Source organism: Ruegeria sp. CI8, assembly GCF_056536865.1.
The window spans coordinates 225,620-336,131 of the sequence record NZ_JBQFQL010000001.1; the positions used below are offsets into that span (position 1 = coordinate 225,620).

Sequence of the window (110,512 nt, forward strand, 5' to 3'; positions counted from 1 at the left end):
ACAAACCCGCGCCGGGCTATCGCCCTGACGGCAACTGCCGCGCCTGTATGGTCGAGGTCGAGGGCGAGCGCACGCTGGTCGCCTCGTGCATCCGTCCGGCGGCCGAGGGGATGGTGGTGAAAACCGACACCGACCGCGCCGAGAAATCCCGCGCGTTGGTGATGGAACTGCTGGTGGCCGACCAGCCGGAACAGCCGCACGATGTATCCAGCCATTTCTGGGACATGGCCAAGCTGAACGATGTCAGCGACAGCCGCTTTCCGGCGAAAGAGCCCGAGAAGATCCCGCTGCTGGATGACAGCCATGTGGCGATGCGGGTCAATCTGGATGCCTGCATCAATTGCAACCTCTGCGTCCGCGCCTGCCGCGACGTGCAGGTCAATGACGTGATCGGCATGGCCGGTCGCGGGCATACCGCGCAGGTGGTGTTCGACCAGAACGACCCGATGGGCGACTCGACCTGCGTCGCCTGTGGTGAATGCGTTCAGGCCTGCCCGACCGGCGCCCTGATGCCCGCCACCGTGCAGGACGACCAGCAGCGCGGCGACAGCAAGGATTACGACAGCGAGACCGAAAGCGTCTGCCCCTTCTGCGGGGTGGGCTGCAAGGTCAGCCTCAAGGTCAAGGACGGCAAGGTCAAATATGTCGAGGGCATCAACGGCCCCGCCAACGAAGGCCGCCTGTGCGTCAAGGGCCGGTTCGGGTTCGACTATATCCACCACCCGCACCGCCTGACCAAGCCGCTGATCCGGCGCGAGGATGCACCGCCAAAGGGCCTGAACGTCGATCCCGCCGACTGGAGCACCCATTTCCGCGAGGCGACCTGGGACGAGGCGCTGGATCTGGCCGCCAAGGGGCTGATGGAGTTGCGGGATGAAGATCCGCGCAGCGTGGCGGGCTTTGGCTCGGCCAAATGCACCAACGAAGAGGCCTATCTGTTCCAGAAGTTCATCCGGCAGGGCTTTGGCCACAACAACGTGGACCACTGCACGCGGCTGTGCCACGCCTCGTCGGTGGCGGCGCTGATCGAGAACGTGGGCTCGGGCGCGGTGACCGCGACCTTCAACGAGATCGAGAACGCCGATGTGGCCATCATCATCGGCGCCAACCCGATCGAGAACCACCCCGTCGCAGCCACCTATTTCAAGCAGTTCGCTAAGCGCGGCGGCAAGCTGATCGTGATGGACCCGCGCGGCGTGGGCATGCGCAAATTCGCGACCGAGATGCTGCAGTTCCGGCCCGGTGCCGATGTCTCGATGCTGAACGCGATCATGAACGTGATCGTCGAGGAAGAGCTGTATGACAGCCAGTACATCCACCGCTGGACCGAGAACTGGGAGGCCGAGAAGGAGCACCTGCGCCAGTTCACCCCCGAGAAGATGGCACCGATCTGCGGGATCGAACCCGATCAGCTGCGCCGCGTGGCCCGGATTTTCGCCAATGCGAATGCGGGCCTAATCTTCTGGGGCATGGGCGTCAGCCAGCATATCCACGGCACCGATAATTCGCGCTGTCTGATCTCGCTGGCGCTGATGACGGGCAATGTGGGCAAGCCCGGCGCGGGTCTGCACCCGCTGCGGGGGCAGAACAACGTGCAGGGGGCCTCGGACGCAGGCCTGATCCCGATGTTCCTGCCCGACTACCAGTCGGTCACCGACGACGCCGTGCGCGCCAAGTTCAGTCAGGTCTGGAACTCGGGCGACTTCTCGAACGAGAAGGGCCTGACCGTGACCGAGATCATCGACCACGCCTATGCGGGCAAGATCAAAGGCATGTACATCCTGGGCGAAAACCCGGCCATGTCCGACCCCGACGTGCACCACGCCCGCGAGGCGCTGGCCAAGCTGGATCTGATGATCGTGCAGGACATCTTTTTGACCGAGACGGCGAACTATGCCGACATCATCCTGCCCGCCTCGGCGCTGTATGAAAAGAACGGCACGGTATCGAACACGAACCGTCAGGTGCAGCGCGTGCGCCCCGCGGTACCGCCGCCGGGCCAGGCGCGCGAGGACTGGGCGATCACCGTCGATCTGGCAAAGCGCATCGGGCTGAACTGGGATTACACGGATGTTTCGCAGGTGTTCAACGAGATGAAGCTGACCATGGCTTCGCTGGACAACATCACATGGGAGCGGCTCGAGACCGAGAGCATCACCTATCCGTCGCTGTCCGAGACCGATCCGGGCCAGTCGATCGTGTTCGGAGACGGCTTCCCGCGCCCGGCTGGCCGTGCGAAATTCACCCCTGCCAGCATCATTCCTCCGGATGAGGCCCCGGACGAGGAATTCCCGATGATTGCCACCACAGGACGGCAGCTGGAACACTGGCACACCGGGTCCATGACCCGTCGTGCCAAGGTTCTGGACGCGGTCGAGCCCGAGGCGAACTGTTCGATGAATCCGCGTACGCTCAAGCTGATGGGGATCGAACCCGGCGAGATGGTGCGTCTGACCACCCGGCGCGGCTCGATCGAGATCATGGTGCGCGCCGACCGGGCGATCGCCGAGGACATGGTGTTCATCCCCTTCGCCTATGTCGAAGCGGCGGCGAACATCCTGACCAACTCGGCCATCGACCCCTATGGCAAGATCCCCGAGTTCAAGTTCTCGGCTATCCGTGTCGAAAAGATCGAGGACGCCATTGCGGCCGAGTAACGACTGCCACCACTCACCAAAACCCTGAAAGGGCGGGCCAGCGTGCCCGCCTTTTTCTTGGCTTGACAGATGCTTGCAGCCAGCCAACCCTTGGGCCGCGTAATCCCGGAGGAGTTCATGGCCCGCCGTTTCGTCGATCTGTCCGTTCCGCTGGAAACCGGCATCGTGTCGGACCCGCCGATCATGCTGCCGCAGATCGAATACATGAGCCACGATCAGACGGCCGAGCAGGTGATGGCATTTTTCCCCGGCCTGAAGAAAGAGGACCTGCCCGGCGGCGAGGGCTGGGCCATCGAACGGCTGCAGATCGCCACCCATAATGGCACGCATCTGGACGCGCCGTACCATCACCACTCGACCATGAACCGGGGCGAGAGGGCGATCACCATCGACGAGGTGCCGCTGGAGTGGTGCATGAACCCGGGCGTGAAACTGGATTTCCGGCATTTCGAGGATGGCTACGTCGTCACCGCCGCCGATGTCGCGGCCGAGCTGAAGCGGATCGGGCATGACCTGCAACCGCTGGATATCGTCGTGGTCAACACCTCGGCCGGCACCTGTTATGGCCAGCCGGATTACCTGATGAAAGGCTGCGGAATGGGGCGCGAGGCCACGCTGTACCTGACCGAGCGCGGCGTGCGGGTGACCGGCACCGACGCCTGGAGTTGGGACGCGCCCTTTCCGCTGACCGCGCAGGAATACGCGGAAACCCATGACCCCTCGATCATCTGGGAGGGGCATCGCGCGTCGTTGGAGATCGGCTATTGCCACATGGAGAAGCTGACCAATCTGGAAGGCCTGCCGCCCACGGGGTTCGAGATCTCGTGCTTTCCGTTCAAGATCAAGGGCGCCTCGGCCGGGTTCATCCGCGCGGTGGCGATCTTCGAGGAGGACGACGGCGAATGACCCCGCAATCCAAACCCTTGGGCGGCCATGACGGACCGTACCCCGCGCCGGTCGAGATCACCGGTTTCACGGTCCGGCCCGACTGGATCGATTACAACGGCCACATGAACGTAGGATACTACGGCGTGGTGTTCGATTTGGCCTTCGAACGGCTGTTGGTCGATCACCTGGGCCTGGGCGAACCACAGGTCGCGGCGCTGGGGCAGGGGCCGTACATCCTGCAGTCGCATCTGCATTTCCTGCGCGAGGTTCGCGAGGGCGAGGCGCTGGTTTTTCGGTTTCGGATGCTGGATGCCGATCACAAGCGTGGTCACTATTTTGCGCAGATGGTGTCGGCCGAGGATGGCGTGGTCTGTGCAACCCAAGAGGCCCTGTTCATGAATGTCAGCCATACAACAGGCCGGTCGGAACCCTATCCGGACTGGGCCGCTGTGCGGCTGGCGCGAATGGTGTCCGACCATGCCACATTGCCCCCCGAGCCGCAGATCGGCAGACAAATCGGCATTCGACGCAAATAGCCCGGGGATGGCCTTAGTTGCCAGAATTCCAGGAGCGGGCTACGCTGACCACCCGGTTCGGGCTTGGTCACGGGAGGGCAACCAAATGTGGATCTTGAGGAAATGCGCACAGGCGCCAGCCTGTATATTGGCGGCATCGCTGATCGTCTTGCCTGCGTCAGCCGCTTTGGCGGACAAGAAAAAGGAAGAAGATGCGCTGAAGGGCGCCCTGATTGGCGCCGGCGTCGGAGCGTTGATCGGAGATGGCAAAGGCGCGGCCGCAGGTGCGGTTGTCGGTGCAATCATTGGGGCAAACCGCAAGTGACGGGGGCGTCCATGATTGACCGCCTTCAGAAAGGAGCCCTGATGCGACTGCTTGATTTCAAACCTGTTCTGGCTGGCTTGATCCTTCTCCCGTCCATCGGCACGGCGGACGAGGCCGCCGACCAGATGGCGCAAGACGCACTTCCGCTGATGTACCATACCTGCGCTTCGGTCATCGAAGAGGCTGATGGAAATGATGAATACGTTTTCGACGTCGTCAGAAAGATGACCGCTCTTTCACTCTACAACCGTCAGGTTGATATCGAAGAGTTTGCATCCTCGGACGAAGAAAAAGCCAATCTGCGTGAGGCTTTTCTTTCAGCGCTGACCGAAGGTTGCGCAGGCGATGAGGATGCCCTGTTGGGTGGTGTCGTCGACGATGCCGTTAGATCAACGCTTGGGCTGTAGGGGCTGGGCTCAATAGTGCGGTGGGCGCTCGTCGCCCAGAATGACTCCGCCGGATCCTTCCTGCGCACGTTCGGCTTCGCGCTGCATCAACATCGCCACTCGGCGGGTCAGGCGGTCGATCTCGTCCTGCTGCTTGGCGACGACCATGCTCAGGTCATCCACGGTGCGGGTCAGATGGGCAATTTTTTCTTCCAGATGCTGCATCGCTGGGGCTCCTGTGATCTGGTGCGGTCATACCGCTGCGGCGCGCGCAATGCCAGCGCTGGCTTGCCCCGACCCAGACCATGGGATAGACCGCGCGCGCAAGTGATGAAATCCCAAGGACGCCCCACATGGCCAAGCCCAAGAAACAGCCCCGCCCCAAGGCCGTCACGCCGAAAGGGTTCCGCGACTATTTCGGCCAGGAAGTCACGCAGCGCACCGAGATGCTGCGGACGATTGCGGACGTCTATCATCGCTATGGGTTTGATGCGCTGGAAAGCAGCGCCGTGGAAACGGTCGAGGCGCTGGGCAAGTTCCTGCCCGACGTCGATCGCCCGAACGAAGGCGTGTTCGCCTGGCAGGAGTTTGACGAGGGCGGCAACGGCGACTGGATGGCGTTGCGCTATGATCTGACAGCACCTTTGGCCCGGGTCTATGCCCAGCACCGCAACGACCTGCCCACGCCCTATCGCCGCTATGCGATGGGGCCGGTCTGGCGCAACGAAAAGCCGGGGCCGGGACGGTATCGCCAGTTCTATCAGTGCGATGCGGATACGGTGGGCACGGCCAGCATGGCCGCCGACGCCGAGATCTGCGCCATGCTGTCGGATACGCTGGAGACCGTGGGCATCCCGCTCGGCGACTATCTGGTGCGGGTCAACAACCGCAAGGTCCTGAACGGTGTGCTCGAGGCCATGGGTCTGGGCGCGGACGCGGCGGCGCGCGATGACGTACTGCGCACCATCGACAAGTTCGACAAGGTGGGCGAGCAGGGCGTGCGCGAATTGCTGACCAAGGGCCGGCTGGATGCCTCGGGCGCGTTCATCGATGGTGTGGGCCTGTCCGACGATCAGGCCGAGCCGGTGATCGCCTTCCTGACGTCCAAGGCTGATGACACGGCCGGAACGCTGGCCAACCTGCGCGCGGCCGTGGGCGACAGCAAGATCGGCGCCGAAGGCATCTCCGAGCTGGAACAGATAGGCGAGCTGCTGGCCGCGGGTGGCTATGGTGCCGATCGCATCCAGATCGACCCCTCGGTCGTGCGAGGGCTGGGATACTACACCGGTCCGGTCTACGAGGCCGAGCTGACCTTCGAGATCTTCGACGAAAAGGGCCGCAAGCGGCAGTTTGGGTCGGTCTCGGGCGGCGGGCGCTATGATGATCTGGTGAAGCGTTTCACCGGACAGGAAGTGCCCGCGACGGGCATCTCGATCGGGATCGACCGGCTGCTGGCCGCGCTGCGCGAAAAAGGGCGGGTCAAGTCACATGACACCGGGCCGGTCGTCGTGACCGTGATGGACCGGGACCGCATGGCCGACTATCAGGCGATGGTGGCCGAGCTGCGCAATGCCGGCATCCGCGCCGAGGTCTACCTGGGCAACCCCAAGAATTTCGGCAATCAGCTGAAATACGCGGACAAGCGCAACTCGCCCGTCGCGGTGATCGAGGGCGGGGACGAGAAGGACCGCGGCGTGGTTCAGATCAAGGACCTGATCCTGGGCGCCAAGATCGCCGAAAGCGCCACGCTTGAGGAATGGAAGGAACGCCCCAGCCAGTTTGAGGTACCGCGCGGCGGTCTGGTCGCCAAGGTGCGCGAGATTCTGGACAGTCAGGACTGAGCCATGCCCAACCGATCCCAGATCCAGGCTCGGGCCGCGATGATGCGCGTGCGTTTCGAGGCCGCCGGGGCGCAGGTCGTCGACACGCCGCTGCTGCAATCGGCCGAGACGCTACTGGACCTTTATGGCGAGGATATCCGCGCGCGCGCCTATGTCACCTCGGACGCGCTGCGCGGCGAACAGATGCTGCGCCCGGATTTCACTCTGCCGGTGGTGCAGATGCACATGCGCGACGGGGCCGAACCGGCGCGCTATACCTATTCGGGCGAGGTGTTCCGCCGTCAGGAACATGATCCCGACCGCGCCAATGAATACATCCAGGTGGGCTACGAGGTCTTTGACCGCGACGATCCGGCAGGGGCCGATGCCGAGGTATTCTCACTGTTTGCCCTGCAATTGCGGGGCCTGCCGCTGCGCGCGGCGACCGGCGACATCGGCATTCTGACCGCGGCCGTACAAGGCCTGCGCACATCCGACCAACGCAAGGCCGCGCTGATGCGCCACCTATGGCGTCCGCGCCGGTTCCGGGCTCTGCTGGACCGGTTCGCGGGCCGCAAGCCCGAGCCGGACCACCGCGCCGCGTTGCTCGCGGCGGCCGACCCGATGGCCTGCGACGCGCCGATGATCGGCAAGCGCCGGCCGGCTGAGATCACCGCCCGCATCGACGCCCTGCGCGCCGACCGCGACACACCGCCGATTTCCGATACGGAGATGGCCGGGCTGGATTCGTTGCTGGGCGTGCGCGAGACCATGCCCTATGCGCTGGAGCATCTGCGCGACATCGCCGTCGATCTGCCCCAGATCACCCCCGCGCTGGACCGGCTCGAGGCGCGTATCGCCGCCCTGCAGGCGCGTGGCGTTGATGTCAGCAAGCTGGATTTCGAGGCCTCGTATGGGCGCACCTCGATGGAATATTACGACGGGTTCGTTTTCGGTTTCTACGCCGAGCGCCGCCCCGACCTGCCGCCCATCGCCACCGGCGGGCGCTATGACGCGCTGACGCGGCGGCTGGGCAACGGGGCCGAGATCCCGGCGGTGGGTGGCGTGCTGCGCCCCGACCTGATGCTGGAAATCGAGGAGGCGGGCCAATGACCCTGAAGCTGGGCGTGCCGTCCAAGGGGCGGCTGATGGAGAAAACCTTTGCCTGGTTCGCCCGCCACGGGATCGAGCTGTCGCGGGCCGGGTCTGACCGGGAATACGCAGGCAAGGTAGACGGGATCGAGGATGTCTCGCTGATCCTGCTGTCGGCCGGAGAGATCCCGCGCGAGCTGGCTGCCGGCCGTATTCACCTGGGCGTGACCGGCACCGATCTGGTGCACGAGAAACTGCCGCGCTGGGAACAGCAGGTCGAAGAAATCGCACCGCTGGGTTTTGGCCAGGCCGATCTGGTGATCGCGGTTCCGGCCTGCTGGGTCGATGTCGAGACGCTGGATGACCTAGACGCCGCCGCCGCCGCCTTTCGGGCCACGCATGGGCACCGCCTGCGGATCGCCACCAAGTACCACCGTCTGGTGCGCGAGTTCCTGACCGATTCCGGGGTTGCCGATTATACGCTGGTCGACAGCCAGGGGGCGACCGAGGGCACGGTGATGAACGAAACCGCAGAGGCGATTGCCGACATCACCTCGACCGGTGAGACCCTGCGCGCCAACCACCTCAAGATCCTGTCAGATGGGCTGATCCTGCAATCGCAGGCCACTTTGTGGCGCAGCCGGGTCGCGGAGTACGGCGCCGCGGAAAAGGCCGCCCTGGCAGAAGTGATGCGCCGCCTAGGCTGAGATCAGAGCACGCCGATTTCAGCCAAAGCGCGGTTCAGATCCTCGGGCAGGGCGTCGTCCTGCGCACGGCTTTCGGGCAGGTCTGCGGGACTGTCTTCGGGTTTCAGATAGCGCCAGCCCTGAAACGGCCGTTTCTGCGCGCCCTGGGTGCGGTGGACCTGCGGGTCCAGCACGATGGCGCAGCGGCGGATGCCATCCTCACCCGTCACCTCGTCCAGCCGCAAAATGCGCTGGCGGCACTGGATGACACCCTTGATGACCCAGAAGATCGACCCGCCGTTCAGAATCTCGGCCTCGCGCTTGGGCCACATGCGGGTGATGTGGCGGGGCAGGCCGTCCGCGAACCGCCGGCGATAGCTGTCCTGCCAGGCGATCAGGCTGTCAACGCTCTCGGACCCGACCGAGAGTTTCACGAGGTTGATGTACTTATCCACAGCTTTCCCACAGAGTCGTCCCACGGACCATCTTTATATTGTAGCTTACCGTTGCGCGCTATCAAGCTGTTGTGGTTCGGCGCGGGTTTGGGCTAATCTGGATGCCTCTTTCAAGACAGGGAATCACCAATGAGCCGCTTTGCCGCCCCCATCGCCGAGCAGATCTGGGACATGAAATACCGCTTCAAACAGGCGGATGGCACGCCGATCGACAAGTCGGTCGAGGATTCGTGGCGGCGGATTGCGCGCGATCTGGCACGGGTGGAAAAGGACCCCGCGCATTGGGAGCAGAAGTTCTACGAAGCGCTTGAGGATTTCAAATACCTGCCCGCCGGGCGGATCACGGCCGGAGCAGGCACCGCGCGGCAAGTGACCCTGTTCAACTGTTTCGTCATGGGCACGATCCCCGACAGCATGGGCGGCATCTTCGACATGCTGAAAGAGGCCGCGCTGACCATGCAGCAGGGCGGGGGGATCGGCTATGATTTCTCGACCATCCGGCCGCGCGGCGCGGATGTGCATGGGGTGGCCGCCGATGCCTCGGGGCCGCTGTCGTTCATGGATGTGTGGGACGCGATGTGCCGCACCATCATGTCGGCCGGCTCGCGCCGGGGCGCGATGATGGCGACCATGCGCTGCGACCACCCGGATATCGAACAGTTCATCACCGCGAAATCCGACCCGGCCCGGCTGCGCATGTTCAACATGTCGGTGCTGGTGACCGATGCCTTCATGGAGGCGGTCAAAGCCGATGCTTCGTGGGATCTGGTCTTTGACGGTAAGGTCTATCACACGGTGCAGGCCCGCGATCTGTGGAACAAGATCATGCAGGCCACCTATGACTATGCCGAGCCGGGCGTGATCTTCATCGACCGGATCAACCAGGCCAACAACCTGAGCTATTGCGAGACCATCGCCGCCACCAACCCGTGCGGAGAGCAGCCACTGCCGCCTTATGGCGCCTGTCTGTTGGGTTCGATCAACCTGGCGCGGCTGGTGTCAGCACCGTTCGAAGACGCGGCTCGTCTGGACGAGGCGGCATTGCAGGAGCTTGTCGCCACGGCCGTTCGCATGATGGACAACGTGGTGGATGCCTCGAAATTCCCGCTGCCGCAGCAGGCCGCCGAGGCGCAGGCCAAGCGTCGTATCGGTCTGGGCGTGACCGGGCTTGCGGATGCGCTGTTGATGCTGGGTCTGCGCTATGGCTCGGACGAGGCGGCGCGTCAGACCGAGCGCTGGTTGCACGCGATCGCCCGCGCCGCGTATCTGGCGTCGGTGGACTTGGCCAAGGAAAAAGGGGCCTTTCCCCTGTTCGATGCCGAGAAATACCTGGCCAGCGGCACCATGCAGCAGATGGATGACGATGTCCGCGAGGCAATCCGCGAGCATGGGATCCGCAATGCTCTGCTGACCTCGATCGCACCCACCGGGACGATCTCGCTGTATGCGGGTAACGTGTCGTCGGGGATCGAGCCGGTCTTTGCCTATGCCTACACCCGCAAGGTGCTGCAGAAAGACGGATCGCGCACCGAGGAAGAGGTGGTGGACTATGCCGTTCAGATGTGGCGCGACAAGTTCGGCGACGTCGAACTGCCCGACTTTTTCGTGAACGCTCAGACCCTGACCCCGGCCGAGCATGTCAAGATGCAGGCGGCCGCCCAGAAATGGATCGACAGTTCGATCTCGAAGACGATCAACTGCCCCGAGGACATCTCGTTCGATGCCTTCAAGGACGTGTACATGCAGGCCTGGGATCAGAGCTGCAAGGGCTGCACCACCTATCGCCCGAACGACGTGACCGGCTCGGTTCTGACCGTCTCGGAAAGCGACGACAAGGTGCCGGGCGAAAGCGCCGATGCCCCGCACGAGGTGGACGGCGGCGACGTGATCTATATGTCCGAACCGCTGGACCGGCCGCAATCGCTTGAGGGTTCGACCTACAAGCTGAAATGGCCCGACAGCGAACACGCGATCTATTTGACGATCAACGACATCGTCATCGGTGGCCGGCGGCGTCCGTTCGAGGTGTTCATCAACTCGAAGAACATGGAGCATTACGCTTGGACGCTGGCGTTGACGCGGATGATCTCGGCCGTGTTCCGGCGCGGGGGCGACGTGTCTTTCGTGGTCGAGGAACTGAAGGCCGTGTTCGACCCGCGCGGCGGGGCCTGGGTGCAGGGCAAGTACATCCCCTCGATCCTGGCGGCCATCGGCGGCGTGATCGAGCAGCACATGATCGCGATCGGGTTCCTTGAGGGGGAAGGGATGGGGCTGAAGTCCGACCCGCAGGCACAGGTGGTCAACATGGATGCCCCACGCGGCAAGGCCTGCCCGTCCTGCGGCCAGTATGACATGGTGATGATCGAGGGCTGCATGACCTGCCGCAGCTGCGGACACTCGAAATGCGGTTGACGAGTGCCACATAACTGTCGTTAAAGTTGTATTGTGTTTTGCCGGAGTCTCAATTTGATTTGACTCTCCGGCAACATTCTCGTGAAAGCTGCAATTCCGTCTCTTTTCGGCCGGATTCATCATTGATACACCGCTAGTGTACGGGGTGATGAGTTTGAAAGGTCGGGCGGGCAGATGACAGCCGGGTATAACGGTCGCGTAGCAGTATTTTGGTCCCAGACGGAAATTGACGGGCTTGAAGCAGCGCCTGTGGCAGATTTGGCCATTGGAGCGTCTTGGTCGTGGCATGGGTGCATGACACGCTTGCCGGACTGTAACGCGGAATATTCCGTTCAGACTGGACATGATCAGGCGTTGATGGCGCTGGCCGGGCATGGCCCCGAAGCCGCAACGCTGAAGCCGATCGCCACGCTTGCAGTTATCTCATTGACGAATGGGGCGCAGACCTACAAGGCCGAGTTGACGTTGGTCGAGGGTCAGAAAGACGCGGTTTTTCTGTTCCAAAATGGCTGCCCCGCGCGGGGTCAGGACTTCTGGGTGTGCGCCGTCGAAGAATATGCCGACGCAAGCCAGTCGGATGCGGGCAATGTTGTTTCCTTCCCCACGCATCGCAGTTCAACGGAGCAAACGTTGGTTCTTGCGCCGCATATGGCTGCGACCGCCGCTGAATAGGCCGCCCATTCCTTGGGAACTATTTTTTCGTCCACGTATCGCAGCGTGTTGACTCTGGTCTGTTCGCAGATATAAGCGCGGCTTCATTGGTGTTGGTGGCCCCCGCAAGGGGATGCCTGTCATGGGGGAAACCTCAAGAGGACAACGCCCTTCATAGTGGCCTGTCAGGGCCTCGACCTTAAGAAGGAGATCAGCCGTGACCAAACGCACGTCTGCCAAGCACAAAATCGACCGCCGGATGGGCGAAAACATCTGGGGTCGCCCGAAATCCCCGGTCAACCGTCGTGAATACGGCCCCGGCCAGCATGGTCAGCGCCGCAAAGGCAAACTTTCGGACTTCGGTCTGCAGCTGCGCGCCAAGCAGAAGCTGAAAGGCTACTACGGCGACCTGACCGAGAAGCAGTTCCGCCGCATCTACGCCGAAGCCGTACGTGTGAACGGCGACACTGGTGAAAACCTGATCGGCCTGCTGGAGCGCCGTCTGGACGCTGTCGTCTACCGCGCCAAGTTCGTGCCGACCGTGTTCGCCGCACGTCAGTTCGTGAACCACGGCCATGTCAAAGTGAACGGCAAGCGGGTGAACATCCCCAGCTACCGCGTCAAGGAAGGCGACGTGATCGAGGTCCGCGACAAGTCCAAGCAACTGGCCGTCGTTCTGGAAGCCGTTGGCCTGGCCGAGCGTGATGTTCCGGATTACCTTGAAGTCGACCACTCGAAGATGACCGCGACCTTCGTGCGCACCCCGTCGCTGGGCGACGTGCCGTACCCGGTCATGATGGAACCGAACCTGGTCGTCGAATTCTACGCGAAGAACTGATCTTCGCGGGCAGTTTCAGAAAACGGGCCGTACCTGCGAAGGTGCGGCCCTTTTTCATGGCAAACACTCAGATCGGCAGAGGGCGGTCTTCGGCGATCGCCTCCATCGCGAAATACGAGGTCACGCTGTCCAGTTCGACCTTCTCGATCAGGCGCTGATAGACTTTGTCATAGGTCGCCATATCCTGCGTCACGACCCGTAGCTGATAGTCGTAGTCGCCGCCGATCCGGTGGAAATCCACGACTTCCGGAATGGTCAGGACATGGCTGCGAAAGGCCTGCAGCCATTCGGCCGAGTGGTGACGCGTGCGCAGCATAACGAATACGACCAGATTCAGCCCCAGTTTTTCGCGCGCGATCCGGGCCGTCGACCCTGTCAGGACGCCTGCGTCGTTCAGCGCCTTCAACCGCCGCCAGCAGGCGTTTTGCGAAAGGCCGACTCGCTCGGCCAGTTCGCGCTGGGAAAGGGTTGCGTCCTTTTGCAGTTCGCGCAGGAGGCGCTTGTCAATTTGATCTATCTTTTCATTCATTCCAGATCATATGACCCAAAAATTTAATAATTCAAGCAAAGATAGGTGAAGTTTACTCAGATCAAGTAGATCATATTGGAAATGCAATATGGAGCCAATGACATGACCCTGTCCCATTTTCGTGCAGAAATCCAAGCCGCCACTCACAATTCGACCCTGCGCGACGGGCTGATCGGAGAGAACGTTCTGATCCCGGGTCTGCATGGGGACGTGCCGCTTGTCTACGCGGACTACGTTGCCTCGGGCCGCGCCTTGCGGCAGGTCGAGGATTTTGTGGCCCAGCATGTGTTGCCTTTCTATGCGAACAGCCACACCGAGGCCTCCTATTGCGGCTCCTACATGACGCGACTGCGCCGCGAGGCGCGCGCGGAAATAGCCCGCATCGTTGGCGCGAGGGGAGATGACGCGGTGATCTTCACCGGGTCCGGCGCCACTGCGGGGCTCAACCGGCTGGTCAGTTTGATGGGAGTGCAAGAGGCTGACCGGCCGGTTGTCTTGATTGGCCCGTACGAGCACCATTCGAACATCCTGCCCTGGCGCGAGAGCAAGGCGCAGGTCATCGAGATCCCCGAAGGCCCCGAGGGCGGGCCGGACATGGCGGTGCTCGAACAGACGTTGATCGACCATGCGGACTCGGATCTGGTGATCGGGTCATTCTCGGCGGCGTCGAATGTCACGGGCGTGATCACCGACCCTGATCCGGTGACGCGGCTGCTGAAACGGCACGGGGCGCGCGCGGTCTGGGATTATGCCGGGGGCGGGCCCTACCTGCCGATGGATATGGGGCCGGACGATGCGCGCAAGGATGCCATCGTCGTGTCTCCGCACAAGTTTCCGGGCGGGCCGGGGGCTTCGGGCGTTCTGATCGTGAACCGGGGCGCCGTGCGCCGCACCTGTCCTAGTTGGCCGGGCGGGGGCACGGTCAGCTTCGTTTCGCCCTGGCGCCACGACTACAGCACCGATCTGGCCACCCGCGAAGAGGCCGGAACCCCGAACGTGATCGGAGATATCCGCGCGGCGCTGGCCTTTATCGTCAAGGATGCCGTGGGTACCGACGAGATCGCCCGGCGCGAGGCGCTGTACAACCGCATGGCGCTGGATGGGTGGCGTGACAACCCGAACCTGACCCTGCTGGGGGTGGACCATCCTCACCGCCTGCCGATCTTTTCCTTCCTGGTGCGCGACAACACCGGGCAGCCGGTACACCAACAGCTGTTCACACGGATGCTCAGCGACATCTACGGCATTCAGGCGCGCGGCGGGTGTGCCTGCGCGGGCCCCTATGCGCATCGGCTGCTGGGCATCGACAAGGCGGCCTCAGAGGCGCTGCACGCGGCGTTGTCGGCCGGAGAAGAGATGAAGAAACCGGGTTGGGTGCGGCTGAACTTCTCGTACATGATGACCGAGGACACGGTTCAGTTCATCATCGACAGCGTCAACGACCTGTCGCGCCGTACGCAGGAATACGCCCCTTTCTACGCCGCCGATCCGGCAACCGCCCGCTTCAAGGCGGCGTGACGGAATTGCCGCTTTTCCCAAGGCTTTGAGACCTGTATGAGGGGCGCAACCAACGGAGCCCCTCATGAACAAGATCATCCCGCAACCCGGCATCATGGACATCGCGCTGTATCAGGGCGGCCAGTCGCATGTCGAGGGCGTGGAAAACGTCATCAAGCTGAGTTCCAACGAAAACCCTTTTGGCCCCAGCCCCAAGGCGATCGAAGCCGTGCGCGACAGCGCCACGATGCTGCATCGCTATCCGGTGACCGATCACTACAACCTGCGCGCGGCGATCGGCGAGCGGCACGGGCTGGACCCCGACCGGATCATTTGTGGCGTGGGGAGTGACGAGGTGCTGCAATTCGTGGCCCAGGCCTATGCCGGGCCGGGCGACGAGGTGATCCATACCGAGCATGGATTCTCGATGTATCCGATCATCGCCCGCATGGCCGGCGCGACTCCGGTCGAGGTGCCCGAGCGCGAGCGCAAGATCGATGTCGATGCGATCCTGGCCGCGGTGACCGACCGCACCCGGATCGTGTTCGTGACCAACCCGGGCAATCCGACCTCGACCATGATCTCGGACGCCGAGCTGACGCGCCTGGCCGAGGGCCTGCCGAAGACCTGCCTGATGGTTCTGGACGGCGCCTATGCGGAATTCGCGCCGGGATTTGACGGCGGCGCCGGTCTGGTGGACCGGTTCGACAACGTGATCATGACCCGGACCTTCTCGAAGATTTACGGGCTGGGCGGGATGCGGGTCGGCTGGGGCTATGCGCATCGCGAAATCATCGACGTGCTGAACCGCGTGCGCCAGCCCTTCAATCTGTCGCTGACGGCCATCGCGGCGGCCGAGGCCGCCGTGGCCGATGTGGAATATGTCGAGTTCTGCCGGGCCGAAAACGCCCGCCTGCGCGAATGGCTGTCGGCCGAGCTGGCCAAGATCGGCGTTCCGTCCGATCCGTCCTGCACCAATTTCATCCTTGCGCGTTTCGCGGATCAGGCCGAGGCCGAGGCCTGCGACGCCTATCTGCAATCGAAAGGTTTGATCGTGCGCCGGGTTGCGGGCTACAAGCTGCCCAACGCGCTGCGGATCACCGTGGGCGACGAAAAGGCCTGTCGCCGCGTGGTTGCGGCCATCACCGCGTTCAAAGGGGGCGCCGCATGAGCCAGATCTATGACCGCGTGGCGCTGATCGGGTTGGGTCTGATCGCCTCGTCGATGTACTGGGCGGTCAAGCGTGCCGGGCTGGCGCGCGAAGTGACCGGCTATGCCCGGTCCGAGGCCACCCGCGACACCGCACGGCGCATCGGTCTGTGCGACCGGGTCTGCGACACCGCGCAAGAAGCGGTCGAGGGTGCCGATCTGGTCGTGCTCTGCGTGCCGGTGGGCGCAATGGGCGCCGTCGCCAAGGACATCGCGCCGGTGCTCAATCCCGGCGCAACCGTGTCGGATGTCGGTTCGGTCAAGCGGCACGTCATTGAGGAGGTCGGCCCGCATATTCCCGAAGGCGTGCATTTCGTGCCCGCCCACCCGCTGGCCGGAACCGAGCATTCCGGCCCCGAATCCGGTTTTGCCGAGCTGTTCGACAACCGCTGGTGCCTGCTGGTTCCGGTTGAAGGGTCTGATCCCGAGGCCATCGCCCGCTTGCGCGCCTTGTGGGAAGGGATGGGATCCAATGTCGACGAGATGGATGCCGATCACCATGATCTGGTTCTGGCCGTCACCAGCCACGCGCCGCACCTGATCGCCTATACGATGGTGGGCGTCGCCGACGACCTGCGGCGCGTCACCGACTCCGAGGTCATCAAGTACTCGGCTGCCGGTTTCCGCGATTTCACCCGGATCGCGGCCTCGGACCCGACCATGTGGCGCGACGTGTTTTTGACCAACAAGGATGCGACGCTGGAAATCCTCGGCCGTTTCACCGAAGAGCTGTTTGCCCTGCAGCGCGCGATCCGCACGGGCGACGGTCAGCACCTGTTCGACTATTTTACCCACACCCGCGCAATCCGGCGCGGCATCATCGACGCGGGTCAGGACACCGACGCTCCTGATTTCGGGCGCGTAAAGGCCAAGTCATGAAACTGATCAAAGGCAAAGCTCTGACGGTTATAGCGATGGTATGGGCCGGCGCAGCCACTGCATCGGCCCCCGACACATCACCGGTTCCGGTTGCGCGGCCATCCCCGGTGTCAGAGCTGGTGCAGGCCGCTTATGTCCCGGCAAGTCCGGCGACGCCGATCGCTGTACCAGCGAAGATGCGACCCGTGGTGCGGCCCGTATCCCCTCAGGTGCTGGCCGTGGCAGCGCGCCCGGCCGACCTTCCGCTGCTTGGACCGGATACCTCGCTCAAGCCCTATCTGCGGTCCGAGGCGTTGGAACAGCAAGTCCTGTTCAAAAAGCGAAAACTGCGTAAAGGATCGGTGTGCGGTGACATCGCCATTCAGGGCAAGGCCGTGGGCTCGGTTCCCGGCAAGATCAAAGCCTGCGGGATCAAGGACGCCGTCCAGATCACATCGGTGTCCGGCGTGGTTCTCAGCCGCCCATCGACGATGGATTGCGGCACGGCGATCGCATTGAACAAATGGGTCGACAAGACCGTCAAACCGACGTTCAAACGGCGCGGTCCAGTGATCGAATTGCAGGTAGCTGCGCATTACGCCTGCCGTACCCGGAACAACCGGAAAGGTGCCAGGATCTCGGAACATGGCAAGGGTCGGGCCATTGATATCTCGGGGTTCAAAATGGCCGATGGCGAGGTGGTGACGGTTCTGGACGGTTGGCGCAAGAACCCCTCGAAGAAACAGCTGACCAAAATCTGGCGCGGAGCGTGCGGGCCCTTCGGCACGGTGCTGGGCCCGAATTCAGACCGCTATCATCAGAACCATTTCCACCTTGATACCGCCCGTTACCGCAGCGGACCCTACTGCCGCTAACGCAGGATCAGACGCGGGGCCGGGCCCAACGGCAATGGTCCCAAAGCCACGAACCCGTCGCGGAAATTCAGCTGCAGGTCCAGCGCGTTGGGGTTGCCCCCCAGACCTGCCAGCAGGTTCAACGCCCGCGTGACCGGATCAACGGCCTGATCGGGCAGGGCACCTGCAGCATTGGCCATGGCGATCATATCACGCCAGTTCTCGGCTTTGACCGCAATCTCTCCAACCGGAATGCCCTGTTCATCAACCTCCAGTTCGCCAGTTGCAAACAGACGCAATTCGCCCCATTGCACCTCGGCCAGATGCAGGTCGATCAACCGAGGTTGAGGGCGACGTTCTTCCAGCGCGGAACGGTCCCAGGTTTTGTCGAAGGTGACATTCATGTCCAGTTCGAGTGTCTCGAAGGCTTGGGGCAGCGAAGCAGCCGTTCGCATCAGCGCGCGCAGGTCTTCACCGGGCGTGAAGGCATCCGAACTGACCCCGATCGCATAGCTCTCGGGCTGGGTGCCTTGTTCCATGACCAGGGCAAGTGACTGGCCGGCAGCCATGTCGGTTCCGTCTTCGGTCACCGACCAGTGGGCCGATGTCAGGGCCATCTTCTCCAGCTCCAGCGCGACGCCCGGACGCAGATTCAGTTCCGCCTGAAGGCTGTCGGCCAGGATGATTGCGGTCTGGTCGAAATAGGACAGCCGCTGCGGCGTATCCGCAAAGCGCAAGATCTGTCGTCCGGGCCAGATGGCGGGGCTTTCGAATTCGATCCAATCCGCGCTCCAGGCTGTGCCGTTCACCGGATCGGCCAGCGCTACACTGTTCAGGCGGGTCACGTGGTGCAGCGGAAATCCGGCGATTTCCACGTCGGAATAGTCGGCCTGCCATCCAAGATCCTGCTGATGCGCGAACCAACCGGTGATGGCGCTGCGCAGCCCATACCCGGCTATGGCCCAATACCCGCCCCAGAGGATGGCCAGAAATATGAACACTCGTACCAGTCGGCGCATCGCAAATGGCCCTTTTTCCTGCCTTGGAATTGATGTTTATAGGCCTAAACGGGCAAGGACCAGAACTATGACGATGTGGGTATTCGGATACGGGTCGCTGTTGTGGAATCCGGGCTTTCCGGTGGCCCGGTGCGAACAGGCTACACTTCACGGCTATGCGCGGTCATTCTGCATGCGGTCGATCCATCACCGCGGAACCGAGGAGAACCCCGGACTTGTCTTGGCTTTGGACGAACACCCGGATGCCCATTGCAAGGGCTTGGCGCTGGCGGTCGAACCAGGCCATGAGGACCGCACCCTCGAGGAACTGCGCGAGCGTGAACTGATCTCGTCCGCCTACGTGGAGAAGATGCTGGATGTGCATCTGGACAGCGGCCAGACGGTGACGGCAGTGACCTATGTGATCGATCCCGACCACGTGCAGTATTGCGGGGGTCTGCCGCTGGAGGAGCAGGCGCAAATCATCGCGCAGGCCGTGGGCGGCCGCGGCCCCAACCCCGAGTATCTTTACAATACCGCTGAACACCTGTCCGAGATCGGGTTGCACGACCCGGATCTTGAGTGGTTGGCGCAACGGGTGCGCAGCCTGACCGCATAAACCCTTGGCCTTGCCACCAGATTTTCGATAGATTCGCCTTAGAGCAGGCAAAACCGGGAAAGACGCGCATGGCGCATGTACAGCAGGGCGCGAGACCGCATTTCTCGCAACCGATCCGTCAAATCGTGATGATGCTGATCGCCATCGGGCTGTCGGGCCTGGGCGTGTTCATGGCTCTGCCCTACGTGCTGCCGGTTTTTTATGCCAACCCCTATCTGAACGGATTCATCCTGCTGGTCTTTGTCATCGGCGTCGTGGCCTGTTTCTATCAGGTGACCCAGTTGATCGGTTCGGTTCGCTGGATCGAAGCGTTCGTGGGCGGCGTCGTGCGCGAAGACGCTCGTACACCGCAGCTGTTGGCCCCTTTGGCGTCGCTGCTTCGCGCGCGCGGCGCGAAATCGCAGATCAGCTCGACATCGACCCGGTCGATCCTGGATTCTGTTGCGGAACGGGTCGAGGAAGAGCGGGAATTCACCCGCTACATCACCAACGTACTGATCTATCTGGGTCTTTTGGGCACATTCTTCGGCTTGGCAACAACGGTTCCTGCAATTGTCGACACCATTCGCAGCCTGAACCCGCAAGAGGGCGAAGAAGGCCTGGCCGTATTCAATCGTCTGATGAGTGGCCTCGAATCCCAGCTGCAAGGCATGGGCGTGGCGTTCGGGTCCTCCCTGTTGGGGCTTGCCGGATCGCTTATCGTGGGTTTGCTCGAATTGTTCGCCGGCCACGGGCAGAACCGCTTCTACCGTGAGCTTGAGGAATGGCTGTCGTCGATCACGCGCGTCGGATTTGCCGCCGGAGATGAAGGCGGTGCGGAACTTGCGGTGCTGACCCCGGTCCTTGATTCCATGTCCGAGCAGATGGACGCGCTGCAGGACCTGTTCGCGGCCCAGGAGGCGGATCGCGCCGAGGTGTCGGCCAAGCTGGGTGCATTGGTCGATGTCATCGCGGACATGAACCAACGGCAGGCGGAAAGCGAAGGGGTCACCGCCGCGCTTGAGCGGATCGCGTTGGGGCAGGACGCGCTGCTGGATCATATGCGTGAACATGGTGCGGGCGAGGGGATCGACGCCGAAAGCCGAATGCGGCTGCGGTCGATGGACGTGCAGCTTCTGCGCATTCTCGAAGAAATCTCGGCCGGTCGCCAGGACAGCATGAACGAACTGCGCAAGGATTTCGAGCTGCTGGTCAAGGCGCTGACGCTTCCGCGCGGGGCGGCGCGCCACACACCGGGCGGAGAATAACACATGGCCCTGTCTCGTCGAACCGGTCAGCGTTTCCAAGGCTCGGTTTGGCCCGGCTTCGTTGATGCAATCACGGGGCTGCTGATGGTCATGACCTTTGTGCTGACCATTTTCATGGTCGTGCAGTTCGTGCTGCGTGAAACCATCTCCGGACAGGAAGACGAGCTGACGGCCCTGTCGGACGAAGTGGCCGCCCTTGCGGATGCCTTGGGCCTGGAAGAGCGCGAGAACAGCCGCCTGCAGGCCCGGTTGGGGGCACTGAACACGACGCTGTCGCAGGCCGAAGAGGATCTGAGCCAGGCGCAGGCCTTGATCTCGTCACTCACCTCGGAGCGTGACCAGCGCGCGGCGGAGTTGGAAGAGGCGCAGACTCGTATCACAGGGTTCGAAGCGCAAGTTGCCGCGCTTTTGGCTGATCAGGCGCGCGCGCAGGGCGATATTGCCGAATTGGAATCCCAGCGCGAGCAACTGCTTTCCGAGCAGGAGGCATTGAACCTTGCCTTGGCACAAAGCCGTGCGGAGGTGGATGCCCAGGCCGAGGCCGCACGGCTGGCGGCTGCACGCCGCGAAGCGCTGGAGGCCTTGGTAGCCGACCTTGAGCAAGCGGACAGTGCGCGCGCGGCCCAGATCGCGGAATTGCAAAGCCAACTGACTGAAGAGGAAGCCGCCCGCGTCGCCGAGGCTGCTGCCGCTGAGGCACTGCGCAACAGATTGCAGAATGCGGATGCCGAATTGACGGCCATGACCCTGGCACTGGAAGAGCAGCGTAAACAGGCCGAGGAAACACTGACACTGTTGGCCGCCGCTCAGACGGCCAAAGCCGAGCTTGAGCGGCAATTCGGTGAGTTGAATGACGAAGAGCTCAAGGCTCAGCTTGAAGCAGCCCTTGCGGCGCGAACCGAAGCTGAGGCCGAGGCCGAAAGTCAGCGGACGCTGGCCGAGCAGCGTGACGCCTTGCTTGCCGTTGCCCGGGAAACGATCGCCACCGAAAAGGCTCTTTCCGCCAAGGCGCAACGCCAGACGGCCTTGTTGAACCAGCAGATCGCCGCATTGCGCGGCCAATTGGGGTCGTTGCAGGCGCTGCTGGATGACTACAAGGACAGGAATGCCGAGGCCGAGGTGCAAATTCAGACCCTTGGTCAGGACCTGAACGCGGCCCTTGCCCGGGCCGCTTCCGAAGAACGGCGCCGCCGCTTGTTGGAAGAGGCCGAACGCGTCCGCCTGGAGGCCGAGGCCGAGAAACTGGCCGGCCAGAATCAGGAACTTACGGCACAGGCCGAAGACCTGCAGCGGTACCGCTCCGAGTTCTTTGGTCGCCTGCGCGACGTACTGGGCAACCAGGAAGGCGTTCGGATCGAGGGCGACCGCTTCGTATTCTCGTCCGAGGTGCTGTTCCCACCCGGTTCGGCGGTTCTGTCCGAGGATGGCCGGCGCGAGGTCGCGAAAGTGGCGGGCATTCTGAGTGGGATTGCGGCGGACATTCCGCCCGAATTGAACTGGGTCATCCGGGTCGACGGTCACACGGACAATATCCCGCTGAACGGAACAGGACGGTATCGAGACAATTGGGAGCTCAGCCAAGGGCGGGCGCTGTCGGTCGTGCGCTACATGGTCGAACAGTTGGGCATTCCGCCGGAACGTCTGTCAGCAAACGGATTTGGAGAGTTTCAACCTGTCGATACGGCGGACACTCCGGAAGCGCGGGCAAAGAACCGTCGCATCGAATTGAAGCTGACCGAACGCTAAGCCAGTGTCAGCGCGGCCCGAAGCGGAAGCTGGGATCGGGTGTGCCCGCAAAACAGCGTGGAACAACCGGGTAGTCATCGGTCAGAAAATACGCGTAGGTGCCCGAAGGAAACTCGGTCGAAACGGTCATGGCGCCATTGCATTCATCGAGCGTTCCAAGTCCTGCCACGAACTCGTAGTCTTCGTTGAACGTTCCATCATGTCGTCCGTCAGGAGCGGCGCCGCCCGGGCGCTGTCCGGCCTTCAGCCGGTAGGAAGAGGTCATTTGCGTGACCTTGCCGCCTACCGAACCGGTTCGGGCGTAAATCGGAAACCCGTCCGCTGCATACCCGATCAACGGAGAGTGTTCTTTCGGTGACCAGCCCTGCATTTCGATAAGGCCGGTCGGAACCCCGTGGTAGTGATATTTTCCGTTTGGTTGGACATGTGCGAAATTGGCATCGAGCCCAAGGGCGATCGCACCACCCAAGGCATTGTAGGACCAGCCCGACCGGGGATCGCCGTGCCAGAATTCAGCGGCCAGTGGGTCAAAGACGACCCCAGTCAGAGTCACGCCAAAGTTCCACCCCATGCGCAGAGGCGTCGGGGTTGCAGTCGCCCTCGGAACGGCCGGCAGGTTCAACTTGACCGACTGCTCGGCGATTTGATGGGGGTTGCCGTTGTTCGGAAAGCGGCCGACCAGATGATTGGGGATGCCATTGCTGGTAATCGACAAGGCGCGGCCTTCTTCGGTGATCTCTGACCTGTTGACGCCTGGGTCGACGGTCGCCGGTTCCAGGTTCAACGGTTGGGCATGGGTTTCGTCATGAAAGCGAAACCGATGCTGGGCAGAGGCGATTACGCCGACGACCGAGGCCGCGAAGGCGATGCTCCATATGACGGCGATTTTTATGGACACTGCGCTGCTCCACTCCAAAGGCTTTGGTCTGAAACGTGGCGCGCAGCGGTTTCCGTCGCTGGGAACTGTCTTTTTGGCGAATACTGGCGGGAGAGGGGGCGGCCACTCACGAAATCGCCCGGCAGAACCGGCTGCCGGGCGACGAGATTTGTTTGATTGAACCGAGGTCTAGTCCGCGGTCAGCAGCGGCGGCTTGTCGCCCGAGATCCGCGGATTGTCGGGGCCGATAATCTCGAGATCCAGATCGCCTCTCTTGACCGAGACCCGCACAACACCGCCCTTGGCCAGCTTTCCGAACAGCAGTTCTTCGGCCAACGGTTTCTTGATGTGCTCCTGGATGACCCGGCCCAGAGGCCGTGCGCCCATCTTGTCGTCATAACCCTTGTCGGCCAGCCACTCGGCAGCTTTCGGGGTCAGGTCGATGGTAACGCCACGATCCAGCAACTGCGCCTCAAGCTGCAGGACGAACTTCTCGACCACCTGCAGGATGACCTCTTTCGGCAGCGGGGCGAACGAGATCACCGCGTCCAGACGGTTGCGGAATTCAGGGGTGAACATCCGTTCGATTGCGGCGGTATCTTCACCCTCACGCCGGTCGCGGGCAAAGCCGATAGCGGCCTTGGCCTGTTCCTGCGCGCCCGCGTTCGAGGTCATGATCAACACCACGTTGCGGAAGTTCACCGTCCGGCCGTTGTGATCGGTCAGCTCGCCGTGGTCCATCACCTGCAGCAGGATGTTGAACACATCCGGGTGCGCCTTCTCGATCTCGTCCAGCAGCAGCACGCAATGCGGGTGCTGGTCAACGCCGTCAGTCAGCAGTCCGCCCTGATCGAAGCCGACATAGCCCGGAGGCGCACCGATCAGACGGCTGACCGCGTGTTTCTCCATGTATTCCGACATGTCGAAGCGCAGCAGTTCCACGCCGAGTGTATCGGCCAGTTGCTTGGCGACCTCGGTTTTGCCCACACCGGTCGGGCCGGCGAACAGGTAGTTTCCGATCGGTTTTTCCGGCTCGCGCAGACCGGCCCGTGCCAGCTTGATTGCGCTGGACAGAGCCTCGATTGCCTGGTCCTGCCCGAACACCACCCGTTTCAACGAGTTCTCAAGGTCCTTCAGAACCTCGGCATCGTCCTTGGTGACATTCTTCGGCGGAATGCGCGCGATCTTGGCCACCACGGCCTCGATCTCCTTGACGCCGATGGTCTTGCGCCGCTTGCTTTCGGCCACAAGATGCTGGGCCGCACCGGCCTCGTCGATCACGTCGATCGCCTTATCAGGCAGTTTGCGGTCGTTGATGTAACGCGCAGACAGCTCGACCGCGGTCTTGATCGCGTCGGCGGTGTATTTGATGTCGTGATGCTCTTCGAAATAGGGCTTGAGACCGCGCAGGATCTTCACGCTGTCCTCGACCGAAGGCTCGTTCACGTCGATCTTCTGGAACCGACGCGACAGCGCGCGGTCCTTCTCGAAGTGCTGGCGGAACTCCTTGTAGGTGGTCGAACCCATGGTGCGCAGCTTGCCGCCCTGCAACGCAGGTTTCAGCAGGTTCGAGGCATCCATGGCGCCGCCCGAAGTTGCACCCGCACCGATCACGGTGTGAATCTCATCAATGAACAGCACGGCGTCTGGGTGATCCTCAAGCTCGGTCACCACGGCCTTGAGCCGCTCTTCGAAGTCGCCGCGATAGCGCGTGCCGGCCAGCAATGCGCCCATGTCCAGCGAATAGATGGTGGTGTTGGCCAGAACGTCTGGCGCGTCGCCTTGGACGATCTTATAGGCCAAGCCTTCGGCAATCGCCGTCTTGCCCACGCCCGGATCACCCACCAGCAGCGGGTTGTTCTTACGGCGGCGGCACAGAACCTGGATGCAGCGCTCGACCTCGTCGGCGCGACCGATCAGCGGATCGACGTCGCCGGCGCGGGATTTGGCGTTCAGGTCCACGCAATACTTGCCCAACGCGCTTTCCTTCTGGTCGGCGTCACCGGAGGCGTTCTGCGCTTCCTCTTCACCCTGATCGGCGCCGGTCACCGGACGATTTTCACCAAACGCCGGGTCTTTGGCGACGCCGTGGGCGATGAAATTCACCGCGTCATACCGCGTCATGTCCTGCTCTTGCAGGAAATATGCAGCGTTGCTTTCCCGTTCGGCAAAGATGGCCACCAGAACATTCGCCCCGGTCACCTCGGTCCGGCCCGAGCTTTGCACATGGATCGCAGCGCGCTGGATAACACGCTGGAACGCTGCTGTCGGTACGGCTTCGGACCCGTCGATGTCTGTCACCAGATTGGACAGATCCTCGTCGATGAACTCGACCAGAGAGCTGCGCAATTCGTCCAAATCCACGCTGCACGCTTTCATGACACGCACCGCATCGGGTTCTTCCAGCAGCGCCAGCAACAGATGCTCCAGCGTTGCGAATTCGTGACGCCGTTCGTTTGCAGCCGCCAGGGCCGCGTGAATGGCTTGTTCCAGTGTGCTCGAGAATGAAGGCACGCGGGTGCTCCTCTGTATTGGGCCGGAAGGGGTTCGAGTATTGGCCGGATCCCCATCCCAACCATGACCTCATACTATTAGAGTTTGGTTGATCATGGCGCGGCTTCAAGGGTTTTCTTTCACTTGACAGTCACATTTAACGTGACCGTGGCCGTGAAGAAGACCAATTAGGCATCAGAAGCGGTCTTTTCTACCCCGGATCTCGGCAAAAACGGCGACCGGGTCAGCCCCCACCATTCCAAGCTGTGCCTGAATCTTGGGATCAGTCGCGCGCAGGAACGGATTGGTCGCCTTTTCCACGCCCAGATTTGACGGCACGGTCGCGCGACCCTTTGCCCGTGCCTGATCGATCTCATGCACCCGTTGCTGCAGCGCTGTGTTGTCAGGATCAACGGTTACCGCAAATCGTGCGTTTGACTGGGTGTATTCGTGACCCGAGCAGACCGACGTCTCGTCGGGCAAAGCAGCGAGTTTCGAAAGCGAGGTCCACATTTGCGCTGCGTCTCCTTCGAACAAGCGGCCGCATCCCAGCGCCATCAGGCTGTCGGCCGTGAACACCACCGCGCTTTTGGGCATGTAATATGCCACATGTCCCACCGTATGCCCCGAGACATCCAGAACCTCGACGGGTTCGCCCCCAATCTCGAACCGGTCACCGTCAGCCACCTGTTTGTCGAGGGGAGGAAGTCGGTGAGCGTCGGCCGCCGCACCAATCACCTGTGCTGGGTGCTGCTCGAGGATGCCCGGCAAGCCGTCGACGTGATCCCAGTGGTGATGGGTCAGAAGGACATGGCTCAGGCGCCAGCCGCGTGCGGTCAATTCGGCCAGAATGGGTCCGGCCTCCGGAGCGTCGACCAGGGCTGTCTGTCCGCTTGCATGGTCATGTGCCAGAAAAGCATAGTTGTCGCTGAGACAGGGGATGGTGACGATCTCAAGAGGCATGGCCTTTTGCCCTTTCGTTGCTAGACTGCGCTCAGCTAAGCCGATCGATCGGGTATCTGCAATGCATCTTGATGTGCAGGATCTTAGGAACTTCTACTACCGCAGCACGCTGGGGCGTGCAGCGCAGGCTGCCATTCGTGGCCGGCTGATCGAACTGTGGCCCGAGGCCAAGGGCCAGACGGTGGCCGGATTCGGATTTGCGGTGCCTCTGTTGCGCCCTTATCTTGCGGACGCGCGGCGTGTCATCGGCCTGATGCCCGGACCGCAAGGGGTGATGCCTTGGCCCGCCGGTATGCAGAACGTATCGGTGCTGACCGAGGAAACCCGGTGGCCGATCGAAACCGGTCATGTGGACAAGCTGGTGGTCATGCACGGGCTCGAGACCTCGGAACGGCCTAGTCAACTTCTTGAAGAATGCTGGCGTGTTCTGGGGCCGGGCGGCCGGGCGGTGTTTGTCGTTCCCAATCGGGCCGGGCTTTGGTCCCGAACGGACCGCACGCCCTTTGGCTACGGACATCCGTATTCGGCAACCCAGTTGGAAAACCAGCTGCGCGCACATCATTTCGTGCCCGAGATGCACTGTTCCGCGCTTTACTTGCCGCCCTCGTTCCGGCGGTTCTGGCTGCGCTCGGGTGGGTTGATCGAAAAGACAGGGCAACGGATCCCGACCATCATGGCCGGTGGTGTTCTGATGGTCGAAGCCAGCAAGCTGGTGCGGCCGCCAAGCGGCAGCGTGACCAAGGATGCCGAAAAACGCCCCATCAAAGCGCTGGACGGATTGCTGAAGCCGGCGTGAACCGGCGCGCATCCACAAGCGCGGGATTCCCGGAAACATGAGGGAAAAAGGCCACAGGAATCGCTAAAACAGGCAACTTGGTAACATTTTTCACGCCGGCGAATGGGTTCAAACCGTCGCAGTTTCCGTAACCAATTGAAAAGAAAGATTTTGTGGATAAAGCTGAGCCCGGCATAACATATTGCTAGGTGGCTTAGGCTCTGCTACATCCCCGGTGATTTTGATCCCCGCCCTTTCAGGACGGGGTTTCCTCACGCCCCCGGTTCAGCTGCCACACGCGAAATCGGGGCCTAAAATATCGGAAGGGTGGACGTGTCCGAACCAGCTTCGATTTCCACGGGCATAGCCAAACGCTATGCAACGGCGATCTTCGAGATCGCAAAAGAGAACAAGGACCTTGCAGGTCTGGAAACCGGCATCAATGACCTTTCGGCTGCATTGAGTGAAAGCGCGGACCTGCGCGAGGTGATCTTTTCGCCGCTGATCTCCCGGGCCGACCAGCAGGCGGCCATCACCGCCGTGGCCGACAAGATGGGCCTGCACCCGATCATGCGCAACACGCTGGCTCTGATGGCGCAGAAGCGCCGTCTGTTCGTGCTGCCGCAGCTGATCAAGGTTCTGCGCGAAATGCTGGCTGACGAGCGCGGCGAAGTGACTGCCGAAGTTGCCTCGGCCAAGGCGCTGACCAAGACCCAGCTGGAAAAACTGTCCAAGACACTGTCCGAGCGCGTGGGCAAGGACGTGACCATCAATGCGACCGTCGATGAAAGCCTCATCGGTGGTCTTGTCGTCAAAGTGGGCTCGCAGATGATCGACAGTTCGATCCGCTCCAAGCTCAACTCCCTACAGAATGCAATGAAAGAGGTCGGATAAATGGGTATCCAAGCCGCAGAGATTTCTGCAATCCTGAAAGACCAGATCAAGAATTTTGGTCAAGAAGCAGAGGTGGCCGAAATCGGCCGCGTGCTGAGCGTCGGTGACGGTATTGCCCGTGTTTACGGCCTGGACAATGTGCAGGCGGGTGAGATGGTCGAGTTCCCCGGCGGCATCATGGGCATGGCGCTGAACCTCGAAGCCGACAACGTCGGTGTCGTGATCTTCGGCTCGGACCGTGACATCAAGGAAGGTGACACCGTCAAGCGCACCAACTCGATCGTGGACGTTCCGGTTGGTGACGAACTGCTGGGCCGCGTTGTTGACGGTCTGGGCAACCCGCTGGATGGCAAGGGCCCGATCAATGCCAAGCAGCGCGGCGTCGCAGACGTTAAGGCGCCGGGCATCATCCCGCGTAAGTCGGTGCACGAGCCGATGGCGACCGGCCTTAAGTCGGTTGACGCGATGATCCCGATCGGCCGTGGCCAGCGTGAGCTGATCATCGGCGACCGTCAGACCGGCAAGACCGCAGTGGCTCTGGACACCATCCTGAACCAGAAGGTCTACAACGAAGCCGCTGGCGACGATGAAACGAAGAAGCTGTACTGCGTCTACGTGGCCATCGGCCAGAAGCGTTCGACCGTTGCCCAGCTGGTGAAGAAACTGGAAGAATCCGGCGCCATCGAATACTCGATCGTCGTGGCCGCAACCGCGTCCGACCCGGCGCCGATGCAGTTCCTGGCACCTTATGCCGCAACCGCGATGGCCGAATACTTCCGCGACAACGGCCGCCACGCTCTGATCATCTATGATGACCTGTCCAAGCAGGCCGTCGCCTATCGTCAGATGTCGCTGCTGCTGCGCCGTCCGCCGGGCCGCGAAGCCTATCCGGGTGACGTTTTCTACCTGCACTCGCGCCTGCTGGAGCGTTCGGCCAAGCTGAACGAAGATTTCGGCGCCGGTTCGCTGACCGCCCTGCCGGTCATCGAAACCCAGGGCGGCGACGTGTCGGCCTTTATTCCGACCAACGTGATCTCGATCACCGACGGCCAGATCTTCCTGGAAACCGAGCTGTTCTACCAGGGTATCCGCCCCGCCGTGAACACCGGTCTGTCGGTTTCGCGTGTGGGTTCGTCGGCTCAGACCAACGCGATGAAGTCGGTCGCCGGTCCGGTGAAACTGGAACTGGCTCAGTACCGTGAAATGGCTGCATTCGCGCAGTTCGGTTCGGACCTCGACGCCGCAACCCAGCAGCTGCTGAACCGCGGTGCGCGTCTGACCGAGCTGATGAAGCAGCCGCAGTACTCGCCGCTGACCAACGCGGAAATCGTCTGTGTGATCTTCGCTGGCACCAACGGCTATCTCGACAAGATCGACGTTTCGGACGTTGGCCGCTACGAAGCGGGTCTGCTGGCGCATCTGCGCGGCAAGCATGCCGATCTGCTGCAGTGGATCACCGACGAAGATCCCAAGATCAAGGGCGAGGCTGCCGATAAGATCAAGGCTGCGCTGGACGAATACGCCGCAACCTTCGCTTAAGGAGACGCGGCGATGCCAAGTCTAAAGGACCTTAAAAACAGGATCGAGTCGGTCAAATCGACCCGCAAGATCACCAAGGCCATGCAGATGGTCGCGGCTGCAAAACTGCGCCGCGCCCAGGAATCTGCCGAAGCCTCGCGCCCCTATGCCGAGCGGTTCAATGCCGTGATGGCGGGGCTGGCAGCATCGGTCGGGGGCAGCGACAGCGCCCCCAAGCTGCTCCGTGGTACGGGCAGTGATGATGTCCATCTGCTGGTTGTGATGACAGCTGAACGCGGCCTGTGTGGCGGCTTCAACTCGAACATCGCCAAGCTGGCCCGCCAAAAGGCGGAAGAGCTGCGCCTCAAAGGCAAGACGGTCAAGGTTCTGACCGTCGGCAAGAAAGGCCGCGACGCGCTCAAGCGTGATCTGGGCGATCTGTTCGTCGGTCATGTCGACCTGAGCGAAGTAAAACGCATTGGTTACACCAACGCGCAGGACATCGCGAAGGACATCCTGTCCCGCTTTGACGGGGGTGAGTTCGATGTTGCCACGATCTTCTACTCGAAGTTCGTCAACGTTGTGACCCAGATTCCGACGGCACAGCAGGTCATCCCCGCCTCGTTCGAAGACGAAGCCACGGGTGACGACAGCGGTGCCATCTTCGACTACGAGCCCAGCGAAGAGGCCATCCTGGCCGACCTGCTGCCCAAGGGGGTCGCGACAGCGATCTTCTCGGCTCTGCTCGAAAACGGTGCGTCTGAACAGGGTGCGCGGATGTCCGCGATGGACAACGCGACACGCAATGCGGGCGAGATGATCGACAAGCTGACGATCCAGTTCAACCGCTCGCGTCAGGCCGTGATCACCAACGAGCTGATTGAAATTATTTCCGGCGCCGAAGCGCTGTAGAGACAAACCGGAGACGAAACATGGCGAATGCAAAAGGCAAAGTCACACAGATCATCGGGGCCGTCGTCGACGTGCACTTCGAAGATCAGCTGCCTGAAATTCTGAACGCGCTGGAAACTACCAACAATGGCAAGCGCCTGGTGTTGGAAGTTGCTCAGCACCTGGGTGAAAACACCGTCCGTACCATCGCGATGGACGCGACCGAAGGTCTGGTCCGCGGCGAAGCCGTGACTGACACCGGCGCACCGATCTCGGTTCCGGTTGGCAACGCCACCCTGGGCCGCATCCTGAACGTGGTCGGTGAACCGATCGACGAAAAAGGTCCGGTTGAAGCGTCTGAGGCCCGCGCGATCCACCAGCCCGCGCCGACCTTCGACGAACAATCGACCGAGTCGGAAGTTTTGGTCACCGGCATCAAGGTGGTTGACCTGCTGGCGCCCTACGCCAAAGGCGGCAAGATCGGCCTGTTCGGCGGTGCCGGCGTGGGCAAGACCGTTCTGATCATGGAACTGATCAACAACATCGCAAAAGTGCACTCGGGCTTCTCGGTGTTCGCAGGTGTCGGTGAACGGACCCGTGAAGGCAACGACCTGTACCACGAGATGATCGAATCGAACGTCATCAAGCCCGACAACCTGTCGGAAAGCCAGGTGGCCCTGGTCTACGGCCAGATGAACGAGCCTCCGGGGGCGCGTGCCCGTGTTGCTCTGACCGGCCTGACCCTGGCCGAGCAGTTCCGCGACCAGTCCGGTACCGACGTTCTGTTCTTCGTCGACAACATCTTCCGCTTCACGCAGGCGGGCTCCGAGGTGTCGGCTCTGCTGGGTCGTATTCCTTCGGCGGTGGGCTACCAGCCGACGCTGGCCACCGACATGGGCGCCCTGCAGGAACGCATCACTTCGACCAAGAAGGGCTCGATCACCTCGGTGCAGGCGATCTACGTGCCTGCGGACGACCTGACCGACCCCGCGCCGGCAACCTCGTTCGCCCACCTGGACGCAACCACCGTTCTGAACCGTGCGATTTCGGAAAAGGGTATCTACCCGGCCGTGGACCCGCTCGACTCGACCTCGCGTCTGCTTGACCCCGCCATCGTCGGCGAGCGTCACTACAAGGTTGCGACCGACGTTCAGCAGATCCTCCAGCGCTACAAGTCGCTGCAGGACATCATCGCCATCCTCGGCATGGACGAACTGTCGGAAGAGGACAAGCTGACCGTGGCCCGCGCCCGCAAGATCGAGCGCTTCCTGTCGCAGCCGTTCGACGTGGCCGAAGTCTTCACCGGTTCGCCGGGTGTGCAGGTTCCGCTGGAAGTCACCATCGACTCGTTCGAGCGTGTCGTGGCCGGCGAATTCGACCACCTGCCCGAAGCGGCCTTCCTGATGGTTGGTGGCATCGACGAAGTGATCGCCAAAGCCGAGAAGATGGCCGCAGCTGCTGCCTAAGGAGTATCCCCGATGGCAAACACGATGCAATTCGACCTCGTCAGCCCGGAGCGGAGCCTTGCTTCGCTTCAGGCCAGCGCGGTCCAGATTCCCGGTGCGGACGGGGACATGACGGCGATGCCCGATCATGCCCCCACCATTACCACGCTGCGTCCGGGCATCCTGAAGGTCGAAGCGCCCGAAGGGACCAGCGAATACCTGGTCACCGGCGGGTTTGCCCAGATCAACGGAGATGCCCTGTCGGTGCTGGCTGAAAAGGCCATCCCGGTTGACGAAGTGACCCGCACCCATCTGGACGAGCTGATTGCCGAGGCGCGCGCCTCACACGAGGCGGCTAAGGAAAACGGCGAACAGACCATTGTCGACGAGGCAGCCAAGCTGCTGGCCGACATGGAAGCGCTGGGAACCCACATGAGCCTGTAACGGCTGATGCACTGTCAGAATTGGAAACGGCCCTGCTGCTGCGGGGCCGTTTTTTTGTCGTGATTTCGCCGAAAGGTCAGGATAAGTTGCGGAAATTCATAGGAATTGATGCGCAATGAAGAAATTCTTGACCCACCCCATCGGAATTGACCGAGGTGAAGAGGTTCTGTTCTCGGAATTCGCAGATGGTGGAGACATGTGGACGGGCGAGGGGCCGCGGGAACGACGCCGGCCCGTCACCTTCAGCCAACCCTTCCGCACCCCGCCCGTCGTGCAGATTGGAGTATCCTTGTGGGATGTCGATACCTCATCGGCCTTACGCGCCGAGCTGCTGTCCGAGAATGTTACAACCACGGGCTTTGATGCGGTATTTCGGACGTGGTCGGACACCCGTATCGCCCGGATCCGTGTGGCGTGGACCGCGATCGGGGAAGTTGCCCACGAGGACGACTGGGACATCTCCTGACCCGCCGGTCCCAGCGGGCGCTCCGTAATGATTTAGGGTTCGATCATTGCCACGCGTTTCGCGTGCCGGCCGCCTTCGAATTCGGTGCTCAGAAAGGCATCGACAATATCCAGCGCCAATCCAGTGCCAACAACACGCGCACCGATCGACAGCATGTTGGCGTCATTGTGCTGGCGGATCATGCGGGCGGAGAACGTATCCGAACACACGCCGCAGCGGATGCCGGGAACCTTGTTTGCAGCCATCATGATACCTTGCCCCGTGCCGCACAGAACAATGCCCAATTGGCACTCGCCCGAGACGACGGCCTCGGCGGCGGCTTGGCCGTGCTTGGGGTAATCGGTGCTTTCGGGGCTGTCAGGGCCGAGATCCATAACGTCCCAGCCTTGTGCCGCTGCAAAAGCGGCAACTTCCTTGCGCAGGTCGATGGCAGCGTGATCGCTGGAAAGAACCAGACGTTTGTTGGCGGTCATGGGAATGGCCTTCCGGTTTCTTCAGTCTGTGTGGTACAGGGATTCGTAGATCGGGATCAGGGTCTTGTCTTCGAACAGCGACGACACTGATGTGCCCTGCCAGATGTTCAGAATGGCCTGTGTGAAGATCGGGGCCGTCGGCACCGTGCGGATATTCTTGGCCTTCTTGATGTCTTCGGTCGGCATGATCGTGTCGGTCAAAACAAGCGATTTCATCACCGAGTTCGAGACGCGTTCAACAGCCGGGCCGCTCATGACGCCATGGGTGATGTACGAGTGAACCTCGCGTGCGCCGTTGTCTATCAGCACCTGCGCCGCCTTGCACAGCGTACCGGCCGTGTCGCATATGTCGTCGACGATCAGGCAGATCTTGTCCTTCACGTCGCCGATCACGGTCATCTCGGCCACTTCCCCGGCTTTTTCACGCCGTTTGTCGACGATCGACAGAGGAGCGCTGATCCGCTTGGCCAGCTCGCGGGCACGAGCCACACCGCCGACGTCCGGCGAAACCACCATCAGATCGTCCATCTGGTCGCGGAACTGGTCCTTGACGTCCAGCGCAAAGATCGGAGAGGCATACAGGTTGTCGACCGGCATGTCGAAAAACCCTTGGATCTGTGCCGCATGCAGGTCCATCGTCAGGATGCGTTCGATCCCGGCACCGGTCAGCATGTTGGCCACAAGCTTGGCGCTGATCGGGGTGCGCGCCTTGGTGCGGCGATCCTGGCGGGCATATCCGAAATAGGGGATAACCGCGGTGATCCGCGCCGCCGACGATCGGCGCAGCGCATCGGCGATGATCAGTAGCTCCATCAGGTTGTCATTGGCCGGGTTCGAGGTGGGCTGGATGATGAACATGTCCTCGCCGCGGACGTTCTCGAAAACCTCGACAAAGATCTCGCCATCGTTGAACCGTTCGACACGCGCATCGACCAGACGCTGGTTGACGCCGCGGTGCAGGCTCATGCGGCGCGCGATGGTTTCGGCAAGCGGAAGGTTTGCGTTCCCAGCAATAAGCTTGGGTTCGTGATGTGTCGGCATCGGCTGAGGTCCCCGGGCAGCAGTGGCAATGTGACAGATTCGTGATGTTGACACCGCTTAGCATGGCCTTACGGTTCCGCAAAGATAACTGGGTGGAGAAAGTGCACATGGCCGACATTGACTACTTTTTTGCGACACTGTCGCCCTATTCCTACCTCGCCGGGCTGCGGCTGGAGGAGATCGCGGCCAAGCACGGCGCAACCATCGCCTACAAGCCGGTCGACATCATTGCGCTGTTCGGGCGCACCGGCGGCGTGCCCCCCAAAGACCGCCACCCGTCGCGCATCGAATACCGGGCGCAGGAACTGGTGCGTCAGGCCAAGAAGACGGGCCTGCCGTTCAACCTGCAACCTGCACATTGGCCGACCAACGCGGCGCCGTCCTCATACGCCATCATCGCGGCCATTCAGGATGGGTCGGGTGATGTGGGAAAACTCTGCCATTCTTTTCTGCGCGCCTGCTGGGCCGAGGACAAGGACATCGCGCAGGACGACGTGATCCGCGACTGTCTGGCCGGGGCGGGCTTTGATCCGGCGCTGGCCGACAGCGGACTGCTGGTCGGGGCCGAGACCTATGCGGCCAACCTCGAAGAGGCGGTGGACCGCGGCGTGTTCGGCGCGCCTTTCTATATCACGCAGGACGATCAGCGGTTCTGGGGGCAGGACCGGCTTGTGGATCTGGACGAGCATCTGGCCACGCTCAAAGCCTGACCGTGGCCAAGGCCGTGCTGCCGCCCGTCCACGTTCGCACTCTTGGGGCGGGTGCCCGAAAGGTGCTAGCGCTGCATTGCACGATCGCGCATTCCGGTGCGTGGTCCGGTCTGGCCGTTGCCTTGGGCGATCAGGCAACGCTGATCGCACCCGACATGCTGTCGCACGGACGCAGTCCGGATTGGGACGGGCAGGGGGATTTCTTCGACCTCACCACAGCTTTGTCGCGGGCGCAGTTGAGCGAACCGATGGACGTGATCGGGCACAGTTTCGGCGCGATGGTCGCCCTGCGGCTGGCCATCGAATACCCGGACCGTGTGCGCAGCGCCGTTCTGATCGAACCGGTGTTCTTCGCGGTCGCCCACCAGGACGCACCAGCGCTTGCGACGCGGCACGCGGCCGAATCCCAGCCATACAAGGCTGCCCTTGCCGAAGGCGACGCGCCCCGGGCCGCCCGCCTGTTCAACCGCATGTGGGGCACGACCGACCGCAGCCCGCGCTGGCCGGACCTGCCGGAGCGGACCCGAAATGCGATGATCCGGGGCGTCGGCGTGGTCGGCGCGGTCGAGGGGCCGCTGTTCCGCGACACCTCCGACCTGCTGGCCCCGACGGCCATGGCACGGGCCGAAATGCCGATCCTGCTGCTGCATGGATCGGCCTCGCACCCGATCATGGCCGTGGTCAATGCCGGGCTCTGCGCCCGCTTGCCCAATGCGCGGCAGAGCGTTGTCGAGGGGGCAGGGCACATGCTGCCCATCTCGCACCCAGGCGAGACGGCAGCGCAGATCGGCGCATTCTGGAGAGCTTAAAGCAGCGCGAGGAACCGGTCGATTTCTTCGGTCGGAGTCGACCAGTCGCAGACGAACCGGCAGGCCAGCATCTCGTCCTCGTCCGGGCCGTCCAGTGGGTCGCCCCACAGGTGATAGACGGCACCGGCCGTGTGCAGGCGCCTGTGCAGGCTGCGAGGAAAGCTGGCAAAGATGATGTTGGCTTGGGGTTCATGCAGGAACTGCGCACCCGCAGACCGCAGCCCATCGGCCAGACGCGCGCAATTGGCGTTGGCCTTACGGGCCGAGCGCAGCCACAGATCATCGCGCAGATAGGCCGCCATCTGGGCCGACAGATACCGGTGCTTGGAAAACAGATGCGCCCCGCGCTTGCGGCGCAACTCGAACTCCCAGGCCTTGCTTTCGTCGAAGAAGATCACCGCTTCGACCCCCATCAGCCCGTTCTTGGTGCCGCCAAAGCTTACCGCATCCACGCCCGCCTTCCACGTCATCTCGGCCGGGGAACAATTCAGCGCCACCAGCGCATTGGTGAACCGCGCGCCATCCATGTGGACGGGCAGGCCGAACTCCTTGGCGACCCCGCACAGGGCCCGCAGTTCGGTCAGCGAATAGACCGAGCCCCGCTCGGTCACCTGCGTGATCGACACCGGACCGCGTTGGGGCCCATGCACGCCGCGTGTCTCTTCGGCGGCGATGGTGCGGCGCAGTGCATCCGGCTGCATCTTGTCGCCGCCCGGAACCAGCGTCAGCTTGGCGCCGGTGTAGAATTCGGGCGCGTTGCACTCGTCCTCATGAATATGCGCGACGGGCGAGCAGAATACGGTCTCCCACGGCTGCGACAGGGTCGCCAGAGCCAGCGAGTTTGCCGCCGTTCCGGTCGCCACCAGATAGACCGCCGCCCCGGGTGCCTCGAAGATGCCCCGGATCCGGTCGCGAACTTCGTTCATCAGGTCATCGGCGCCATAGGCCATCTGATAGCCCTGATTGGCCTCGGCCAGCGCGGTTAGAACCTCGGGGTGGACGGGCCCGGAATTGTCAGAGGCGAAATGCATCAGGTTGGCTCCTCGATAATGTAGTCTTCCCACTCTTCCTCGGGCGTCTCGAATTCGGACACGGTAAGCCCTTGAACCGAAACGCCGGCGGCGTGGACGCTGTCGGGCGACCCTGACAGCAACGGGTGCCAATCGTACAGGGGCTTGCCCTCCCACAACAGGCGGTAGGCGCAGGTCTGAGGCAACCAGTAGGCGTGTTCGTGAATGTTGTCCGGGCGCATGACGATGCATTCCGGTACGAATTGGTGGCGGATGTCATACTGGGTGCAGCGGCAGGTCGCGTCATCCAGCAGCCGGCAGGCGACACGGGTCAGGGCAACTTCGCCACTGTCCTCGTCTTCAAGCTTGTTCAGGCAGCATTTGCCGCAGCCGTCGCACAGGGCTTCCCATTCGCGCGGGTTCATCTTCTGCAGGGGTTTGCGCTCCCAGAAACGCGGGGCCAGCCCGGCGCGGTCGATCGGATCCTTGCTCATGTCGCGGCCAGGATCTTGCGCGCGCGATCGCAGTCTTCGGTCATCTGGGCGATCAGAGCATCGAGGCCGTCAAAGGTCATCTCGGGGCGCAGGAATTCGACCAGACCTACCGAGAGGGTCGCCCCATAAAGATCGCCGGAGAAGTCGAACAGGAAGGTTTCGATATTCGGCACCTCGCCATGGAACATCGGCCGCACCCCGACCGAGGCCGCACCGTGATAGCTGCCGGCATGTGGGCCATCCAGCACGTCGACCAGAACCGCGTAGACGCCGAATTTTGGGGGGTGGATTCCTTCGATCGACATATTGGCCGTGGGAAAGCCCAATTCGCGGCCGCGCTGTTCGCCGCCGATAACCTCGCCTTCGATCCGGTGCCAGTGGCCCAGCATGGCCGCCGCGTCCCGCGGGCGGCCGTCGCTCAGGGCTTGCCGGATCGCGGTGGACGAGACCACGTGATCGGACTGCTGCATCAATGGGGCGATGGTGACACCGAACCCCATCTGCTGGCCGAACTGAACCATGTCCTGCGCCGTGCCGCTGCGGCCTTTGCCGAAACAGAAATCGGCCCCGATCACCACATGGGCCAGACCCAAGCCTCGGCAGATCACGTTGCGGGCGAATTCCTCGGGCGTCAGCCCGGCGAGCGCGGCGTTGAACGGCAGTTCGTAGAGTTTCTGTACGCCCAACTTCTCCAGCCGGTGCGCGCGCGCATTGCCCCGCATCAGACGAAAGGGCGGCGCGTCCGGGGCGAAATATTCGCGCGGGTGCGGCTCGAAGGTCAGAACGCCCAAGGGCGCATCGGGGCATGCCTTCCGGGCCAGATCTATCACCGACTGGTGGCCAATATGAACGCCGTCGAAATTCCCGATCGCGGCGCTGGCGCCGCGGTCTTCTGGGTCTACAAACTGGAAATCCCGGATGATCTGCATGGGGCTTGCCTAGCGGGACTGTCCGCCGGGTTCAAGCGGCAGTTCCAGACCAGCGCCCAGCAGGGCGTCAAAACCTGCCGTCAGTCGAATTTCCGTGATGGAGCCAAAACCATCGCCTCGCCAACCAAAACCTTCTTGCCGTCTACTGCGCAATGGCAATCCAGCTTGACCCGGCGCTTGGCGAAGTCGATGTCGATCACCTTGACTTCGGCATAGACCATGTCGCCGGGGCGGACCGGTGCAAGGAATTTGAGCGACTGGCCCATGTAGACGGTACCATGGCCCGGAAGCTGTTCACCGATCACGGCCGAGATCAGACCAGCTGTCAGCATCCCGTGGGCGATGCGCCCCTCGAAAATCGTATCGCGGGCATAGTCGTCATCCAGATGCACCGGGTTCCGGTCGGTCGAGACCTGGGCGAACATCTCGATGTCTTCGTCCGTCACCACTTTGCGCAGGTAGCGGGTCATGCCCATTTCGATGTCTTCGATACAGATCGTTCCGCGTGGAAGATTGTCCAACATGTTGCCCTCACTATGCATCGGCCCGGCAACAAAAAATCACCAAAGACCTAAGATTGGCAACTTTATTACTTCGCAACTGCAGAAAATCAAGCGTTTTCTGCCTAGCGCAGACGACCGATTGTGTAGGTTGGGTTGATGTTTTCCTTGGAAATATAATCGCTTAAAGCATTCGGATCCGGCTGGTGCGACGTTTTTGTTTCCGATGCGGCCAGACCGCCGCTGATGAACAAGGAATCAATTCCCTCTCCCATGCCGCCGGCTATGTCGGTATGCGGACCGTCGCCGATGGCCAGAATCTCGTCATCCGGCACGTCCGTTCCCAGCGCATGCAGGCGACGCCGGGCCAGATCATAAATGGGCGGGTGTGGTTTGCCGAAATACAGGCTCTCGCCGCCCATTTCGGAATAAAGCTTGGCCAGCGCACCGGCGCACCATTCCCGAACTTCGCCCCGATCGACGACGATATCGGGATTGGCGCACAGCAGCTTCAGGCCTTTCTGCTTGGCATACAGGAAGTCCGGCCGATTCACGGCCGGATCGGCCATCGGGTCGAACGGGCCACAGCAGACGATCCCCTCGGCCTGGTCTAGCGGCACGCGCTCGATGTGGATCGGGTGTTCCAGGATTTTCAGCGGCTCGAAGAACCCAGCGTCGCGCTCCCACTCACCCATGAAATAGACTTTTTCGCCCACGGCACCACGGAACATCGCGGACCGGGCCGAGTCACCACTGGTCGCGATGGTGTCGTAGCAGTCCGCGGGAACGTTGAACTGTTTCAACTGCTCGGCAACCCCGGCACGCGGCTTCGGAGAGTTCGTCACCAACACCACCTTGCCGCCCCGGTCGCGATAGGCCTTCAACGCGGCAACAGCTTCGGGGTAGGCGGTGATGCCGTTGTGGACGCAGCCCCACAGATCCACGAACAGCGCCTTGTAACGGTCGGAAATCTGGTCAAGCGCGGAGATGATCTGGGTCATGCGGGCCTCGGGCTGTTGAAACGGCGTTGCGCCACCTATGGCAAAGCTGGCCCCGCTTGACCAGAGGTAGCCGGGTGCTGGCCGTCATTCCTCGTCGCTCAACTTTTCGACATCCGGGGCCTGTTGCACGGTTTCGGTGCCAAGAATGACCTGCGCGCCGATGCGGGTCTGGTACCGGATGACGGCGAGATAGCCGGGGCCAAGTTCATCCTGCAGAACGTCCACCAGTGACGTTTCCCGTAGGCTCTCGGGCAACAGCCCGGCAACGGACGAGACCTTGAATTGCGCCTCGGGCGGCAGATCTACGATCACCCAGACCTCGGCCCGTTTGCGCTTGGCATTCACGTCGATGCGGATGATCTCGACCGATACCGGGTCCGCCCAGTCGCGGATCGCTTGCGCAACCTCGGCCTCGGTACGGGTTTCCAGGTAACGGTTGTAGGTCGATTTTCCCAACTGGACCACGACGAGGGCCAGGAACGCCATGGTTATGACCACACCGGCAGTAAAGTTGAGCTTGCGCCGGCCCTTGCCGAATGCAACCGACCTTGCGGCATAGACGATATAGACCGCGCAGGCCGACAGAACGATCGCGCCAAGGTTGGTCGCGAACAAAAGACCCGCCTCGTAGGCGTCGGCGGGTTCCCCGAAATACAGCAGGATCCCGGACGCGGATAATGGCGGAACCAGAGACACGCCGATGGCGGCGCCGGGCAGCAGGCTCAGTTCGGCCTTGTTGATCTGAACGTATGCGCCGGCCACGCCGGCCGCGAGCGCCACGATCAGATCTTCGGTCCCCGGGTCGGTGCGGGCCAAGACCTGATCGGGGATCAGGATGCCGCGCGGGACATCGGCAAGATAAACCAGGATCCAGGCCATCATAACGCACAGAACCGCCGCAATGCAGACCGTCAGGGTCAGAACGAAAGCGCGTTTCAGCCAGCCCATGACCATCGCGGCCGCAATGCCCAGAATGGGTGTCATCAGCGGCGCGACCAGCATCGCGGCAATGACCACGGCGCCAGAGTTGCGCAGCAGTCCCATGGTTGCGATCATCACCGAAAGGGTCAGCAGCATGGCAAAGCGCCGCCAATAGGCAAGCCTGTCGCCGCCTTCGAACAGCAGAATGCTGCGTGTCGTGCTGTATTTCCGTGTGACCACCGTGTCCAGATCCACCCTGTCCCTGCGTCTAGCCTAGCAACGATTTGCCATCCGGCAAACCTTTCGACGCGCAAATAAAAAAGGCGCCCGGTGAGGGCGCCTTTCGCTGAACTGTGAGCGGGATCAGACCTTGAGGTTCGGAATGATCTGCTTCTTGCGGCTCATGATGCCCGGCAGAACAACCGTGTCGCCGGACACCGAAGCGCCAAAGCTTTTCTCGGCAACCGATTTGACCAGGTCGTTCGGCACCAACAGGGTGGCCTCTTCGTTTAGGATGTCGACGACGAACAGCAGCACCTGGTCCACACTGTCTTCCTTGGCCACCTCGACCATCGACTGGGCCAAGCTATCCTTGCGGTCAAGCACCACGCCCGGCGCGGTGGTTTCCAGAACGGACACGCGGAACTTGGTACCGTCGACCTCGTATTCCTTGCTGTCCATGCGGATCAGTTCGGCGTCCGAGAAAGACGATACGTCCGATTTCGCGGCGAACATGTCGGCAGCATAGGCCGAAACATCCAGCCCCAGCTCGGCGGCCAGCTTCTCGGCTACTTCGCGGTCATGCGCGGTGGTCGTGGGCGAGCGGAACTCCAGCGTGTCCGACAGGATGCAGGTCAGGGCCGCGCCCTTGACAGCCTCGGGCATCTTGGCGGCGTCGTCGCCCATCAGGTCGATCATGATGGTCGCCGTGCAGGCCAGCGGGCGCACGGTGATGTCGATCGGGCCTTTGGTCTCCAGCCCGCCGACCAGCTTGTGGTGGTCGATGATGGCGCGGATGTCGGCGTTGTTGATATTGGCCGGCAATTCGGCCGGGTTGTTTGTGTCAACGATGACGACGGGCGCATCGGTCTCGACATCCTCGATGATGCGCGGCTTGGGCAGGTCCCAGCGCTGCAGCATGAAGGCAGCTTCGGTGTTGGGTTCGCCCAGCAGGACGGCCTCGGCCTTTTCGCCTTTGACTTCGTTCAGATACCAGGCCCACAGGATCGGCGATCCGGTCGAGTCGGTGTCGGGAGATTTGTGGCCAAATACTTGGGTGGTCATGTCTGTTTCCTGCACATAAGGAGTTTGCGCGCCTTATAGGGTGGTCCATTGGCGTTGTCACCCGGCAGAAACAAGGCTGCGACGGTTGGTCTGACAGAAGCGCTGACCGCTCAGAACTGTGCGCGGCTCAGTTGATATCCGGCGCGTTCCAGCTGTTGCAGAAGTCCATGGTCTCCACCCAGATGACCGGCACCAACCGCGATCACCGCCGCCTGGTTTTCGATGGTCAGGATCGTTTCCATCCAGTTATCGTTGCGTTGAACCAGAAGCTGGTCCTCGAATGCGGCCCATTCCTGTGCAAACACGTCAGGCGCCAGGCCCGAAGCCTCGCGCCCATATATCTTTGCGAATTGCAGGATTTCTGCGTGCTTCTCCTCGAAATATGCGCTGGCCATCGTCACCATGTGGTCATCGCCGGCGTCAAAGGCATCGACCATGCGCACCAAAGACTGCACCTGCTCTTCAAGCGTGTGGCTGTCGAAGATCGCAATCAGGTCGTCGATCTGTTCCAGAGAATATTGCGGTTTGCCCTCAGCTTCGGCCAGTTCGGTCAGGCGCGCATCCATTCCCCGGTCTGCATCTGGCACCTGGAGCATGCAGGGTGGCATACCCAGCATCATCGACAGGAACCAGGGGCGCAGTTTCGCGGCCATCCAACCGGGAATGCCGCGTGCCGAAAGCGCCTTGGAAATCACGGCCCAGTCCTCTTCGCTCATCAGATCGATCAGAGTTGGTCCCGAGTTGATCAGGACCGGGCTGAAATCCTTGGCCAGGTCTTGTTCGAAAGCGGACATGTCGGATTGGGTGATCTCGAAGTAAAACGCGTCGGCCTCGCTCAACATTGGCGCCAACCGCTCCACCACCGGGCCCATTCGCGGATCGTTGACGTGCAATGTGCCGATCAGATGCAAAACAGTGTTGTCTTTCTGTGCAATCCAGTGATTGCCTTCGGGATATGCCATCTGACTGGTCGCCGCGTTCAATTCGGCCCGGGCCTCAGGCGTCATGTCTTGCCGCAAATCGCGCCCGTCACAGGCGGCATTGGCCACCATTGGATGCAGAGCAGCAAGTAGGGCAAAAAGAAACACGCGCATCGAGACCATTCCGATTGTGGCTGAAAGAACTGAGGAACAGATAGCCACGCCCGCCGACCGCGCGCAAGCCGTGTATCCGTATGGCGTTTCTCTGAAAAAACCATAGCATGGCGTCATGAACCGCGAACAGGATCTTTATCCTCCGATCAAGGCGCTATTGCAGCGGCAAGGGTACACCGTGAAAGGAGAGGTCGGCGCCGCCGACATCGTGGCCGTCAAGCCCGGTTGTGATCCAGTGATCGTTGAATTGAAGCTGAGATTTTCGCTGGCCTTGTTCCATCAGGCCGTGACCCGGTTGAAGGTATCGGATCAGGTCTATGTGGCCGTCTGCAAGCCCACCGGCCGGTCGGCGCGCAGGGCGCTGCGGGACAACCTGTCCCTGTGTCGCCGGTTGGGGTTGGGTTTGATCACCGTTCGTGCGGATGGACGGGTCGAAGTCCATTGTGACCCCGGCCCCTATGCGCCGCGAAAGAACAAGGCCAAAGCTGCGCGATTGTTGCGCGAGTTCGAGCGGTTGGAAGGGGATCCGAACTCGGGTGGGGCAACCCGGCACGGAATCGTCACTGCCTATCGGCAGGATGCCCTGAAATGTGCCGCGCATCTGGCCGAACACGGGGCGACCAAGGGCGCTGAGGTCGCCAGTGCCACGGGCGTTGCGGCCGCGACGCGCCTCATGCGCGAAAACCATTATGGCTGGTTTGAAAAGGTGGCAAAGGGCGTCTATGAACTGTCGCCTTCCGGGTCCGAAGGTCTGAAGCACTGGGCTTACAGCTGGGAAGACCGGACCTGACCAGGCCGGCCTCAGGCTGCGCGCGAAAAAAATTCATCACCGATTGTTGACTCGCCGGAAATCACCCCCTAGCTATGCGTCGTTAGCACTCGACCAAGCTGAGTGCTAACGCCCCGCAAGACCGCGGGGGGAGGAAAACAACCTTTGAGCCCAAGGAGCTGCAAAGATGGCATTGAAACCGCTTCATGACCGCGTGCTGGTTCGCCGTACCGAAAGCGAAGAGAAAACCGCAGGCGGCCTGATCATTCCCGACAGCGCAAAAGAAAAGCCCAGCGAAGGCGAAGTCGTTGCAACCGGCGAAGGCGCGCGGAAAGACAGCGGCGAACTGATCGCGATGGCTGTGAAGCCCGGCGACAAGATCCTGTTCGGCAAATGGTCCGGCACCGAGGTCCACGTCGACGGCGAAGAGCTGCTGATGATGAAAGAAAGCGACATCATGGGGATCATCGAGTAACGCGCATGCGCTTGCTCTGATCTTCATTTCAAACACATTTCTCGAGGAGAAAAAGACATGTCTGCAAAGGACGTCAAGTTCGACACCGATGCCCGCAACCGCATGCTGAAGGGTGTGAACATCCTGGCGGATGCTGTGAAGGTGACGCTCGGCCCCAAAGGCCGCAACGTGGTTCTGGACAAATCCTTCGGCGCGCCGCGCATCACCAAAGACGGTGTTTCGGTCGCCAAGGAAATCGAACTGGAAGACAAGTTCGAGAACATGGGCGCGCAAATGGTGAAAGAAGTCGCCAGCCGCACCAATGACGAAGCCGGTGACGGCACCACCACCGCGACCGTTCTGGCTCAGGCCATCGTCAAGGAAGGCCTCAAGCAGGTTGCTGCCGGCCTGAACCCGATGGACCTGAAGCGCGGCATCGACATGGCAACCGCCAAAGTCGTCGAAGAAATCAAGAACGCTGCCCGCGAAGTCAAAGACAGCGACGAAGTCGCGCAGGTTGGTACCATCTCGGCTAACGGCGAAGCTGAAATCGGCCGCCAGATCGCAGACGCGATGCAGAAGGTTGGCAACGAAGGCGTCATCACCGTCGAAGAGAACAAAGGTCTGGAAACCGAGACCGACGTCGTCGAAGGTATGCAGTTCGACCGTGGCTACCTGTCGCCCTACTTCGTCACCAACGCTGACAAGATGGTCGCCGAGCTGGAAGACTGCATGATCCTGCTGCACGAGAAGAAACTCTCGTCGCTGCAGCCGATGGTTCCGCTGCTCGAGCAGGTGATCCAGTCGCAGAAGCCGCTGCTGATCATCGCCGAGGACGTTGAAGGCGAAGCGCTGGCAACTCTGGTTGTCAACAAGCTGCGCGGTGGTCTGAAGATCGCTGCCGTCAAGGCTCCGGGCTTCGGCGATCGCCGCAAGGCAATGCTGCAGGACATCGCAATCCTGACCGGCGGTCAGGTCATCAGCGAAGACCTGGGCATGAAGCTGGAAAACGTCACCATGGACATGCTTGGCACCGCCAAGAAAGTGTCGATCACCAAGGACGAAACCACCATCGTCGACGGTGCTGGCGAGAAGGTCGAGATCGAAGCACGCGTTGCCCAGATCCGTACCCAGATCGAAGAAACCACCAGCGACTACGACCGTGAGAAGCTGCAAGAGCGCGTTGCCAAACTGGCAGGCGGTGTTGCCGTTATCCGCGTCGGTGGCATGACCGAAGTTGAAGTGAAAGAGCGCAAGGACCGTGTGGACGACGCTCTGAACGCAACGCGCGCCGCCGTTCAGGAAGGTGTCGTCGTGGGTGGCGGTGTTGCCCTGGTTCAGGCCGGCAAGGCTCTGGCCGATCTGAAAGGTGTCAACGCCGATCAGGACGCCGGTATCAACATCGTTCGCAAGGCCATCGAAGCGCCGCTGCGTCAGATTGCTGAAAACGCAGGTGTCGACGGTGCCGTCGTTGCCGGCAAGGTGCGCGAGTCCTCGGATACCGCCTTCGGCTTCAACGCTCAGACCGAAGAATATGGCGACATGTTCAAGTTCGGCGTGATTGACCCGGCCAAAGTGGTGCGTACCGCTCTGGAAGACGCAGCCTCGGTTGCCGGTCTGCTGATCACCACCGAAGCCATGGTTGCCGACAAGCCCGCCAAAGAAGGTGCAGGCGCCGGTGCTGGCATGCCCGACATGGGCGGCATGGGCGGCATGATGTAAGACTGTCCGGGTTCGCGTCAGCGAATTCAGGCAACCCGCAAGGGAAAGTCTTACCGAAAATTTCAGCGGGGTCGCCTTCGGGCGGCCCCGTTTTGATTTTTTCAGTGATCCGCGGTGTTTCGGCCGGCGCTGCTTGCAATTCTGGGGATCGCCGCAGCCGGTCACGCGGAAGCGCAGGAAAGCGGGTGTCCATTGCGTGCGGACACGGTATTGGTGAGGCATGCAGCTGTTTCTTCTGACCGCCCTGACAATGTGTGCCTTTGCGGCCAATTCCATCCTGAACCGGTTGGCCGTGGAGAGCGGAGCCAGCGACCCGGCGAGTTTTGCCGTTGTTCGTGTGCTCTGTGGTGCGCTCGTTCTTTGCGCTTTGGTCGTGTCGCGGGGTGGCACCCTGCGGGTGTTCGACAGGCGCCGGGTGATCGGAGCAGGGTCCTTGTCGCTGTACATGGTCGGGTTTTCGGTGGCCTATCTGTCACTTGATGCGGGATTGGGCGCCTTGATCCTGTTTGCGGTGGTCCAGATCTCGATGTTTCTGGCCGGCACCCTGACGGGGGCGATCCCGACTTTTCGACAGGTGGCGGGGGCAGCAATTGCAATGGCCGGATTGGCCTGGGTTCTGTGGCCAGGCGCTGAGGCACGTGTTGACCCGACAGGGGCAGCCTTGATGGCCGCCGCAGGGGTCGGGTGGGCTGCGTATTCGATTGCTGGTCGGTCCGAGCCCGATGCGCTGGCGGGAACGGCCTCGAACTTTGTGGTGGCCCTGCCGGTGACCGCTGGCATTTTGATCGCCGGCGCTCCGGCGTGGAACTTGACCTGGGCGGGTTTGGGGCTGGCGGCCGTATCTGGCGGCGTAACCTCGGGGTTGGGGTACGCCCTGTGGTATCGCCTGCTGCCCCAGCTGGCGCCTGCGGTTGCAGCCGTAGTGCAGCTGAGCGTCCCGGTGATTGCGATCATTGCAGGTGTGGCGCTGCTCGGCGAGCAACTGAGCCTGCGGCTGATGGCAGGGGCAGGGTTGGTTGTGGGCGGTATTGCATTGGCAGTTATGCGCGTGAGGCGGCGCTAGGTCTTTCCTCTCTGAAGAATAGCGATTATCTGGCAGCCATGCGGATCCTGTTTTTCATATTGCTTTTCCTGATGCCGATCGCCGCGCAGGCAAAATGCGTTGTCCTGCTGCATGGGCTTGCCCGGACCGAAGCATCGTTTTCGGTCATGGAGCAGTTGTTCAAGGTGCACGGGTACACCGTTGTGCGGCCGGGTTATCGCTCGACGGATCTTCCGATTCCGGAACTGGCCGACCGGACCATACCCGAGGCGTTTGCGGCGTGCGGAGATGACACCGTCAACGTTGTCGCGCATTCGATGGGGGGTATCCTGTTGCGCTACTGGCTGCAGGATCACCATCCGCAGAATCTGGGCCGCGTCGTCATGCTTGGCCCGCCCAACCAAGGCAGCCAATTGGTCGATGAACTGGGCGATTGGGAAGTGTTCGGTCTGTTGAACGGCCCCGCCGGCCTGCAGCTGGGTACGGGTCCCGAAGGTATTCCGCGTCGCCTGCCACCGGTCGACTTCGAGCTGGGGGTGATTGCAGGCGAGAACTCCTTGAATCCGGTCTTTTCGTCGCTGGTTGATGGACCGGATGACGGCAAGGTCGCTGTCGAAGAAACCAAAGTCCAGGGCATGACCGACCACATCGTGCTGCCGGTGACGCATACGTTCATGATGAACAACCCGCAGGTCATGGCGCAGGCTTTGCACTTCATCGAGTTCGGTGAGTTCGATCCCAACATAACCTGGCTGGACGGTGTGATGGACATCATTGATGAGATCTGCATCGGAGAGGACTGCGCCGAACCCGCCTCGGAACCCACGCGATGACCGCATTGGAGCTGACCTTTTCCGGGGCGCAGGTTCTGCACCCTGATCGCGGACTTGTCGGTAACGATCTCTCAATCGCGGACGGCTTGATCCAGGAGGGCAGCGGTGCGCCGGTCGTTGATCTGAGCGGCTATCTGATCCTGCCGGGCATCATCGACCTGCACGGGGACGGGTTCGAGCGTCACATCGCCCCGCGCCGGGGGGCCATGAAGCAGATGGACGAGGGCATCCGCGCCGCCGAGGCCGAACTGGCAGCCAATGGCATCACCACCGCCGTGCTGGCGCAGTTCTACAGCTGGGAGGGCGGCGTACGCGGCCCAGAGTTCGCCGCCGACGTGTTCCGCGCGATCGCGGCGGTGAAGGGCAGCGTGGTCACCGACCTGATCCCGCAGTTGCGGTTCGAAACCCACCTGCTGGATGACTATGCCGACCTGCCGGGGCGCATCGCCGACTGGCAGGTGCCCTATGTCGTGTTCAATGATCACCTGCCCCATGACCGTCTGGCACAGGGGCGCACCCCGCCGCGTTTGACCGGGCAGGCGCTCAAGGCCGGTCGCAGCCCCGAGGCGCATCTGAAGATGCTGCAGGACATGCACGCCCGCACCTCCGAGGTGCCCGTTGCGCTTGATGTGCTGTGCGCGGCGCTTACCCGGCAAGGCGTGCGTCTGGGCAGCCATGACGACGCGACGGCAGAGGCCCGTTCCCAATGGCGCAAACGCGGCGTGCATATCGCCGAATTTCCCGAAACGCTCGAGTCGGCCGAGGCAGCCAAGGCTGCGGGCGATCACGTCATTCTGGGCTCGCCCAACGTGGTGCGGGGCGGATCGCACAAGGGCAATGTCAGTGCGCTGGATCTGATCGCCATGGGGCTGTGCGATGCGCTGGCGTCGGATTACCACTATCCCAGCCCGCGCAGGGCGGCTCTGATGTTGATGAAATCGGGGCTGATGGATCTGGCGGGCGCATGGGCGCTGGTGTCGTCGGGTCCCGCGCGGGTGCTTGGCCTTGAGGACCGGGGGTCGCTGCACCCCGGCAAACGCGCCGATCTGGTCATTCTGGACGCTGAAACGCAGCGCGTGGCGGCCACCATCGCCGGCGGCCGGGTCAGTTTCCTGTCGGGGGATGTCGCCGGGCGGTTCGTCGCCGCGGCACGCTAGCGTTTGATCCGGTTGAAATGGCCCATCTTGCGGCCCGGCTTGACCTCGGCCTTGCCGTACAGGTGCAGGGCCACGTCGCGCTGTTGCGCAAGCTCGGGCACGCGGTCCATGTCGTCGCCGATCAGGTTTTCCATCACCACATCCGCGTGACGCTGCCCGTCGCCCAGAGGCCAGCCGGCCACGGCGCGGATATGCTGCTCGAACTGATCGACCGCACAGCCGTTCTGAGTCCAGTGACCCGAGTTGTGAACGCGCGGCGCGATCTCGTTCACGATCAGGCCCTGCGGCGTCACGAACAGCTCGACCCCCATGACGCCGACATAGTCCAGCGCGTTCAGGATATTCGCGGCCAGCAGCACCGCGTCGGTCCGCAGGGCAGGGGACAGGCGCGCGGGCACCGTGGTCGTGTGCAGGATGCCGTCGCGATGCACGTTCTCGCCAGGGTCGAAGCAGGCCACCTGGCCGTCCAGCCCGCGGGCGGCGATGATGGACACCTCGTGGCTGAAATTGACGAAGCCTTCCAAGATGGCGGGTGCACCCCGCATGTCGGCCAGCGCGGCCTGTGCGTCCTCGGGCGACTTCAGTCGCGCCTGCCCTTTGCCGTCATAGCCGAAGCGGCGGGTCTTGAGGATGGCCGGCGTGCCGATAAGTTCGATGGCGGCCTGCAGGCTGTCCATGTCGGTTACATCGGCAAAGGGTGCGGTGTTCAGGCCCAGGCCTTGCAGGAATGTCTTTTCGGTCAGCCGGTCCTGACTGACCCGCAGCGCCTCGCGACCGGGGCGGATGGGGCGGTGCGATTCCAGAACGTCCAGCGCCTCGGTCGGGATGTTTTCGAACTCGTAGGTGATGACATCGACGGATTGCGCAAAAGCGGCCAGCGCCTCGGCATCCTCATAAGGTGCGGTGGTCACGCGATGCGCCACCTGGCCCGCCGGCGGGTTGGCGCCCGGCTCGAAGATATGGGTCACGAAGCCCAGCCGCGCCGCAGCCATCGACAGCATCCGCCCCAGCTGGCCGCCGCCCAGAATTCCGATCACCGCGCCGGGCTGCAAGGGGTTACTCATCGCGCGGCTCCTCGGGGATCGAGTCCGACAGCGCGGCGCGCCAGGCGTCCAGCCGACCGGCCAGGTCTGCGTCCTGCAGGGCCAGAATACCGGCAGCCATCAGGCCGGCATTGGCGCCGCCGGCCGAACCGATGGCCATGGTCGCAACCGGGAAACCCTTGGGCATCTGCACGATGGAATAGAGCGAGTCGACACCGGACAGCGCCCGCGTCTGCACCGGTACACCGATCACCGGTACCCGCGTCTTGGACGCCATCATCCCCGGCAGATGTGCGGCCCCGCCGGCGCCGGCGATGATCACCTGTAGCCCGCGCTGCACGGCGGTCTTGCCGTACTCCCACAGACGGTCCGGCGTGCGGTGGGCCGAGACGATCTTGGTCTCGTAGGCCACGCCCAGTTCGTCCAGTATCTCTGCAGCGCCCTTCATGGTGGGCCAGTCCGACTGGCTGCCCATGATGATTCCGACCTTGATATCGCTCATCCGCCCTGTTCCCCGCCTGCTTTAGGAAGCGCGCACTATAGTGAAATCCGCTTGCGTGGCAATGCGGTTGACCGCTCCGGATCAGGCGATGATGTCAGGGGTCAGGCGATCCTCGATCAGCCGGATGATATCCTTCAGGCGCAGCTTCTGTTTCTTCAGCCGCTTCACCGTCAGCTGATCGGCGGTGCCGGTCGCCTCGAGCGCCTTGATCGCCTCGTCCAGGTCGCGGTGTTGTTGGCGGAACACCTCCAGTTCGACGCGCAGAACCTCGTCGGTTTTCATCGAAATGTCGGTGGGCGCGTTCATGGGCGACTCATGTGTGGCTGGTGGTGCGTGTTACACAAGATAGTGCGTTCAAGTGAATCCGCCTAGACCTTGTGGAGACACACGTTTCATCCCATATTGTCTTTTGTGCAGCTGCCGTTACGGGGCCGCGCATCACGTCGCTTTGACAAAGAAGGACGAGAAAACGTGTCAAAACTTACTCTTGGCTCATACCCGCATCTTCTGGGGTTCGAGCAGCTGGAACGCCTTCTGGAACGGTCTGCAAAGGCCGGAAACGAGGGGTATCCGCCCTACAACATCGAACAGACGTCGGATCATTCCTACCGCATTACCTTGGCCGTAGCCGGGTTTGCCGAGGATGACCTGTCGATCACCATCGAAGATCGGCAACTGGTGATCCGGGGCCGTCAGCGCGACGACAGCGAGGGGCGCGTGTTCCTGCACCGCGGCATCGCGGCCCGTCAGTTCCAGCGCATGTTCGTGCTGGCCGACGGTGTCGAGGTCGGCGAGGCCATAATGGAAAATGGCCTTCTGCATATCGACCTGACCCGCGCCGTGCCCGAAACCGTTGTGCAGACGATCAACATAAGGAAGGGGTAAGCCATGAATACACCGTATGAAATCAACACCGAAGGCAATCGGATCGTCTATGTGAAGGCCGTGAACGTGGCCAACCTGCCGCACGAGGTGCGCACGCAGGTGGGTGATCTGGATCATCTTTATGCCGTTCACGATTCAGACGGGCAGCAACTGGCGCTTGTCGCCGATCGAAAGCTGGCCTTCGTACTGGCGCGGCAGCATGACCTGTCTCCGGTGGCTGTGCACTGACACGGCCACAGACCGATTCAGCGTGACAAGCGGCGCGTGAGGCGTCAAACATGCCACCCGCGGGTTTGCATTCCCGGCACTTTCTGACTGCAGGCACGAGAGGGCGCATGAGCTGGTTCGATTTCGATTGGGTGGATGCCTTCAGCGACACGGCATTCGGCGGAAATGGCTGTGCAGTCGTGCATGGTGGCGCGCATTTGCCGGAAACAGTCTGCACGGCGTTTGTCCGCGAGACGTCTTTGGTCGAATGCACGTTTACCGGCCCATCGGATGTGGCGGATATCCGAGTGCGGTATTTCCTGGCCAGCCGTGAAATTCCCTTTGCCGGACACCCGACCATTGCGACCGTGGCAGCCATGCGCTCCCGGGGAATGATATCTGGTGACGCACTGACACTGGAAACCGGAGCAGGGATCGTGTCGATCCAGCTGCAAGGCGACCAGATTGAGATGACCCAGATCGCGCCCGAATTTGGCACGCGGGTGCCAGAAGACCTTGTTGCCGCTGCGATCGGCCTACCTGCAAGTGCGATCATTTCGCCGCCGCAGATGGTTTCGACCGGGCTGCCGTTCTGCATTACAGTTCTGCGGGATCACGCAGCCTTGCGCGCGGCACAACTGAATGTGGATGCGCTGCAACGGGTGGCGGAAACTGCCGGATATGCCGGGTCCGACATGGCCGAACCCTTTCTGGTGACCCTGCAGGGGGCCACGGCTCAAGGGGATACGTTCTCGCGTCTGTTGCTGGCGCCGCCCAGCCCGCCCGAAGATCCGTTCACCGGCTCCGCCACCGGCGCAATGGCGGCTTACCTGTGGAAATACGGGCTGATGCCAAAAGACAGCTTTATCGCCGAACAGGGCCACGACATGGGCCGTCCCGGCCAGGCGACCGTAACGCGGGTCGGGCCAACGGATGCGATGACGGGCATCAAGGTTGCCGGGCGCGGGTTCGTCCTGATGCGCGGACAGACCGACCTGCCGGACAGCCTGCAATGACCGAACCTGCGATCGCGATTCTGCCCTATGGCCACCGTCTGGGGCCGAAACTGGCCTCGGTTCCGCTGGCAGATCTGAATTGGCCGCTGGGCTGCCCCGAGCGCCTGTCAGGAAAGACCGTTGGTGACCTCGCGCCCTCCGACCACCTGATCATGTATCCCAATTCCACTGTACACCTGCGCCTGCGACGCGGCACGCGGGCTCGGATATCGCTGATGATGGGCGAGCCATCGGCCATACATGGCAAGCACGATCGGATGCTGCGCTGGACCTGGCGGCGTTTTTTCCGGGTGTTCACCTTTCACGACGTATTGCTGAACAGCCTGCCCAACGCGGTTTTCCTGCCCTACGGCGTGACCCAAGTTCCCGAGTGGCAGGATCTGAGCGTCGTCAAGACGCGGTCATGTTCGCTGATCGCGTCGGCAAAGCGCGATCTGGAGGGGCACCAGCTGAGGCACAGGCTGATCGATTGGGCCCGCGACACAGGCGCTGACATCGACATCATGGGCCGCGGCTATCAGCCGTTCGAGAACAAGTCAGACGGGTTGGCACCTTATCGTTATTCGGTCGTCATCGAAAACGTGCGCGAGAGGAACTACTTCTCGGAGAAGCTGATCGACGCCGTTCTGTGTTCGACGGTCCCGATCTATTGGGGGTGCCCCAATATCGGCGACTTCCTCGATACCAAGGGAATGATCCTGTGCGAAACCGAGGCGGACATCCAGCAGGCCGTGCAAATGCTGTCGGGGGAAGACTATGAAAAACGCCTGCCGTTTCTGCGGGCGATACAACCGCAGGCCGCCATCTATGGAGAGTTCGAACTGAGGGCTGCCGAGGCCCTGCGGGATCAGCTTTCAGCAGGCTGACTGTGCCGCCCGCGCGCTTTGGCTGTGCCGGCGTGGGTCAGTGCCGCGAGACACGTTCCAGGTAATCGATCGCGTCCTGCAATTCCTCAAGAATGTCGTACCAGCCATCCACGTCATTCAGCCGGCGGAACTCGGCTTTGACCGAGTCGTGGTGCATCATGTCCTTGGCCTCTTTGAGGCTGTCGCGCGCCGAGTCTGGCTCCATGTTGCCGGCAGCGGTCTTGGCCGCATCGATGACCTCAAGGATCTGACGAAGACGGGTCGTGCCGGGCGTCGGCGGAACCGGTGGCACGACAAGCCCCAAAGGGTGATCCTGGGGCGGCGGCTGCAGTGTATCCAGCGCCTTTTGAATCTTGGCTTTGATCTTGTCGCATTCCTTCACCCAATCCGCGTAGGTGCAGATCGATTTCAGAAGGTCCAGCAGCCAGTCTATGGGGATAAATGGTGTCAGGCCCCCTGCCATAGCCGGTGCAGCCATCAACGCCGGAAGTTGCAACCGGGAAAACTGGGCGATCTTGTAGTCGGCAATTACCGCTGCGCGGTTGTCTCCCGCAAACATGGCTCCGCCGTCGTCGGTATTTTTCTGAGTTGCCATATGTTCACCCTCCCAAAGGATGCAGACAAATTATGTCTGCGCAAAATATGCGAAATAGTAGCATTTTTTGGATGAAACGTCGAACGACCGCCAATCTGCGCGGATGGAAGGGGGGTGTTCAAAACAGTGTTCCGGAAATGAAAGACCCCCGGAGATGTCTCCGGGGGTCAGTGTTGACAGCAACTGGCTGTGGTTCAGGATCCGGCAATCAATCCCATGCTTTCCAGCTTCAGCAGAACCTGGTGGGCGCAGTTGTCCACGTCCACATTCTCGGTCTCGACGCGCAGTTCCGGGTTTTCCGGCACATCGTAAGGGTCCGAAATACCAGTGAACTCTTTGATCTTGCCTTCACGCGCCAGCTTGTACAGGCCCTTGCGGTCGCGGCGCTCGCATTCCTCGATGCTGGTGGCCACGTGAACTTCGCAGAACGCGCCGAACTGCTCGATCTCCTCGCGCACGGCGCGGCGGGTGGTGGCGTAGGGCGCGATCGGGGCACAGATGGCGATGCCGCCGTTCTTGGTGATCTCGGAGGCCACATATCCGATGCGGCGGATGTTCAGGTCCCTGTGTTCCTTCGAGAAGCCCAGTTCCGAGCTGAGGTTCTTGCGGACAATGTCACCGTCCAGCAACGTGACGGGACGGCCGCCCATCTCCATCAGCTTGACCATCAGAGCGTTGGCGATGGTCGATTTGCCCGAGCCCGAGAATCCGGTGAAGAAGACGGTAAAGCCCTGCTGGCTGCGCGGCGGATAGCGGCGGCGCAGCTGCTCGACCACCTCGGGGAACGAGAACCACTCGGGGATCTCAAGCCCCTCGCGCAGACGGCGGCGCAGTTCGGTGCCCGAGATGTTCAGGATCGTGACGTTGTCGCGGTCCTCGATCTCGTCCGCGGGTTCGTACTGGGCGCGTTCCTGCACATAGACCATGTGTTTGAAATCGACCATCTCGATGCCGATCTCGTCCTGGAATTTGCGGAACAGGTCCTGGGCGTCATAGGGGCCGTAGAAATCCTCACCCTGGCTGTTCTTGCCGGGGCCGGCATGGTCGCGGCCGACGATGAAGTGGGTGCAGCCGTGGTTTTTGCGGATTAGGCCGTGCCAGACCGCTTCGCGCGGCCCAGCCATGCGCATCGCCAGGTTCAGCAGGCTCATCGTGGTGGTCGAAGCCGGGTACTTGTCCAGCACCGCCTCATAGCAGCGAACGCGGGTGAAGTGATCGACATCACCGGGCTTGGTCATGCCCACAACCGGGTGGATCAGCAGGTTGGCCTGCGCCTCGCGCGCGGCACGGAAGGTCAGTTCCTGGTGTGCGCGGTGCAGCGGGTTGCGGGTCTGGAAAGCCACGATGCGGCGCCAACCCACCTTGCGGAAATAAGCGCGCAACTCGTTCGGGGTGTCGCGGCGCGCCTTGAAATCATAATGCACCGGCGGCTGGATGCCGGTCACGGGGCCGCCCAGATAAACCTTGCCTGCCACGTTGTGCAGATAGTTCACGGCCGGGTGCGCATCATCATCGGCACTGAACACCTTCTCGGCCTCACGCGATTTGTCCGGGGTCCAGCGGTCGGTAACGGTCATGGTCGCCAGGATCACGCCTTCCTGGTCGCGCAGCGCAATGTCCTGACCCAGTTCGATCTGATCGGCGAAATCTTCGTTCACATCCAGTGTGATCGGCATCGGCCAAAGGCTTCCGTCGGCCAGGCGCATGTTTTCGACGACGCTGTCATAGTCTTCCTGACCCAGAAAGCCCTTGAGCGGGTTGAACCCGCCATTCATCAGCAATTCCAGATCACAGATCTGGCGCGGGGTCAGATCCCAGCTGGTCAGGTCGGCGGCTTCGACTTTCAGCTTTTGGGCGGATTCATAGGAAACATACAGTTCTGGGATCGGAGCCAGGTTACTCAACATCGTCATCGCAATACTCTTGAGGCAGTGTGGTCAATCAGTGATTCAGGTGTATTTCCGGGCCATGTGCCCCGGTCGTCAGTCGAAGTCCATATACATTCATGAAACAAAGGAGGATATGCGCGGTTTTTCCCCGGAATGGAAGGTTTTTCCGGGCCGGAACCGAAAAAGCGACGAAAATCCCACCGGATGGGGACAATATCGTCAACCGGCGGCGATCTGTTCTGGTGAGGTCAGAAGTTGGTCCAGATCCAGAGCGCGCTCGACCGGCAGGGCAGGGACGGGCTCGGTTACGCCCCGCAGCTGGAACAGACGCAGGTCAAGGCCATCGGTCTCAAACCCGGCCGCGCGCAGCACGGCTTCCGAGACCAACAGCTCGGCCCCGAGCGCCTTGGTTTCTCCTTCCAGCCGACTGGCGACGTTCACGGCGTCACCGATGATGGTCCGCGCGGCGTGGCCGGCAGCGCCGATTTCTCCCAACACAAGGTCGCCCAGGTGCAGGCCCATGCCGATGCGAATCTCGGGGCTGTTTTCCTGGGACAGCTGCTGGTTGAACTGCGCAAGCGCATGACTGATGTCGATCGCAGCTTTCAGGGCAGAACGGGCCGAGCTGGACGTGTCGGGTGTTTCGAACACGGCCAAAAGGCCATCGCCCATGTATTTGTCGACGACCCCGCCGTCTGCGGTAATGGCTGGAACAATGGCGTCAAAGAACCGGTTCAGCAGGAACACGATGTCATAGGGCAGTTGCCCCGTTGTGCGCGCGGTAAACCCGCGCATGTCCAGAAAAAGCACGGCCAGTTTTCGCTCTTGCCCCTGGCTGGCATGCGCCCGCTGGCGTCCACCATCCGGCCGGAAAACACGGAAAACCGTCAAGGGGCTAGAGGGGCGGACCTGGCAGGCAAGGCGCGTGCGCTGTGTGGCCCCCACGGCTTTCAGGCTGCGGGCTTCGACCTCGGTGGGCGGTGGCAGTGACTCGGCGCCATCCTCGACGATGACACGGCAGGTGGTGCAGCGCCCCCGGCCGCCGCACAGTGCAGTATGCGGAATACCGTTGGCTTGTGACATCTCAAGCAGCGTCATGCCTTTCTCTGAGGTCACTTCTGGCCCATCGACATATCTGACGCGCACCGAGTGTCGTCTGCGCCAAAGCTTGCCTCCGAAATGGAACGCAAGAGCTGCAGCAAGCGCGATCCAGAAGGCCATCAAGGCGTTGTCCTTGACGCTGAACAAAACCTGGAACTCTTCGGGGCCGGGCCAGTTGTAATGCTCGATATACTGTTCGCGTAGATCCGGATCCGCAAAATCCATCCAGATGCGCCGCCCTTCGGTCAGCAAACCGGCCAGGGCAAAGCTTGGGATGAAGACGGCAACTCCGATCAGATAGGGTACGGTTTGGCGCCACCACGAAGTCAGTCGCAGCCAGATATGCAGTCCGATGCACCCGTGTATCCAGACGATCAGCATCAGCAGACTTTGCATCCAGATGGCCGAATTTGGCCACATCAGAATGATGATGTAGCCCATCTCGTCATTCACATCGAAAACCTGATGCGCATAGCGTGTCTGGACGATGTGCGAGATCAGTTGCAGCGGAATGAGAAGGCCAAGAACGATCTGCAGGGCCGTATGAAAAGGCATTCGCAGGGTTCGGCGCTGGGCGATCGACACCAATGCCAGACCTGCATGTACGATCAGGGCAAGATACAGGACAGCGCTGCCAATCGAATGGCGCGTGACCGTTTTCCGAGAGTCCTGCATGTCATGCAGGTAGTCGGTGTGAAACAGCCCCAGCCCGATATTGATGAAGTGGAAGAAAGCAAAGGCAAACAGCACAAGACCACTGATGATCCTGAGACGGGTCGCCCAACTGCCCTGCCAAAGGGGGGTGTTCAAAAGATCACCTGAAATCTGCCGCGCTCGGGGCAAGTCTGCGTTGCCGCGCAGTGCGGGTCAAGGTGCCAGAGGAGGGCGGTACGCAGCGCCGAAGGCGCTGCGCGTCGCGGTCATTCCTGTTCGGCAAGGAACCGTTCGGCATCCAGCGCCGCCATGCAGCCCATTCCGGCCGAGGTCACCGCCTGCCGGTACACATGGTCGGTCAGGTCACCGGCCGCGAACACGCCGGGGATCGAGGTCTGCGTGGTGCCGGGTTTGGTTTTGACATAGCCGCCCATGTGGGTTTCCAGCACGTCCTTGACCAGTTCGTTGGCAGGTGCGTGGCCGATGGCGACGAACACGCCCTTGCAGGGGATCTCGGTGATTTCGCCCGTCTTGACGTTCTTCACCCGCACGCCTTCGACGCCCAGCGGGTTATCGGCGCCAATCACTTCCTCCAGCTGGTGGAACCACAGCGGCTCGATCTTTTCGTTCTTGAACAGGCGGTCTTGCAGTATCTTTTCGGCGCGCAGCTCGTCCCGGCGGTGGATCAGCGTGACCTTGCTGGCGAAATTGGTCAGGAACAGCGCTTCTTCCACGGCGGTGTTGCCGCCGCCGATCACCACGATCTCCTGCCCACGATAGAAGAAGCCGTCACAGGTGGCGCAGGCCGAAACACCGAAGCCCTTGAATTTCTCCTCCGACGGCAGCCCCAGCCATTTGGCGCGTGCGCCGGTCGCAAGGATCACCGCGTCGGCGGTATAAATCGTGCCGCTGTCGCCCTTGGCGGTGAAAGGACGTTTGGACAGGTCCAGGTCATTGATGATGTCACCGATCACCTCGCAGCCCATGGCCTTGGCGTGATCCTGCATGCGCACCATCAGGTCAGGGCCCTGAACCTCGGTGTCGCCGGGCCAGTTTTCGACCTCGGTGGTGGTGGTCAACTGGCCGCCCGGTTCGATGCCCTGCACCAGAATCGGGTTCAGCATCGCGCGGCTGGCATAGATGCCCGCGGTGTATCCGGCAGGCCCCGATCCGATGATAAGAACCTTTGTGTGTCGTGTCTCGGCCATGGAACCCCCACTCGATTATTGCCTGAGCGCCGTCGTGGGCGCCGGGCTTCGATATAGCGACAGCATCGATCGGCTTAAAGCCCCTTCGTCTCACGCGTCCGTCATGTGGTTCCAAGGTGCCGGCTTGCCTGATCGACAGACAAAGATTATTGCGCTGGTGCGAAAGAATATTGCGCATGGCACCTGCGCTGATATAAGAACCGAAAATTTCAGGAGCACCGCATGGTCACGACACGGCTGGACGAGATCGACCGAAAGATCCTTGCAGAACTGCAGGCAGACGGACGAATGACCAATGTCGAGCTCGCAAAACGTGTCGGAATCTCGGCCCCACCCTGCCTGCGGCGCGTGCGCACGTTGGAGGAGGCTGGTTTTATCCGAGGATACCACGCCGAGGTCAACGCCCGTGAACTGGGGTTCGAAGTTCAGGTCTTTGCGATGGTAGGCCTTGAAAGCCAGGCCGAGGCGGAGTTGCGGGCGTTCGAAGACCGCTGCCGAGACTGGCCGCTTGTCCGGGAATGCCACATGCTGAACGGCGAGGTCGACTTCATCCTGAAATGCGTCGCCCCCGACCTCAGCAGTTTTCAACAGTTCCTGACGGGTGAGTTGCTGACCACGCCGAACGTGGCCAGCGTCAAGACTTCGCTTGTCATCCGCGGTGCAAAAGACGAACCCGGCGTGCCGTTCGACGTATTGGAAGAACGGATGAACCGGACGGCGTAACGCCGGCGCGTCTGGTTTGCGATGCGCATGGCGGCAGCACCGCCACGATGGCCAGAGAAATGGCCCAACTCAATAAAATCTGCATGTTGCCCCCCAAAATGCAGTGGTGATGGTCAAAGCTGTCACGCCGTGATGGCGTCGATCTCGCCCTCCCCGGCGCGTGCCATTAGCAGCGGACCGAAATCGTGCAAGGAATGGATATGCGCGAACAGGTTCAGATAGATCGAGCGCAGCGAGTGGCTCATCATCCGGACCGCGTTCACGCCGGGATGATAGGTTTCGAACTGCAGCCCGTCGACATTGATGACCGCGTGGCGCTCCAGGCAGATATGGAACAGCTCGACCGGAGTGGGCGGCTGCGTTTCGATCACGGACATGCCGTCCTGAAATTCGGCAACGGGTGTCAACATCGGCTGGCCACCTCCGAGATGCCTTAGATGCGCCGGCGTCGCCAGCAAGCGGGCTGCGGGGCCGGCAATGACGCCGGACAATGGTTTTTGCATGCCGAACGTGTCTGCCATGATGCGGGTCAAAGGGCGTGTCCGCCCGCGCGAGTCTTCGCGGCCAGGTACCAAAGTGACCGAGCCTTTCCACAACACCTTTTCGGATGCGCCGGTCTGGGTCAGGACCGTGTCGCCCGGCATCAAGTCCTCGATGGCGACCGGGCCGTGTTCCGTCTCGACCAGAGACCCACGTGTAAAGGCGCAGAACGCGTCTTCGAAAACGGGCAGCGCCGGTGCGATGTGGCGTGTCTGCGAAACTTCCCCGTTTTTCAGCAGCGCACTCACCTCGTATCGACGCAGTTGCGCCTTCTGTTTGGTGCCTGGACGCGGTGCTTCGCGCAACAATGCCGAAGTGTCGACGGCATTCTGCGCGGCACGTGCCAGTGAATTTGGAATAGTCATATTATTCCGTTCCTTCCAATACGCCGAACAGGCGGGAAACATCCCCGTGGAGGCCCGCCTGACAGCTTGATTCTTTGTCTTGAAAAAAGTGCGCCACCTCCATGCGGGTACCGACATGGCCGCGCATGGCGAATGGATTTCGCATTCGTTTGGTCAACACAATGACCCCCCAGACAAACTCGTACACTGCGAACGTAATTGTCCGCACACAAACGCCCTGAAAAACGTCGGCTGCGAATACCAGCCTCGGTTCACGCACCGGCCCAGAGCAGCTTCCGGTGCGCGTCTTGCCCTGTTGAGGCCGGCAGCTGGCCCCAGAGGGATTTCGTATCAGCGTCGCGCGGCCAACCGGCGCACGACCCTTGCAGAGTGACTGGAAACCCGCTTCCAGGGCATTTCCGGTTGTTGGTCCCTGGTGGCCGCGACAACGGCGCGAAGAAAGCGAGATTTCAACTTCATATTCATGTCCTGCTCGAAGTTCGGGCCTAAGCCCTTTTCCCTTTGTAAAGCCAATGTGACGCGTCTTTGCGGCAGCGATGTGGCTGTTCCGGGATCAATTGAGGACAATGATGAAGTCTTGCGGCACCCCCTGAGTTCGGATGCCAGAAATCAGACGTTCGGAGAACGGATAACCATCTGAGCACTGGCAAAAATTAACAACGATTCTGATGACAGATAGACACAATAAATGTGGCGGAAAAGTGGCGCTTTCGCCTTAATTCGGTCGATCTTTACAATCGTATGGCGGAAATCAGGCGGCCGTAATCCGCCTCGCCGGCGTGGGTCGCGCGCCGGTAGGAATAGAACTTGTCGGGATCCGAATAGGTGCAATGCCGCGTCCATTCTGCCTGCCCGACGCCGGCCTGACGCAGCTTGTGAAGGCCAAAGGCCGGCAGGTCGAAATGCATCCGGTCGCCTTGCCCATTTGCAAAGAAACGCGCGTTGTCCTGGCTTTCCAAAAGGAAGTCTTCCAGAAACTCGGGGCCAACCTCGTATTCGCGCTGCGAGATCGTCGGGCCGATGACGGCGATGATGTTTTTGCGGTGCGCGCCCAGCGCCTCCATGGCGTCCAGCGTCGCCTCAAGGACGCCGTCCAGAGCACCGCGCCATCCCGCATGTGCCGCCCCGATCACTTTCGCTTGAGGATCCGCAAACAGCACCGGCTGGCAGTCGGCCGTCAGGATCGTCAGCGCGAGGCCCGGCGTTGCGGTAACGATTGCATCGGCCCTTGGCTTCTCGCCTGCAATCGGCTTGTCGACGGTGATCACGTGTGGGGAATGTACCTGATGCACGCCGACCAATGCATCCAGTTTGACGCCCATGGCCTCGGCCACTCTGCTTCGGTTCAGCGCGACCGCCTCGCTCAGGTCGGACGAGCCCGTGCCACAATTCAGCCCGCTGAAGATACCGGACGAGGCGCCGCCCTTGCGACTGAAGAACCCGTGTCGAATCGGTGACAGCAAATCCGAGGTCAGAATTTCCAGAGTCATGTCCCAAGTCCCGATGGTGGCATCGCAGTTTTCGGGTAGAGGCCCAGCACCTTGAACAGGTTTCCCATTTCCTCTGGGTGCGTCAACCGCCGATGTGCACGAACCAGCGTTGCCAGTTTTGATCCGGTCAACTCGCTGGCCAGAGACTGTGCGCGTTGGGTGATGCCCAGACGCTCAAGAAACACACCCTGAGGCGTCAGCCGCGTATGGGCGCAGCCCGTCGCGCCCGCCGCCGATGCCAGCGTTTCGAAATCCACATGTGCAGTCAGGTCGGCCTGACCCGGTGTGGCGAGCGGATCGACGTATTCGTGCCCCTTGACGGCCTGCAACGTGTCGCCCAGCGAACGCCAATCGCCATAGTCGATCACGAGAGCCATACCGCCATGGCTGCGGATGATGCGGGCCGTTTCGGTCACGATGGGAACGGCCGCCGCGCAAAGCTCGACCAGATCACCGTCCCGTGTATCCTCGAGGCGCGTCGCCAAAGCCGCTTGCGTCGCCCTCGGGCCAAGGCCGAATGCCAGCTGATCGCCCTGCAGACCCACAAGACGTTCGCACCAGCCGTCGCCGTCGCGCAGAAACTGGCGGATGGGCAAAGCGTCGAAAAATTCATTGGCCACAAGAAATAGCGGAAGCTCTGGAAGATCGCCCACCGTAACGATCCAGCTCGGTGCATGCGCATCCAGAACCTCGGCCTGAAGTCTGCGCAGAACGGGCGAGGCTTCGAGCAATACCACCTGCGCGGCGTCGTGAAACCCGGGCACGCCCCGGGTGGCCCGCAGAATATCGGCCATGAGTGTTCCGCGCCCCGGGCCCAGCTCGGCCAGCGCAAACCGGTCGGGTCTGCCTTGATCAATCCAGCCCTGCGCGAGACAAAGACCAATCACTTCGCCGAACATCTGGCTGATTTCCGGAGCGGTGACAAAGTCTCCATGCGCGCCCAACGGGTCGCGGGTGGTGTAGTAGCCGTGCGTTGGATGCAGAAGGCATTCGGCCATGTAGTCCGCCACGCTCATCGGCCCGTCTTGCCGGATGCGGTCGGTCAGATGGCCAAGCAGGCTCATGCCACCCGCCGTGCCCGTAGGGCGAACCACAAGCCGACGGCGATCATCGGTACAGATAGGATCTGGCCCATCGTCAGGCCGTAGCCGCCCACATGCCACGCAAGTCCCAGCGGGTTTCCGACCGAGACGAATTGCGCATCGGGTTGACGAAAGAACTCGACGATAAATCGAGAGGCGCCATAGCCCGCCAGAAATACGCCCATGATGCGGCCGGGCCAATGAAATGCGCCGCGCCAATACACCATCCACAACAAAAGCAGGCCCAACAGCACGCCCTCCAGTGCAGCCTCGTACAACTGCGACGGGTGGCGGGCGCAAAGTCCGGCAGCGACATTGGCGCAATCCTGAGCTGCCGCGCCGGGAAAGATCACCGCCCAGGGCAGTTCGCTGGGTCGGCCCCAAAGCTCGGCATTGACGAAATTGGCCAAACGACCAAGCAACAGGCCGGGGGGAACGGTGTGGGCGATCAAGTCGGCCAGCGAAAGCAAGGGCGCCGAATGGCGACGCGCGAAGACCAGCGATGCGATCACCACACCCAGAAGGCCGCCGTGAAAGGACATGCCACCCTGCCAGACCTTAAGGATCTCAAGCGGGTGGGACAGGTAGTATTCGGGCTGATAGAACAGAACAAAGCCCAATCGCCCGCCGATGATGACCCCAAGGATGATCCAGGTGATCAGGTCCTCCAACTGGTCCGGTTTCAGAGGAGGGGATTGATCCGGCCACAAAGCGGGACGGCGCACCGCCATCACCGCCATGCGCCACGCGATCAGGATGCCCGCGATATAGGCCAGCGCATACCACCGCAGCGCGAACTCGATTCCGAAGGCGGAAATCGAGAACAGCTCGGGCGACAGATCGGGGAAATTCAAAACAGCTTGCATGTGCGTCTCATTGCCCGGGGTTGGCTGACCAAGTCAACCTTGAGACTGGGCTCTCTATCCCCCATATAGAAGGCATTCGCGATTCCGGAGTAGACACATGCAAACCCGCAACAAGTTTCTGGACGATATGTCCCAGTTGATGACCAACGCAATGGGCGTGGCGCAGGGTGCGCGGGAAGAGGCTGAAACGGCGATGAAGTCCTTGGTCGACCGCTGGCTGGCGGATCGCGACTTTGTCACGCGTGAAGAGTTCGATGCCGTCCGCGCGATGGCCCAGAAAGCGCGCGAAGAAAACGCGGCGCTGGAAGCGCGGATCGCCGCGCTTGAAGCGAAGCTGGACAAATAAGCCCAGCCGCAGATCGGCATTTCAGAATTTTTGGCAAGACCTTACACCGCTCAACCCGCGCTGGGTTTCGCAGTGTGGGGAGTGTCGCCGCATTGCAAAAATAAATCAAGGCAAAGCTGCAGGGTGCGCCAATATTTTGGTGGCCGTTGCCATCTGTCCACAACTTATTGCTGTTATCCCCAAGAATGGGGGTTGCCAGAGTCCCAGCCACAGCGCACCATATTTAGTACAGGCCTATGGGGGAAGCCCGGCTTGTAGAGCAGGCAACTAGCGCTGGGGCGCTGCCAGCCCCGAAATGCTAGGTATTAAGTGAGGTGGCACCATGGCACTTTCCGAGCAGTATTTCGAAGAAGACATTCATCCGATTGATATTGTCGAACATCTGGCTGAACACCACGATTGGGATTTCGACCGGATCGGAGACGATCAGATCGCCATGGCGGTCGAAGGACAGTGGCGCACCTACTCGATCACGCTGGCCTGGTCCAACTATGACGAGACTCTGCGGATGGTCTGCTCGTTCGAGATGGAGCCGCCCGAGGACCGGGTTTCCGATCTCTATGAATTGCTCAACCGCATGAACGACCAATGCTGGGCCGGCGCCTTCACCTACTGGGGCAATCAGAAGCTGATGGTCTACCGCTACGGCCTGGTGCTCAGCGGCGGGCAATCGGCCAGCCCCGAACAGATCGACACGATGATCACCGCCGCGGTCCTGAGCGCCGAGCGTTACTATCCTGCGATCCAGTTGGTAACCTGGGGCAACCGTACGCCCGAGGATGCGATGCAAGTCGCCATTGCAGAGGCTTACGGCCGCGCGTAAAGCTTTGCCCCAAACCGTAAAGGCAGGGGAGGGGCTATCATGGACATGTCACGCGTCGCGGATCAGGGGCTGGTTCTTCTGGGATGCGGAAAGATGGGGTCGGCCATGTTGGCCGGCTGGCTGGAACATGGCCTGCCAGCCGCATCAGTATGGGTGATCGACCCCAACCCTTCCGACTGGCTCAGGGCGCAAGGGGTCAATATCAACACCCCACTTCCTGAAAGACCTGCCGTCGTGTTGGTTGCCGTCAAACCTCAGATGATGGGCGAGGCATTGCCGGCAATTCAGGCGTTGGGGGGCGGCGGAACCCTGTTCATCTCGGTCGCCGCCGGAACTTCCATCGCCACGTTCGAGCGCGTTCTGGGTGCTGGTACTCCGATCATTCGGGCCATGCCGAACACGCCTGCGGCGATCCGGCAGGGCATCACCGCGCTGATTGGAAATGCCAGCACGTCGGGCTCTGACATGACCCTGGCCGAAGATCTGCTTTCGGCCATCGGTGATACCGTGCGCCTGCAGGATGAGGCGCAGATGGACGCGGTCACCGGTCTCAGCGGCTCGGGCCCGGCCTATGTCTTTCATTTGATTGAGACGCTGGCCGCCGCCGGTGAGGCGCAAGGCCTTCCGCATGATCTGGCCATGCGCCTGGCCAAGGCGACGGTTGCCGGGGCAGGGGCTTTGGCGATAGCGTCCGAGGAAGATCCGTCGCAATTGCGCATCAATGTCACGTCACCCAACGGAACGACGCAGGCAGCGCTGGAAGTCCTGATGCATGAACAGGAAGGGTTTCCAAACCTGTTGCACCGAGCCGTAAAGGCGGCAACCGATCGATCCAAGGAGTTGTCCGGTGAGTGAAATATCCTTCGACGACTTCCTCAAAGTCGACATCCGCGTAGGTGAAGTCACCCGGGCCGAACCCTATCCCGAGGCGCGCAAGCCCGCGATCAAGATGTGGATCGACTTCGGCGACGAGATCGGCGAGCGCAAGACCTCGGCACAGGTTACCGCGCATTACACGCCCGAATCCCTTGTCGGCAAACAAGTGCTGGCCGTGGTCAATTTCCCGCCGCGTCAGATCGGGCGGTTCATGTCCGAGGTTCTTGTTCTGGGTCTGCCGGACGAATCGGGCGAGATTGTTTTGATCGGTCCTGATGGCAAAGTTCCCGTGGGCGGGCGGATGCACTGATGAAGCTGTTGATCACCCGACCGATGACTGCCGCCGTAACTGCACGCGCGCGGGATGAGTTTGACGTCGATATCCGAGATAGCAACGCACCGCTCAGCATTGATGAGATGGCGCGCGCATTGCGGGACTACGACGTGGTCGTTCCGACTTTGGGCGATGTCTTTTCGGCCAATGTCTTTGAAATGGTCACGGTTCCGCGGTGCAAATTGCTGGCCAATTTCGGGGTGGGTTTCAATCACATTGATGTGGCGGCAGCGCAGGCTGCTGGTGTTCGCGTCACCAACACACCGGGGGCGGTCACGGATGCAACGGCGGACATTGCCATGACTCTGCTGCTGGCAACGGCCCGCCGCGCGGGCGAGGGTGAACGGCTGGTCCGGTCCGGCAATTGGCAGGGCTGGCACCCGACCCAAATGCTGGGACAGCACGTCACCGGAAAACGGGTCGGAATCATCGGAATGGGACGGATCGGGCAAGCCATTGCCCGGCGCAGTCATTTCGGGTTCGGAATGCAGGTCAGCTATCAGTCCCGCACGCCCAAGGATCTGGATTTCCCTGCCGAGTTCGTTCCCGATTTGGCGGCCCTGGCTGCTGTGGTCGATTTTCTGGTCGTCGCCGTCCCCGGTGGTGTTGACACCTTCCACCTCATAGACGCTTTGGTTCTTTCGGCTATGCGGCCGTCGGCCATTCTGGTCAACATCGCTCGAGGAGAAGTCGTGGACGAAGCTGCACTGATCCATGCGCTGAAAAACGGCCAGATCGCCGGGGCCGGGCTGGATGTCTACGAGTTTGAACCCGCCGTGCCGCAGGCCCTGCGCGAGATGGAGAATGTCACCCTGCTGCCGCATCTGGGCACCGCGACCGAGGAAGTGCGCACGGATATGGGGCACATGGCATTGGACAATGTGGCGGCTTTTGTCGCCGGGCGACCGCTGCCAAATCTGGTCTAACTGCCCACGGCCTCGCGCCAGTGTTTCCGGCAGAGTGAAACATAGGTCTCGTTTCCGCCAATCTGCACCTGCGCACCCTGAGTGATGGTTTTGCCGTTTTCGTCCTGACGGATCACCATCGTGGCCTTTCGCCCGCATCTGCAGATGGTGCGGACCTCGCGCATTTCATCGGCCAGCGCCAGCAGAGCCGCTGATCCTGGAAACAGCTTGCCCTGAAAATCCACCCGCAACCCGTAGGCCAGAACCGGTACTTTCAGGTCATCCACCGCACGAGCCAATTGCCAGACCTGTTCTTCGGTCAGGAACTGCGCCTCGTCCACAAAAACACAGGCCACTTTCCCCTGATCAAGACGGTCTTGGATCATCGCGAACACATCGTCGTGGGGAGTGAACGTATCGGCCTGTTCCGAGATTCCGATCCGCGATGCGATGCGCCCCTGGCCCGCGCGCCCGTCAATGGCTGCGGTCATCAGATAGGTGTCCATGCCGCGCTCGCGATAGTTGTGCGACGCCTGAAGCAGCACCGTGGACTTGCCTGCGTTCATGGTTGAGTAGTTAAAGTACAGCTTGGCCATGGGCTGGGTCTAATCGGCTCACGCAGCGCGAGCAAGTCGTCAATGTCCTGAAACAAATCGACGCCGCCATTGCAGTCGCAGAGGCCGAGCAGATGCTCTTGGGGATGGATAACCCCGCTTCCGCAACAGCGACACCGCCGGCCACGAAATGGCCGAAACAGCGCAGGGCCTGAAATACTGCCCCACAAACACTCTTTACCGGCATTAACTGCCGCCACTCACTCACAAAACCCCCGCATATCTGAGGGATAGCCAACATATGACATTTCAATTATGACTCGAGTATGGGAAATTTCCCCTCCCTTTCCCCGGTGCGGACAGCCGGGCAAGAGGGCGCAGCGAACAAAGGTACAAAAATGGCAGATATCGGGGCCTATCTGAAAAAGCACACCGAAGCTTTGGTCAAGGACGTGGGGATCGAAGCAGCATGCGAGATCACAGGGAAATCCAAGGCCACATTAGGCCGGTATTACTCCGACAATCCCGAGCACAGTGACCGGTTCATGCCGGTGGATGCGGTTGCACGTCTGGAAAACGCGGCCAGCTACCCGCATGTGACCTCGGCCCTGGCGGACCTGAAGAACATCACCTTGTCCTATGATGAGCGTAATTCGACCGGTACGCGCACCGGGGGCGTCAATTCGGACGTGATCGCACTGAGCCAGCGGTTTGCGATGCTGATGACCGAATACCAGGCCGCAATCGAAGATGGCATCATTACCGTCAACGAAGCCAAGCGTCTGCTGAAAGAAACCTCGTTGCTGCAACAGGTTCTGATCGAGATGAAATTGCACCTCGAAGAGGAAAGCGTCAGCTGATTTAGTTTCCCGGCCAGCCGTCATGGGGCGGTGAAAAAGGCGATGTGCGCATCGCCTTCTTCAAGCTGAGCTGAAGTAGCTCTTAGCCTTAGTCAGTTTTCGTCGTCGTTGGCATTGTTCCCGCGTCCAGGGCTTGAGCCTTCGGACCCATTTCCGCCCCCGTTGTTGCCTTTGCCGCCGCCATTGTTGCCCTTGCCGCCGCCTTTCCCGTCACCGTTGTTGCCTTTACCGCCGCCGTGACCGCCACCCTTGCCGGGCTTGCCGTCACCATGGCCGGGCTTGCCGCCGCCCTTGCCGGGTTTGTCTCCACCCTTGCCGGGTTTGCCGCCGCCATCGCCAGGCTTGCCGCCGCCGTTGCCGGGATCATCATTCCCGCCGCCGTTGCCCGGATCGTCGGATCCGCCATCACCGGGGTCATCGTTCCCCCCGCCATTTCCGGGGCCGCTGTTTCCGCCGCCCGACCCGGATCCGCCGCCGGCGGATGGGCCGGTGCTCGATGCGGGTTGAAATCCGCTGGGGTCGTTTTCGCGGCCGTCAAAGCTGTTGGCGTTGGAAATCGATCCGGTCGGCAAATCGCTCAGCAGATTGGCCAGTCCCGGACATTGCTGCGAGGTATTGGCAAGAACCGACCCGAAATCTGCCCGTTGTTGCAGATGCGAGAGGAAACTGGGCGTAACCTGCGAACAGCCGCAAAGGGCCGCATAGTCACCATTGTTGGCTGCGATCCGTGCTGTGTTGGCGTTGCAAACCTGGGGCTCGGCCATGGCCGCGCTGGCTGCAGCAACCCCCAAAAACGGGGCGACAACCCAGGCCGCCATTCCTGACTTAGAACTCTTGAACATGGCGCACCTTTCTTAACCTAGCGTCACCTGACATGCGGAATTGCATGGCCTTCCAGATGGAGGCCGCGGGTTAAGTTGCGCTGTATCAATTCTGAAGAAGTTTTCAGGAATACAAAAACAGTCCGCCTGCGCGGGCGAAATATTCGAGGTTATCGCTTGTTGCGCCGGACGTGGACCGGCGGCGCCGGCGTGTCAGGCGTGGCGTTTGACGATGACGGACCCCACCGAATATCCTGCACCGAACGAGCAGATCAGGCCGACATCGCCATCCTGAAGATCGTCTGAATATTTGGAAAAGGCGATGATCGACCCGGCGGACGATGTATTGGCATAGTCCTGCAGGATGTTGGGCTGTTCGCCCGGCTCCGGCTCTCGGCCCAAGACCTTTTTGCCGATGAAATCATTCATCGTCTTGTTGGCCTGGTGCAGCCACAGCCGCTTGAGATCGCCGCTTTCGATCCCTTCGGAATCCATGTGGTCGCTGATGTGTTTGCTGACCATCGGCAGCACTTCCTTGAACACCTTGCGGCCGTTCTGCACGAACTGCATGTCGCGGCGGTCCTTCAATCCGTCGGGCCGGGTGCGCCGGAGAAAACCGTTGTTGTTGCGGATGTTGTTCGAAAACTCGGTTGCGCAGCGGGTCGACAGGATTTCGAAATGCGAGCCCTTTGCATCCTCGATCCGCTCGATCAGCGTGGCGGTGGCCACGTCACCGAAGATAAAGTGGCAATCCCGGTCGCGCCATTCCAGGTGTCCCGAGCAGATCTCGGGGTTGACCACCAGCGCCGCCCGTACGGACCCCGACCGGATCATGTCGGCCGCGGCCTGAATGCCGAACGTCGCCGAAGAACAGGCCACGTTCATATCGAACCCAAAACCAGCGATGCCCAACGCGTTCTGGATTTCGACCGCAATGGCGGGATAGGCGCGTTCATGGTTCGACGCGGCACAGATCACCAGATCGACATCCGCCGCCGTCCGACCTGCCTGAGCCAGCGCCTTTTTGCAGGCGTCCAGCGCCATCTCGGTCATAATGCCCGGCTCATCATCGCTGCGCTGGCGCAGCAGGGGATGCATCACGTCAGGGTCCAGCACGCCGGTCTTGTCCATGACGTAGCGGTTCTCGATTCCCGAGGCCTTGACGATGAACTCTTCCGAGGAATGCTGCATCGGCTCCATCTCGCCCGCGGCGATGGCATCGGCGTTGGCAGCATTCATCTTGTCGGCATAGGCGTTGAAGGCTTTGACCAGCTCGGCATTGGTGATGACGTTTTCGGGCGTGAAAACCCCGGTACCGGTGATTGCGGGCGTGTACATGTCGGGTCCTGAATGTTTCGGATTCGCCCAAAATGCAGTCACAGCGCCCCCAGATCAAGAGATGTTGACCCAAGGGAACGGCATAGGTTTGCGCAAATTCAACTTCACATCTTGAATAGTTCGGAATCCGAAGTATATCACCGCTCGACTCGTGCGGAGAGCATCCATGACCAAAGACATCAGTGAACGGCTGGCCCGACTGACCCCTGAGATCCAGGCGATGATGGGCGTCTATGCGCTGTACTGGAAACTGGAAGAGAGTTTCGGCTGCATCGATACCGATCTCAGCCATCAGGAATGCCATATGTTGATCAAGTTGGATCAGCCCAAGCGGATGGGAGTGTTGGCGGCCGACATGCTGACCGTGCCGTCGACCATTACGGCCACCGCCGATGCGCTTGAGGCGGCCGGTTATCTGACCCGTCAGCAGGATCCCGATGATCGCCGTGCGTGGTTGCTGGTGCTGACCGACAAAGGTGCCGAAGCCCGCAACATGCTGGTCACCACCGCCGGAGAGCTGTTTCACCGTGCCTCCGGGTTGGATGACGAGGAAACCGCTCAATTTGCCCGGCTTGCCCGCAAGATCCGGGACAACATTCTGAAAACGGGAATACCCGAGGGATTGACGAAATGAAGCTGCTGACTTCGCTGGGCCTCGCCCTTGCCGTACTGGCCGCACCGCTTGCGGCGCAAGACGACACCAAGCCTGTAAAACTTATGGTGGTGCATGAGACCGCTCCCGGATTTTCACGCCAGTTCTTCGGGCGCGTGGCCGCGCGGCAGACTGTCGATCTGGCGTTTCAGGTCGCCGGACAGATCGTGGAACTGCCCGTCAACGAAGGATTCCAGGTGCCCAAGGGCAGCCTGATTGCAAAGCTGGACCAAGAGCCGTTCGAACTGGCACTGGAACGTGCGCGTCTTCAGAAGGATCAGGCTGACCGCACCGTGGCCCGCCTGTCGCGCCTGCGGGGGACGACTGCAAGTCAGGTCGCTGTCGATGACGCTGAAACCGCCGCCCAACTGGCTGCAATCGCGGTGCGTGACGCCCAGTACAACCTCGAGCACACGACCCTGACCGCGCCGTTCGATGCGCTGGTATCGCGGCGTGAGGTCGAGAACTTCACGACCGTGGCCGCCGGAACGCCGATCGTCCGGATCCACGATCTGTCCGAATTGAGGATCGAGGTCGATGTGCCCGAAATCCTGTTTCAAAGGACCAGCCAGGAAGATGGCATTTCCATCACGGCGAAATTCCCCGCAAGTGACGAGGTCTTCCCGTTGGAAATCCGCGAATTCGACGCTGAAACTTCGAGCGTCGGCCAGACGTTCCGGATTCAGTTCGGCCTCACGCCGCCGGAAGACTTGCGGGTGCTGCCCGGCTCGTCGGTAACCGTCAATGTTCAGGTCGATGACAAACGCATTGGCATCATCGTTCCCCCGACCGCGATTGTCGCCGACGCCGAGGGCAATCTGGGCGTTATGGTCTTTTCGCCGGTCGGTGCAGATGTTGGCGCCGTGCGGCGTGTTCCCGTGACCATCGAACCTACCCAGACAGGTGACGTCCGGGTTCTGACCGGATTGTCGGACGGCGACGAAATCGTGGTGGCCGGCGGGTCCGTTCTGACCGATGGGCAGACCGTGCGCCGCTTTGCCGGCTTTGCGAACTGAAGGGGGCGAGGATGAATATCGCACGCGCCTCGATCGACAGGCCGATCTATACGTGGCTGGTGATCCTGATCGCCCTGTTGGGTGGGATCTGGGGATTTTCGTCGCTCGGGCGGCTCGAAGATCCGGCCTTTACCATCAAGAACGCCGTAGTGTTGACCACGTATCCTGGTGCGACGGCTGAACAGGTGGCCGAGGAGGTCTCGGAGCCTTTGGAATCTGCCATCCAGCAGATGGGCGAGGTCGATGTCATCACCTCGGTCAACCGTCCCGGTCAATCGCTGATCGAAGTCGAGATCAAGTCCACCTACGATGGCAGCGAATTGCCGGATATCTGGACCCGACTCCGCGCCAAGGTCCGGGATGCGGCCCGTGGATTGCCGTCCGGTGTCAGCCAGCCCTATGTGAATGACGGGTTCGGTGACGTGTTCGGTCTTTTCTATGCCGTCACCGCGGAAGGGTTCAGCGATGCCGAAAAGCACGAATTGTCGACCTTCTTGCGGCGCGAGTTGCTGACCGTTGAAGGTGTTGCAGACGTTGAAGTGCAGGGCTTGCCGGACGAAGCCATTTTCATCGAGCCGGACCTGGCCATTTCGGTCAACCAGAATGTGCCGTTGCAGTCGATCAACGAAGCAATCGCGAACGCCAATTCGGTCCAGTCGTCAGGGACGCTTCGGTCAAACGACGATCGCACCACGATCCTGACGGCCGACGGATCGGACAGCGTATCCGAGATCGCCGGGCTGTCGGTTGGCTCTCAGGGGCAAGTGATCAACCTCTTCGACATGGCCAATGTCTACCGGGCCCGCCAGACCGATCCTGACATCATGATCCGGTTCAACGGCGTCGAAGCTTTCACCCTGGGTATTGCCGGCCTGTCGACGGAAAACATCGTGGAGGTCGGAAAGCGCGTCGACGCCAAGCTGGCCGAGCTGGACGTGGAAATTCCTGCAGGCGTCGATGTATTGCCGATCTACCAGCAGCATGTCGTGGTCGAGCAGGCTTCGAACGATTTTCTTGTGAACCTGGCCATGTCGGTTGCCATCGTGGTGGCGGTGCTTGGAATATTCATGGGTTGGCGCGCGGCAGTCGTTGTGGGTTCGACCCTTTTGTTGACCGTTGTCGGGACTCTGCTGTTCATGGCGCTGTTTTCCATCGAGATGGAGCGCATTTCGCTGGGCGCGCTGATCATTGCGATGGGGATGCTGGTCGATAATGCCATCGTGGTGGCCGAGGGGATGCAGATCTCCATGCTCAAGGGAAAAAACTCGCGCGATGCTGCCGACGAGGCCGCGTCCAAGACCCAGATCCCCCTTCTGGGGGCCACGGTCATCGGAATCATGGCCTTTGCCGGGATTGGGCTCAGCCCGGATGCGACGGGCGAATTCCTGTTCTCGTTATTTGCGGTGATCGCGATATCCTTGCTGCTGAGCTGGGTGCTGGCCATCACAGCAACACCGTTGTTGGGGCATTATTTCTTCAAACAAGGCAAAGACGTGGATGTCGACGCCTATAGCGGCATCCTGTTCCGAACCTACGGGGCGATCCTGCGCTGGGCATTGCGGTTCCGGTGGCTGGTGGTGGCCGGTTTGGTCGGGGTCACCGTGGTCTGCTATGCCGGCTTCGCGATGGTGAAACAGCAGTTTTTCCCGGACTCCAATACGCCGCTGTTCTTCGTCCATTACAAGCTGCCGCAGGGTACTCCGATCGCGCGGACGAGTGCTGATATGCAAGTCTTCGAAGACTGGCTGGCCCAGCGGGATGATGTCGTCTCGGTCACCACCTTCGTGGGGCAGGGCGCGACGCGGTTCATGTTGACCTATTCGGCCGAGAAGCCCAACCCGAGCTATGGGCATATGATCATCCGGACGGAAACACTCGAGGACATTCCCGTCCTGCGTGCCGATCTGGAGGCCTTTGGTGAAACCCAATTCCCCGAAGGCGAATTCCGGACCAAGCGTCTGGTCTTCGGCCCCGGCGGCGGTACCCCGATCGAGGCGCGGTTCTCGGGCAGCAATCCGGTCGTCCTGCGGCAACTGGCCGACGAGGCGGTGCGGCGCATGTCGGCGGCTTCGCCAAATGCGCTGGACGTGCATCACGACTGGCGTGAAATGGAATTGGCGGTCCAGCCGATCTATGCGACCGAACGTGCGCAGACGGCCGGTGTCACCCGCGAAGACATCGCCGCCACCCTGCAGTTTTCGACGGACGGCATCACCGGCGGCGTGTTCCGCGAGAGGGACCGCCTGATCCCGATCATCCTGCGTCGACCGGCGGACGGAGAATACTCGATCGTGGATCAAGTGGTGTATTCGGACCAGTCACAGAAATTCGTGCCGATCGAGCAGATGGTGGACGGGTTCCAGTACAAAGCGCTCAATACGCTGGTTCATCGGCGCGATCGCGTTCTGACCGTCACGGTGGGCGCAGATATCCCGGCCGGCCTGACTGCGGTACAGGTTCATTCCGAGGTTCGCGATGCGATCGAGGACATGGAGCTGCCGCTGGGCTACAAGCTGGAATGGGGCGGCGAGTTCGAAGATTCCGGCAAAGCGCAAGCCAGCCTTGGCAAGCAGTTGCCGCTGAGCCTTTTGATCATGGTTCTGATCTCGGTGCTGCTGTTCAACGCGATCCGGCAACCGGTCATCATCTGGCTGCTGGTGCCGATGTCGGTGAACGGCGTGGTGATCGGGCTGTTGGGTACGGGGCTGCCCTTTACCTTCACCGCGCTTCTCGGGCTTCTCAGCCTGTCGGGGATGCTGATCAAGAACGGTATTGTTCTGGTCGAAGAGATCGACCTTGTCCGCGCCACGGGCAAGCCTCTGCGCGAAGCGATCATCGAAGCCTCGGTCTCGCGTCTGCGCCCGGTCATGCTGGCGGCGATCACCACGATCCTGGGGATGGCGCCGCTGCTGACCGACGCGTTCTTCGTGTCGATGGCAGTGACGATCATGGGTGGTCTGGCTTTCGCGACGATCCTGACCATGGTCGCCGCGCCGGTGTTCTACATGCTGTTCTTCTTTCGGGAAGAACAGCGCAGGCTGGCGGCCCAGACTGCATGATCCCAAAAAAGCCCCGGCGAATGGCCGGGGCTTTTTGCTTGTCCGCTGCGGGCGTCAACCCTGTAGCGATTTGACCTCCACATCCCCTTCAGCCTGCGCCTTGATGGCCAGGGCGGCGGCATGGCTGGCCGCAGCCGTGGTGTAGTAGGGGATCTTGTCATAAAGCGCGATCGAGCGGATGGCCTTGCTGTCCTCAACTGCCTGCGCGCCTTCGGTGGTGTTCATGACCAACTGGACCTGACCGTCCTTCAGCATGTCCACCACATCGGGGCGGCCCTCGTAGACCTTGTTGACCACGTCACAGGGCACGCCCTTGGACTCCAGCCATGTCTGTGTTCCGCGGGTGGCCACCAGCGAGAATCCCTGCTCGACCAGAACCTGCGCAGCCTCGATCATCGCCGGACCCTTGTCGGCATCCTTGATCGAGATGAAAGCCCGTCCCTTGGACGGCAGCACCATGCCCGCGCCCATTTGCGCCTTGAGGAAGGCGCGGGGGAAGTCGCGGTCCCAGCCCATGACCTCACCGGTCGAGCGCATCTCAGGACCCAGGATGGTATCGACACCGGGGAAGCGGGCAAAGGGCAGCACCGCCTCTTTCACCGAGAACCACGGCATGTCCGGGTCGGCCAGGGTCATCTGGTCGGCGATCTTGGTGTCCTGGCCTTCCTTGTAGGGCGGGCGTTGCGGGAAGTTCGACAGCGGTTCGCCCGCCATCACCCGCGCCGCGATCGAGGCAATCGCGCTGTCGGTTGCCTTGGCTACGAAAGGCACGGTGCGGCTGGCGCGCGGGTTGACCTCGATCAGGTAGATCTCGTCATCCTTGATCGCGAACTGCACGTTCATCAGCCCGACCACGTTCAGTGCCTTGGCCAGCTTGTAAGTCTGGTCCTTGATCTCGGCGATGATCTCTTTCGACAGCGAATAGGGCGGCAGCGAACAGGCCGAGTCGCCCGAGTGCACGCCGGCCTCTTCGATATGCTGCATGATGCCGGCCACATGGACATCCTTGCCGTCGCAAAGCGCGTCCACGTCCAGTTCGACTGCGCCGGCCAGATAGCTGTCCAGCAGCACCGGACTGTCGCCCGAGACCACCACGGCCTCGTTGATGTAGCGCTTCAGCTGGTCCATGTCGCGCACGATCTCCATCGCGCGGCCGCCCAGAACGTAGGACGGGCGGATCACCAGCGGGAAGCCGATTTCCTCGGCGATTTCCAGCGCCTGCGCATCGGTCGAAGCGATGCCGTTCTTGGGTTGTTTCAGGCCCAGATCGTTGACCAGTGCCTGGAACCGTTCACGGTCTTCGGCTAGGTCGATCGCGTCGGGCGTGGTGCCCAGGATCGGAATACCTTCGGCCTCGATCGCATTGGCCAGCTTCAGCGGGGTCTGACCACCGAACTGAACGATCACGCCGTGCAGCGTGCCATTCTGCTGCTCGGTCCGCAGGATCTCCATCACATGCTCGAAAGTCAGCGGCTCGAAATACAGCCGGTCCGAGGTGTCGTAGTCGGTCGACACCGTCTCGGGGTTGCAGTTGACCATGATGGTTTCATAGCCCGCGTCGGTCAGCGCGAAACATGCGTGGCAGCAGCAATAGTCGAACTCGATCCCCTGACCGATCCGGTTGGGGCCGCCGCCCAGGATGACCACCTTCTTGCGGTCGCTGGGGCGGGCCTCGCACTCGACCTCGCCCATCGTTGGGGCCTCGTAGGTCGAATACATGTAGGGCGTCTGCGCCTCGAACTCGGCGGCGCATGTGTCGATCCGCTTGAACACGGCGGTGACGCCCAGATTGTGGCGGGCGCGGCGCACGTTGGCCTCGTCGCGGCCGGCCAGATTGCCCAGACGCGCGTCGGTAAAGCCCAGCATCTTGAGCCGGCGCAGGCCGCCCTCGGTCATCGGCAGGCCGTCCTTGCGGACGGTGCGTTCCGCGTCGATGATCTCGCGGATACGGGCCAGGAACCACGGGTCGAACTTGGTGACGGCAAAAATTTCGTCGTCGGTCAGACCGTGGCGCATCGCCTGCGCGATGGTGCGCAAACGGTCGGGTGTCTGCTGGCTGATGGCCTTGATGACATGTGCCTTGTCGTCGCTGCTTTCGACCGCATCCCATGGGCCGATGCTCAGGCCCGGAATTTCAACTTCGTCAAACCCGGTCAGGCCCGATTCCATCGAAGCCAGCGCCTTTTGCATCGATTCGTGGATGGTACGACCGATGGACATGGCCTCACCCACCGATTTCATCGCGGTGGTCAGGTAAGGCTCGGATCCGGGGAATTTCTCGAAAGCGAATTTCGGGATTTTGGTGACGACATAGTCGATGGTCGGTTCGAAAGACGCAGGCGTGACCTTGGTGATGTCATTGTCCAGCTCGTCCAGCGTGTAGCCCACCGCCAGCTTGGCGGCTATCTTGGCGATCGGGAAGCCTGTCGCCTTGGACGCCAGCGCTGACGAGCGCGACACACGCGGGTTCATCTCGATCACGACCATGCGGCCGTCTGCCGGGTTGATCGCCCATTGCACGTTCGATCCGCCCGTTTCGACGCCGATCTCGCGCAGAACGGCGATCGAGCCGTTGCGCATGATTTGGTATTCCTTGTCGGTCAGCGTCAGCGCAGGGGCCACGGTGATAGAGTCACCGGTATGCACGCCCATCGGATCGACGTTCTCGATCGAGCAGACGATGATCGCGTTGTCGGCAGTGTCGCGCACCACCTCCATTTCATATTCTTTCCAGCCCAGAAGGCTTTCGTCGACGAGGATCTGGTTCACCGGCGAGGCATCCATGCCCGAGCGGCAAAAGTGGATGTAATCCTCACGGTTGTAAGCCACACCGCCGCCGGTGCCGCCCAGAGTGAAGGCCGGGCGGATGATCGCGGGCAAGCCGATGTTTTCCAACTCGTCCAGGGCCATCTGCACGCCGGCATCCAGATCGGCAGAGCCGTCGGCCTTTTTGGGAGCGGTGATGATGGTGGCCTTTGGGTTTTCAAGGCCCAGGCGGTCCATCGCTTCGCGGAACAGCTTGCGGTCCTCGGCCATCTCGATGGCCTCGCGCTTGGCCCCGATCATCTCGACGCCGAATTTTTCCAGCACGCCCATCTCCTCCAGCGCCAAGGAGGTGTTCAGGCCGGTCTGACCTCCCATCGTAGGCAGCAGGGCGTCAGGGCGTTCCTTTTCGATGATCTTGGCGACGACCTCGGGCGTGATCGGCTCGATATAGGTGGCGTCGGCCAGCTCGGGGTCGGTCATGATCGTGGCAGGGTTCGAGTTCACCAGGATGACCCGATACCCTTCCTCGCGCAGCGCCTTGCAGGCCTGGGCGCCGGAATAGTCGAATTCGCAGGCTTGCCCGATGACAATGGGCCCCGCCCCGATGATCATGATCGACTGGATGTCGGTTCTCTTCGGCATGGCCTGGTCCCTTCGATTTTGCACGAGTCGCGGGCGCCGCCCAAGCGCCCAAATTGTCGTGCGTTATAGGGACCCGGGCAAAAGGTGCAAGGGGGATCGGAAACGGAAGCGAAATTGCCGCTTTCCCCCCTTTCCCTTGGCACCGTATTCTCTATATGCCGCTGAACGGCAGATGAGGAAGCAATTGCGCATTCGTTTCGATCAGGGACCCGCCGGTCCGGGCACCGGTTTCGACCGGGCCGCCCAGGTGATCCGCGCCGACCGGTTGGAGCAGGTGCCCCAAGCATTGGCGGCGCTGGATGACGCACGCGCGCAGGGCGGCTGGCTTGCCGGATATGCGAGTTACGAGCTGGGCTATGCGCTTGAGCCCAAACTGACCGCAAGGCTGCCCGCGAACCGTCGATTGCCGCTGCTGTGTTTTGGGGTGTTCGATGGCCCCAGCGCGCAGGACCTGCCGCCCGGTGCGGCAGGGCTGACTGCGTTTCAGCCGCGTTGGAGCGAGGCGCGTTATGCCGAAGCCTTCCGCATCGTGCATGATGCGATCGGGGCCGGGGACATCTATCAGGCCAACCTGACCTTTCCCATCGACCTGGAAACCGAGGGCGACAGCGCCGCGCTCTACGCCGCGCTGACCGCCGGACAGCCGGTCGGTCATGGCGCGCTGGTCCAGCAGGACGGGCTGCCCGATCTGCTCAGCCGCTCGCCCGAGCTGTTCTTCCGCACCGATGCCGACGGGATGATCGAGACCCGGCCGATGAAGGGTACCCAGCCGCGCAGCGCCGATCTGGCCGAGGACGCGCGGCGGCGCGATTTCCTGTCCTCGGACGAAAAGAACCGGGCCGAGAACCTGATGATCGTGGACCTGCTGCGCAATGACATCAGTCGCGTGGCGCTGCCGGGAACCGTTCAGGTGCCCGAGCTGTTCAAGGTCGAGACCTACGCCACCGTGCATCAGATGGTGTCGCTGGTGCAGGCGCGGCTGCAGGTGGGGGCCGGACTGTCCGACATCCTGTCGGCGCTGTTTCCCTGTGGATCGATTACCGGCGCCCCCAAGATCCGTGCGATGGAGATCCTGTCGGATCTGGAGCCTTGGCCGCGCGACATCTACTGCGGCACCATCGGCTGGGCCGCCCCGGACGGGCGGTCGGAGTTCAACGTCGCGATCCGGACCTTGATGGTCGAGGGCAATCGGGCCACGTTGAACGTCGGCGGAGGCGTCGTCTGGGACAGCACCGCCGCGTCGGAATACGAGGAAGCGCTATGGAAAGCCCGGTTCGCGCACCAACTGAGCCTTATTTCCGCCTGATCGAAACCTTTGCGTTTCGGCCCGGGCAGGGCTTTGTACGTGTGACCCGTCACCTGCGGCGCATGGCGCGGACTGCGGACTGGCTGGGTGTTCGGTTCGATGTGCGGCGCGTCGGCCAAGTGGTGGACGGTGTGTCCGGCGCTGATCCGCTGCGGTGTCGGCTGACGCTGGACTTGACCGGTGCACCCAAGATCACCACGGGGCCTTTGGCAGACAACCCGCCGGGCTGGACGGTAGGTCTGGCGACAACAAGGCTGACGTCCTCGGACACCTGGCTGCGCCACAAGACCACCCGCCGCGCGATCTACGATCAAGCGCGGGCGGAATTACCCGACGGCGTGGACGAGCTGTTGTTCCTGAACGAACGGGATGAACTGTGCGAGGGCACCATCACTAACTTGTTCGTCGAAAATGAAGACGGGCGCCTGCTGACACCGCCGGTTACGGCGGGCCTGCTGCCGGGCATCCTGCGTGAGGAGTTGCTCGAAACCGGACGCGCGACCGAGGCGGTCCTGACCCTGCATGACCTGGCCGCCGCGCACCGGGTCTGGATGGGTAATTCCTTGCGCGGTTTGATACCGGCCAAGGTAATGCTGCCATGAGCGACCGCAGTTCTGCGCGTGGATTGCAGGTATCGAACCTGCGCCTTAAGGCTGAATTCGTGGCGTTCTATGTCGCGGTCCCCTTGCTGATCGCGGTTCTGTTTCCACCCGACTGGATGTTTCCGGCCCTGTTCTTCTTCACCGCTGTCGGGATCGCCCTGCTGCACCGCACCCCGGGCTTTTCCTGGGCCGAACTGCGCTATGGCTGGCGCAACTGGCGCTGGGCCGAGGTGATCGGGTTTTCATTGGCAATGGCGGCGATCTGTTCGGCCCTTGTGATAGCTACGCGCCCCGATGCGGCCTTTTATCTGCTGCTGAACCGGCCCGAATTTCTGGCCGTGATCTGGCTGGGCTATCCGTTGCTGTCGGCATTGCCGCAAGAACTGCTGTTCCGCACACTGTTCTATCGCCGCTATCACGCGATCCTGCCTAACGGCGCGGCCTTGCCGTTGCTGAACGCCGGGCTGTTCGCCTTTGCGCACCTGATGTATTGGAACTGGATCGTCACCGTGATGACATTCGCTGGCGGGCTGCTGTTTTCCTGGGCCTACCGCAAGCGCGGGTCGTTCTTCTATGCGGTGCTGCTGCACGCGATCGCCGGCAACATCATCTTTGCCGCCGGGCTTGGCGTGTTCTTCTATTCCGGCAACGTGCAGCGCCCGTTCTAGGGGCATTACTCGGCGGCGTCGCGCATGTCCTGATCGGGCTGGTACAGATAGTCACGCGTAAAAGGCACCGCGTCGCGCCGGTGGCCCAGCTGCAATTGGAACACGGTTTGGTCGCGCTCTTCGAACACCAGTATGCAGGCGGTCAGGTAGAACCGCCACATGCGGATGAACCGGTCATCATACATCGCGCGCACCTGGTCCAGATTGCTCTCGAACCGGTCGCGCCAGGCGCGCAGCGTCAGGGCATAATGCAGCCGCAGGCTTTCGACATCCAGAAACCACAAGCCGGTGCGTGCCACGGGTCTGACGATTTCCTCGAGCGACGGGACATAGCCACCCGGGAAGATGTACTTGTTCAGCCAGGGCGACTGGCCGGTGGGCGGCCCGTTGCGGCCGATGGAATGGATCAACGCCACGCCGTCGGGCTTCAACAGAGCGGCGACCCGGTCGAAATAGGTGCGCAGCTGTGGCGCGCCCACATGCTCCAGCATCCCGACCGAGACGATCCGGTCGAACTGGTCCTGCATCTGCCGGTAGTCCATCAGCCGGATGTCGATGCGGTCGGTCAGCCCGGCCTGCTGCACCCGCGCGGTCGCAGTGCGGTGCTGGTTCTTCGACAGGGTCAGCCCGGTCACATGCACGCCGTGGTCACGCGCCAGCGTCAGGGCCAGACCGCCCCAGCCGCAGCCGATGTCCAGCACGCGCATGCCGGGCTCCAGGCACAGCTTGCGCGCGATATGCGCCTTTTTGGCGGCTTGTGCCTGTTCCAAAGTCATCCAAGGCTGCTGGAAATAGGCGCAGCTGTACTGCATGTCAGGGTCCAGCATCAGCCGGTAGAAGTCGTCGGACAGGTCATAGTGATGCGCCACGTTACGCCGCGCCGAGCGGACCGAGTTGCGCTGCAGGATCGGTCTCAGCAGATACCCGGCCCAGTCCTGGATCTGCTGCAGCAGGGGCAATGACCCGCTGGCCGCGCATCGAATCGCGATCCGCATGGCACTTTCCAGTCCCCCCTCATCGACGGTCAGGGTGCCGTTCATGTAGCCCTCACCAAAAGCCATCTCGGGATTGCGCACCAAGCGCGCCATCAATGCGGGGTCATGCAGGGCGATATGCGCCTCGGGCTGCGTGGCGTCGCCATAGGTGCGCGCCGTCCCGTCAGGATAGGTGATCCGCAGAGTTCCGCGGGTGATGAAACCCCGCAATACGCGATCCAAAACAGCTTGCCACATCGGCCGAACATCTCCTTGCTCAAGGGGCCTGGCTCCCGCGTGCCGGGAAAACTATTCGAGTTCACCTGTCCAAAAGATAGCGATTTTTTCGAATTTGTCTGCATTCCGGGCTCCGATGGAGGCGCATCGTGCTCCAACCCTTGACTTCCCGACCCGATCGCGGTGTATCGGCGCGACGAATTCAGCGCCCGAAGGGATATCATCCATGCACGCCTATCGCAGCCACACCTGCGCCGATCTGACCGCCGCCAATGTCGGTGAAACCGTCCGCCTGTCGGGTTGGGTTCATCGGGTGCGAGATCACGGCGGCGTGCTGTTCATCGACCTGCGCGACCACTATGGCGTGACCCAGGTTCTGTGCGACGGCGACAGTGCTGCGTTCAGCGCGTTGGAGAAAGTGCGCTCGGAATGGTGCATCCGCATCGACGGCACGGTCAAGGCGCGCGATGCCGAGTTGGTGAACCCCAAGCTGCCCACCGGCGAGATCGAGGTCTATGTCCGCGAACTGGAAGTGCTGGGCGCGGCCGAGGAGCTGCCGCTGATGGTGTTCGGCGATCAGGAATACCCCGAGGAAACCCGCCTGCGCTATCGCTACCTGGACCTGCGTCGCGAGGCGATGCAGCGCAACATGGCACTGCGCTCGGACGTGGTGGCCAGCATGCGCCGCCGCATGTGGGATCAGGGCTTCCGCGAATATCAGACGCCGATCATCACCGCGTCCAGCCCCGAGGGCGCACGCGACTTCCTGGTGCCCTCGCGCCTGCATCCGGGCAAGTTCTATGCGTTGCCGCAGGCGCCGCAGCAGTTCAAGCAGCTGATCATGGTGTCGGGCTTCGACAAGTATTTCCAGATCGCGCCCTGCTTCCGTGACGAGGACCCGCGCGCCGACCGGTCGCCCACGGACTTCTACCAGCTCGACCTCGAGATGTCCTTCGTAACCCAGCAGGACGTGTTCGACACGATCCAGCCAGTTCTGACGGGAATCTTCGAAGAATTCGGCGGTGGCCGGAAGGTTGATCAGGAATGGCCGCAGATTTCCTACAAAGACGCGGCGCTGTGGTATGGCACCGACAAGCCCGATCTGCGCAACCCGATCAAGATGCAGGTGGTGTCGGAACACTTCCGCGGGTCCGGTTTCGCGATTTTCGCCAAGCTGCTGGAACAGGAAGGTACCGAGATCCGCGCGATCCCCGCGCCGGGTGGCGGCAGCCGCAAGTTCTGCGACCGCATGAACGCCTTTGCACAGAAAGAAGGTCTGCCCGGTATGGGCTATATCTTCTGGCGCGATCAGGGTGAGGGGATGGAAGCGGCCGGCCCGCTGGCCAAGAACATCGGCCCTGAACGCACCGAGGCAATTCGCCAGCAGCTGGGCCTTGGGGTCGGTGACGCGGCGTTCTTCCTGGGTGGTAAGCCCAAAGCCTTTGAAAAAGTCGCCGGCAAGGCGCGCGACGTTATCGGCGAAGAGCTGGGCCTGACCGACAAGGACCGGTTCGCCTTTGCCTGGATCGTGGATTTCCCGATCTACGAGAAGGACGAGGAAACCGGCGAGATCGATTTCGAACACAACCCGTTCTCGATGCCGCAGGGTGGCATGGAGGCGCTGCAGGGCGACCCGCTTGAGGTCAAGGGCTATCAGTACGACCTGGCCTGCAACGGTTACGAGCTGGTGTCGGGTGCGATCCGGAACCACAAGCCCGAAATCATGCTCAAGGCGTTCGAACTGGCCGGCTACGGCGAGGACGAGGTCAAAAGCCGCTTTGGCGCGCTGTTCAACGCGTTCCACTATGGAGCTCCGCCGCACGGGGGCTGCGCCGCCGGTATCGACCGGATCGTCATGCTGCTTGCGGACGAGGCCAACATCCGCGAGGTCATGATGTTCCCGATGAACCAGCGTGCCGAAGATCTGATGATGCAAGCGCCTTCGGACCCGACTTCGGATCAGCTGATGGAACTGGGCCTGCGGGTCATCCCTCAGGAATGAGCCAAGGACCGTACCCAGAGTGTGAAAAACCTTTGGGTGCGGTCAAAACTACTGCGGTGGCGCGAAGCGAACTTTCCGCCAAGTACTTCAGTGCTTATCGGTGCCCGCGTTTTCCAAGTGGCTAAAACCCCTTGAACTTGAATTCAGTCCACCCAGTTCGGCTGTTTCTCGCGGTTGGCGCGAATGGTCCGTGCGGATCTGCGGGTGTGCCAATACCACCAAGCGCAGAGCATGGCCGTTGTCACGAAGTAGGCCAAGGTCATTCAGATCGCCTTTCGTCTTTCAAGACGGCTTTGGACAAGGCCGGCAACGCGCGCAGCCAAGGCTGTTACCGGAGCGCCCTTGGCGCGCGAGGATGCGAGGTCATGGGCCGCCTGCTCCAAAACCGTATCCTCGGCATCTCGGGCAACACCGCGCAGGAATTGGGCGGCATAGTCCAGAGTGCGTGAATCCGCAGGCCCGGTCAGAACATCTGCGATATGCGCCATGTCATCCTGATAAGCCAGCGGATCGGGGCAGATCTGTTCGTCTTTGACGGATTGGAGTGTACCCGGACGGCGGTCTTCGGGGAGGTTCTCCAGGATGGCCCTTTGGAAGCTGATCAGCGAATTCAACGGTTTCGCCAGAAAACCATCGGCTCCGGCTTGCAAGGCAAGCGTTTCGGCGCAGTCGTCGCCGGACATACCAAGGATGACGCTGATACGTGGGGAAACCGCGTTGAGTTCCGCGATCAGGTCTGCGCCAGAGCCGTCCGGCAGGCCCATGTCAACCACGATCACCGACGGGCGATAGATCTGAAGGTGCCTGCGCGCCGACCTCAAGCAATCGGCCCGGCGAATGCGGGCGCCGCTGTGCAGGCACATCAGTCGCATCGCATCGCAGGCATAACGACTGTCCTCGACAACCAGAATGGTCTGACCCAGCAAAGGCCGGGTGGCGCTGGGGGCGACGGCGGATGGGGCGAACGGCACCGAATCGTCCATGGCAGAACTCCTTTCAGCAGATGCCTCACGCTAGGAACTCCTGGCTAACACAGGGTTAACGCGCGTTTTGGCGCACTTGCCCTTTGACAGGGCAGCCCCCATAAACGCTGCAACGCAGAACAGAGGAGACCGCCATGATTGGCCGCCTGAACCATGTCGCCATCGCCGTGCCCGACCTCGAGGCCGCATCCGCCCAATACCGCAACGCGCTGGGCGCCAAGGTTGGTGAACCTCAGGATGAACCGGATCATGGCGTTACGGTTGTCTTCATCGAACTGCCCAATACCAAGATCGAGCTGCTGTACCCGCTGGGCGACGACAGCCCGATCAACGGCTTCCTGGAAAAGAACCCGGCGGGTGGCATCCACCATGTCTGTTATGAGGTCGAAGACATCATCGCCGCACGGGATCACCTGAAGGCGACCGGTGCCCGCGTTCTCGGAACCGGAGAACCCAAAATCGGCGCGCACGGCAAGCCCGTGCTGTTTCTGCACCCCAAGGACTTCAACGGGTGCCTTGTGGAGCTGGAGCAAGTCTGAGCCGGGCTGAGGAGGCGTCGAAATGACAATCACTGCTGCGCTGGTATTGTTCGCCGTGATCTGGTTCATGACCTTGTTGGTCGTGCTGCCGATCCGCATCAAGACGCAAGGCGATCTGGGTGACATCGTGCCGGGGACGCATGCGGGCGCTCCGGAAGTTCACCACATGAAGAAAAAGATCTGGATCACCACCGGTATTTCTATCGTGTTGTGGGCGGTGATCGCAGGGATCATTGTTTCTGGCGTAATCTCAGTTCGTGATTTCGACTGGTTGAACCAGATGGAACCGCGCGAGTAATCAGCGCTCGGCCTGTCGCGACAGCCCATGAAAGATATGCGTGAACGTTGCGGCTCCGATGATCGGAATGAAAAGGTTCACCAGCGGGACCGACAGGGGGATGGCCATCAAGGTTCCGGCGACCCAGATCGTCCCGGCATGGCGTGCCCGCAACGCCCGCGCACCGTCGCGCCCGATCCGGCGCATTGCCGCCAGCGTGAAATACTCCCGACCCAGCAAAAACCCGTTCATCCCCCAAAAAATGAACGGAGCGAGGGGTGTGAACAGCGCGTAAAGGACCAACGCCAATACGTTGGCAATAATCAACACGCCCAAGAATCCCAGCGAGTCCAGCACCGCATCCCAGATCGGGACGGACGGAACAGGGGGTAGGTTCGGGTAATGCCGGTCTTCAACGGCCTGTGCGACCTCATCCAGAAACATCGATGTGATGGCTGAGGCCACCGGCACCATCAGAAAGACCGGCAGGATCAGAACCAGAAAGATCCCTGAATAGTTCAGAACGTCGTTCAACCACGGGACGTCGCCGACAAATGGCAGCGAGATCTCCTGACCAGCAAGGGCGTTGATGCCCCAAATCGCCGCCGCACAGGCAACAACAAGCAGCACTATCGTCAGGCCGACACCGCGCAGTAGCACCGATCTGAAACGAGAATCGCCGAGCTGCCCCAAGGCCGCGAAGAACGCGTTGAGGATAATCATTCCGTCACCCACTCGGTGATCGCGGCCACGTCCGGGCGGGGCCTTTCGGGCGGAGTGGCTCCTTCGGTTGCGATGTGAATCAGTCCGGCAATGCGTTCATTGTCGGCCAGGCCCAAACCGCGTTCGCAGAATTCGCGGTCGTGCGACTGCCAACCTGAAAGCCAGTTGGCACCCCAACCCGCAGCAAGGGCTGCGTTGAGCAGTGCAAGGCAGACCGCCCCGGCCGAGTAGGTTTGTTCGATTCCAGGGATTTTCGGCGATGGTTTCTGCACTTCGATGACGGCAACAGCGAGATGACCCATATCGAACTGACTGCGGGCCTTGGCAATGTCTTCGGGGCTTTTCCCCAGCGTAACGCCTCGTTCCTCGGTCAGATCGGCCAATCGCGGCATTGCGCCCTTCTCGATGACGATGAACCGCCAAGGTTCCAACTTGCCATGATCGGGGCTGCGAGCGGCTGCGGTCAGCAACGGGATCAATTCGTCGCGGGTCGGCGCCGGGGCCATCAACGTCTTGGCGGGCCGCGACCTGCGCGACTGCAGGAACTCGAACGCAGCCGGGTTTTTCAGCGTCATATGTTAAATTCCTTTACATGGTTCTGTCGTATCTCGGGCAGACACGCGCCGGTTTCAAGGGCAAGATGTAAAACTGTTGCATATTGTGCCACCCGGCACGGTCCAAATGCGGAAGAGAATGTGGTGGCAAAACCGAAACTGCGAAACCTGCCGGACCTTGCGCATCTGGCGCGACCCGGGCAATCGATTCCCGTGCGGGTGACTCCCAAAGCTGCGCAGGACCGGATTTCTTTCGACGGGGCGACAGTGCACATCGCTGTCACCGCCGTGCCCGAGGATGGAAAGGCGAACCAGGCCGTGGTCAAGCTGCTGGCCCGGGTCATGGGTGCCTCACCGTCGGCTTTGACGCTGAAAAAAGGCCATACAGGGCGCGACAAGGTCTTTGTCTACGATCCCTAGGCTGGTGTCTCCCTGATTTGATACACCCCTTCGGGCAGATCCAGAGCGGCGGCAAGATCGCGCACCTGTTCGGGCGAAAGGGTGATTTTCTGCATCTGGTCCGTTCGGGGGTCCAACTGCTCGATCGTGACGCACTCGGCGAAACTGTTGATCACCACGTCTTCTTGCAAAGGCTCCGGGCCTTCGTCCACCAAGGTAATGACTGTCGAGTCGAATTCATGCTCAATCGAAAACATGTTCCCAGACTGCCCAGCCTGCGATCGCAATGCAACCCGCTGATTGGGTTTCGGGCTGTGGTCAGGGGGGCCACATCGCGCTAAGCTTTCCTGCCGGCACGAACAGAAAGGATCCGGAATGCACCGCCTCAGGTTTTTGCTGGTCTTGGTTGTGTCCGCGTGCACTGCGGGCGGGTTCATTGCTGTTGATGATTGGTCACCATCCTCGCCCGAACTGCGCGACTCGGCACTGACGTTTCAGCAGGTCAGCAGGTCGGTCGGGGCAGCCGCGCAAAAAGTCTGTCAGCGCGAGACACGGGGGCAAAACTGCGATTTCGGGATTCTGATCGACACGGATCCGTTTGCCGAGCCAAATGCGTTCCAGACGTTGGACAAGGATGGGCGCCCGTTCATCATTTTCACGCAGGAAATGGTCAAGTCGACGCAGAACGCTGACGAGATGGCGTTCGTGATGGGACACGAGGCGGCGCATCACATCCTGGGCCACATCGCCCGGCAGGTAAAAAACGCCAAGGAAGGGGCTCGAATTTTCGGAGAACTGGCTGAGGCGCAAGGCGAGGACGCGGCAGGAATTGAACGTGCTCAGAAGCTGGGTGCTGAAGTCGGAGTTCAGAGCTACACGAAAGAATTCGAGCTGGAAGCGGACCGGATGGGAACTTTGATCACCTATTCGGCTGGGTACAATCCGCTGGTCGGCATGGCCTATTTCGGCCGGATTCCAGATCCGGGTGACCGCTTTCTGGCGTCTCATCCGCCCAATGCCAAGCGCATCGAAGTTGTTCTGGAAACAGCCGCCCAGCTCGGCCTGACCCAATGACCCAGATCCAGCGGTTGGGGGTTGTTCTGACGGATCGAGGCTCGAAATACGCGGTGAGCGGTGCTCCCGTCAGGTCGCGGGATGAGGTCGATGCGGTATTGCGCGACCTTAAATCGGACAAGGCATATGCCAAGGCGACCCATAACACGTGGGCCGCGATTTTGCCGACCGGCGCTCTCAAGGCAGATGATGGCGAAACCGGTGCGGGGATGGTCATATTGCGCATGTTGGAACGCGCCGGTGTGCAGGATCACGTGGTCATTGTGACCCGATGGTATGGCGGCAAAAAGCTGGGCGGAGATCGTTTCAGGCGGGTCCAGGACGCCACACGGGCTTACCTGGACGACCTGGGGGTCGTCTCTTGACCTGAATCAAGGGCACCGTGGGGTTATAGCGCTAGGGTTCTTTTCAGCGAGACAGCGAAAGGAACTCGGATGTCCAGACCCGAAGAACTGCGCCGCCACGCCGCTTTGGTGGATCGAATGGCCCTGACATTGGGCGTTGACCTGCAGGAGGCCGCAATCGGCGGTTCGGTTTCCATCGACGAAATCACCGACGCGGTGCTGCGCTGTACAGGCTGTACAAACCCCGATCACTGCGACCGCGCGTTGGTGCTTCAAAACAGCGACGGACGGCCACCGGAGTATTGCCGAAACCAGGAGTTGCTGGCCAGGCTTGCACCCTAGCGCGGACGGGCAGAACCATGAACGTCCTTGGCCAGACCATGAAACATGTACGCCTTGTTCTGCGGATGGGGCAGGTGACCGGCGTTGACCTTGCAAATGCCCATCGCACGGGTCGGCTCAGTCCCGACGAATGGGCGCGCATGGTGGGACGGTGCCGGGGCTGCGAGTGGGCTTGCGACTGCAGCGACTGGCAGACGCACCGAGGTGACAGGGTTGAGGCCCCGGAGACATGCCCGAACAGGAACCGATTCGCCAAACTTAAGACGCTGCAGAATCAGGAAAAACAATGAAACATGTGCGACTCGGAGACATAGAAAAACACTTCTGGCTGACGCGGTCGGTTGCGCGCTGCATGGAAATCTCGCTGTCCGAAGCCATCGCCGAAGGGCGGCTGAGCGCGCAGGGATACAGCGAAATGGTGACCCGATGCCGAGCCGCTGACTGCAGCGAAAGATGTGCTGTCTGGCTTGCGTGCCAACAAAGCCGGGCGACCGCTGCCCCGGATTTTTGCGCCAATGCCAAAGCTTTGAATGCGCTGACCTGATTTGCCTATAGCTTGGAATGGCTCCCGTCGCACAGCGGCGGATTAGCGGTTTGCTTGCAGCCGCAGAAGAAGACCTTCTTGCTTGATTCTGCTACATATTTTACCGGCTCGATTCCGGTTTCCTTGTGCGAGCCGTCGCAGAATGGCTGACGGTTGGAGCGTCCGCAAGCGCACCAGAAGTAGCTTTTACCCTCAGTCACTTCGATGGGGTAGGGTGATTTCTGGGCGATTTGAGATCCTTTTGGCATTCTGGCGCTCCGGCTGTTGAAAGGGACATCCGAGAGCTTAGCCCAACGCAGAGAAATGTGTAGTTCGCGCGTCCCGGTCCGGCGGTGTCACGTCGCGGTGCGAGCGTGGATTCGCCTCTGATCACACGGATGTGACCGTATCTGTTGCCAGAAAGCCGAACTGCCCGTATCCTTAACCTGGCCCCGAAAAGTTGGGCAATATCAGAAAAGTATTAAAGGATTGATGGACATGAAACTGAAATTCGCTGCCGCCGGCGCCTTTGTTTTGATCCTGACTGCTTGCTCGCAGCAGGAAGAGCCCACCCCGGTTTACGTTCAGCCAAGCTATGACAAATATGGCTCGCCCAGCTGTTCGGCAGGCTATGAACTGGCCACCACCGAGGCCGGCCAGACCGTGTGTAACCCGGTCACTCAGTAAGCTTTTTGCAGACGGTCCCGATTTGGGGGCCGTCTGCTTTCTTCCGCCGGATGGCGGTTCAGCGCACCAGCTTCCCCCACAGATCGTATTCACCAGCCTCGTCGACCTGAACAAGGACGATGTCGCCGGGTTTCAGGTTTTCATGACCGTCGTCGATGAACAGGTTGCCATCGATCTCAGGCGCGTCTGACTTGGTGCGGCAGGTGGCGGCTTCGGCATCCACCTCATCCACGATCACTTGGATCCTCTGGCCCACTTTCGACGCCAGTTTCGCTTCAGAAATCGCCTGGGCCTTTTGCATGAAACGCTCCCAGCGCTCTTGCTTGATCTCATCCGGGACGTGATCCGGCAAGTCGTTCGACCGGGCCCCTTCAACGTTTTCGTATTGGAAGCACCCGACGCGGTCCAACTGCGCCTCGTCCATCCAATCCAGCAGGGTCTGGAACTCGGCCTCGGTCTCCCCCGGGTAGCCGACAATGAAGGTCGATCGCAGCGTGATGTCTGGGCAAATCGCGCGCCAGGCGGCGATCTCGTCCAGTGTCTTGGCGCCGGCAGCGGGGCGCGCCATTCGTTTCAGAACGTCCGGATGCGCGTGTTGGAACGGGATGTCCAAGTAGGGCAAAAGGTTGCTGCCTGCATCCGCCATCAGCGGGATCAACTCGCGCACATGTGGATAGGGGTAGACGTAGTGCAGTCGTATCCACGCATCCAGTTGGCCCAGTTCACGGGCCAGATCGGTAATGTGGCTGCGCACCTCCCGGTCTTTCCAGGGGTTCACGTCGTATTTTCGATCCAGGCCAAAGGCCGAGGTGTCCTGGCTGATCACCAGCAATTCGCGTACACCGCTGTCGACCAGTTTTTCAGCCTCGCGCAGAACGGCGTGGGCCGGTCGGCTTGCCAGTTTTCCGCGCATGTCCGGTATGATGCAGAACTTGCACTTGTGATTACAGCCCTCGGATATCTTGAGATAGCTGTAGTGGCGCGGGGTCAGCTTCACCCCCGAAGCCGGCAACAGATCCACATACGGATTGGGATCAGGCGGAACGGCGGCGTGAACGGCATCCAGCACCTGTTCATACTGGTGCGGCCCGGTCACGGCCAGGATACGGGGATGATGTTCGCGGATGTAGTCAGGTTCCGCGCCCAGGCACCCGGTCACGATGACCTTGCCATTTTCCACCAGCGCCTCGCCGATTGCTTCGAGGCTTTCGGCCTTGGCGCTGTCCAGAAACCCGCAGGTGTTCACGATCACGGCATCCGCACCTGAATAGTCGGGCGAGATCCCGTATCCTTCGGCGCGCAGGCGCGTCAGGATGCGCTCGCTGTCGACCAGTGCCTTGGGACATCCCAAGGACACCATTCCGATGGTGGGTTGGCCGCTGCGCGGTGCGTCGGTGATCCGGGCTGCGGGTGCCAGATCGGGGCGTAGGTTTGGCGGGTTGGTGCTCATTGCGCGGCATATAGTGGGGAAATCTTCCCCTTGCAAATCCTTCGCACGCGAGGAACATCGAAGCTGAGGCAAAAAGCCGGCAAGGCAGAGAGCAAATCATGAAGTGGCTGATACGCATTCTATTCATTCTGGTTGCGGTCGCGGGGCTGGTAATCGGGGCGTTGCTTTTGATGCCCGGCGACAAGCTGGGCAAAATCCTCGCCGAACAGGTCAAGGCGCAGACCGGACGTGAACTGACGTTGTCCGGTGATGTCCGCCTGTCCTTTTGGCCGGTTCTGGGAATGGAAACCGGGCCGGTTACGTTTGGGAACGCGCCTTGGGCCAGCTCAGAACCGATGCTGAGCGCGCAAAGCCTGGCAGTTGGCGTGGATGCCTCAGCGCTGTTGGCGGGGGATGTGCGTATCCGGCGCGTCGTGGCCGAATATCCGGTCTTGCGGCTGGAGCTGTCACAAGGGCGGGGCAACTGGGAAATGTCGGCGCCGCAAACCGGAGCGTCAAACACGGGCTCTGGCAATGCAGATGCGCCCGCACCCAATTCTGCGGCACCGGCCGAGACCGGAACCGTGACCCTGGACCGATTGGAGCTCAGCAACGCGCGTCTGGTTTATGTGGAAAACGGTGTCCCTCAGATGGATTTTTCCGGGGTCGATCTGAAGGCCAGTTGGCCCGATGTCACTGCGCCGATGAAGATGAGTGCATCAATGCCGGTGCCCGGTGGCGCGGTTGAGGTTGATCTGGAAATTCCTGATTTACCTGCCTTCTCCAGTGGTGCGGTGACGCCATTGGTTCTTGGCCTGACAGCGCCGGGCGGAGAGATCAGCTTTGACGGGCGCGTCAACTTGGCCGGTGAAATGGACGGCAAAACTCATGTCCGGACCACAAACACCGACGCGATGCTGGCCGCTTTTGGTCAGGGTGGGGTGTCAGTCCCCATGGGACTTGGACGGGTCGCGGATGTGTCCGGCCATATGACCTACACCAAGGATGGGCGCATTTCCTTGCGGGATATGCGGACCGTTCTGGATCAGAACAGTTTTGACGGTGCCGCCGATATCGTTATCGCAAGCCCACCAAAGATTACTGCGCGGCTGAGCACCGGTGACCTTGACCTGACGCAGGCAACGGCCGGCAGCGCGCCCAACGGCGGCGGCACGGGCGGAGGAGGCAAACAAGCGCCCGAAGGCTGGTCCCAGGCGCCGATCGACGCGTCACCCCTTTCGTTGGCAAATGGAACGATCCGGTTGAAAGCCAATTCGATCGCTATTCCGGATATGACCTTTGGCCCCAGCGATCTAAGCCTCAGCCTGGATCGGTCGCGCGCGGTTCTGAAAATGGAACCGGCCACGCTGTTTTCCGGAAAGCTGATCGGAGAAGTCGTTGCCAACAACAGAAACGGACTGTCGGTCGGGGGCAACCTGACCGCCACCGGTATCGACCTCAAGCAGGCTTTGACCACATTGGGCGGTGTCGAACGTCTGTCCGGTACTGCGTCCGGAACATTACAATTCCTGGGCGTGGGGCAAACCGAAGCGCAGATCATGCGCTCGCTCAGCGGCAAGGGCAGCCTGGACGTCGGCAAGGGGGTGATCTCCGGGTTTGATCTGGATCGCCTGATGGGGCGCGGCGAAGGCAGTGGAGGAACCACCGTCTTCAACAGCCTGACTGCCACCTACACGATTCAGGACGGCAACCTGACGAACAACGATCTTCTGATGCAGCTTGACAATTTCCGTGCCGATGGCTCGGGCCGTGTAGGGCTGGGTGCGCGCGATATCGACTATGTGTTCACACCGGTCGCGCTGCGGGCAAACGGGGGCAATGGCATTGCCGTGCCTGTGCGGATCAAGGGGCCGTGGAGTGATCCGTCGATCAAGCCCGACCTGAGCAAGGTGATTGAAGCTGCGACGGAAGAGAAGCTCAAGGAACTGGGGCAGGACGCGAAGGACAAGGCGCTGAAGAAGGCCGGAGAGGAGTTGAATACAACCATCTCCGACAGCGAACAGGTCGAAGATGCACTGAAGCAAAAGCTTGAAGATGAGGCCAAAAAGGGCTTGCTGAAACTGCTCGGACGGGATTGAGAAAGGGGCGCCGCAGCGCCCCTTTTTTTGCTCAGATCGTCTGGTCGTAGTCGCCCACACCCGGCTCGGTGCGGATTACGGCATCGATATCGGCGAAAATTGCCCGCATCTCATCTTCGCTCTCGCTGCTTTCGCAGACCACCACCAGGTTGGGCGTGTTCGAAGACGCCCGGACCAGGCCCCAACTTCCATTGTCGAGGATGACGCGGGCACCATTGACGGTCACGACTTCCTTGATCGGCCGACCGGCCAGTGTTTCACCCGCCTCGGCCTTGGCAACGAGCTTGTCCACCAATCGGGCGAGGATGTCATACTTTTCGGTATCGGCAGCATAGGGCGACATGGTCGGGGTCGACCATGTCTTGGGCAGGGCGCGACGCAGATCGGACATGCTCTGTCCCGGGTTTCGGTCCATCAGTTTGCAGATTTCCACCGCGACCCGCATTCCGCAGTCGTATCCACGCCCGATTGGCTCGGCCAGAAAATAATGGCCCGACTTTTCGAACCCGGCCAACGCGCCGATTTCCTTCACGCGCCGTTTCATGTGGCTGTGGCCGGTTTTCCAGTAATCCGCCTTGACACCATGGGCCTGCAGCTCGGGATCGCTTGCAAACAGGCCGGTCGACTTCACGTCGGCCACGAAGGTCGCGCCGGGATGCAGCTTGGCCAAATCGCGCGCCATGATGACACCGACCTTGTCGGCAAAGATCTCCTCGCCCTCGTCATCGACCACACCGCAGCGATCGCCGTCTCCGTCAAACCCAAGCGCCAGGTCCGCCCCGCTGGCTTTGACGGCGTCAGCCATGTCGTGCAACATCTCCATCGCTTCGGGGTTCGGGTTGTAGTTGGGGAAGGTGTAATCCAACCGGTTGTGGCTGGGTACGACCTCGACGCCGATCCGCTCAAAGATCTCGGGGGCAAAGGCAGATGCGGTGCCGTTCCCCGTCGCGCAGACCACCTTGAGGGGGCGCGACATTTTGAAATCACCGACCAGATCGTCGATATAGGCCTCTTTCACGCCGTCCACGAATTCATAGGACCCGCCGGGGCGCGCCACGCCTTCGCCGTTCAGCACGATGTCGCGCAGCTCGGCCATTTCGTCAGGGCCGTGGGTCAGAGGGCGGTCAAAACCCATCTTGACCCCGGTCCAACCGTTGGGGTTGTGGCTGGCCGTCACCATGGCGACCGCGGGAACATCCAGGTGGAATTGGGCGAAATACGCCATCGGGCTCAGCGCAGGGCCAATATCCTTGACCTGGATACCGGCCTGCATGAGGCCCAGAATCAACGCATTCTTGATCGCCAGAGAATAGTCGCGGTAGTCGTTGCCGACCGCGATCAGCGGCTCGATCCCACGCTTGTGCATCTGAGTGCCCAAACCAAGACCAAGAGCCGTCATCCCCGGCAGGTTGATCTCGTCCGGGTATTTCCAGCGGGCATCGTATTCACGAAACCCGGTGGGTTTGATCATCGCATCGCGCAGAAAGCTCCAGGTGTTCGGGGTCACCTCGGGGATTGGTTTGGTCATGGAAAATCTCGATCGTTAAATCTGAACTGGGTTGGCCTTGGCCAGGGCATCGAAACGCATCAATGTGTCAATCAGTTGGCCCATTTGGTCCAACGGGATCATATTCGGCCCATCAGATGGCGCCGTGTCCGGATTCTGATGCGTTTCAATGAATACGGCACCGACGCCCAGGGCCACGGCCGCGCGGGCCATTACCGGTGCAAATTCCCGCTGCCCGCCGGACGAGCCGCCTCGGCCACCTGGCTGTTGAACGGAATGGGTTGCATCCATGACAACCGGATACCCGGTTTGCGCCATTTGCGGCAGCGATCGCATGTCGGCGACAAGCGTATTGTAGCCAAACGAGGTTCCGCGTTCGGTCAGCAGGATGTTGTGGTTGCCCGTGCTTTCGATCTTTTCGACGATGTTTGGCATTTCCCAGGGGGCCAGGAACTGACCCTTCTTGACGTTGACGGCCTTGCCTGTTTCTCCGGCTGCCAGCAGCATGTCTGTCTGGCGGCACAGGAAGGCCGGGATTTGCAGGATATCCACTGCTTCGGCCGCGATGGCACATTGCGCTTCGGTGTGGACATCCGTCAGGACCGGAATACCCATCGTTTTGCGAATGTCATCCAGCACCTTCAGCCCGGCCTCGATCCCCATGCCGCGTTTCCCGGACAGGGACGTACGGTTGGCTTTGTCATATGAAGCCTTGAACACATACTGTGCCCCCGCGGCTTCACAGGCTTCTTTCATCCTTCCCGCGATCATCTGTGCGTGATCCGCCGTTTCAAGCTGGCAAGGGCCCGCGATGATGGTCAGCGGAAGGTCGTTGCCAACGGTGACGTTGGCTATTTTTACATGTTTCATGAGCTCTACGAGGATACCTGTTCACGAAGGACTGACGTAGTCAGCGAAATCATCAGGTAGATACCAGCAAACAACAGGAAAGCCAAAATCGTATTTTCGAACTTTCGCGGATAGGTGGGCTCCTGACTGGCGACCGGGTTCACGGAAACGGTGAGGTATCGAACCTTGCGGTTGGCCTCGGTCCGGGCGGTTTCCATTTGCTGCATGGCCGATTGCAGCATCATGTCCCGTGCGGCCAGATCGGCCTGTGCCATCTGGATCCGAACGCTCAACCGCGCCAGCGAGTTTTCGCCTGCGGAGGCGTCCAGCATCTCGGCATTGAGCTCTTCGAGCACGGCCTCAAGCCGGTTGATATCGGCTTGGACACCGTCGACCTTGGCTTTGTTCGGCCGAAGGTTGTCCAGCAACGCCGCCAGTTCCAATTCCTTGTCTTGAAGCTGTATCTCGATCTCGTTGATGCGGGCGCGCAGCCCGGCAATCACGTTTTCGGGGTCCAGCACGGCACCCTGCAACTGCAGTTCGATCAGCGCTTCCTGGGCTTTGCGCCGTTCTTCCTGAGCGTCCTCGAAGGACTGCAGAGCGTCCCGCATCTGATCTTCGCGCTTCAGCTCGGTGAGGCCGTTGATCTTTTCTTCGGCGTAGGAGATCAGCAGATTTGACAGGTCGACGGCAGTGTCCGGGTCGGGTGCTGCAACCTCCATCCGGATGATGCCGTCGCTGGGGTCATAGCCGATTGTGACCATTCGCTTGTACAGTTTGAACGCCTCTTCCAGCGTGGCGTCCTGAGGCAGTCTTTGAATCGGATCTATCCAGTCCTGCTTGAAAATCTCGGCAAAACCAGTGTCCCGTTCCAGACGGTTGAGCGCATCCTTGGATTCAAGGAACTCCTGGGTCGCGACCGAGTCCTGCGTGGTTGCGTATTGCGTCCCGGCCAAAAGCCCGCCGATCTCACCAGCGCCACCATCTGCCTGTAGAATGGAAAACGCGGACTCGCTGGCGTACATCGGAGTGGCTATGCGATAGAAGTAATAGCCGACAATGATCGTGGGCAGCAGAACAAAGGCGAATAGGCGGGCAAACAGACCAAACAGCTTTCGTCTGCGCCGACGGGCGATGTCCTTCTGAATTTGGCCGATTTCGAATTCACGCCGCTGTGCCGGGCTCCATTCGGGGCCGGGAAGGGTCTGTTGCTTTTCTTTCACCGCTTGCGGCAGCTGGATCGTGACCTTGTCTTTTGGCTGGTCTTCCGCATCCGCGGTATCGGAAGAACCCGCCGCAAAATCCAGAAGATTGGAGCGCGGAAACGGATCGATCCCCTTTTTTCGTAGCAGACGCACGGCATCGTAGTCCGACGTCGCAGCCAGACCGTGTTTCTGCGCCATGCGTCGGGCTATGCGCAGCTGACGACCGGTCAACCCTTCTTTCTTGATGGCATCCAGCTCGGTTCCCGCAGGGGCTTCCTCGGCCGGCTGGGTTGCTTTGCGGATGCGCGAAATCGCCTCGGCACGCGCCTCGTCCGTGCCTTCGGACTGCGAGGCATGGCTCGGGTCGTATTTTTTAACCTTGGGTTTGGTAGTCATATAGCTGCGTCGCCTCTTCCAAGGAGTCAAACATATGAAGCTGCCCATCCACAAGCACGGCGGCCTGGCGGGCGAATTTTTCGAGGGTTTTGGGATTGTGTGACACAATCACCAAAGTCGTGGTTCGCAAGCGTTCCTGCAGGATTGAACCCGCTTTTTTGTTGAATTCGACATCGGTGGTGGCAGGCATACCTTCGTCGATCAGGTACATGTCGAAATCCAGGGCCAGCATCAACGAAAAGGTGAAACGGGCGCGCATGCCGGCTGAGTATGTCGCCAAGGGTTGGTTGAAATACTCGCCCAAGTCGCACATCCAGCTGCAGTAAGCCTCGACATAGTCGGGGTCCATTCCATAAATCTTGGCGATGTAACGGGCATTCTCGAGCGCGGACATCTTCTTGGAAACGCCGCCGGCAAAGCCCATGGGGAAAGACACCCGACACTCTCGGCGGATCACGCCTTCGTCGGGTTTTTCTAGGCCGGCCATCATGTTGATAAGCGTGGTTTTTCCGGTGCCGTTCGGGGCCAGAACGCCAAGTGATTTTCCCAGCTCGACCCGGAACGAGACCCTGTCCAGGATCACCTTGCGGCGAGTCCCGGTCCAGAAGGACTTGCTGACATTCTCGAACTCAAGCATTCACGGCCTGCTCATATTTTTGCTTTGGGTGCGGCCACCGGTGCTTGGCTGACGGCCGGGTGTTCTACCGCTCCATGTTGGCCACATTATGTCGAAATATGAAACAAATGTTCAATGCGCGTTCGAAACGCCTGGCCACAATTGTGGGGCACAGAGCCGACAACTGGATCGGTTTGCGGGAACGACTATGATCCATCCCAGGATTGCAACAAGCGCCAAAGGGCAGGAGATCAGGTGAAGCCACTTGCGGAAGAAATCAGATCGTGCCGGTTGTGCGCCGACCGCTTCGCTGCGACTGCGACCGCGCATCAGCCGCGCCCGGTGGTGTGGTTCCGCCCCGGTGCGCGCATCCTGATCGCAGGGCAAGCTCCCGGGGCACGGGTCCATGAGAGCGGCCGACCGTTCACCGACCCCTCAGGCGATCGGCTGCGGGATTGGCTGGGGTTGGAGGAAGGGCAATTCTACGATCAGGCGCGGGTTTCGATCGTTCCGATGGCGTTTTGTTTTCCGGGGTACGATGCGCGAAAGGCGGACTTGCCGCCGCCGGCGATCTGCAAGAAGACTTGGCATCACAGGGTGATGAGTGAACTTGGCGATGTTCCGTTGACCATCCTTGTCGGTGGCCACGCGCATCATTTCCATCTGGGCGCACAAACTTCGGTGACCGATACGGTGCGCAATTGGCAACAGCATGCGCCGCGGGTATTTGCCTTGCCTCATCCGTCATGGCGCAATACGGCATGGCTGAAGAAAAATCCCTGGTTCGAAACGGACCTGCTGCCGGTGCTGCGTGCCCGGGTCAAAGAGGTGATGGATGACTGACACGACCGCGTTGGACACTGCGCATGCCCAGATGGAGGCCGACCCTCAGAACGATGCCGCGCGGCTGAGGTTTTTCGAACGGCTCGCGGACAACGAACTGTTTCTGTTGCTGACCGAAGAGGCGCGAGACGAAAACATCTCGCCCGAGCTGTTTGACGTTGCTGATGGCCGTTTTGTGCTGGCCTTTGACCGCGAAGACCGACTGGCGCAGTTTGCGGGCCGTCCTGCCCCTTATGCCGCTCTGTCCGGACGTGTTCTGGCGGGGATGCTTGCAGGGCAGGGCATCGGGTTGGGGCTGAACCTCGAGGTGGCGCCGTCGTCGATGCTCGTCCCTGCCGAAGCGTTGGCCTGGCTTGCTGAAACCCTCAGCCATGCTCCGCAAGAAGTGCAATCCCGTCTGACGGAGTTCCTTCCGCCCGCGGGGTTGCCCGACATTTTGCTGACGGCGCTGGACACCAAACTGGCCACAGCTTCAGGTCTGGCCTCCGCCGCATATCTCGCCGGAACCCGCGCCGAGGGCGGCGGGCAGGGTCATCTTCTTGGTTTCGTGGACGCGGTGCCCGGTGCCCAGACGGCCTTGGCCAAGGCGGTGTCCGAAGCTCTGACATTCTCGGGGATTGAGGCTGGTGCCTTGGATGTCGGTTTTTTCGCGGCCAGCGATCCTGCCGCCGCAGCATTGGCGAAAGTGGGCCTGCGATTTGATATCCCCGAGCCAGTGCGCGCCTCTGGGTTCCGACCAGCGCCCGGAAGCGACCCGGACAGTCCCCCGATCTTGAAGTGAAATCGAGGCTTCGGCGCAGGGATGATTTGCTCCCTGCGCCAAATGAACAGAGTTATTCGGCCGCTGTTTCCAGCTTGTCCTGCGTACGGGTTTCGAAGTCGCTTGCGTCATGCCGTTCGCGCAGTTGGGTGTGCAACTCTCCGAATGCGCGGTTGACCATGCGGCCCCGCTTCACGGCTGGCCGCGCGTCAATCTCTTGAGCCCATCGCATGACGTTCTTGTAGGACGTCACATCAAGGAACTCGGCCGCGTCGTACAAACGACCCAGAACCAGTTGCCCATACCACGGCCAGATTGCCATATCAGCGATCGAGTAGTCTTCGCCGGCGATAAAGGTTTTGTCGGCAAGCTCGCGGTCCAGAACATCCAGCTGGCGTTTGGTTTCCATCGCAAAGCGGTTGATCGGGTATTCCCATTTCTCTGGCGCATAAGCGTAGAAATGCCCGAACCCACCACCCAGATAAGGCGCGCTGCCCATCTGCCAGAAAAGCCAGTTCATCACTTCGGTGCGCTCGGGACCGGCTTCGGGCAGGAATGCACCGAATTTTTCGGCCAGATGTACAAGGATGGAGCCGCTTTCGAACACCCGCATCGGCGTTTCGCCCGATCGGTCCATCAGAGCGGGGATTTTCGAGTTCGGGTTGATCGCGACAAAATCCGAGCCGAACTGATCGCCGTCACCGATATTGATCAGCCATGCATCATATTCCGCGCCCGCGTGACCCAGGGCCAAAAGCTCTTCCAGCATGACCGTCACTTTCACCCCGTTTGGCGTTGCAAGCGAATACAACTGCAAGGGATGATTGCCGACGGGCAATTCCCTGTCATGGGTCGCCCCTGCGATGGGGCGGTTGATATTCGCGAAACGCCCTCCGCTTTCACTATCCCATGTCCAGACTTTTGGTGGGGTGTATGTGGTGGTGTCGCTCATCTTCTGCCTTTCGTCCCAGAGCCGAGCCGCGCCCGGCCCGACAAGAGTTAGTGTTGCAGAACAAGAACGCCAACCCCCGACGTGGCGGCTGTTCTGTAACAATTGCGGCAAGACTGCTCACGTTTGCTCGTCAATGGTCACAGCGGCGTTAACGGGTCTTCGCCGACGAAGGGAATTGCTTATTGTCTCTGCAGACAGCCACTCTGGCCCTGCAACCCGTCAAGACACGAGGACATGAAACATGAACAGATTTGCTCTGACCTTTGCTGCTGCAATGGCGTTGGCCGTGCCCGCCTTTGCCGGCCCGCAATATGTCGATGGGACCGGCTTCGCCGTGTCCGGATATGATGTGGTGGCCTACCGTGGGCTTGCTCAATCACCGATCGGACAGTCGCAGCCCGAAGGCGTGCGCGGACGGTCGGACATCACTGCGGAATACAACGGGGCGACCTGGGCTTTTGCGAGCGAAGAAAACCGCGCGAAGTTCCTTGAAAACCCTGCGTTCTATGCGCCGCAATATGATGGCCATTGCGCCTATGGCGTGTCCAAGGGTGGCAAGGTTCCCGGCAACCCCAACCTGTGGCGGATCGTTGACGACAAGCTGTATCTGAACATCACCGATGTCGTGGTCGGTTTCTGGGAGGAAGACGTCCCGGGCAACATCAACCTTGCTGAGGGGAACTGGCCGGGGCTCGAAGGCAATGACGCTTCGACTAACGTGATCCCGAAATTCACGTCCGAAGGCCCGATCGCGAACTGACGTTACGCGCGTTGCAGGCCCGGCAGATCCGCCGGGCCTTTTTCAATTTTGGGTCTTCAACAAGCCTGCCAGAACTGTTCCCGAGTGGCCTGATCCGCCTCAAACCGGATCCGGACGCTGCGCGCGCCGGGAAACTTGCGTTCTCGAATGGTGTCGGGAACAACGACCTCGCCCGCTCCGCCATTCTTGGCCTGGAAGGACAGTATCTCGGTTTCGACCGTCCGAAAGCCGGCAAGAACGGATGTCGGCAGGGCAACGCGGTTTTCACCTTCGCAAACCGGCGTCGCAACGAAATAGGTCAGGTCGCGGCCATAGCATCCGATCGCCTCTGGTACATGGTCCGAATTGCGCGCCGATTGCGGGCAATCTTCCGTGCTGGTCTCGCCAAAGGATAGGGCGCGACTTGGATCGAGCAGCTTCAGGCAGGCGGAAATGTCCTTCTCGTCCAGCTCGATGATACGCTTTCTGAGTTTCGGGCGTCGTGGTTGGGCCGGGCCGGCGCCTTTTCCTGCCAACCCGTTTTTGCGGAGATAGTCATAGGCCGACTTCGCCCGCGCAAACTGATTGCAGTCGCCGCCTGTATGGTCGGGATGTGCATGAAAGGCGATGTCGCGCCACGCATTCCGGATGTCCGATGCGGTGGCGGTCTGATCAAGGCCCAAGACGTGCAGTGCTTCTACGCGAGCCTGAATTTTCTCGACTGGCTCCATACCAAAATCACTCGATAAAACAACTGGCACCTATTTTCCGGAGCCTTGAGTTTCTGTCAAATTATCCAGTGAATTGGTGGGCTTGGCGGGGACAGTGCGCCGTTGCAGGGGGAATTGTTCGCGCCTTGCAACAGGCCGCAGGGGGCAATCCCCCTTTGGTCTGTGCAAATGCAAGGAACAGTCAGGCGACGTTTTGCAGATCGGCCTTGGGCGTGATCCCAAGGGCAAAACACACATCGCGGGTCAGTTCGGGGCGGTTCAGCGTATAAAAATGTAGCTTGTCCACGCCTTCGTCGATCAGGTCCGAACACAGCTCGGTGCACAGCGCGGTGGCCAACAGATCGTGACGGTTGTCACGGATTGCTTTGTCAAAGGCCTGATCGACCCAGTCCGGCACCTGCGCGCCACAGCGTTTGGCAAAGTTCTTGGCACCGGCCCAGTTCTCGATTGGCAGGATGCCCGGCACGATCGGCTTGTCGATCCCGGCCTTGGCGCAGGCATCGCGAAAGCGCAAAAAGGTTTCGGCCTCGAAGAAGAATTGCGTCAAAGCCTCGTCTGCGCCGGCGTCCAACTTGGCTTTCAACCAGTCGATGTCAGCCTGTGCATGTGGCGCTTCGGGGTGAATGTCGGGATAGGCACCGACGCGGATGGTGAAACTGCCGGTTTCCGCCAGTGCTGCGATCAATTCGACCGAGTGGGCGAACCCATCGGGATGCGGGACGAACTGATCCTGCCCCTTGGGTGGGTCGCCGCGCAACGCAACGATGTCAGTGACGCCGGCCGCGGCAAAGCTGTCGGCTATGGCCAAGGTCTCGCTGCGTGAAGCGTCGACACATGTAAGATGGGCCGCGACTTTCAATCCCGAGGATTTGTGCAACGTCGCCACCGCATCGCGGGTCAATTCACGGGTGGTGCCCCCCGCTCCATATGTGACCGAGACAAAACGGGGTGCCAGTGGCGCCAGTGTCTGGACCGTATCCCACAGGCGAAACGACGCTTCGAGCGTCTGAGGCGGAAAGAATTCGAAGGAAATCTCGGGCTGGGTCATGGCAGTCTCGCAGGTTGTGTTGCGGCTCTTGTGCCATGGAGTTCTTTGTGAGACAAACTCATATTATTCAAGAACAACATGAACGACGCGAAAGATGCATATCGAATTTCGACACCTGCGCACGATCAAAGCCATCCATGACTGTGGTGGGTTGGCCCGTGCGGCGGATCAACTGAACATCACGCAGTCCGCGCTCAGCCATCAGATCAAAGGGCTGGAGGATCAGGCCGGCGTCGAACTGTTCCTGCGCCGGTCGAAACCGATGAAGCTGTCGGCCGCTGGGCTGCGCCTTCTACGTCTGGCCGAGCAGATTCTGCCGCAGGTCGAAGCGATGCAGGAGGAGTTTTCCTCGCTGCGCGACGGGCGCACGGGGCGGATGCACATCGCGATCGAATGCCACGCCTGTTTCGAGTGGCTGTTCCCGGTGCTCGAGGCCTTCCGCAAGTCTTGGCCGGATGTGGATGTCGATATCCGGCCGGGTCTGGCCTTTTATGCGCTGCCCGCGCTGCAGAAGGAAGAGGTTGATCTGGTCGTCTCCTCGGATCCCGAAGACCTGCCGGGCGTCGAATTCATCGAACTGTTCGACTACAACCCCGTTTTCGTTGCGGCCTCGACCCATCCGTTGGCAGAAAAACCGTATATTGAGGCCGAGGATTTTCGCGGTCAAACGCTGATCACCTATCCGGTCGAACGCACGAGGCTTGATATCTTCAGCCAGCTTCTCATCCCGGCCCGCGTTGAGCCTGCTGCGATCCGGCAAGTCGAGTTGACCGCCGTGATCCTGCTGCTTGTGGCGTCAAACCGTGGAATATCCGTTCTGCCCGACTGGGTGGTGCGCGAGGTCAAGTACAACTCGGACTATGTGACCCGCCCGCTGACCAAGGATGGCATCACGCGTCGGCTGTATGCCGCGGTGCGTACCGAGGACATGGAAAAACCCTTTGTGCAGGAATTGGTCAAGCTGGCCAGCCTAGAGGCGCGCAAGCTGCAGCAGCAATAAGGTTTTGGCCACGCGGGAAACGGCATGCTGCTATGCGCATCATTCCTCTTGGCAAGGGGGCGTTGCGCCAGTATACGCGCGGTTTGACCGGACAGGAGCCTCGGAACTATGGTTGGCAGTGCAAATCTCAACATCATGATCAAGGCCGCGCGCAAAGCGGGCCGATCGCTGGTAAAAGACTTTCGCGAAGTCGAGAACCTGCAGGTGTCGATGAAGGGCGCGGGCGATTTCGTCTCGAAGGCCGACATTGCAGCCGAGAACATTCTGAAAGAAGAACTGCTGGGCGCGCGACCCACCTACGGTTGGCTGGCTGAAGAAGGTGGTGTGATCGAGGGCGAAGACCCGACCCGGCGTTGGATCGTTGATCCTTTGGACGGGACGACCAATTTCCTGCACGGCCTGCCACATTGGGCGGTTTCGATCGCACTTGAACACAAGGGCAAGATCGTCGCGGGCGTCATCTACGATCCCGCGAAGGACGAAATGTTCTTTGCCGAAAAGGGCGAGGGTGCCTGGATGAACGACATGCGTATCCGCGTGTCGAGCCGCAGCCGGATGATCGAATCGATCTTCTCGACCGGTTTGCCGTTTGGTGGCCGCTCGGACCTGCCGGCCACGTTGCAGGACCTGGCCCGTCTGATGCCCGCCTGCGCGGGTGTGCGCCGCTGGGGTGCAGCTGCGCTGGATATGGCCTATGTTGCCGCTGGCCGCTACGAAGGCTTCTGGGAGCGTCGCCTGAATGCCTGGGATCTGGCCGCCGGCATCATCATCGTGAAAGAAGCGGGTGGGTTCGTTCAACCGTTGAACCCCGAAAGCAGCATTCTGTCTGACGGGGAAGTCATCTGCGCCAACGAACCGATTTTCGACCAGTTCGCCAAGGTGATCCGCGGCTGATCCGCCTATACGGCGGCTGGAAACGACCAGAACCAATTTCTAAGTTCGCGCGGCCGAATTGGCCGGGCGTTTTGTTTCAAAGCCGTACAGTACCCGCCAAGCCTGCCTCAGAGGCCAGCCGCGCAGCCACGGACGCCACGGCCAGGTCCTGCAACCCGACCCCGGTCCCATCGAACAGGGTGATCTGGTCAGCCTTTGTTCGGCCGGGATGATCGCCATTGATCACCGCTCCAATCGGCGTGATGGCGTCAGGATCCAGCGTGCCGGAAGCCACGGCATGTTGCGCCTCACCGATGGTGACGGACTGGGCAACCTCGTCGGTGAAGACCTGAGCCGAAGCAACCAGTTCGGGGTCGACTTCCATCTTGCCCTTCGTGTCGGTACCCATGCAGGCCAGATGCGTTCCGGGCTTGATCCAATCGCGCATCAACAACGGTTCGAACGCCGATGTGATCGTGATGATGACGTCGGCCTGCGCCCCCAGTTCCCGCTGCGAGACGGATTCGAAATCCAGTCCGATGTCCTGCGCGACGGCGGCCAGTTTCGGAAGCATTTCGGGATGGGGATTCCATGCCACCACCTTTTCGAAGTCGCGTTGCTCGGCGGCGGCGCGCAACTGAAAGGCCGATTGATGGCCCGCGCCGACCATGCCAAGCACCTTGGCGTCCCTGCGGGCCAGGTGCGCGATCGACACTGCCGAGGACGCAGCCGTGCGGATAGCCGTAAGATAGTTTCCACCGACCAGCGCGGAAGGTTGCCCGGTATCGGGATCGAACAGGATGACGGTGGATTGGTGGTTGGTCAGCCCGCGATTGGAGTTTCCCGGCCAATAGCCACCAGATTTGACACCCAGAACCAAGCCTTCGGCGTCAAAGCCGGATTTGAACCCATATACGGCGCCGGCATGACCCAGCCCTTCGCGGATGACGGGGAAGTTGCGCGCTCCGCCTCGTGCCATCGCTGAGAACACGTCTTGGATTGCGTCAAACGCCAGCTTGCGGTTGACCAGCTGCTTGCATAGGTCTTCGCCAACGATCTGTATCAGATTGGTTTCAGCGTTCATCTCGTCCCTCATGATCAAAACGCCTTGCCGCGAGCAGAGACCGGCCACAGGGTCTCGACCCTTCCGTTGCGCACGCCGACATACCAGTCGTGCACGTTGCAGGTCGGATCGCAGTGCCCGGGGACCAGACGCAACTTGTCGTTCACCCGCAACACGCCGTTGGGGTCGCCGATCACACCGTGTTCGTCCGAACATTTCAGGTATTCGACATCATCGCGGCCAAAAATCACCGGCAAACCGCTGTCTATCGACTGTGCCTTGAGCCCTGCGTCGCAGATCGCCTTTTCCGGTTTGGCGTGGCTCATGACACTGGTGAGTATGAACAAGGCGTTTTCCCATTCGCCCTGATCGATCCTTTGGCCATTCCGGTCCAGAATCCGCCCATAGTCGGCATCCATGAACGCGTAGGACCCGCACTGCAATTCGTTGTAAACGCCCGAATTGCTTTCGAAGTAATAGGATCCCGTCCCGCCGCCCGAGACCAGTTCGCACTCAATCCCGTCCGCTTTCAACCCGTCGACGGCGTCCCGCACCATGGCGATTGCTGCATCCAGTTTTTCTTTTCGCGCGTCATAGCTGTCGAGATGTTGCATCGCGCCCTGATAGGCTTGAAGGCCGGTGAACTTCAGGTTCGGTGCCGCCTCGACCGCGCGGGCAATGGTTATGACGTCAGCCGTACTGGTCACCCCACAGCGCCCCGCGCCGCAGTCGATCTCGACCAGGATCTCCAGCTGCGTTCCGTGGGTCTGCGCCGCAGAGGACAGCTCGGGCACATTCTCAATGTCGTCAACGCAGACCAGCGTTCGCGCGCCCAGCTTCGGCAGCCGAGCCAAGCGATCAATTTTGGCCGGATCGCGCACCTGGTTGGACACAAGGATATCCTTGATCCCGCCGCGCGCAAAAACCTCGGCCTCCGAGACCTTTTGACAGCACACGCCAACTGCGCCACCCAGTTTTTCCTGCAGGCGCGCGACGTCCACAGACTTGTGCATCTTGCCATGCACCCGATGGCGCATACCATGCGCTTTGGCGTAGTCGCCCATTTTTCGGATGTTCCGCTCCAGCGCGTCGAGGTCCAGTATCAGGCAAGGAGTCTGGATATCGCTTTCATCCATGCCGATTGCTGCGGGGATGTCGAAGCCGACGTCCAATTGATCGATGTTCACGGGTTTGTTCATCCTTCTCCTCCTTGCCCGGCCAGCCAGGGCAGCTTGTCCAAATCCACATTGCCGCCGGTCAGGATCACGCCGACGCGTTTGCCTCGAAAAACCTCGGGGTTGTTGAGAATGGTTGCCAACGGAACGGCCGACGATGGCTCAATCACCAGCCGCAGGTGTTTCCAGGCCAGTTTCATGGCCGCCACGATTTCGTCTTCGGAGGCCGTGAAGATGTCGGCAACGTTCCGCGACACGAAGTGCCAGGTGTTTTCCTTGAGCGGAACCAGAAGGCCATCGGCCACCGTCTTGGGTGCGTCGTCGGCGATGATCCAACCAGCTTTGAAAGAACGGTATGCGTCATCAGCCTGCTGAGGTTCCGCGGCATAGATCGCGGTGTCAGGGGCCAGATTCGATACTGTCAGGCACGTGCCCGAAACCATACCGCCGCCGCCGATCGGAGCGATAACGGCATCAAGCCCACCTGTTTGTTCCAGCATCTCGGCCGAGCATGTGGCCTGTCCTGCTATGACACGCGGATCGTTGTAGGGGTGTACGAATTCGCCACCCGTTTTGGCCTGCACCTGGGCAAAGGTCGCTTCGCGCGATGATGTCGATGGCTCACATTCGGTGATCGTGCCGCCAAACCTGCGGACCGCGTCCTTTTTGGCCTGAGGTGCGGTGCGTGGCATGACGACGTTGCAGGGAATGCCCCGCCGACCGGCAGCATATGACAGGGACAGTGCATGGTTCCCGCTGGAGTGGGTGCAGACGCCGTTGCCGGCGATCTCGTCGGGCAATCCGAATACCGCATTGCAGGCGCCGCGAACCTTGAAGGCTCCGGCCTCTTGCAGGTTCTCGCACTTGAAAAAGAGCCGTGCGCCGGTTTGTGCGTTCAGATACTCCGACGACAGGACGGGTGTACGCCGGATATGTGGTTTGATCCGTTCATGCGCTGCGCGCATGTCGTCGATCGTCAGATCTGCAGCCGAAAGCGTGTCCAACATACCGATCTCCTCAAGCCGCAGCGCGCGAGCGGTTGGTGCCGTTTGCACGGAAGTATTCCTGCGCTGCCGCCACGCCGCTGCCCAGTTGTATCGGGTAGTTCAGATCGGCCATCGCCATCTCGATCGTGGCGAGGCCGGACAGAACCATGACGTCCGTCAGGCTGCCCAGGTGACCGATGCGAAACGCCTTGCCGTTCAATTGGCCCAGGCCGATCCCGAAGGACACTCCATAGGTGTCATAGGTATGGTTAGTCAGGACATTGCTGTCGAACCCATCGGGCACATAGACTGCGCTGACAGTGTCCGAGTAGAGGTCCGGCGATTGAGCGACCAGGCTCAATCCCCACGCGTCGACGGCCCGACGCACGCCTTCAGCCAGACGGAAGTGACGGGCGTAGACGTTGTCCAGGCCTTCGTCAAATAGAATGGACAGGCTTTCCTGCAGTCCGCAGATCAGTTGCAGCGGCGGCGTGTAAGGAAACCCGCCCGAGGCATTGGCGTCCAACATGTCCCGAAAGTCGAAATAGGTGCGGGGCAGCCGCGCACCATCCATCGCTGCCAGCGCTTTGGGGCTGACGCACAGGATTGCCATTCCAGCGGCCAGCATGAACCCCTTTTGCGACCCCGAAACCGCAATATCGACGCCCCAGCCATCGAATTCGAACGGCATC

The 110,512-nt window shown here is 61.2% G+C and carries 116 protein-coding genes (2 of these 116 cut by a window edge); 66 read left to right on the forward strand and 50 right to left on the reverse strand.

Annotation, left to right across the window (positions count from 1 at the left end; all coding sequences use genetic code 11):
- The 5 genes from fdhF to ACR0DA_RS01090 all read left to right on the forward strand — a co-directional run.
- On the forward strand, positions 1–2,657 hold the 3' portion of the coding sequence (gene fdhF / locus ACR0DA_RS01070) for a formate dehydrogenase subunit alpha (RefSeq protein WP_480752665.1). 127 nt of this gene lie to the left of the window's left edge; 2,657 of the gene's 2,784 nt are visible here — the last part of the coding sequence; its start codon lies off the left edge, out of view; it ends in the stop codon at positions 2,655–2,657.
- Positions 2,658–2,774: 117 nt separating this feature from the next.
- On the forward strand, positions 2,775–3,563 hold the full coding sequence (locus ACR0DA_RS01075) for a cyclase family protein (protein ID WP_170340488.1): 789 nt from the start codon (positions 2,775–2,777) through the stop codon (positions 3,561–3,563).
- Positions 3,560–4,081 (forward strand): thioesterase family protein, encoded by a 522-nt coding sequence (locus tag ACR0DA_RS01080; RefSeq protein ID WP_480752667.1) that lies wholly within the window; start codon positions 3,560–3,562, stop codon positions 4,079–4,081. The genes ACR0DA_RS01075 and ACR0DA_RS01080 overlap by 4 nt, the downstream gene beginning before the upstream one ends.
- An 85-nt stretch (positions 4,082–4,166) precedes the next feature.
- A complete protein-coding gene (locus ACR0DA_RS01085; protein ID WP_244952316.1) occupies positions 4,167–4,385 on the forward strand; it encodes a YMGG-like glycine zipper-containing protein in 219 nt (72 codons plus the stop codon).
- A gap of 41 nt (positions 4,386–4,426) precedes the next feature.
- Positions 4,427–4,792: a hypothetical protein gene (locus tag ACR0DA_RS01090; RefSeq protein ID WP_170371735.1), complete on the forward strand. Its 366-nt coding sequence runs from the start codon at positions 4,427–4,429 to the stop codon at positions 4,790–4,792.
- Positions 4,793–4,801: 9 nt separating this feature from the next.
- On the opposite strand, the gene ACR0DA_RS01095 is transcribed toward ACR0DA_RS01090, so the two are convergent.
- A complete protein-coding gene (locus ACR0DA_RS01095) occupies positions 4,802–4,996 on the reverse strand; it encodes a SlyX family protein (RefSeq protein ID WP_170357101.1) in 195 nt (64 codons plus the stop codon).
- A gap of 128 nt (positions 4,997–5,124) precedes the next feature.
- On the opposite strand from ACR0DA_RS01095, the gene hisS reads away from it, so the two are divergent.
- From hisS to hisG, 3 genes are read left to right on the forward strand one after another with little or no spacing between them, the layout of a single operon-like run.
- Positions 5,125–6,612 (forward strand): histidine--tRNA ligase, encoded by a 1,488-nt coding sequence (gene hisS, locus ACR0DA_RS01100; RefSeq protein WP_480752669.1) that lies wholly within the window; start codon positions 5,125–5,127, stop codon positions 6,610–6,612.
- A gap of 3 nt (positions 6,613–6,615) precedes the next feature.
- Positions 6,616–7,704, forward strand: a complete 1,089-nt coding sequence (locus ACR0DA_RS01105) for an ATP phosphoribosyltransferase regulatory subunit (RefSeq protein WP_480752671.1) — start codon at positions 6,616–6,618, stop codon at positions 7,702–7,704.
- Positions 7,701–8,390, forward strand: a complete 690-nt coding sequence (gene hisG / locus ACR0DA_RS01110; RefSeq protein ID WP_149776172.1) for an ATP phosphoribosyltransferase — start codon at positions 7,701–7,703, stop codon at positions 8,388–8,390. The genes ACR0DA_RS01105 and hisG overlap by 4 nt, the downstream gene beginning before the upstream one ends.
- Before the next feature lie 2 nt (positions 8,391–8,392).
- On the opposite strand, the gene ACR0DA_RS01115 is transcribed toward hisG, so the two are convergent.
- Positions 8,393–8,824: a DUF1489 family protein gene (locus ACR0DA_RS01115; RefSeq protein WP_149776173.1), complete on the reverse strand. Its 432-nt coding sequence runs from the start codon at positions 8,822–8,824 to the stop codon at positions 8,393–8,395.
- A gap of 129 nt (positions 8,825–8,953) precedes the next feature.
- Between ACR0DA_RS01115 and ACR0DA_RS01120 the strand changes: the two genes are divergently transcribed.
- The 3 genes from ACR0DA_RS01120 to rpsD all read left to right on the forward strand — a co-directional run bounded on the left by ACR0DA_RS01120 (position 8,954) and on the right by rpsD (position 12,725).
- The gene (locus ACR0DA_RS01120) at positions 8,954–11,236 is read left to right on the forward strand and encodes an adenosylcobalamin-dependent ribonucleoside-diphosphate reductase (RefSeq protein WP_480752673.1); all 2,283 of its coding nucleotides are present in this window, start codon (positions 8,954–8,956) and stop codon (positions 11,234–11,236) included.
- A gap of 294 nt (positions 11,237–11,530) precedes the next feature.
- Complete coding sequence (locus ACR0DA_RS01125; protein ID WP_170527655.1) at positions 11,531–11,908, forward strand: hypothetical protein; 378 nt, start codon at positions 11,531–11,533, stop codon at positions 11,906–11,908.
- Between the two features lie 196 nt (positions 11,909–12,104).
- Positions 12,105–12,725 carry a 30S ribosomal protein S4 gene (rpsD, locus tag ACR0DA_RS01130; protein WP_093964621.1) on the forward strand — a complete coding sequence of 207 codons (621 nt, stop codon included), beginning with the start codon at positions 12,105–12,107 and terminating at the stop codon, positions 12,723–12,725.
- Positions 12,726–12,792: 67 nt separating this feature from the next.
- Here rpsD and ACR0DA_RS01135 read toward each other — a convergent pair whose 3' ends face one another.
- Complete coding sequence (locus ACR0DA_RS01135) at positions 12,793–13,254, reverse strand: Lrp/AsnC family transcriptional regulator (protein ID WP_170450976.1); 462 nt, start codon at positions 13,252–13,254, stop codon at positions 12,793–12,795.
- Between the two features lie 102 nt (positions 13,255–13,356).
- Between ACR0DA_RS01135 and ACR0DA_RS01140 the strand changes: the two genes are divergently transcribed.
- The 4 genes from ACR0DA_RS01140 to ACR0DA_RS01155 all read left to right on the forward strand — a co-directional run bounded on the left by ACR0DA_RS01140 (position 13,357) and on the right by ACR0DA_RS01155 (position 17,693).
- Positions 13,357–14,772: an aminotransferase class V-fold PLP-dependent enzyme gene (locus ACR0DA_RS01140; RefSeq protein ID WP_170420243.1), complete on the forward strand. Its 1,416-nt coding sequence runs from the start codon at positions 13,357–13,359 to the stop codon at positions 14,770–14,772.
- A 64-nt stretch (positions 14,773–14,836) separates the two neighbouring features.
- Positions 14,837–15,922, forward strand: coding sequence for a histidinol-phosphate transaminase (gene hisC, locus ACR0DA_RS01145; protein WP_170444541.1), 1,086 nt, complete (start codon positions 14,837–14,839; stop codon positions 15,920–15,922).
- The gene (locus tag ACR0DA_RS01150) at positions 15,919–16,839 is read left to right on the forward strand and encodes a prephenate/arogenate dehydrogenase family protein (RefSeq protein ID WP_480752675.1); all 921 of its coding nucleotides are present in this window, start codon (positions 15,919–15,921) and stop codon (positions 16,837–16,839) included. Before hisC ends, ACR0DA_RS01150 begins: the two co-directional genes overlap by 4 nt.
- Entirely contained in the window at positions 16,836–17,693 is an 858-nt protein-coding gene (locus ACR0DA_RS01155) for an extensin-like domain-containing protein (RefSeq protein ID WP_480752677.1), read from the forward strand. The genes ACR0DA_RS01150 and ACR0DA_RS01155 overlap by 4 nt, the downstream gene beginning before the upstream one ends.
- Here the strand turns inward: ACR0DA_RS01155 and ACR0DA_RS01160 are convergent.
- The gene (locus tag ACR0DA_RS01160) at positions 17,690–18,691 is read right to left on the reverse strand and encodes a DUF2125 domain-containing protein (protein WP_480752678.1); all 1,002 of its coding nucleotides are present in this window, start codon (positions 18,689–18,691) and stop codon (positions 17,690–17,692) included. The genes ACR0DA_RS01155 and ACR0DA_RS01160 overlap by 4 nt on opposite strands.
- A 67-nt stretch (positions 18,692–18,758) precedes the next feature.
- Between ACR0DA_RS01160 and ACR0DA_RS01165 the strand changes: the two genes are divergently transcribed.
- From ACR0DA_RS01165 to ACR0DA_RS01175, 3 genes are all read left to right on the forward strand, one after another.
- Positions 18,759–19,289: a gamma-glutamylcyclotransferase gene (locus tag ACR0DA_RS01165; protein ID WP_480752679.1), complete on the forward strand. Its 531-nt coding sequence runs from the start codon at positions 18,759–18,761 to the stop codon at positions 19,287–19,289.
- A 68-nt stretch (positions 19,290–19,357) separates the two neighbouring features.
- Entirely contained in the window at positions 19,358–20,536 is a 1,179-nt protein-coding gene (locus ACR0DA_RS01170; RefSeq protein WP_170364854.1) for a biopolymer transporter ExbB, read from the forward strand.
- A gap of 3 nt (positions 20,537–20,539) precedes the next feature.
- Positions 20,540–22,282 (forward strand): peptidoglycan -binding protein, encoded by a 1,743-nt coding sequence (locus ACR0DA_RS01175; protein WP_480752681.1) that lies wholly within the window; start codon positions 20,540–20,542, stop codon positions 22,280–22,282.
- A 7-nt stretch (positions 22,283–22,289) separates the two neighbouring features.
- Here the strand turns inward: ACR0DA_RS01175 and ACR0DA_RS01180 are convergent, their stop codons facing one another.
- The 3 genes from ACR0DA_RS01180 to gloB all read right to left on the reverse strand — a co-directional run bounded on the left by ACR0DA_RS01180 (position 22,290) and on the right by gloB (position 26,615).
- On the reverse strand, positions 22,290–23,180 hold the full coding sequence (locus ACR0DA_RS01180; RefSeq protein ID WP_480752682.1) for a YHYH protein: 891 nt from the start codon (positions 23,178–23,180) through the stop codon (positions 22,290–22,292).
- Positions 23,181–23,348: 168 nt separating this feature from the next.
- Entirely contained in the window at positions 23,349–25,673 is a 2,325-nt protein-coding gene (gene clpA, locus ACR0DA_RS01185; protein ID WP_170357119.1) for an ATP-dependent Clp protease ATP-binding subunit ClpA, read from the reverse strand.
- A 174-nt stretch (positions 25,674–25,847) separates the two neighbouring features.
- Positions 25,848–26,615, reverse strand: coding sequence for a hydroxyacylglutathione hydrolase (gloB, locus tag ACR0DA_RS01190; protein ID WP_480752684.1), 768 nt, complete (start codon positions 26,613–26,615; stop codon positions 25,848–25,850).
- A gap of 61 nt (positions 26,616–26,676) precedes the next feature.
- Between gloB and ACR0DA_RS01195 the strand changes: the two genes are divergently transcribed.
- The 7 genes from ACR0DA_RS01195 to ACR0DA_RS01225 all read left to right on the forward strand — a co-directional run bounded on the left by ACR0DA_RS01195 (position 26,677) and on the right by ACR0DA_RS01225 (position 33,048).
- Positions 26,677–27,411: a class I SAM-dependent methyltransferase gene (locus ACR0DA_RS01195; RefSeq protein ID WP_170339950.1), complete on the forward strand. Its 735-nt coding sequence runs from the start codon at positions 26,677–26,679 to the stop codon at positions 27,409–27,411.
- Between the two features lie 312 nt (positions 27,412–27,723).
- The gene (locus tag ACR0DA_RS01200; RefSeq protein WP_480752685.1) at positions 27,724–28,284 is read left to right on the forward strand and encodes a F0F1 ATP synthase subunit delta; all 561 of its coding nucleotides are present in this window, start codon (positions 27,724–27,726) and stop codon (positions 28,282–28,284) included.
- Positions 28,285–29,823: a F0F1 ATP synthase subunit alpha gene (gene atpA, locus ACR0DA_RS01205; protein ID WP_480752686.1), complete on the forward strand. Its 1,539-nt coding sequence runs from the start codon at positions 28,285–28,287 to the stop codon at positions 29,821–29,823.
- A gap of 12 nt (positions 29,824–29,835) precedes the next feature.
- Positions 29,836–30,714: a F0F1 ATP synthase subunit gamma gene (locus tag ACR0DA_RS01210; protein ID WP_170357122.1), complete on the forward strand. Its 879-nt coding sequence runs from the start codon at positions 29,836–29,838 to the stop codon at positions 30,712–30,714.
- A 20-nt stretch (positions 30,715–30,734) separates the two neighbouring features.
- Positions 30,735–32,159, forward strand: coding sequence for a F0F1 ATP synthase subunit beta (gene atpD, locus ACR0DA_RS01215; protein WP_170357123.1), 1,425 nt, complete (start codon positions 30,735–30,737; stop codon positions 32,157–32,159).
- Positions 32,160–32,171: 12 nt separating this feature from the next.
- On the forward strand, positions 32,172–32,582 hold the full coding sequence (locus ACR0DA_RS01220) for a F0F1 ATP synthase subunit epsilon (RefSeq protein ID WP_170365421.1): 411 nt from the start codon (positions 32,172–32,174) through the stop codon (positions 32,580–32,582).
- Positions 32,583–32,697: 115 nt separating this feature from the next.
- Positions 32,698–33,048, forward strand: a complete 351-nt coding sequence (locus ACR0DA_RS01225; protein ID WP_093964638.1) for an H-type lectin domain-containing protein — start codon at positions 32,698–32,700, stop codon at positions 33,046–33,048.
- 32 nt (positions 33,049–33,080) lie between these two features.
- Here the strand turns inward: ACR0DA_RS01225 and rpiB are convergent, their stop codons facing one another.
- Positions 33,081–33,521 (reverse strand): ribose 5-phosphate isomerase B, encoded by a 441-nt coding sequence (gene rpiB, locus ACR0DA_RS01230; RefSeq protein WP_170420256.1) that lies wholly within the window; start codon positions 33,519–33,521, stop codon positions 33,081–33,083.
- A gap of 21 nt (positions 33,522–33,542) precedes the next feature.
- Entirely contained in the window at positions 33,543–34,562 is a 1,020-nt protein-coding gene (locus ACR0DA_RS01235; RefSeq protein WP_093964640.1) for a ribose-phosphate pyrophosphokinase, read from the reverse strand.
- A 107-nt stretch (positions 34,563–34,669) separates the two neighbouring features.
- On the opposite strand from ACR0DA_RS01235, the gene ACR0DA_RS01240 reads away from it, so the two are divergent.
- Both ACR0DA_RS01240 and ACR0DA_RS01245 read left to right on the forward strand, forming a co-directional pair.
- A complete protein-coding gene (locus tag ACR0DA_RS01240) occupies positions 34,670–35,272 on the forward strand; it encodes a 2-hydroxychromene-2-carboxylate isomerase (protein WP_170444569.1) in 603 nt (200 codons plus the stop codon).
- Positions 35,273–35,334: 62 nt separating this feature from the next.
- A complete protein-coding gene (locus ACR0DA_RS01245; RefSeq protein ID WP_480752688.1) occupies positions 35,335–36,081 on the forward strand; it encodes an alpha/beta fold hydrolase in 747 nt (248 codons plus the stop codon).
- Here ACR0DA_RS01245 and ACR0DA_RS01250 read toward each other — a convergent pair.
- From ACR0DA_RS01250 to ACR0DA_RS01285, 8 genes are all read right to left on the reverse strand, one after another.
- Positions 36,078–37,112, reverse strand: a complete 1,035-nt coding sequence (locus ACR0DA_RS01250) for a threonine aldolase family protein (protein ID WP_480752690.1) — start codon at positions 37,110–37,112, stop codon at positions 36,078–36,080. The two genes, ACR0DA_RS01245 and ACR0DA_RS01250, sit on opposite strands and share 4 nt — an antisense overlap.
- Positions 37,112–37,585, reverse strand: a complete 474-nt coding sequence (locus ACR0DA_RS01255; RefSeq protein WP_170340543.1) for a YcgN family cysteine cluster protein — start codon at positions 37,583–37,585, stop codon at positions 37,112–37,114. Before ACR0DA_RS01255 ends, ACR0DA_RS01250 begins: the two co-directional genes overlap by 1 nt.
- Positions 37,582–38,514, reverse strand: coding sequence for a bifunctional riboflavin kinase/FAD synthetase (locus tag ACR0DA_RS01260; RefSeq protein WP_480752692.1), 933 nt, complete (start codon positions 38,512–38,514; stop codon positions 37,582–37,584). The genes ACR0DA_RS01255 and ACR0DA_RS01260 overlap by 4 nt, the downstream gene beginning before the upstream one ends.
- 80 nt (positions 38,515–38,594) lie before the next feature.
- Positions 38,595–39,038 carry a MaoC family dehydratase gene (locus ACR0DA_RS01265; RefSeq protein ID WP_093964645.1) on the reverse strand — a complete coding sequence of 148 codons (444 nt, stop codon included), beginning with the start codon at positions 39,036–39,038 and terminating at the stop codon, positions 38,595–38,597.
- 101 nt (positions 39,039–39,139) lie between these two features.
- On the reverse strand, positions 39,140–40,015 hold the full coding sequence (locus ACR0DA_RS01270; protein ID WP_170357129.1) for a TIGR01459 family HAD-type hydrolase: 876 nt from the start codon (positions 40,013–40,015) through the stop codon (positions 39,140–39,142).
- 84 nt (positions 40,016–40,099) lie between these two features.
- Entirely contained in the window at positions 40,100–41,191 is a 1,092-nt protein-coding gene (locus ACR0DA_RS01275; protein WP_480752693.1) for a DUF389 domain-containing protein, read from the reverse strand.
- Between the two features lie 108 nt (positions 41,192–41,299).
- Entirely contained in the window at positions 41,300–42,220 is a 921-nt protein-coding gene (locus ACR0DA_RS01280; RefSeq protein ID WP_170357131.1) for a manganese-dependent inorganic pyrophosphatase, read from the reverse strand.
- Positions 42,221–42,330: 110 nt separating this feature from the next.
- On the reverse strand, positions 42,331–43,314 hold the full coding sequence (locus ACR0DA_RS01285) for a TraB/GumN family protein (protein ID WP_480752695.1): 984 nt from the start codon (positions 43,312–43,314) through the stop codon (positions 42,331–42,333).
- Positions 43,315–43,429: 115 nt separating this feature from the next.
- Between ACR0DA_RS01285 and ACR0DA_RS01290 the strand changes: the two genes are divergently transcribed.
- The 6 genes from ACR0DA_RS01290 to ACR0DA_RS01315 all read left to right on the forward strand — a co-directional run bounded on the left by ACR0DA_RS01290 (position 43,430) and on the right by ACR0DA_RS01315 (position 49,291).
- Positions 43,430–44,104, forward strand: coding sequence for a DUF2161 domain-containing phosphodiesterase (locus ACR0DA_RS01290; protein WP_480752696.1), 675 nt, complete (start codon positions 43,430–43,432; stop codon positions 44,102–44,104).
- A 166-nt stretch (positions 44,105–44,270) separates the two neighbouring features.
- A complete protein-coding gene (gene groES / locus ACR0DA_RS01295) occupies positions 44,271–44,558 on the forward strand; it encodes a co-chaperone GroES (RefSeq protein WP_093964650.1) in 288 nt (95 codons plus the stop codon).
- A 57-nt stretch (positions 44,559–44,615) separates the two neighbouring features.
- Complete coding sequence (gene groL, locus ACR0DA_RS01300; protein ID WP_480752697.1) at positions 44,616–46,259, forward strand: chaperonin GroEL; 1,644 nt, start codon at positions 44,616–44,618, stop codon at positions 46,257–46,259.
- Positions 46,260–46,479: 220 nt separating this feature from the next.
- Entirely contained in the window at positions 46,480–47,322 is an 843-nt protein-coding gene (locus tag ACR0DA_RS01305) for a DMT family transporter (protein ID WP_170365444.1), read from the forward strand.
- A 38-nt stretch (positions 47,323–47,360) separates the two neighbouring features.
- Positions 47,361–48,134: an alpha/beta fold hydrolase gene (locus ACR0DA_RS01310; protein ID WP_170340560.1), complete on the forward strand. Its 774-nt coding sequence runs from the start codon at positions 47,361–47,363 to the stop codon at positions 48,132–48,134.
- Positions 48,131–49,291 (forward strand): alpha-D-ribose 1-methylphosphonate 5-triphosphate diphosphatase, encoded by a 1,161-nt coding sequence (locus ACR0DA_RS01315; RefSeq protein WP_480752698.1) that lies wholly within the window; start codon positions 48,131–48,133, stop codon positions 49,289–49,291. The genes ACR0DA_RS01310 and ACR0DA_RS01315 overlap by 4 nt, the downstream gene beginning before the upstream one ends.
- Here the strand turns inward: ACR0DA_RS01315 and ACR0DA_RS01320 are convergent.
- The 3 genes from ACR0DA_RS01320 to ACR0DA_RS01330 form a co-directional block, all read right to left on the reverse strand.
- Entirely contained in the window at positions 49,288–50,355 is a 1,068-nt protein-coding gene (locus tag ACR0DA_RS01320) for a 5-(carboxyamino)imidazole ribonucleotide synthase (RefSeq protein WP_480752699.1), read from the reverse strand. The two genes, ACR0DA_RS01315 and ACR0DA_RS01320, sit on opposite strands and share 4 nt — an antisense overlap.
- Complete coding sequence (gene purE / locus ACR0DA_RS01325; protein WP_170460327.1) at positions 50,348–50,836, reverse strand: 5-(carboxyamino)imidazole ribonucleotide mutase; 489 nt, start codon at positions 50,834–50,836, stop codon at positions 50,348–50,350. Before purE ends, ACR0DA_RS01320 begins: the two co-directional genes overlap by 8 nt.
- A gap of 81 nt (positions 50,837–50,917) precedes the next feature.
- A complete protein-coding gene (locus tag ACR0DA_RS01330) occupies positions 50,918–51,142 on the reverse strand; it encodes a YdcH family protein (RefSeq protein WP_005981552.1) in 225 nt (74 codons plus the stop codon).
- 165 nt (positions 51,143–51,307) lie between these two features.
- On the opposite strand from ACR0DA_RS01330, the gene ACR0DA_RS01335 reads away from it, so the two are divergent.
- From ACR0DA_RS01335 to ACR0DA_RS01350, 4 genes are all read left to right on the forward strand, one after another.
- On the forward strand, positions 51,308–51,721 hold the full coding sequence (locus ACR0DA_RS01335) for an Hsp20 family protein (RefSeq protein ID WP_093964658.1): 414 nt from the start codon (positions 51,308–51,310) through the stop codon (positions 51,719–51,721).
- Between the two features lie 3 nt (positions 51,722–51,724).
- On the forward strand, positions 51,725–51,949 hold the full coding sequence (locus tag ACR0DA_RS01340) for a DUF1150 family protein (protein ID WP_093964659.1): 225 nt from the start codon (positions 51,725–51,727) through the stop codon (positions 51,947–51,949).
- A gap of 107 nt (positions 51,950–52,056) precedes the next feature.
- Entirely contained in the window at positions 52,057–52,944 is an 888-nt protein-coding gene (locus ACR0DA_RS01345; RefSeq protein WP_170598765.1) for a PhzF family phenazine biosynthesis protein, read from the forward strand.
- Positions 52,941–53,810, forward strand: coding sequence for a glycosyltransferase family 10 fucosyltransferase (locus tag ACR0DA_RS01350; protein WP_170585433.1), 870 nt, complete (start codon positions 52,941–52,943; stop codon positions 53,808–53,810). Before ACR0DA_RS01345 ends, ACR0DA_RS01350 begins: the two co-directional genes overlap by 4 nt.
- A 37-nt stretch (positions 53,811–53,847) precedes the next feature.
- Here the strand turns inward: ACR0DA_RS01350 and ACR0DA_RS01355 are convergent, their stop codons facing one another.
- From ACR0DA_RS01355 to trxB, 4 genes are all read right to left on the reverse strand, one after another.
- Entirely contained in the window at positions 53,848–54,405 is a 558-nt protein-coding gene (locus ACR0DA_RS01355; RefSeq protein WP_480752701.1) for a hypothetical protein, read from the reverse strand.
- Positions 54,406–54,599: 194 nt separating this feature from the next.
- Complete coding sequence (locus ACR0DA_RS01360) at positions 54,600–56,318, reverse strand: bifunctional sulfate adenylyltransferase/adenylylsulfate kinase (protein ID WP_480752702.1); 1,719 nt, start codon at positions 56,316–56,318, stop codon at positions 54,600–54,602.
- 195 nt (positions 56,319–56,513) lie between these two features.
- Positions 56,514–58,205 carry an adenylate/guanylate cyclase domain-containing protein gene (locus tag ACR0DA_RS01365; RefSeq protein ID WP_480752703.1) on the reverse strand — a complete coding sequence of 564 codons (1,692 nt, stop codon included), beginning with the start codon at positions 58,203–58,205 and terminating at the stop codon, positions 56,514–56,516.
- Positions 58,206–58,315: 110 nt separating this feature from the next.
- The gene (gene trxB, locus ACR0DA_RS01370; RefSeq protein ID WP_480752704.1) at positions 58,316–59,257 is read right to left on the reverse strand and encodes a thioredoxin-disulfide reductase; all 942 of its coding nucleotides are present in this window, start codon (positions 59,255–59,257) and stop codon (positions 58,316–58,318) included.
- 222 nt (positions 59,258–59,479) lie between these two features.
- Between trxB and ACR0DA_RS01375 the strand changes: the two genes are divergently transcribed.
- A complete protein-coding gene (locus tag ACR0DA_RS01375) occupies positions 59,480–59,980 on the forward strand; it encodes an Lrp/AsnC family transcriptional regulator (protein ID WP_093964666.1) in 501 nt (166 codons plus the stop codon).
- A 122-nt stretch (positions 59,981–60,102) separates the two neighbouring features.
- Here the strand turns inward: ACR0DA_RS01375 and ACR0DA_RS01380 are convergent, their stop codons facing one another.
- The 4 genes from ACR0DA_RS01380 to lgt form a co-directional block, all read right to left on the reverse strand.
- Complete coding sequence (locus ACR0DA_RS01380) at positions 60,103–60,885, reverse strand: Hint domain-containing protein (protein WP_170369643.1); 783 nt, start codon at positions 60,883–60,885, stop codon at positions 60,103–60,105.
- A 731-nt stretch (positions 60,886–61,616) separates the two neighbouring features.
- The gene (gene pgeF, locus ACR0DA_RS01385; RefSeq protein WP_480752705.1) at positions 61,617–62,375 is read right to left on the reverse strand and encodes a peptidoglycan editing factor PgeF; all 759 of its coding nucleotides are present in this window, start codon (positions 62,373–62,375) and stop codon (positions 61,617–61,619) included.
- Positions 62,372–63,439, reverse strand: coding sequence for a class I SAM-dependent methyltransferase (locus ACR0DA_RS01390; protein WP_480752706.1), 1,068 nt, complete (start codon positions 63,437–63,439; stop codon positions 62,372–62,374). Before ACR0DA_RS01390 ends, pgeF begins: the two co-directional genes overlap by 4 nt.
- On the reverse strand, positions 63,436–64,323 hold the full coding sequence (gene lgt, locus ACR0DA_RS01395) for a prolipoprotein diacylglyceryl transferase (protein WP_480752708.1): 888 nt from the start codon (positions 64,321–64,323) through the stop codon (positions 63,436–63,438). The genes ACR0DA_RS01390 and lgt overlap by 4 nt, the downstream gene beginning before the upstream one ends.
- A gap of 97 nt (positions 64,324–64,420) precedes the next feature.
- Here lgt and ACR0DA_RS01400 point away from each other — a divergent pair, with 97 nt between their 5' ends.
- The 5 genes from ACR0DA_RS01400 to ACR0DA_RS01420 all read left to right on the forward strand — a co-directional run bounded on the left by ACR0DA_RS01400 (position 64,421) and on the right by ACR0DA_RS01420 (position 67,628).
- Complete coding sequence (locus ACR0DA_RS01400; RefSeq protein ID WP_093964673.1) at positions 64,421–64,669, forward strand: accessory factor UbiK family protein; 249 nt, start codon at positions 64,421–64,423, stop codon at positions 64,667–64,669.
- A gap of 322 nt (positions 64,670–64,991) precedes the next feature.
- The gene (locus ACR0DA_RS01405; protein ID WP_093964674.1) at positions 64,992–65,492 is read left to right on the forward strand and encodes a type III secretion system chaperone family protein; all 501 of its coding nucleotides are present in this window, start codon (positions 64,992–64,994) and stop codon (positions 65,490–65,492) included.
- Positions 65,493–65,531: 39 nt separating this feature from the next.
- Positions 65,532–66,347, forward strand: a complete 816-nt coding sequence (gene proC, locus ACR0DA_RS01410; RefSeq protein ID WP_480752709.1) for a pyrroline-5-carboxylate reductase — start codon at positions 65,532–65,534, stop codon at positions 66,345–66,347.
- Positions 66,340–66,678, forward strand: coding sequence for a tRNA-binding protein (locus tag ACR0DA_RS01415; RefSeq protein ID WP_170434437.1), 339 nt, complete (start codon positions 66,340–66,342; stop codon positions 66,676–66,678). Before proC ends, ACR0DA_RS01415 begins: the two co-directional genes overlap by 8 nt.
- Positions 66,678–67,628 carry a 2-hydroxyacid dehydrogenase gene (locus ACR0DA_RS01420; RefSeq protein WP_480752710.1) on the forward strand — a complete coding sequence of 317 codons (951 nt, stop codon included), beginning with the start codon at positions 66,678–66,680 and terminating at the stop codon, positions 67,626–67,628. The genes ACR0DA_RS01415 and ACR0DA_RS01420 overlap by 1 nt, the downstream gene beginning before the upstream one ends.
- Here the strand turns inward: ACR0DA_RS01420 and ACR0DA_RS01425 are convergent.
- A complete protein-coding gene (locus tag ACR0DA_RS01425; RefSeq protein WP_480695676.1) occupies positions 67,625–68,203 on the reverse strand; it encodes a thymidine kinase in 579 nt (192 codons plus the stop codon). The genes ACR0DA_RS01420 and ACR0DA_RS01425 overlap by 4 nt on opposite strands.
- Before the next feature lie 356 nt (positions 68,204–68,559).
- Between ACR0DA_RS01425 and ACR0DA_RS01430 the strand changes: the two genes are divergently transcribed.
- Complete coding sequence (locus ACR0DA_RS01430; RefSeq protein WP_093965032.1) at positions 68,560–69,021, forward strand: hypothetical protein; 462 nt, start codon at positions 68,560–68,562, stop codon at positions 69,019–69,021.
- A 92-nt stretch (positions 69,022–69,113) separates the two neighbouring features.
- Here the strand turns inward: ACR0DA_RS01430 and ACR0DA_RS01435 are convergent, their stop codons facing one another.
- Both ACR0DA_RS01435 and ACR0DA_RS01440 read right to left on the reverse strand, forming a co-directional pair.
- Entirely contained in the window at positions 69,114–69,863 is a 750-nt protein-coding gene (locus ACR0DA_RS01435; RefSeq protein ID WP_480752712.1) for a hypothetical protein, read from the reverse strand.
- Between the two features lie 192 nt (positions 69,864–70,055).
- A complete protein-coding gene (locus tag ACR0DA_RS01440) occupies positions 70,056–71,180 on the reverse strand; it encodes a beta-ketoacyl-ACP synthase III (RefSeq protein WP_480752713.1) in 1,125 nt (374 codons plus the stop codon).
- A gap of 166 nt (positions 71,181–71,346) precedes the next feature.
- On the opposite strand from ACR0DA_RS01440, the gene ACR0DA_RS01445 reads away from it, so the two are divergent.
- Genes ACR0DA_RS01445 through ACR0DA_RS01455 form a run of 3 tightly spaced genes read left to right on the forward strand, consistent with a single transcriptional unit; the run spans position 71,347 to position 75,907 of the window.
- Positions 71,347–71,814 carry a MarR family winged helix-turn-helix transcriptional regulator gene (locus ACR0DA_RS01445; RefSeq protein WP_093964681.1) on the forward strand — a complete coding sequence of 156 codons (468 nt, stop codon included), beginning with the start codon at positions 71,347–71,349 and terminating at the stop codon, positions 71,812–71,814.
- Entirely contained in the window at positions 71,811–72,848 is a 1,038-nt protein-coding gene (locus tag ACR0DA_RS01450) for an efflux RND transporter periplasmic adaptor subunit (protein ID WP_170357154.1), read from the forward strand. The genes ACR0DA_RS01445 and ACR0DA_RS01450 overlap by 4 nt, the downstream gene beginning before the upstream one ends.
- A gap of 11 nt (positions 72,849–72,859) precedes the next feature.
- A complete protein-coding gene (locus ACR0DA_RS01455) occupies positions 72,860–75,907 on the forward strand; it encodes an efflux RND transporter permease subunit (RefSeq protein WP_480752714.1) in 3,048 nt (1,015 codons plus the stop codon).
- Between the two features lie 54 nt (positions 75,908–75,961).
- On the opposite strand, the gene carB is transcribed toward ACR0DA_RS01455, so the two are convergent.
- Positions 75,962–79,315 (reverse strand): carbamoyl-phosphate synthase large subunit, encoded by a 3,354-nt coding sequence (gene carB / locus ACR0DA_RS01460; RefSeq protein WP_480752715.1) that lies wholly within the window; start codon positions 79,313–79,315, stop codon positions 75,962–75,964.
- 172 nt (positions 79,316–79,487) lie between these two features.
- On the opposite strand from carB, the gene ACR0DA_RS01465 reads away from it, so the two are divergent.
- The 3 genes from ACR0DA_RS01465 to ACR0DA_RS01475 are packed head-to-tail and all read left to right on the forward strand — an operon-like array spanning position 79,488 to position 81,891.
- Positions 79,488–80,621 carry an aminodeoxychorismate synthase component I gene (locus ACR0DA_RS01465; protein ID WP_170367991.1) on the forward strand — a complete coding sequence of 378 codons (1,134 nt, stop codon included), beginning with the start codon at positions 79,488–79,490 and terminating at the stop codon, positions 80,619–80,621.
- Positions 80,576–81,223 (forward strand): aminotransferase class IV family protein, encoded by a 648-nt coding sequence (locus ACR0DA_RS01470; RefSeq protein WP_170598736.1) that lies wholly within the window; start codon positions 80,576–80,578, stop codon positions 81,221–81,223. The genes ACR0DA_RS01465 and ACR0DA_RS01470 overlap by 46 nt, the downstream gene beginning before the upstream one ends.
- Complete coding sequence (locus tag ACR0DA_RS01475) at positions 81,220–81,891, forward strand: CPBP family intramembrane glutamic endopeptidase (RefSeq protein WP_170598733.1); 672 nt, start codon at positions 81,220–81,222, stop codon at positions 81,889–81,891. Before ACR0DA_RS01470 ends, ACR0DA_RS01475 begins: the two co-directional genes overlap by 4 nt.
- A 5-nt stretch (positions 81,892–81,896) precedes the next feature.
- Here ACR0DA_RS01475 and ACR0DA_RS01480 read toward each other — a convergent pair whose 3' ends face one another.
- Complete coding sequence (locus tag ACR0DA_RS01480) at positions 81,897–83,123, reverse strand: SAM-dependent methyltransferase (RefSeq protein WP_170598730.1); 1,227 nt, start codon at positions 83,121–83,123, stop codon at positions 81,897–81,899.
- Between the two features lie 205 nt (positions 83,124–83,328).
- On the opposite strand from ACR0DA_RS01480, the gene aspS reads away from it, so the two are divergent.
- A complete protein-coding gene (aspS, locus tag ACR0DA_RS01485) occupies positions 83,329–85,104 on the forward strand; it encodes an aspartate--tRNA ligase (protein ID WP_170441700.1) in 1,776 nt (591 codons plus the stop codon).
- A gap of 263 nt (positions 85,105–85,367) precedes the next feature.
- Here the strand turns inward: aspS and ACR0DA_RS01490 are convergent, their stop codons facing one another.
- Positions 85,368–86,087 (reverse strand): response regulator, encoded by a 720-nt coding sequence (locus ACR0DA_RS01490; RefSeq protein ID WP_170340629.1) that lies wholly within the window; start codon positions 86,085–86,087, stop codon positions 85,368–85,370.
- 134 nt (positions 86,088–86,221) lie between these two features.
- Between ACR0DA_RS01490 and mce the strand changes: the two genes are divergently transcribed.
- Together mce and ACR0DA_RS01500 are read left to right on the forward strand one after the other, a co-directional pair.
- Positions 86,222–86,626 carry a methylmalonyl-CoA epimerase gene (gene mce, locus ACR0DA_RS01495; protein WP_093964690.1) on the forward strand — a complete coding sequence of 135 codons (405 nt, stop codon included), beginning with the start codon at positions 86,222–86,224 and terminating at the stop codon, positions 86,624–86,626.
- A 22-nt stretch (positions 86,627–86,648) separates the two neighbouring features.
- Complete coding sequence (locus ACR0DA_RS01500) at positions 86,649–86,924, forward strand: DUF1467 family protein (protein WP_480752717.1); 276 nt, start codon at positions 86,649–86,651, stop codon at positions 86,922–86,924.
- Here ACR0DA_RS01500 and ACR0DA_RS01505 read toward each other — a convergent pair whose 3' ends face one another.
- Positions 86,925–87,626 carry an EI24 domain-containing protein gene (locus tag ACR0DA_RS01505; RefSeq protein ID WP_480752719.1) on the reverse strand — a complete coding sequence of 234 codons (702 nt, stop codon included), beginning with the start codon at positions 87,624–87,626 and terminating at the stop codon, positions 86,925–86,927. It lies immediately after the preceding gene.
- Entirely contained in the window at positions 87,623–88,201 is a 579-nt protein-coding gene (locus ACR0DA_RS01510; protein ID WP_170390917.1) for a nitroreductase family protein, read from the reverse strand. Before ACR0DA_RS01510 ends, ACR0DA_RS01505 begins: the two co-directional genes overlap by 4 nt.
- Positions 88,202–88,324: 123 nt before the next feature.
- Between ACR0DA_RS01510 and ACR0DA_RS01515 the strand changes: the two genes are divergently transcribed.
- On the forward strand, positions 88,325–88,600 hold the full coding sequence (locus ACR0DA_RS01515) for a DUF167 domain-containing protein (protein ID WP_170357166.1): 276 nt from the start codon (positions 88,325–88,327) through the stop codon (positions 88,598–88,600).
- On the opposite strand, the gene ACR0DA_RS01520 is transcribed toward ACR0DA_RS01515, so the two are convergent.
- Positions 88,597–88,836, reverse strand: a complete 240-nt coding sequence (locus ACR0DA_RS01520; RefSeq protein WP_093964694.1) for a hypothetical protein — start codon at positions 88,834–88,836, stop codon at positions 88,597–88,599. The two genes, ACR0DA_RS01515 and ACR0DA_RS01520, sit on opposite strands and share 4 nt — an antisense overlap.
- Before the next feature lie 118 nt (positions 88,837–88,954).
- Between ACR0DA_RS01520 and ACR0DA_RS01525 the strand changes: the two genes are divergently transcribed.
- The 5 genes from ACR0DA_RS01525 (at position 88,955) to ACR0DA_RS01545 (ending at position 90,883) form a co-directional block, all read left to right on the forward strand.
- Positions 88,955–89,653 carry a M48 family metalloprotease gene (locus ACR0DA_RS01525; protein ID WP_170340641.1) on the forward strand — a complete coding sequence of 233 codons (699 nt, stop codon included), beginning with the start codon at positions 88,955–88,957 and terminating at the stop codon, positions 89,651–89,653.
- A complete protein-coding gene (locus ACR0DA_RS01530; RefSeq protein ID WP_480752720.1) occupies positions 89,650–90,018 on the forward strand; it encodes a YigZ family protein in 369 nt (122 codons plus the stop codon). The genes ACR0DA_RS01525 and ACR0DA_RS01530 overlap by 4 nt, the downstream gene beginning before the upstream one ends.
- A 69-nt stretch (positions 90,019–90,087) precedes the next feature.
- Positions 90,088–90,339 (forward strand): DUF6455 family protein, encoded by a 252-nt coding sequence (locus ACR0DA_RS01535; RefSeq protein WP_480752721.1) that lies wholly within the window; start codon positions 90,088–90,090, stop codon positions 90,337–90,339.
- Between the two features lie 17 nt (positions 90,340–90,356).
- Complete coding sequence (locus ACR0DA_RS01540; RefSeq protein ID WP_480752723.1) at positions 90,357–90,629, forward strand: DUF6455 family protein; 273 nt, start codon at positions 90,357–90,359, stop codon at positions 90,627–90,629.
- Positions 90,626–90,883, forward strand: a complete 258-nt coding sequence (locus ACR0DA_RS01545) for a DUF6455 family protein (RefSeq protein WP_170368009.1) — start codon at positions 90,626–90,628, stop codon at positions 90,881–90,883. Before ACR0DA_RS01540 ends, ACR0DA_RS01545 begins: the two co-directional genes overlap by 4 nt.
- Positions 90,884–90,888: 5 nt before the next feature.
- On the opposite strand, the gene ACR0DA_RS01550 is transcribed toward ACR0DA_RS01545, so the two are convergent.
- Positions 90,889–91,131, reverse strand: a complete 243-nt coding sequence (locus ACR0DA_RS01550) for a CDGSH iron-sulfur domain-containing protein (protein WP_480752724.1) — start codon at positions 91,129–91,131, stop codon at positions 90,889–90,891.
- A gap of 229 nt (positions 91,132–91,360) precedes the next feature.
- Here ACR0DA_RS01550 and ACR0DA_RS01555 point away from each other — a divergent pair, with 229 nt between their 5' ends.
- Entirely contained in the window at positions 91,361–91,549 is a 189-nt protein-coding gene (locus ACR0DA_RS01555; RefSeq protein ID WP_244952318.1) for a hypothetical protein, read from the forward strand.
- Between the two features lie 58 nt (positions 91,550–91,607).
- Here the strand turns inward: ACR0DA_RS01555 and rimO are convergent, their stop codons facing one another.
- Positions 91,608–92,999 (reverse strand): 30S ribosomal protein S12 methylthiotransferase RimO, encoded by a 1,392-nt coding sequence (gene rimO, locus ACR0DA_RS01560; protein ID WP_170365509.1) that lies wholly within the window; start codon positions 92,997–92,999, stop codon positions 91,608–91,610.
- Between the two features lie 98 nt (positions 93,000–93,097).
- Between rimO and ACR0DA_RS01565 the strand changes: the two genes are divergently transcribed.
- A complete protein-coding gene (locus ACR0DA_RS01565; RefSeq protein ID WP_480752726.1) occupies positions 93,098–95,077 on the forward strand; it encodes an AsmA family protein in 1,980 nt (659 codons plus the stop codon).
- Between the two features lie 31 nt (positions 95,078–95,108).
- Here ACR0DA_RS01565 and ACR0DA_RS01570 read toward each other — a convergent pair whose 3' ends face one another.
- From ACR0DA_RS01570 to ACR0DA_RS01585, 4 genes are read right to left on the reverse strand one after another with little or no spacing between them, the layout of a single operon-like run.
- On the reverse strand, positions 95,109–96,605 hold the full coding sequence (locus tag ACR0DA_RS01570; RefSeq protein WP_170368015.1) for a phosphomannomutase/phosphoglucomutase: 1,497 nt from the start codon (positions 96,603–96,605) through the stop codon (positions 95,109–95,111).
- A gap of 15 nt (positions 96,606–96,620) precedes the next feature.
- Positions 96,621–97,454, reverse strand: a complete 834-nt coding sequence (gene kdsA / locus ACR0DA_RS01575) for a 3-deoxy-8-phosphooctulonate synthase (protein WP_480752727.1) — start codon at positions 97,452–97,454, stop codon at positions 96,621–96,623.
- Positions 97,455–97,459: 5 nt separating this feature from the next.
- The gene (locus ACR0DA_RS01580; RefSeq protein ID WP_480752728.1) at positions 97,460–99,034 is read right to left on the reverse strand and encodes a KpsE/RkpR family capsule polysaccharide export protein; all 1,575 of its coding nucleotides are present in this window, start codon (positions 99,032–99,034) and stop codon (positions 97,460–97,462) included.
- Positions 99,012–99,671: an ABC transporter ATP-binding protein gene (locus tag ACR0DA_RS01585; RefSeq protein WP_093964707.1), complete on the reverse strand. Its 660-nt coding sequence runs from the start codon at positions 99,669–99,671 to the stop codon at positions 99,012–99,014. Before ACR0DA_RS01585 ends, ACR0DA_RS01580 begins: the two co-directional genes overlap by 23 nt.
- Positions 99,672–99,905: 234 nt before the next feature.
- Between ACR0DA_RS01585 and ACR0DA_RS01590 the strand changes: the two genes are divergently transcribed.
- Together ACR0DA_RS01590 and ACR0DA_RS01595 are read left to right on the forward strand one after the other, a co-directional pair.
- Positions 99,906–100,493 (forward strand): uracil-DNA glycosylase family protein, encoded by a 588-nt coding sequence (locus ACR0DA_RS01590; RefSeq protein ID WP_170364750.1) that lies wholly within the window; start codon positions 99,906–99,908, stop codon positions 100,491–100,493.
- Complete coding sequence (locus ACR0DA_RS01595; RefSeq protein ID WP_480752730.1) at positions 100,486–101,274, forward strand: SseB family protein; 789 nt, start codon at positions 100,486–100,488, stop codon at positions 101,272–101,274. The genes ACR0DA_RS01590 and ACR0DA_RS01595 overlap by 8 nt, the downstream gene beginning before the upstream one ends.
- A gap of 52 nt (positions 101,275–101,326) precedes the next feature.
- On the opposite strand, the gene yghU is transcribed toward ACR0DA_RS01595, so the two are convergent.
- Positions 101,327–102,205 (reverse strand): glutathione-dependent disulfide-bond oxidoreductase, encoded by an 879-nt coding sequence (gene yghU / locus ACR0DA_RS01600; RefSeq protein ID WP_170357176.1) that lies wholly within the window; start codon positions 102,203–102,205, stop codon positions 101,327–101,329.
- A gap of 241 nt (positions 102,206–102,446) precedes the next feature.
- Here yghU and ACR0DA_RS01605 point away from each other — a divergent pair, with 241 nt between their 5' ends.
- The gene (locus tag ACR0DA_RS01605) at positions 102,447–102,965 is read left to right on the forward strand and encodes a YHS domain-containing (seleno)protein (RefSeq protein ID WP_170340669.1); all 519 of its coding nucleotides are present in this window, start codon (positions 102,447–102,449) and stop codon (positions 102,963–102,965) included.
- A gap of 56 nt (positions 102,966–103,021) precedes the next feature.
- Here ACR0DA_RS01605 and ACR0DA_RS01610 read toward each other — a convergent pair whose 3' ends face one another.
- On the reverse strand, positions 103,022–103,675 hold the full coding sequence (locus ACR0DA_RS01610) for a J domain-containing protein (protein WP_170357177.1): 654 nt from the start codon (positions 103,673–103,675) through the stop codon (positions 103,022–103,024).
- Between the two features lie 181 nt (positions 103,676–103,856).
- On the reverse strand, positions 103,857–104,723 hold the full coding sequence (metF, locus tag ACR0DA_RS01615) for a methylenetetrahydrofolate reductase [NAD(P)H] (RefSeq protein WP_170357178.1): 867 nt from the start codon (positions 104,721–104,723) through the stop codon (positions 103,857–103,859).
- A 94-nt stretch (positions 104,724–104,817) separates the two neighbouring features.
- On the opposite strand from metF, the gene ACR0DA_RS01620 reads away from it, so the two are divergent.
- Positions 104,818–105,723, forward strand: a complete 906-nt coding sequence (locus ACR0DA_RS01620) for a LysR family transcriptional regulator (protein ID WP_480752732.1) — start codon at positions 104,818–104,820, stop codon at positions 105,721–105,723.
- 108 nt (positions 105,724–105,831) lie between these two features.
- Positions 105,832–106,617 carry an inositol monophosphatase family protein gene (locus ACR0DA_RS01625; RefSeq protein ID WP_170404728.1) on the forward strand — a complete coding sequence of 262 codons (786 nt, stop codon included), beginning with the start codon at positions 105,832–105,834 and terminating at the stop codon, positions 106,615–106,617.
- Between the two features lie 76 nt (positions 106,618–106,693).
- Here ACR0DA_RS01625 and bhcD read toward each other — a convergent pair whose 3' ends face one another.
- The 4 genes in view from bhcD to bhcA are tightly spaced (at most 14 nt apart) and all read right to left on the reverse strand, a layout consistent with a single transcriptional unit that may run on beyond the window.
- Positions 106,694–107,680 (reverse strand): iminosuccinate reductase BhcD, encoded by a 987-nt coding sequence (gene bhcD / locus ACR0DA_RS01630; RefSeq protein ID WP_217354726.1) that lies wholly within the window; start codon positions 107,678–107,680, stop codon positions 106,694–106,696.
- 14 nt (positions 107,681–107,694) lie between these two features.
- Positions 107,695–108,858, reverse strand: a complete 1,164-nt coding sequence (gene bhcC / locus ACR0DA_RS01635; protein ID WP_480752734.1) for a 3-hydroxy-D-aspartate aldolase BhcC — start codon at positions 108,856–108,858, stop codon at positions 107,695–107,697.
- Positions 108,855–109,841: a beta-hydroxyaspartate dehydratase BhcB gene (gene bhcB, locus ACR0DA_RS01640; protein ID WP_480752735.1), complete on the reverse strand. Its 987-nt coding sequence runs from the start codon at positions 109,839–109,841 to the stop codon at positions 108,855–108,857. Before bhcB ends, bhcC begins: the two co-directional genes overlap by 4 nt.
- Before the next feature lie 10 nt (positions 109,842–109,851).
- On the reverse strand, positions 109,852–110,512 hold the 3' portion of the coding sequence (gene bhcA / locus ACR0DA_RS01645) for an L-aspartate--glyoxylate aminotransferase BhcA (RefSeq protein WP_480752736.1). 530 nt of this gene lie beyond the right edge of the window; 661 of the gene's 1,191 nt are visible here — the last part of the coding sequence; its start codon lies beyond the right edge, outside the window; it ends in the stop codon at positions 109,852–109,854.

Bases quoted from the DNA above. Each gene is read 5' to 3' on its own strand.
- ACR0DA_RS01075 (WP_170340488.1), top strand. From the start codon at position 2,775: ATGGCCCGCCGTTTCGTCGATCTGTCCGTTCCGCTGGAAACCGGCATC.
- ACR0DA_RS01080 (WP_480752667.1), top strand. From the start codon at position 3,560: ATGACCCCGCAATCCAAACCCTTGGGCGGCCATGACGGACCGTACCCC.
- ACR0DA_RS01085 (WP_244952316.1), top strand. From the start codon at position 4,167: ATGTGGATCTTGAGGAAATGCGCACAGGCGCCAGCCTGTATATTGGCG.
- ACR0DA_RS01090 (WP_170371735.1), top strand. From the start codon at position 4,427: ATGCGACTGCTTGATTTCAAACCTGTTCTGGCTGGCTTGATCCTTCTC.
- ACR0DA_RS01095 (WP_170357101.1), bottom strand. From the start codon at position 4,996: ATGCAGCATCTGGAAGAAAAAATTGCCCATCTGACCCGCACCGTGGAT.
- hisS (WP_480752669.1), top strand. From the start codon at position 5,125: ATGGCCAAGCCCAAGAAACAGCCCCGCCCCAAGGCCGTCACGCCGAAA.
- ACR0DA_RS01105 (WP_480752671.1), top strand. From the start codon at position 6,616: ATGCCCAACCGATCCCAGATCCAGGCTCGGGCCGCGATGATGCGCGTG.
- hisG (WP_149776172.1), top strand. From the start codon at position 7,701: ATGACCCTGAAGCTGGGCGTGCCGTCCAAGGGGCGGCTGATGGAGAAA.
- ACR0DA_RS01120 (WP_480752673.1), top strand. From the start codon at position 8,954: ATGAGCCGCTTTGCCGCCCCCATCGCCGAGCAGATCTGGGACATGAAA.
- ACR0DA_RS01125 (WP_170527655.1), top strand. From the start codon at position 11,531: ATGACACGCTTGCCGGACTGTAACGCGGAATATTCCGTTCAGACTGGA.
- ACR0DA_RS01135 (WP_170450976.1), bottom strand. From the start codon at position 13,254: ATGAATGAAAAGATAGATCAAATTGACAAGCGCCTCCTGCGCGAACTG.
- ACR0DA_RS01140 (WP_170420243.1), top strand. From the start codon at position 13,357: ATGACCCTGTCCCATTTTCGTGCAGAAATCCAAGCCGCCACTCACAAT.
- hisC (WP_170444541.1), top strand. From the start codon at position 14,837: ATGAACAAGATCATCCCGCAACCCGGCATCATGGACATCGCGCTGTAT.
- ACR0DA_RS01150 (WP_480752675.1), top strand. From the start codon at position 15,919: ATGAGCCAGATCTATGACCGCGTGGCGCTGATCGGGTTGGGTCTGATC.
- ACR0DA_RS01155 (WP_480752677.1), top strand. From the start codon at position 16,836: ATGAAACTGATCAAAGGCAAAGCTCTGACGGTTATAGCGATGGTATGG.
- ACR0DA_RS01160 (WP_480752678.1), bottom strand. From the start codon at position 18,691: ATGCGCCGACTGGTACGAGTGTTCATATTTCTGGCCATCCTCTGGGGC.
- ACR0DA_RS01165 (WP_480752679.1), top strand. From the start codon at position 18,759: ATGACGATGTGGGTATTCGGATACGGGTCGCTGTTGTGGAATCCGGGC.
- ACR0DA_RS01170 (WP_170364854.1), top strand. From the start codon at position 19,358: ATGGCGCATGTACAGCAGGGCGCGAGACCGCATTTCTCGCAACCGATC.
- ACR0DA_RS01175 (WP_480752681.1), top strand. From the start codon at position 20,540: ATGGCCCTGTCTCGTCGAACCGGTCAGCGTTTCCAAGGCTCGGTTTGG.
- gloB (WP_480752684.1), bottom strand. From the start codon at position 26,615: ATGCCTCTTGAGATCGTCACCATCCCCTGTCTCAGCGACAACTATGCT.
- ACR0DA_RS01195 (WP_170339950.1), top strand. From the start codon at position 26,677: ATGCATCTTGATGTGCAGGATCTTAGGAACTTCTACTACCGCAGCACG.
- atpA (WP_480752686.1), top strand. From the start codon at position 28,285: ATGGGTATCCAAGCCGCAGAGATTTCTGCAATCCTGAAAGACCAGATC.
- ACR0DA_RS01210 (WP_170357122.1), top strand. From the start codon at position 29,836: ATGCCAAGTCTAAAGGACCTTAAAAACAGGATCGAGTCGGTCAAATCG.
- atpD (WP_170357123.1), top strand. From the start codon at position 30,735: ATGGCGAATGCAAAAGGCAAAGTCACACAGATCATCGGGGCCGTCGTC.
- ACR0DA_RS01220 (WP_170365421.1), top strand. From the start codon at position 32,172: ATGGCAAACACGATGCAATTCGACCTCGTCAGCCCGGAGCGGAGCCTT.
- ACR0DA_RS01225 (WP_093964638.1), top strand. From the start codon at position 32,698: ATGAAGAAATTCTTGACCCACCCCATCGGAATTGACCGAGGTGAAGAG.
- rpiB (WP_170420256.1), bottom strand. From the start codon at position 33,521: ATGACCGCCAACAAACGTCTGGTTCTTTCCAGCGATCACGCTGCCATC.
- ACR0DA_RS01235 (WP_093964640.1), bottom strand. From the start codon at position 34,562: ATGCCGACACATCACGAACCCAAGCTTATTGCTGGGAACGCAAACCTT.
- ACR0DA_RS01240 (WP_170444569.1), top strand. From the start codon at position 34,670: ATGGCCGACATTGACTACTTTTTTGCGACACTGTCGCCCTATTCCTAC.
- ACR0DA_RS01250 (WP_480752690.1), bottom strand. From the start codon at position 37,112: ATGCATTTCGCCTCTGACAATTCCGGGCCCGTCCACCCCGAGGTTCTA.
- ACR0DA_RS01255 (WP_170340543.1), bottom strand. From the start codon at position 37,585: ATGAGCAAGGATCCGATCGACCGCGCCGGGCTGGCCCCGCGTTTCTGG.
- ACR0DA_RS01260 (WP_480752692.1), bottom strand. From the start codon at position 38,514: ATGCAGATCATCCGGGATTTCCAGTTTGTAGACCCAGAAGACCGCGGC.
- ACR0DA_RS01265 (WP_093964645.1), bottom strand. From the start codon at position 39,038: ATGTTGGACAATCTTCCACGCGGAACGATCTGTATCGAAGACATCGAA.
- ACR0DA_RS01270 (WP_170357129.1), bottom strand. From the start codon at position 40,015: ATGACCCAGATCATCTCCGCGCTTGACCAGATTTCCGACCGTTACAAG.
- ACR0DA_RS01280 (WP_170357131.1), bottom strand. From the start codon at position 42,220: ATGACCACCCAAGTATTTGGCCACAAATCTCCCGACACCGACTCGACC.
- ACR0DA_RS01285 (WP_480752695.1), bottom strand. From the start codon at position 43,314: ATGCGCGTGTTTCTTTTTGCCCTACTTGCTGCTCTGCATCCAATGGTG.
- ACR0DA_RS01290 (WP_480752696.1), top strand. From the start codon at position 43,430: ATGAACCGCGAACAGGATCTTTATCCTCCGATCAAGGCGCTATTGCAG.
- groES (WP_093964650.1), top strand. From the start codon at position 44,271: ATGGCATTGAAACCGCTTCATGACCGCGTGCTGGTTCGCCGTACCGAA.
- groL (WP_480752697.1), top strand. From the start codon at position 44,616: ATGTCTGCAAAGGACGTCAAGTTCGACACCGATGCCCGCAACCGCATG.
- ACR0DA_RS01305 (WP_170365444.1), top strand. From the start codon at position 46,480: ATGCAGCTGTTTCTTCTGACCGCCCTGACAATGTGTGCCTTTGCGGCC.
- ACR0DA_RS01310 (WP_170340560.1), top strand. From the start codon at position 47,361: ATGCGGATCCTGTTTTTCATATTGCTTTTCCTGATGCCGATCGCCGCG.
- ACR0DA_RS01315 (WP_480752698.1), top strand. From the start codon at position 48,131: ATGACCGCATTGGAGCTGACCTTTTCCGGGGCGCAGGTTCTGCACCCT.
- ACR0DA_RS01320 (WP_480752699.1), bottom strand. From the start codon at position 50,355: ATGAGTAACCCCTTGCAGCCCGGCGCGGTGATCGGAATTCTGGGCGGC.
- purE (WP_170460327.1), bottom strand. From the start codon at position 50,836: ATGAGCGATATCAAGGTCGGAATCATCATGGGCAGCCAGTCGGACTGG.
- ACR0DA_RS01330 (WP_005981552.1), bottom strand. From the start codon at position 51,142: ATGAACGCGCCCACCGACATTTCGATGAAAACCGACGAGGTTCTGCGC.
- ACR0DA_RS01340 (WP_093964659.1), top strand. From the start codon at position 51,725: ATGAATACACCGTATGAAATCAACACCGAAGGCAATCGGATCGTCTAT.
- ACR0DA_RS01345 (WP_170598765.1), top strand. From the start codon at position 52,057: ATGAGCTGGTTCGATTTCGATTGGGTGGATGCCTTCAGCGACACGGCA.
- ACR0DA_RS01350 (WP_170585433.1), top strand. From the start codon at position 52,941: ATGACCGAACCTGCGATCGCGATTCTGCCCTATGGCCACCGTCTGGGG.
- ACR0DA_RS01355 (WP_480752701.1), bottom strand. From the start codon at position 54,405: ATGGCAACTCAGAAAAATACCGACGACGGCGGAGCCATGTTTGCGGGA.
- ACR0DA_RS01360 (WP_480752702.1), bottom strand. From the start codon at position 56,318: ATGACGATGTTGAGTAACCTGGCTCCGATCCCAGAACTGTATGTTTCC.
- trxB (WP_480752704.1), bottom strand. From the start codon at position 59,257: ATGGCCGAGACACGACACACAAAGGTTCTTATCATCGGATCGGGGCCT.
- ACR0DA_RS01375 (WP_093964666.1), top strand. From the start codon at position 59,480: ATGGTCACGACACGGCTGGACGAGATCGACCGAAAGATCCTTGCAGAA.
- ACR0DA_RS01380 (WP_170369643.1), bottom strand. From the start codon at position 60,885: ATGACTATTCCAAATTCACTGGCACGTGCCGCGCAGAATGCCGTCGAC.
- pgeF (WP_480752705.1), bottom strand. From the start codon at position 62,375: ATGACTCTGGAAATTCTGACCTCGGATTTGCTGTCACCGATTCGACAC.
- ACR0DA_RS01390 (WP_480752706.1), bottom strand. From the start codon at position 63,439: ATGAGCCTGCTTGGCCATCTGACCGACCGCATCCGGCAAGACGGGCCG.
- lgt (WP_480752708.1), bottom strand. From the start codon at position 64,323: ATGCAAGCTGTTTTGAATTTCCCCGATCTGTCGCCCGAGCTGTTCTCG.
- ACR0DA_RS01400 (WP_093964673.1), top strand. From the start codon at position 64,421: ATGCAAACCCGCAACAAGTTTCTGGACGATATGTCCCAGTTGATGACC.
- ACR0DA_RS01405 (WP_093964674.1), top strand. From the start codon at position 64,992: ATGGCACTTTCCGAGCAGTATTTCGAAGAAGACATTCATCCGATTGAT.
- proC (WP_480752709.1), top strand. From the start codon at position 65,532: ATGGACATGTCACGCGTCGCGGATCAGGGGCTGGTTCTTCTGGGATGC.
- ACR0DA_RS01420 (WP_480752710.1), top strand. From the start codon at position 66,678: ATGAAGCTGTTGATCACCCGACCGATGACTGCCGCCGTAACTGCACGC.
- ACR0DA_RS01425 (WP_480695676.1), bottom strand. From the start codon at position 68,203: ATGGCCAAGCTGTACTTTAACTACTCAACCATGAACGCAGGCAAGTCC.
- ACR0DA_RS01430 (WP_093965032.1), top strand. From the start codon at position 68,560: ATGGCAGATATCGGGGCCTATCTGAAAAAGCACACCGAAGCTTTGGTC.
- ACR0DA_RS01435 (WP_480752712.1), bottom strand. From the start codon at position 69,863: ATGTTCAAGAGTTCTAAGTCAGGAATGGCGGCCTGGGTTGTCGCCCCG.
- ACR0DA_RS01440 (WP_480752713.1), bottom strand. From the start codon at position 71,180: ATGTACACGCCCGCAATCACCGGTACCGGGGTTTTCACGCCCGAAAAC.
- ACR0DA_RS01445 (WP_093964681.1), top strand. From the start codon at position 71,347: ATGACCAAAGACATCAGTGAACGGCTGGCCCGACTGACCCCTGAGATC.
- ACR0DA_RS01450 (WP_170357154.1), top strand. From the start codon at position 71,811: ATGAAGCTGCTGACTTCGCTGGGCCTCGCCCTTGCCGTACTGGCCGCA.
- ACR0DA_RS01455 (WP_480752714.1), top strand. From the start codon at position 72,860: ATGAATATCGCACGCGCCTCGATCGACAGGCCGATCTATACGTGGCTG.
- carB (WP_480752715.1), bottom strand. From the start codon at position 79,315: ATGCCGAAGAGAACCGACATCCAGTCGATCATGATCATCGGGGCGGGG.
- ACR0DA_RS01465 (WP_170367991.1), top strand. From the start codon at position 79,488: ATGAGGAAGCAATTGCGCATTCGTTTCGATCAGGGACCCGCCGGTCCG.
- ACR0DA_RS01470 (WP_170598736.1), top strand. From the start codon at position 80,576: ATGGAAAGCCCGGTTCGCGCACCAACTGAGCCTTATTTCCGCCTGATC.
- ACR0DA_RS01475 (WP_170598733.1), top strand. From the start codon at position 81,220: ATGAGCGACCGCAGTTCTGCGCGTGGATTGCAGGTATCGAACCTGCGC.
- ACR0DA_RS01480 (WP_170598730.1), bottom strand. From the start codon at position 83,123: ATGTGGCAAGCTGTTTTGGATCGCGTATTGCGGGGTTTCATCACCCGC.
- aspS (WP_170441700.1), top strand. From the start codon at position 83,329: ATGCACGCCTATCGCAGCCACACCTGCGCCGATCTGACCGCCGCCAAT.
- ACR0DA_RS01490 (WP_170340629.1), bottom strand. From the start codon at position 86,087: ATGGACGATTCGGTGCCGTTCGCCCCATCCGCCGTCGCCCCCAGCGCC.
- mce (WP_093964690.1), top strand. From the start codon at position 86,222: ATGATTGGCCGCCTGAACCATGTCGCCATCGCCGTGCCCGACCTCGAG.
- ACR0DA_RS01500 (WP_480752717.1), top strand. From the start codon at position 86,649: ATGACAATCACTGCTGCGCTGGTATTGTTCGCCGTGATCTGGTTCATG.
- ACR0DA_RS01505 (WP_480752719.1), bottom strand. From the start codon at position 87,626: ATGATTATCCTCAACGCGTTCTTCGCGGCCTTGGGGCAGCTCGGCGAT.
- ACR0DA_RS01510 (WP_170390917.1), bottom strand. From the start codon at position 88,201: ATGACGCTGAAAAACCCGGCTGCGTTCGAGTTCCTGCAGTCGCGCAGG.
- ACR0DA_RS01520 (WP_093964694.1), bottom strand. From the start codon at position 88,836: ATGTTTTCGATTGAGCATGAATTCGACTCGACAGTCATTACCTTGGTG.
- ACR0DA_RS01525 (WP_170340641.1), top strand. From the start codon at position 88,955: ATGCACCGCCTCAGGTTTTTGCTGGTCTTGGTTGTGTCCGCGTGCACT.
- ACR0DA_RS01530 (WP_480752720.1), top strand. From the start codon at position 89,650: ATGACCCAGATCCAGCGGTTGGGGGTTGTTCTGACGGATCGAGGCTCG.
- ACR0DA_RS01535 (WP_480752721.1), top strand. From the start codon at position 90,088: ATGTCCAGACCCGAAGAACTGCGCCGCCACGCCGCTTTGGTGGATCGA.
- ACR0DA_RS01540 (WP_480752723.1), top strand. From the start codon at position 90,357: ATGAACGTCCTTGGCCAGACCATGAAACATGTACGCCTTGTTCTGCGG.
- ACR0DA_RS01545 (WP_170368009.1), top strand. From the start codon at position 90,626: ATGAAACATGTGCGACTCGGAGACATAGAAAAACACTTCTGGCTGACG.
- ACR0DA_RS01550 (WP_480752724.1), bottom strand. From the start codon at position 91,131: ATGCCAAAAGGATCTCAAATCGCCCAGAAATCACCCTACCCCATCGAA.
- ACR0DA_RS01555 (WP_244952318.1), top strand. From the start codon at position 91,361: ATGAAACTGAAATTCGCTGCCGCCGGCGCCTTTGTTTTGATCCTGACT.
- rimO (WP_170365509.1), bottom strand. From the start codon at position 92,999: ATGAGCACCAACCCGCCAAACCTACGCCCCGATCTGGCACCCGCAGCC.
- ACR0DA_RS01565 (WP_480752726.1), top strand. From the start codon at position 93,098: ATGAAGTGGCTGATACGCATTCTATTCATTCTGGTTGCGGTCGCGGGG.
- ACR0DA_RS01570 (WP_170368015.1), bottom strand. From the start codon at position 96,605: ATGACCAAACCAATCCCCGAGGTGACCCCGAACACCTGGAGCTTTCTG.
- kdsA (WP_480752727.1), bottom strand. From the start codon at position 97,454: ATGAAACATGTAAAAATAGCCAACGTCACCGTTGGCAACGACCTTCCG.
- ACR0DA_RS01580 (WP_480752728.1), bottom strand. From the start codon at position 99,034: ATGACTACCAAACCCAAGGTTAAAAAATACGACCCGAGCCATGCCTCG.
- ACR0DA_RS01585 (WP_093964707.1), bottom strand. From the start codon at position 99,671: ATGCTTGAGTTCGAGAATGTCAGCAAGTCCTTCTGGACCGGGACTCGC.
- ACR0DA_RS01595 (WP_480752730.1), top strand. From the start codon at position 100,486: ATGACTGACACGACCGCGTTGGACACTGCGCATGCCCAGATGGAGGCC.
- yghU (WP_170357176.1), bottom strand. From the start codon at position 102,205: ATGAGCGACACCACCACATACACCCCACCAAAAGTCTGGACATGGGAT.
- ACR0DA_RS01605 (WP_170340669.1), top strand. From the start codon at position 102,447: ATGAACAGATTTGCTCTGACCTTTGCTGCTGCAATGGCGTTGGCCGTG.
- ACR0DA_RS01610 (WP_170357177.1), bottom strand. From the start codon at position 103,675: ATGGAGCCAGTCGAGAAAATTCAGGCTCGCGTAGAAGCACTGCACGTC.
- metF (WP_170357178.1), bottom strand. From the start codon at position 104,723: ATGACCCAGCCCGAGATTTCCTTCGAATTCTTTCCGCCTCAGACGCTC.
- ACR0DA_RS01620 (WP_480752732.1), top strand. From the start codon at position 104,818: ATGCATATCGAATTTCGACACCTGCGCACGATCAAAGCCATCCATGAC.
- ACR0DA_RS01625 (WP_170404728.1), top strand. From the start codon at position 105,832: ATGGTTGGCAGTGCAAATCTCAACATCATGATCAAGGCCGCGCGCAAA.
- bhcD (WP_217354726.1), bottom strand. From the start codon at position 107,680: ATGAACGCTGAAACCAATCTGATACAGATCGTTGGCGAAGACCTATGC.
- bhcC (WP_480752734.1), bottom strand. From the start codon at position 108,858: ATGAACAAACCCGTGAACATCGATCAATTGGACGTCGGCTTCGACATC.
- bhcB (WP_480752735.1), bottom strand. From the start codon at position 109,841: ATGTTGGACACGCTTTCGGCTGCAGATCTGACGATCGACGACATGCGC.